General features: G+C 43.3%; 108 protein-coding genes and 1 other RNA gene. 51 read left to right on the top strand and 58 right to left on the bottom strand.

From position 1 onward, the window contains the following. Positions 1 to 75 precede the first annotated feature (75 nt). Complete coding sequence (locus tag CSH93_RS00545) at positions 76 to 894, top strand: alpha/beta fold hydrolase (protein ID WP_164078260.1); 819 nt, start codon at positions 76 to 78, stop codon at positions 892 to 894. A gap of 7 nt (positions 895 to 901) precedes the next feature. Here the strand turns inward: CSH93_RS00545 and CSH93_RS00540 are convergent, their stop codons facing one another. From CSH93_RS00540 to CSH93_RS00530, 3 genes are all read right to left on the bottom strand, one after another. Continuing rightward, the gene (locus CSH93_RS00540; protein ID WP_164078259.1) at positions 902 to 1,582 is read right to left on the bottom strand and encodes a GOLPH3/VPS74 family protein; all 681 of its coding nucleotides are present in this window, start codon (positions 1,580 to 1,582) and stop codon (positions 902 to 904) included. A gap of 143 nt (positions 1,583 to 1,725) precedes the next feature. After that, on the bottom strand, positions 1,726 to 2,103 hold the full coding sequence (locus CSH93_RS00535) for an iron chaperone (RefSeq protein WP_100640819.1): 378 nt from the start codon (positions 2,101 to 2,103) through the stop codon (positions 1,726 to 1,728). A 51-nt stretch (positions 2,104 to 2,154) separates the two neighbouring features. Next, entirely contained in the window at positions 2,155 to 2,916 is a 762-nt protein-coding gene (locus tag CSH93_RS00530; RefSeq protein WP_240615491.1) for a PhzF family phenazine biosynthesis protein, read from the bottom strand. Positions 2,917 to 3,197: 281 nt separating this feature from the next. Here CSH93_RS00530 and CSH93_RS00525 point away from each other — a divergent pair, with 281 nt between their 5' ends. Next, positions 3,198 to 3,410 carry a DUF7661 family protein gene (locus tag CSH93_RS00525; protein WP_164078258.1) on the top strand — a complete coding sequence of 71 codons (213 nt, stop codon included), beginning with the start codon at positions 3,198 to 3,200 and terminating at the stop codon, positions 3,408 to 3,410. Between the two features lie 37 nt (positions 3,411 to 3,447). Here CSH93_RS00525 and CSH93_RS00520 read toward each other — a convergent pair whose 3' ends face one another. The 5 genes from CSH93_RS00520 to zwf are packed head-to-tail and all read right to left on the bottom strand — an operon-like array spanning position 3,448 to position 9,077. Continuing rightward, entirely contained in the window at positions 3,448 to 4,089 is a 642-nt protein-coding gene (locus tag CSH93_RS00520) for a bifunctional 4-hydroxy-2-oxoglutarate aldolase/2-dehydro-3-deoxy-phosphogluconate aldolase (protein WP_100640813.1), read from the bottom strand. After that, the gene (gene glk / locus CSH93_RS00515; protein WP_100640811.1) at positions 4,086 to 5,045 is read right to left on the bottom strand and encodes a glucokinase; all 960 of its coding nucleotides are present in this window, start codon (positions 5,043 to 5,045) and stop codon (positions 4,086 to 4,088) included. Before glk ends, CSH93_RS00520 begins: the two co-directional genes overlap by 4 nt. Beyond that, positions 5,042 to 6,871: a phosphogluconate dehydratase gene (gene edd / locus CSH93_RS00510; RefSeq protein ID WP_100640809.1), complete on the bottom strand. Its 1,830-nt coding sequence runs from the start codon at positions 6,869 to 6,871 to the stop codon at positions 5,042 to 5,044. Before edd ends, glk begins: the two co-directional genes overlap by 4 nt. Positions 6,872 to 6,881: 10 nt before the next feature. Continuing rightward, positions 6,882 to 7,574, bottom strand: coding sequence for a 6-phosphogluconolactonase (pgl, locus tag CSH93_RS00505; RefSeq protein WP_100640807.1), 693 nt, complete (start codon positions 7,572 to 7,574; stop codon positions 6,882 to 6,884). A 9-nt stretch (positions 7,575 to 7,583) separates the two neighbouring features. Then, entirely contained in the window at positions 7,584 to 9,077 is a 1,494-nt protein-coding gene (zwf, locus tag CSH93_RS00500) for a glucose-6-phosphate dehydrogenase (protein WP_100640805.1), read from the bottom strand. A gap of 264 nt (positions 9,078 to 9,341) precedes the next feature. Between zwf and CSH93_RS00495 the strand changes: the two genes are divergently transcribed. Both CSH93_RS00495 and pyk read left to right on the top strand, forming a co-directional pair. Further along, on the top strand, positions 9,342 to 10,190 hold the full coding sequence (locus CSH93_RS00495; protein ID WP_100640803.1) for a MurR/RpiR family transcriptional regulator: 849 nt from the start codon (positions 9,342 to 9,344) through the stop codon (positions 10,188 to 10,190). Positions 10,191 to 10,326: 136 nt separating this feature from the next. Next, positions 10,327 to 11,763 carry a pyruvate kinase gene (gene pyk, locus CSH93_RS00490; protein WP_100640801.1) on the top strand — a complete coding sequence of 479 codons (1,437 nt, stop codon included), beginning with the start codon at positions 10,327 to 10,329 and terminating at the stop codon, positions 11,761 to 11,763. On the opposite strand, the gene CSH93_RS00485 is transcribed toward pyk, so the two are convergent. Further along, the gene (locus CSH93_RS00485) at positions 11,760 to 12,320 is read right to left on the bottom strand and encodes an NAD(P)H nitroreductase (RefSeq protein WP_100640799.1); all 561 of its coding nucleotides are present in this window, start codon (positions 12,318 to 12,320) and stop codon (positions 11,760 to 11,762) included. The two genes, pyk and CSH93_RS00485, sit on opposite strands and share 4 nt — an antisense overlap. Positions 12,321 to 12,391: 71 nt before the next feature. Further along, a complete protein-coding gene (locus CSH93_RS00480; protein ID WP_100642291.1) occupies positions 12,392 to 13,012 on the bottom strand; it encodes an HvfX family Cu-binding RiPP maturation protein in 621 nt (206 codons plus the stop codon). Positions 13,013 to 13,371: 359 nt separating this feature from the next. Between CSH93_RS00480 and sppA the strand changes: the two genes are divergently transcribed. Then, positions 13,372 to 15,237 carry a signal peptide peptidase SppA gene (gene sppA, locus CSH93_RS00475; RefSeq protein ID WP_100640797.1) on the top strand — a complete coding sequence of 622 codons (1,866 nt, stop codon included), beginning with the start codon at positions 13,372 to 13,374 and terminating at the stop codon, positions 15,235 to 15,237. A gap of 58 nt (positions 15,238 to 15,295) precedes the next feature. After that, positions 15,296 to 15,784, top strand: coding sequence for a SprT family zinc-dependent metalloprotease (locus tag CSH93_RS00470; protein WP_100640795.1), 489 nt, complete (start codon positions 15,296 to 15,298; stop codon positions 15,782 to 15,784). A gap of 9 nt (positions 15,785 to 15,793) precedes the next feature. Here the strand turns inward: CSH93_RS00470 and yfbV are convergent, their stop codons facing one another. Further along, positions 15,794 to 16,240 (bottom strand): terminus macrodomain insulation protein YfbV, encoded by a 447-nt coding sequence (gene yfbV, locus CSH93_RS00465; protein WP_100640793.1) that lies wholly within the window; start codon positions 16,238 to 16,240, stop codon positions 15,794 to 15,796. Positions 16,241 to 16,490: 250 nt separating this feature from the next. On the opposite strand from yfbV, the gene trxB reads away from it, so the two are divergent. From trxB to infA, 4 genes are all read left to right on the top strand, one after another. Next, positions 16,491 to 17,453 carry a thioredoxin-disulfide reductase gene (gene trxB, locus CSH93_RS00460; protein ID WP_100640791.1) on the top strand — a complete coding sequence of 321 codons (963 nt, stop codon included), beginning with the start codon at positions 16,491 to 16,493 and terminating at the stop codon, positions 17,451 to 17,453. 38 nt (positions 17,454 to 17,491) lie between these two features. Next, the gene (aat, locus tag CSH93_RS00455; RefSeq protein WP_100640789.1) at positions 17,492 to 18,217 is read left to right on the top strand and encodes a leucyl/phenylalanyl-tRNA--protein transferase; all 726 of its coding nucleotides are present in this window, start codon (positions 17,492 to 17,494) and stop codon (positions 18,215 to 18,217) included. Next, on the top strand, positions 18,217 to 18,915 hold the full coding sequence (locus tag CSH93_RS00450; protein WP_100640787.1) for an arginyltransferase: 699 nt from the start codon (positions 18,217 to 18,219) through the stop codon (positions 18,913 to 18,915). The genes aat and CSH93_RS00450 overlap by 1 nt, the downstream gene beginning before the upstream one ends. Before the next feature lie 78 nt (positions 18,916 to 18,993). Beyond that, positions 18,994 to 19,212: a translation initiation factor IF-1 gene (gene infA, locus CSH93_RS00445; protein ID WP_100640785.1), complete on the top strand. Its 219-nt coding sequence runs from the start codon at positions 18,994 to 18,996 to the stop codon at positions 19,210 to 19,212. 54 nt (positions 19,213 to 19,266) lie between these two features. On the opposite strand, the gene clpA is transcribed toward infA, so the two are convergent. Further along, positions 19,267 to 21,543: an ATP-dependent Clp protease ATP-binding subunit ClpA gene (clpA, locus tag CSH93_RS00440; protein WP_100640783.1), complete on the bottom strand. Its 2,277-nt coding sequence runs from the start codon at positions 21,541 to 21,543 to the stop codon at positions 19,267 to 19,269. A gap of 16 nt (positions 21,544 to 21,559) precedes the next feature. Continuing rightward, positions 21,560 to 21,880: an ATP-dependent Clp protease adapter ClpS gene (gene clpS / locus CSH93_RS00435; protein WP_100640781.1), complete on the bottom strand. Its 321-nt coding sequence runs from the start codon at positions 21,878 to 21,880 to the stop codon at positions 21,560 to 21,562. A 196-nt stretch (positions 21,881 to 22,076) separates the two neighbouring features. On the opposite strand from clpS, the gene cspD reads away from it, so the two are divergent. After that, positions 22,077 to 22,295: a cold shock domain-containing protein CspD gene (gene cspD / locus CSH93_RS00430; RefSeq protein WP_100640779.1), complete on the top strand. Its 219-nt coding sequence runs from the start codon at positions 22,077 to 22,079 to the stop codon at positions 22,293 to 22,295. A 64-nt stretch (positions 22,296 to 22,359) separates the two neighbouring features. On the opposite strand, the gene CSH93_RS00425 is transcribed toward cspD, so the two are convergent. Next, entirely contained in the window at positions 22,360 to 24,588 is a 2,229-nt protein-coding gene (locus CSH93_RS00425) for an NADP-dependent isocitrate dehydrogenase (protein ID WP_100640777.1), read from the bottom strand. 188 nt (positions 24,589 to 24,776) lie between these two features. Between CSH93_RS00425 and CSH93_RS00420 the strand changes: the two genes are divergently transcribed. The 6 genes from CSH93_RS00420 (at position 24,777) to CSH93_RS00395 (ending at position 30,722) form a co-directional block, all read left to right on the top strand. Beyond that, complete coding sequence (locus CSH93_RS00420; protein WP_100640775.1) at positions 24,777 to 25,340, top strand: rRNA large subunit pseudouridine synthase E; 564 nt, start codon at positions 24,777 to 24,779, stop codon at positions 25,338 to 25,340. A gap of 66 nt (positions 25,341 to 25,406) precedes the next feature. Further along, on the top strand, positions 25,407 to 26,549 hold the full coding sequence (mnmA, locus tag CSH93_RS00415; RefSeq protein WP_100640773.1) for a tRNA 2-thiouridine(34) synthase MnmA: 1,143 nt from the start codon (positions 25,407 to 25,409) through the stop codon (positions 26,547 to 26,549). Continuing rightward, positions 26,550 to 27,176, top strand: a complete 627-nt coding sequence (gene hflD, locus CSH93_RS00410) for a high frequency lysogenization protein HflD (protein ID WP_100640771.1) — start codon at positions 26,550 to 26,552, stop codon at positions 27,174 to 27,176. Between the two features lie 13 nt (positions 27,177 to 27,189). Continuing rightward, positions 27,190 to 28,563: an adenylosuccinate lyase gene (gene purB, locus CSH93_RS00405; protein WP_100640769.1), complete on the top strand. Its 1,374-nt coding sequence runs from the start codon at positions 27,190 to 27,192 to the stop codon at positions 28,561 to 28,563. Positions 28,564 to 28,618: 55 nt separating this feature from the next. Next, positions 28,619 to 29,503, top strand: a complete 885-nt coding sequence (locus CSH93_RS00400) for an adenylate/guanylate cyclase domain-containing protein (RefSeq protein ID WP_100640767.1) — start codon at positions 28,619 to 28,621, stop codon at positions 29,501 to 29,503. A gap of 37 nt (positions 29,504 to 29,540) precedes the next feature. Beyond that, positions 29,541 to 30,722 carry a cupin domain-containing protein gene (locus tag CSH93_RS00395; RefSeq protein WP_100640766.1) on the top strand — a complete coding sequence of 394 codons (1,182 nt, stop codon included), beginning with the start codon at positions 29,541 to 29,543 and terminating at the stop codon, positions 30,720 to 30,722. Between the two features lie 2 nt (positions 30,723 to 30,724). Here the strand turns inward: CSH93_RS00395 and CSH93_RS00390 are convergent, their stop codons facing one another. Together CSH93_RS00390 and ydiJ are read right to left on the bottom strand one after the other, a co-directional pair. Beyond that, positions 30,725 to 31,138 carry a DUF4826 family protein gene (locus tag CSH93_RS00390; RefSeq protein ID WP_100640764.1) on the bottom strand — a complete coding sequence of 138 codons (414 nt, stop codon included), beginning with the start codon at positions 31,136 to 31,138 and terminating at the stop codon, positions 30,725 to 30,727. Positions 31,139 to 31,149: 11 nt separating this feature from the next. After that, positions 31,150 to 34,191 carry a D-2-hydroxyglutarate dehydrogenase YdiJ gene (gene ydiJ / locus CSH93_RS00385; protein WP_205663199.1) on the bottom strand — a complete coding sequence of 1,014 codons (3,042 nt, stop codon included), beginning with the start codon at positions 34,189 to 34,191 and terminating at the stop codon, positions 31,150 to 31,152. 216 nt (positions 34,192 to 34,407) lie between these two features. Here ydiJ and CSH93_RS00380 point away from each other — a divergent pair, with 216 nt between their 5' ends. Beyond that, entirely contained in the window at positions 34,408 to 34,623 is a 216-nt protein-coding gene (locus CSH93_RS00380; protein WP_100640762.1) for a PGPGW domain-containing protein, read from the top strand. A 145-nt stretch (positions 34,624 to 34,768) separates the two neighbouring features. Here the strand turns inward: CSH93_RS00380 and ppsA are convergent, their stop codons facing one another. Next, positions 34,769 to 37,141, bottom strand: coding sequence for a phosphoenolpyruvate synthase (ppsA, locus tag CSH93_RS00375; protein WP_100640760.1), 2,373 nt, complete (start codon positions 37,139 to 37,141; stop codon positions 34,769 to 34,771). Positions 37,142 to 37,323: 182 nt separating this feature from the next. Between ppsA and ppsR the strand changes: the two genes are divergently transcribed. Then, positions 37,324 to 38,136: a posphoenolpyruvate synthetase regulatory kinase/phosphorylase PpsR gene (gene ppsR / locus CSH93_RS00370; protein ID WP_100640758.1), complete on the top strand. Its 813-nt coding sequence runs from the start codon at positions 37,324 to 37,326 to the stop codon at positions 38,134 to 38,136. 64 nt (positions 38,137 to 38,200) lie between these two features. On the opposite strand, the gene CSH93_RS00365 is transcribed toward ppsR, so the two are convergent. Beyond that, positions 38,201 to 38,542 carry an RnfH family protein gene (locus CSH93_RS00365; protein ID WP_100640756.1) on the bottom strand — a complete coding sequence of 114 codons (342 nt, stop codon included), beginning with the start codon at positions 38,540 to 38,542 and terminating at the stop codon, positions 38,201 to 38,203. Next, complete coding sequence (locus CSH93_RS00360; RefSeq protein ID WP_100640754.1) at positions 38,542 to 38,973, bottom strand: type II toxin-antitoxin system RatA family toxin; 432 nt, start codon at positions 38,971 to 38,973, stop codon at positions 38,542 to 38,544. The genes CSH93_RS00365 and CSH93_RS00360 overlap by 1 nt, the downstream gene beginning before the upstream one ends. A gap of 131 nt (positions 38,974 to 39,104) precedes the next feature. Between CSH93_RS00360 and smpB the strand changes: the two genes are divergently transcribed. Then, complete coding sequence (smpB, locus tag CSH93_RS00355; RefSeq protein WP_100640751.1) at positions 39,105 to 39,575, top strand: SsrA-binding protein SmpB; 471 nt, start codon at positions 39,105 to 39,107, stop codon at positions 39,573 to 39,575. Between the two features lie 18 nt (positions 39,576 to 39,593). On the opposite strand, the gene CSH93_RS00350 is transcribed toward smpB, so the two are convergent. Beyond that, positions 39,594 to 40,862, bottom strand: a complete 1,269-nt coding sequence (locus CSH93_RS00350) for an NADH:flavin oxidoreductase/NADH oxidase family protein (protein ID WP_420807230.1) — start codon at positions 40,860 to 40,862, stop codon at positions 39,594 to 39,596. 44 nt (positions 40,863 to 40,906) lie between these two features. Here CSH93_RS00350 and CSH93_RS00345 point away from each other — a divergent pair, with 44 nt between their 5' ends. The 9 genes from CSH93_RS00345 (at position 40,907) to CSH93_RS18245 (ending at position 46,639) form a co-directional block, all read left to right on the top strand. Next, positions 40,907 to 41,329: a MerR family transcriptional regulator gene (locus CSH93_RS00345; protein ID WP_100640748.1), complete on the top strand. Its 423-nt coding sequence runs from the start codon at positions 40,907 to 40,909 to the stop codon at positions 41,327 to 41,329. Between the two features lie 101 nt (positions 41,330 to 41,430). Next, positions 41,431 to 42,069 carry a DUF642 domain-containing protein gene (locus tag CSH93_RS00340; RefSeq protein ID WP_100640746.1) on the top strand — a complete coding sequence of 213 codons (639 nt, stop codon included), beginning with the start codon at positions 41,431 to 41,433 and terminating at the stop codon, positions 42,067 to 42,069. Between the two features lie 63 nt (positions 42,070 to 42,132). Then, positions 42,133 to 42,493, top strand: a transfer-messenger RNA (tmRNA) gene (ssrA, locus tag CSH93_RS00335). A gap of 175 nt (positions 42,494 to 42,668) precedes the next feature. Beyond that, on the top strand, positions 42,669 to 43,877 hold the full coding sequence (locus tag CSH93_RS00330; RefSeq protein WP_100640744.1) for a tyrosine-type recombinase/integrase: 1,209 nt from the start codon (positions 42,669 to 42,671) through the stop codon (positions 43,875 to 43,877). Then, positions 43,874 to 44,176 (top strand): hypothetical protein, encoded by a 303-nt coding sequence (locus CSH93_RS00325; RefSeq protein WP_100640742.1) that lies wholly within the window; start codon positions 43,874 to 43,876, stop codon positions 44,174 to 44,176. Before CSH93_RS00330 ends, CSH93_RS00325 begins: the two co-directional genes overlap by 4 nt. Before the next feature lie 127 nt (positions 44,177 to 44,303). Continuing rightward, complete coding sequence (locus tag CSH93_RS00320) at positions 44,304 to 44,486, top strand: helix-turn-helix transcriptional regulator (RefSeq protein ID WP_100640740.1); 183 nt, start codon at positions 44,304 to 44,306, stop codon at positions 44,484 to 44,486. 18 nt (positions 44,487 to 44,504) lie between these two features. Next, positions 44,505 to 45,017 carry a hypothetical protein gene (locus CSH93_RS00315; RefSeq protein ID WP_100640738.1) on the top strand — a complete coding sequence of 171 codons (513 nt, stop codon included), beginning with the start codon at positions 44,505 to 44,507 and terminating at the stop codon, positions 45,015 to 45,017. A 6-nt stretch (positions 45,018 to 45,023) separates the two neighbouring features. After that, entirely contained in the window at positions 45,024 to 46,217 is a 1,194-nt protein-coding gene (locus CSH93_RS00310) for an AAA family ATPase (RefSeq protein ID WP_100640736.1), read from the top strand. Positions 46,218 to 46,324: 107 nt separating this feature from the next. Next, positions 46,325 to 46,639 carry an HGGxSTG domain-containing protein gene (locus CSH93_RS18245; protein WP_100640734.1) on the top strand — a complete coding sequence of 105 codons (315 nt, stop codon included), beginning with the start codon at positions 46,325 to 46,327 and terminating at the stop codon, positions 46,637 to 46,639. A 31-nt stretch (positions 46,640 to 46,670) separates the two neighbouring features. Here CSH93_RS18245 and CSH93_RS00300 read toward each other — a convergent pair whose 3' ends face one another. From CSH93_RS00300 to CSH93_RS00290, 3 genes are all read right to left on the bottom strand, one after another. Then, positions 46,671 to 47,588, bottom strand: a complete 918-nt coding sequence (locus CSH93_RS00300) for a hypothetical protein (RefSeq protein WP_100640732.1) — start codon at positions 47,586 to 47,588, stop codon at positions 46,671 to 46,673. A 16-nt stretch (positions 47,589 to 47,604) separates the two neighbouring features. Then, positions 47,605 to 48,105 (bottom strand): hypothetical protein, encoded by a 501-nt coding sequence (locus tag CSH93_RS00295; protein ID WP_100640730.1) that lies wholly within the window; start codon positions 48,103 to 48,105, stop codon positions 47,605 to 47,607. 441 nt (positions 48,106 to 48,546) lie between these two features. Continuing rightward, complete coding sequence (locus tag CSH93_RS00290) at positions 48,547 to 49,110, bottom strand: hypothetical protein (RefSeq protein WP_205663163.1); 564 nt, start codon at positions 49,108 to 49,110, stop codon at positions 48,547 to 48,549. Positions 49,111 to 49,413: 303 nt separating this feature from the next. On the opposite strand from CSH93_RS00290, the gene CSH93_RS00285 reads away from it, so the two are divergent. The 4 genes from CSH93_RS00285 to CSH93_RS00270 are packed head-to-tail and all read left to right on the top strand — an operon-like array spanning position 49,414 to position 53,661. Continuing rightward, entirely contained in the window at positions 49,414 to 50,064 is a 651-nt protein-coding gene (locus CSH93_RS00285; RefSeq protein ID WP_100640728.1) for a methylamine utilization protein, read from the top strand. A 2-nt stretch (positions 50,065 to 50,066) separates the two neighbouring features. Next, on the top strand, positions 50,067 to 52,394 hold the full coding sequence (locus CSH93_RS00280; RefSeq protein ID WP_100640712.1) for a bifunctional diguanylate cyclase/phosphodiesterase: 2,328 nt from the start codon (positions 50,067 to 50,069) through the stop codon (positions 52,392 to 52,394). Between the two features lie 2 nt (positions 52,395 to 52,396). After that, positions 52,397 to 53,239, top strand: coding sequence for a DUF3034 family protein (locus CSH93_RS00275; RefSeq protein WP_240615490.1), 843 nt, complete (start codon positions 52,397 to 52,399; stop codon positions 53,237 to 53,239). A gap of 5 nt (positions 53,240 to 53,244) precedes the next feature. Beyond that, positions 53,245 to 53,661 (top strand): group I truncated hemoglobin, encoded by a 417-nt coding sequence (locus CSH93_RS00270; RefSeq protein WP_338063487.1) that lies wholly within the window; start codon positions 53,245 to 53,247, stop codon positions 53,659 to 53,661. Between the two features lie 119 nt (positions 53,662 to 53,780). Here the strand turns inward: CSH93_RS00270 and CSH93_RS00265 are convergent, their stop codons facing one another. Then, entirely contained in the window at positions 53,781 to 55,856 is a 2,076-nt protein-coding gene (locus tag CSH93_RS00265) for a M13 family metallopeptidase (protein ID WP_100640706.1), read from the bottom strand. A 286-nt stretch (positions 55,857 to 56,142) separates the two neighbouring features. On the opposite strand from CSH93_RS00265, the gene CSH93_RS00260 reads away from it, so the two are divergent. Continuing rightward, positions 56,143 to 57,639, top strand: a complete 1,497-nt coding sequence (locus CSH93_RS00260) for a GNAT family N-acetyltransferase (RefSeq protein ID WP_100642288.1) — start codon at positions 56,143 to 56,145, stop codon at positions 57,637 to 57,639. A gap of 78 nt (positions 57,640 to 57,717) precedes the next feature. After that, entirely contained in the window at positions 57,718 to 58,476 is a 759-nt protein-coding gene (locus tag CSH93_RS00255; protein ID WP_100640704.1) for a hypothetical protein, read from the top strand. Between the two features lie 61 nt (positions 58,477 to 58,537). Here the strand turns inward: CSH93_RS00255 and rpsO are convergent, their stop codons facing one another. The 9 genes from rpsO to CSH93_RS00210 all read right to left on the bottom strand — a co-directional run bounded on the left by rpsO (position 58,538) and on the right by CSH93_RS00210 (position 68,216). Further along, on the bottom strand, positions 58,538 to 58,804 hold the full coding sequence (rpsO, locus tag CSH93_RS00250) for a 30S ribosomal protein S15 (RefSeq protein ID WP_100640702.1): 267 nt from the start codon (positions 58,802 to 58,804) through the stop codon (positions 58,538 to 58,540). Between the two features lie 111 nt (positions 58,805 to 58,915). Continuing rightward, positions 58,916 to 59,899, bottom strand: coding sequence for a tRNA pseudouridine(55) synthase TruB (gene truB / locus CSH93_RS00245; RefSeq protein ID WP_100640700.1), 984 nt, complete (start codon positions 59,897 to 59,899; stop codon positions 58,916 to 58,918). Beyond that, positions 59,899 to 60,300 (bottom strand): 30S ribosome-binding factor RbfA, encoded by a 402-nt coding sequence (gene rbfA / locus CSH93_RS00240; RefSeq protein ID WP_100640698.1) that lies wholly within the window; start codon positions 60,298 to 60,300, stop codon positions 59,899 to 59,901. The genes truB and rbfA overlap by 1 nt, the downstream gene beginning before the upstream one ends. A 79-nt stretch (positions 60,301 to 60,379) precedes the next feature. After that, the gene (gene infB, locus CSH93_RS00235; RefSeq protein ID WP_100640696.1) at positions 60,380 to 62,995 is read right to left on the bottom strand and encodes a translation initiation factor IF-2; all 2,616 of its coding nucleotides are present in this window, start codon (positions 62,993 to 62,995) and stop codon (positions 60,380 to 60,382) included. Between the two features lie 24 nt (positions 62,996 to 63,019). Beyond that, positions 63,020 to 64,513 (bottom strand): transcription termination factor NusA, encoded by a 1,494-nt coding sequence (nusA, locus tag CSH93_RS00230; RefSeq protein ID WP_100640693.1) that lies wholly within the window; start codon positions 64,511 to 64,513, stop codon positions 63,020 to 63,022. 37 nt (positions 64,514 to 64,550) lie between these two features. Continuing rightward, complete coding sequence (rimP, locus tag CSH93_RS00225; protein WP_100640691.1) at positions 64,551 to 65,009, bottom strand: ribosome maturation factor RimP; 459 nt, start codon at positions 65,007 to 65,009, stop codon at positions 64,551 to 64,553. A gap of 300 nt (positions 65,010 to 65,309) precedes the next feature. Beyond that, positions 65,310 to 65,822, bottom strand: a complete 513-nt coding sequence (locus CSH93_RS00220; RefSeq protein ID WP_100640689.1) for a hypothetical protein — start codon at positions 65,820 to 65,822, stop codon at positions 65,310 to 65,312. A gap of 289 nt (positions 65,823 to 66,111) precedes the next feature. After that, positions 66,112 to 67,203: a methyl-accepting chemotaxis protein gene (locus tag CSH93_RS00215; RefSeq protein ID WP_100640687.1), complete on the bottom strand. Its 1,092-nt coding sequence runs from the start codon at positions 67,201 to 67,203 to the stop codon at positions 66,112 to 66,114. A gap of 194 nt (positions 67,204 to 67,397) precedes the next feature. Next, on the bottom strand, positions 67,398 to 68,216 hold the full coding sequence (locus CSH93_RS00210; protein WP_100640684.1) for a DODA-type extradiol aromatic ring-opening family dioxygenase: 819 nt from the start codon (positions 68,214 to 68,216) through the stop codon (positions 67,398 to 67,400). A gap of 96 nt (positions 68,217 to 68,312) precedes the next feature. On the opposite strand from CSH93_RS00210, the gene CSH93_RS00205 reads away from it, so the two are divergent. Beyond that, the gene (locus CSH93_RS00205) at positions 68,313 to 69,203 is read left to right on the top strand and encodes a LysR family transcriptional regulator (RefSeq protein WP_100640682.1); all 891 of its coding nucleotides are present in this window, start codon (positions 68,313 to 68,315) and stop codon (positions 69,201 to 69,203) included. A gap of 119 nt (positions 69,204 to 69,322) precedes the next feature. On the opposite strand, the gene CSH93_RS00200 is transcribed toward CSH93_RS00205, so the two are convergent. The 4 genes from CSH93_RS00200 to CSH93_RS17870 all read right to left on the bottom strand — a co-directional run bounded on the left by CSH93_RS00200 (position 69,323) and on the right by CSH93_RS17870 (position 73,155). After that, positions 69,323 to 70,123, bottom strand: a complete 801-nt coding sequence (locus CSH93_RS00200; protein WP_100640680.1) for a nucleotidyltransferase domain-containing protein — start codon at positions 70,121 to 70,123, stop codon at positions 69,323 to 69,325. Between the two features lie 187 nt (positions 70,124 to 70,310). After that, a complete protein-coding gene (locus CSH93_RS00195; protein ID WP_100640677.1) occupies positions 70,311 to 71,804 on the bottom strand; it encodes a serine hydrolase domain-containing protein in 1,494 nt (497 codons plus the stop codon). A 72-nt stretch (positions 71,805 to 71,876) separates the two neighbouring features. Beyond that, on the bottom strand, positions 71,877 to 72,704 hold the full coding sequence (locus tag CSH93_RS00190; RefSeq protein WP_100640675.1) for a helix-turn-helix domain-containing protein: 828 nt from the start codon (positions 72,702 to 72,704) through the stop codon (positions 71,877 to 71,879). 313 nt (positions 72,705 to 73,017) lie between these two features. Continuing rightward, entirely contained in the window at positions 73,018 to 73,155 is a 138-nt protein-coding gene (locus tag CSH93_RS17870) for a hypothetical protein (protein ID WP_164078257.1), read from the bottom strand. A gap of 149 nt (positions 73,156 to 73,304) precedes the next feature. Here CSH93_RS17870 and CSH93_RS00185 point away from each other — a divergent pair, with 149 nt between their 5' ends. Then, the gene (locus tag CSH93_RS00185; RefSeq protein ID WP_100640673.1) at positions 73,305 to 73,772 is read left to right on the top strand and encodes a helix-turn-helix domain-containing protein; all 468 of its coding nucleotides are present in this window, start codon (positions 73,305 to 73,307) and stop codon (positions 73,770 to 73,772) included. A gap of 257 nt (positions 73,773 to 74,029) precedes the next feature. Here the strand turns inward: CSH93_RS00185 and CSH93_RS00180 are convergent, their stop codons facing one another. The 10 genes from CSH93_RS00180 to CSH93_RS00135 all read right to left on the bottom strand — a co-directional run bounded on the left by CSH93_RS00180 (position 74,030) and on the right by CSH93_RS00135 (position 81,657). Then, on the bottom strand, positions 74,030 to 74,578 hold the full coding sequence (locus tag CSH93_RS00180; protein ID WP_124748916.1) for a tetratricopeptide repeat protein: 549 nt from the start codon (positions 74,576 to 74,578) through the stop codon (positions 74,030 to 74,032). A gap of 296 nt (positions 74,579 to 74,874) precedes the next feature. After that, the gene (locus CSH93_RS00175) at positions 74,875 to 75,474 is read right to left on the bottom strand and encodes a tetratricopeptide repeat protein (RefSeq protein ID WP_100640669.1); all 600 of its coding nucleotides are present in this window, start codon (positions 75,472 to 75,474) and stop codon (positions 74,875 to 74,877) included. A 256-nt stretch (positions 75,475 to 75,730) separates the two neighbouring features. Continuing rightward, positions 75,731 to 76,747 carry a hypothetical protein gene (locus CSH93_RS00170; RefSeq protein WP_100640667.1) on the bottom strand — a complete coding sequence of 339 codons (1,017 nt, stop codon included), beginning with the start codon at positions 76,745 to 76,747 and terminating at the stop codon, positions 75,731 to 75,733. Between the two features lie 86 nt (positions 76,748 to 76,833). After that, positions 76,834 to 77,682, bottom strand: coding sequence for a discoidin domain-containing protein (locus CSH93_RS00165; protein WP_100640665.1), 849 nt, complete (start codon positions 77,680 to 77,682; stop codon positions 76,834 to 76,836). Positions 77,683 to 77,835: 153 nt separating this feature from the next. After that, on the bottom strand, positions 77,836 to 78,702 hold the full coding sequence (locus tag CSH93_RS00160; RefSeq protein WP_100640663.1) for a TolB family protein: 867 nt from the start codon (positions 78,700 to 78,702) through the stop codon (positions 77,836 to 77,838). A gap of 119 nt (positions 78,703 to 78,821) precedes the next feature. Then, positions 78,822 to 79,271 carry an anthrone oxygenase family protein gene (locus CSH93_RS00155; protein WP_100640660.1) on the bottom strand — a complete coding sequence of 150 codons (450 nt, stop codon included), beginning with the start codon at positions 79,269 to 79,271 and terminating at the stop codon, positions 78,822 to 78,824. Positions 79,272 to 79,445: 174 nt separating this feature from the next. Next, positions 79,446 to 79,670: a hypothetical protein gene (locus CSH93_RS00150; protein ID WP_100640658.1), complete on the bottom strand. Its 225-nt coding sequence runs from the start codon at positions 79,668 to 79,670 to the stop codon at positions 79,446 to 79,448. Further along, the gene (locus tag CSH93_RS00145) at positions 79,643 to 80,164 is read right to left on the bottom strand and encodes a carbon-nitrogen hydrolase family protein (RefSeq protein WP_240615489.1); all 522 of its coding nucleotides are present in this window, start codon (positions 80,162 to 80,164) and stop codon (positions 79,643 to 79,645) included. The genes CSH93_RS00150 and CSH93_RS00145 overlap by 28 nt, the downstream gene beginning before the upstream one ends. A 141-nt stretch (positions 80,165 to 80,305) precedes the next feature. Continuing rightward, on the bottom strand, positions 80,306 to 80,725 hold the full coding sequence (locus CSH93_RS00140) for a DUF6640 family protein (RefSeq protein ID WP_100640653.1): 420 nt from the start codon (positions 80,723 to 80,725) through the stop codon (positions 80,306 to 80,308). An 80-nt stretch (positions 80,726 to 80,805) separates the two neighbouring features. Continuing rightward, entirely contained in the window at positions 80,806 to 81,657 is an 852-nt protein-coding gene (locus tag CSH93_RS00135) for an alpha/beta fold hydrolase (protein ID WP_205663158.1), read from the bottom strand. Between the two features lie 209 nt (positions 81,658 to 81,866). On the opposite strand from CSH93_RS00135, the gene CSH93_RS00130 reads away from it, so the two are divergent. Both CSH93_RS00130 and CSH93_RS00125 read left to right on the top strand, forming a co-directional pair. After that, complete coding sequence (locus CSH93_RS00130; protein ID WP_164078254.1) at positions 81,867 to 82,682, top strand: NmrA family NAD(P)-binding protein; 816 nt, start codon at positions 81,867 to 81,869, stop codon at positions 82,680 to 82,682. A 165-nt stretch (positions 82,683 to 82,847) separates the two neighbouring features. Next, positions 82,848 to 83,816 carry an AraC family transcriptional regulator gene (locus tag CSH93_RS00125; protein WP_100640646.1) on the top strand — a complete coding sequence of 323 codons (969 nt, stop codon included), beginning with the start codon at positions 82,848 to 82,850 and terminating at the stop codon, positions 83,814 to 83,816. 52 nt (positions 83,817 to 83,868) lie between these two features. On the opposite strand, the gene CSH93_RS00120 is transcribed toward CSH93_RS00125, so the two are convergent. Then, a complete protein-coding gene (locus CSH93_RS00120; RefSeq protein ID WP_100640644.1) occupies positions 83,869 to 85,299 on the bottom strand; it encodes a serine hydrolase domain-containing protein in 1,431 nt (476 codons plus the stop codon). A gap of 86 nt (positions 85,300 to 85,385) precedes the next feature. Next, entirely contained in the window at positions 85,386 to 85,856 is a 471-nt protein-coding gene (locus CSH93_RS00115) for a GNAT family N-acetyltransferase (protein ID WP_100640642.1), read from the bottom strand. 242 nt (positions 85,857 to 86,098) lie between these two features. On the opposite strand from CSH93_RS00115, the gene CSH93_RS00110 reads away from it, so the two are divergent. Further along, a complete protein-coding gene (locus CSH93_RS00110; protein ID WP_100640640.1) occupies positions 86,099 to 86,515 on the top strand; it encodes an MAPEG family protein in 417 nt (138 codons plus the stop codon). Between the two features lie 84 nt (positions 86,516 to 86,599). On the opposite strand, the gene CSH93_RS00105 is transcribed toward CSH93_RS00110, so the two are convergent. Further along, complete coding sequence (locus CSH93_RS00105; RefSeq protein WP_100640638.1) at positions 86,600 to 87,343, bottom strand: DUF2268 domain-containing putative Zn-dependent protease; 744 nt, start codon at positions 87,341 to 87,343, stop codon at positions 86,600 to 86,602. A gap of 255 nt (positions 87,344 to 87,598) precedes the next feature. On the opposite strand from CSH93_RS00105, the gene CSH93_RS00100 reads away from it, so the two are divergent. Continuing rightward, on the top strand, positions 87,599 to 88,564 hold the full coding sequence (locus CSH93_RS00100; protein ID WP_100640636.1) for an AraC family transcriptional regulator: 966 nt from the start codon (positions 87,599 to 87,601) through the stop codon (positions 88,562 to 88,564). 73 nt (positions 88,565 to 88,637) lie between these two features. Here the strand turns inward: CSH93_RS00100 and CSH93_RS00095 are convergent, their stop codons facing one another. Then, positions 88,638 to 89,720 (bottom strand): type 1 glutamine amidotransferase domain-containing protein, encoded by a 1,083-nt coding sequence (locus CSH93_RS00095; protein ID WP_100640634.1) that lies wholly within the window; start codon positions 89,718 to 89,720, stop codon positions 88,638 to 88,640. Positions 89,721 to 90,025: 305 nt separating this feature from the next. Between CSH93_RS00095 and CSH93_RS00090 the strand changes: the two genes are divergently transcribed. After that, entirely contained in the window at positions 90,026 to 90,685 is a 660-nt protein-coding gene (locus CSH93_RS00090) for an MBL fold metallo-hydrolase (protein ID WP_100640632.1), read from the top strand. A 697-nt stretch (positions 90,686 to 91,382) separates the two neighbouring features. Here the strand turns inward: CSH93_RS00090 and CSH93_RS00085 are convergent. Together CSH93_RS00085 and CSH93_RS00080 are read right to left on the bottom strand one after the other, a co-directional pair. Next, positions 91,383 to 91,706, bottom strand: coding sequence for a hypothetical protein (locus tag CSH93_RS00085; RefSeq protein ID WP_124748915.1), 324 nt, complete (start codon positions 91,704 to 91,706; stop codon positions 91,383 to 91,385). Between the two features lie 21 nt (positions 91,707 to 91,727). After that, positions 91,728 to 92,732 carry a hypothetical protein gene (locus CSH93_RS00080; protein ID WP_124748914.1) on the bottom strand — a complete coding sequence of 335 codons (1,005 nt, stop codon included), beginning with the start codon at positions 92,730 to 92,732 and terminating at the stop codon, positions 91,728 to 91,730. Positions 92,733 to 93,059: 327 nt separating this feature from the next. Between CSH93_RS00080 and CSH93_RS00075 the strand changes: the two genes are divergently transcribed. Next, the gene (locus tag CSH93_RS00075) at positions 93,060 to 94,031 is read left to right on the top strand and encodes a TolB-like translocation protein (protein ID WP_100640626.1); all 972 of its coding nucleotides are present in this window, start codon (positions 93,060 to 93,062) and stop codon (positions 94,029 to 94,031) included. Positions 94,032 to 94,110: 79 nt separating this feature from the next. Here the strand turns inward: CSH93_RS00075 and CSH93_RS00070 are convergent, their stop codons facing one another. Together CSH93_RS00070 and CSH93_RS00065 are read right to left on the bottom strand one after the other, a co-directional pair. Then, positions 94,111 to 94,884, bottom strand: a complete 774-nt coding sequence (locus CSH93_RS00070) for a type 1 glutamine amidotransferase domain-containing protein (protein WP_100640623.1) — start codon at positions 94,882 to 94,884, stop codon at positions 94,111 to 94,113. A gap of 284 nt (positions 94,885 to 95,168) precedes the next feature. Further along, positions 95,169 to 96,905, bottom strand: a complete 1,737-nt coding sequence (locus tag CSH93_RS00065) for an N-acyl-D-amino-acid deacylase family protein (RefSeq protein WP_100640621.1) — start codon at positions 96,903 to 96,905, stop codon at positions 95,169 to 95,171. 101 nt (positions 96,906 to 97,006) lie between these two features. Between CSH93_RS00065 and CSH93_RS00060 the strand changes: the two genes are divergently transcribed. From CSH93_RS00060 to CSH93_RS00040, 4 genes are all read left to right on the top strand, one after another. Next, positions 97,007 to 98,008, top strand: coding sequence for an AraC family transcriptional regulator (locus CSH93_RS00060; RefSeq protein ID WP_100640619.1), 1,002 nt, complete (start codon positions 97,007 to 97,009; stop codon positions 98,006 to 98,008). A gap of 683 nt (positions 98,009 to 98,691) precedes the next feature. Next, complete coding sequence (locus CSH93_RS00050) at positions 98,692 to 103,830, top strand: tyrosine-type recombinase/integrase (RefSeq protein WP_100640615.1); 5,139 nt, start codon at positions 98,692 to 98,694, stop codon at positions 103,828 to 103,830. A 343-nt stretch (positions 103,831 to 104,173) separates the two neighbouring features. Then, positions 104,174 to 104,926 (top strand): hypothetical protein, encoded by a 753-nt coding sequence (locus tag CSH93_RS00045; protein ID WP_100640612.1) that lies wholly within the window; start codon positions 104,174 to 104,176, stop codon positions 104,924 to 104,926. Between the two features lie 640 nt (positions 104,927 to 105,566). Next, positions 105,567 to 107,285: an ATP-binding response regulator gene (locus CSH93_RS00040; protein WP_164078253.1), complete on the top strand. Its 1,719-nt coding sequence runs from the start codon at positions 105,567 to 105,569 to the stop codon at positions 107,283 to 107,285. On the opposite strand, the gene CSH93_RS00035 is transcribed toward CSH93_RS00040, so the two are convergent. Then, complete coding sequence (locus CSH93_RS00035) at positions 107,286 to 107,921, bottom strand: response regulator transcription factor (protein ID WP_100640608.1); 636 nt, start codon at positions 107,919 to 107,921, stop codon at positions 107,286 to 107,288. A 151-nt stretch (positions 107,922 to 108,072) separates the two neighbouring features. Here CSH93_RS00035 and CSH93_RS00030 point away from each other — a divergent pair, with 151 nt between their 5' ends. From CSH93_RS00030 to CSH93_RS00015, 4 genes are all read left to right on the top strand, one after another. Then, on the top strand, positions 108,073 to 108,855 hold the full coding sequence (locus tag CSH93_RS00030; protein ID WP_100640606.1) for a hypothetical protein: 783 nt from the start codon (positions 108,073 to 108,075) through the stop codon (positions 108,853 to 108,855). Between the two features lie 117 nt (positions 108,856 to 108,972). Beyond that, positions 108,973 to 109,500: a hypothetical protein gene (locus CSH93_RS00025; protein WP_100640604.1), complete on the top strand. Its 528-nt coding sequence runs from the start codon at positions 108,973 to 108,975 to the stop codon at positions 109,498 to 109,500. 220 nt (positions 109,501 to 109,720) lie between these two features. Beyond that, positions 109,721 to 111,742, top strand: coding sequence for a phytanoyl-CoA dioxygenase family protein (locus tag CSH93_RS00020; RefSeq protein WP_100640601.1), 2,022 nt, complete (start codon positions 109,721 to 109,723; stop codon positions 111,740 to 111,742). A 299-nt stretch (positions 111,743 to 112,041) separates the two neighbouring features. After that, entirely contained in the window at positions 112,042 to 112,677 is a 636-nt protein-coding gene (locus tag CSH93_RS00015) for a response regulator (protein WP_100640599.1), read from the top strand. 237 nt (positions 112,678 to 112,914) lie between these two features. Here CSH93_RS00015 and CSH93_RS00010 read toward each other — a convergent pair. Together CSH93_RS00010 and CSH93_RS00005 are read right to left on the bottom strand one after the other, a co-directional pair. Further along, a protein-coding gene (locus CSH93_RS00010) for an IS3 family transposase (RefSeq protein WP_164078252.1) occupies positions 112,915 to 113,990 on the bottom strand; the annotation gives its coding sequence in 2 pieces (ribosomal slippage) (positions 112,915 to 113,741 and positions 113,741 to 113,990; 1,077 coding nt in all). Between the two features lie 45 nt (positions 113,991 to 114,035). Next, the coding region (locus tag CSH93_RS00005) for an ATP-binding protein (RefSeq protein ID WP_124748913.1) at positions 114,036 to 115,343 on the bottom strand (1,308 nt) is incomplete at its 5' end.

The following is a 115,343-nucleotide window of genomic DNA, read 5'->3' as shown; positions in this document are numbered from 1 at the left end:
GGCAGAAAACAGATCTTCTCTGGACGCTCTCATGCTCTTTGGCAGCATTGCGATAGATTTTTCAAGGATAGGCGTATGACTACAAATAAGCTTTTAGTTCTTAGCCTTTCAATGTTTTGTTTCTCTATTTCGGCTAAATCCCTATTAGTAAACCAAGCTGAATTAGAATATGAAATTAAAGGCACAGGAGAGAATATTACACTGTTTGAGGCTGGTGCGATTTCTGGCATGGCGGGTTGGGATTCAATTTGGAGCAGGCTTCCTGAGAGTGTTACAGCGATAAGATATTCAAGAAGAGGTGAAGGTAGATCAACGGCTTGTACAGGTGATCTGACCTCAAGTGACTATGTAGAAGATGCTGAAGAGTTACTTAATCAACTCAAAATAGAAAAACCCATTATTTATGTGTCTCACTCTTATGGGGGTAAGGTTGCGAGGGAGTTTGCAGTTAGGAATCCGGAAAAGGTTGTAGCGATGCTGTTTATCGATCCTATCAACCCTAGAGACGTGGACATTATCGAACAACTGGATCCGATTGGCGGGAAGGAATCGAATGAGAAGTTAAAATTCGCTGATATAAAAATGGGGAAAGAGAATAATTGGTGCTTGATTAACGATATCTGGGATAAAACGCCATCATTTGGGTATGGTGATATTAAAAACATCCCAATAACGTTAATCGCAGGTGTGAAAAAATTTGAAAACCCAACGCGTCTTTTTGATACAGATGAGGCACGTGAATTATGGGGGAATGTTCAGTCAGAATGGGTGCTTAAATTTCCGCAAGGAAAGGCGGTAATGGCTGAGAAAAGTGGACATTTCGTTCAAGATGATGAACCAGATTTAGTGCTTTCTGAAATTAAGAAGTTAATCATCAGGGCAAACGAAAACTAGCTCGAACTTAATTCGCAATCACGGTGCTGGTGATGGCGGGCAAAATAGCCGTCATGAGGATAACCATCTGACAGGCCTCTATCACTTCTTTTGTCGCCTCGCCTACAACATCACCTTTAGCAATTCGCTCAATTCGATCCTTGTACTGTTTCAAAAACGCTTTATCAAAATGTTTCTTTAACAGGCCAGAGACCTGAAGCAAAGAGACCAACACGACCATTTGAGGTACGGGATCAGCCCCCTTATGTGTAATTAACTCATGCAATGCTTGTTTGATTTGCTGCTCAGGAACGGGGTTTATCTCTGGGTAAAGTTGTCGAGTAAATACCAACAATATTTTGTCTTGTTCAGCCTTTAGAATGCCTGCTGAGCAGAGCGAACGAGCGACTTCATGCTTTAGATTTTTCTGACCAGCAATCTTACTGACAGCACTTTTTAACTTCAGTGGTTTGGTTGCACGCTTAAGCACATCCAACGCATTAGCAAGGAGTTTATCGCTAATACGTTCTGATGCGACAACGGATACTCTTTTGTCATTACTCGTGATAGACACACAGCCTTTTAGCATTAATTCGGCCAATATAGCGCCAGCTAAAAGATACTCGACAAACTCAGCTTGAAACGTTCCTTTGTCATCGTGGATAGCCAACAACGCTACTTGTTGGTATAGCGGTAAATTGATAGACACCGTCACTCCTTACAAACTCTGATGTGAGTTACACTACACTATCAAACGTAAAAGCCTCTCAATAGCTCAAAACTGTTAACAGGTGTGTATCTTTGACTAACAGGCATCATGAAGTGGTTGGATAATGCGCAGCAAATTTACGCTTAGCAGGATACGTCTTTACCTTCTTTAAACAGCGATATTGTGCATTTTATAAATTCTTCTATACGCGTATCGGCTAACGCTTTTGTTTTAGAAAAGCGAATACACCCCTTGCCTACATTCAGCCCGTCAAGCAACACGCCGTTTGGAGCTATCTTCTTGGTATCACCACAATATAAACTAACGTAACCTTTCTGCGCATTGAGGTGAAAAAGCACCGTATCCTTTAGCCGAAAACACAGCATCTTGTAGTTGATAGTTTCTTCAATAGCATCGCAATGTTGAACAATCATGGATCTAAGTTCTAATAACTTATCTTTTCGCCAATCCGGTTCCAACTGAGCTAAATATTCCTGCGGATCACTAACGTCGTATTGCATTGTAGGCCCCCATAAAAGTTAAAAAACGTAAAACTATCGCTCAACGGTAACTTAAACGCCCACTTTTTCGAGCGCTCTACGCAACTCAGCGTGCGCATAAATCGTTATTTTGTCGTCAGATTTCTTTTCAACTTCAAAGTACCCGCCTGCACTCGATAATTGGCGTACAGACAAAGCGTTCACGCCTAGTTTTCTAAACCAGTACGGTGCTAGTGAGCATTGCGCTGAACCGGTAGCTCTATCTTCTGATATACCGATATTGGGCGCAAAATACCGAAGAGCATAACCACTCGGTCCATCTTGGGCTGTCACTATCAACGCATGGTAATCTTTCATTTGACGTAAAGTATCGTCTTCTGACTGGAATTTAATAACCGCGTCGACGCTCTGTAATACGATAACTTGATCACGTGTGGTGAAATAATCAACCGGCTCAGACACCATCGCCGATAGTGCTTTGGGGATTAGTGCGGACACGCCATCCCAACTCGGCATTTCAATAGAATAAAGGTCACTGCGTTGACGAATTAATACATTGCCATGTGGGCTATGAAGCAATACTTGATCGAGGCTGTATTTTGAAAGTAATGCAGCACCCGCCCCTACACTGCCATGCCCACAGAGGTTAATTTCATTCCTCGGTGTGAACCAACGTATATCAAAATGTTTGCCTGACTGAACAATAAAAGAAGTCACCGGTACCTCAAATTCAGTTGCAATCGCCTTTAACTCATTGTCAGATAGCCACTTATTTAGCTCAACAACGCCACAAGGATTGCCCTGTGCTTCTGGCCCTGTGAAAACGTCATATATGTCTACTTTAATAATCCACCATCCTATAGCGTTATTTGATGCCTACACACTAAAACACCATATTATCACCGCTGTGCAAACAACGCCCGAACAAGCGAATGCAAGTCTCGATATCTATCGCTGTACCTCTTATTGTGTTCTTGTAACCCACACCACTTAATCGACTAACGCGCTGTAAACATGTTAATAATCGCAGTAGTAATTCTGAATAAACTGTTGTTTCGGCGAACAATGAATTATAGCTTAACGCTGCAATATTAGGCCGCTGCAAGAAAAGGATGATGATGAAACTCAATGTGTTTGGCAGAAGCGTAGAAGTCGTTCAACGCAATAATAAATGGATGGTTTTTTACTTAGGTAATGAAGGCAAGAAACGTCTTGCTGACGATATTTACATTCCTGATCATGTTCCACATTCAGAGGTTGTTGGGTATATCGCTGACCTGTGCCATGAATGGGCTACACAGGCACACCCAACAGTGACAATTTTGTAATGCCACTAATAGTCACTAGGACATAAAAAACGCTTCATTAAGAAGCGTTTTCTATGGCTGATTTAGCAAGGTCGGTTATGCGTGACCAGTCTTCCTGTTGCACAACATCATCAGGTGCCAACCATGACCCACCGACGCACTTAACATTGGGTAACGCCAAATAATCAAGATAATTATCCGGCCCAATACCACCAGTAGGGCAAAATGAAATTTCAGGGAATGGTCCACCAATCGATTTCAATGCTTTAACACCACCGGATGCTTCTGCCGGGAAAAACTTCAAGTAGGTATAACCTGCATCTTTTGCTTTCATTAGATCACTGATAGACGATATGCCCGGGATCAAAGGGATAGGTCCAGCAGCGCCCGCTGCAAGCAAGTCAGCCGTCATCCCGGGGCTGATTGCGAATTTAGCTCCAGCCTCAGTGACTTCTTTAAGTTGCTGAGCATTGGTCACGGTACCAGCGCCAATGATTGCTTCGGGCAATTCTTTCGCAATGGTTTTGATGACATCAAGTGCCGCAGGTGTTCTCAATGTCACTTCCAATACATTGATACCTCCCGCCATTAGCGCCTTTGCTATGGGCAGCGCGTGTGCAACGTCGTGGATCACCAAAACCGGAACGACCGGGCCTGAGGCAAATACCTCAGCAGGAGAAATGGTCCAATTATTCATCATGCATCTAAACTCGCTGTATGTTGGGTTAAATATGCGCCGGCGCCCAATAAGCCATGATCGGGTTCAGCAATTAAAAAAGTCGGAATAGGTTTTACGTAGTCGGCAAACTGTCCTTTATTTTCAAAACAGCGCCTGAACTCACCGTTCGTTAACTCATCGACTAAACGAAGGGCTATGCCACCGCCAATAAACACACCGCCTGTTGTGGCTAGGTTAAGTGCTAAATTACCGGCAAAGTTACCCATAATGCGGCAAAACTGCCGGATAGTTTGTTGCGCAATATCGCAGCTCTTTTGACTCGCGGCTTCACTGATTTGTGCAGCTTCTGTGAATACTGCAGGCTTACCAGCTTCATCTGCCAAAGCAGTGTAAATATTTACAATGCCTCGGCCTGACATCACTTCTTCTGCTGACGCTCTGCCCAGTTTGCGCTGCAAATAACGCCAGATGATCACATCGGTTTCATCACAAGGCGCAAAATCTACATGACCGCCCTCACCGTCAAGCGTTTGCCAACCACTGACCGTTTTTGTCATGTGTTCAACACCTAGACCAGTGCCAGGACCAAACACGGCAATATTACCGTTAGTGTCACGCGCTCCCTGCCCGAGTTGTATCAGTTGTTCTTCGCCTAAAACGGGTAACGAATGCGCGACCGCTGCAAAATCATTAATAACCGCTAGCCAAGTTAGCCCAAGTGATTGCTTTAGTTCCGTTTTAGAAAACTGCCAACTGTGATTGGTCATTTTCACCCAATCGGTATTCGTTGGGCACGCGATTGCAATACACCCTAATGAGAACCCTGTTTGACCAATATCTTGCGTGTAGTGCTCAATGGCATCAGCAATGGTGTCGAAATCGGCACACAGATATTTTTTGACCTGTAACAACGCACCATTTTCCCACCGCGCTAGTCGGATATTAGTGCCACCTACATCTGCAACAAATGCACTCATTGAGCTTGTTCCTGTTCAACAAACAAAGAACAAGCACCTTCTTCAGCACCGGTCAATGTCGAACGCATGCCTCCAAACATTTCACGTCCCATACCGATTTGATGCATCGCAATATCAGTTTGCATGGGTTGTCGTGCAGCCAGTTCGGCTTCATCTACCAGTAACGACAATGCACCTGTTTCTGTATTTATTTCGATCATGTCACCGTTTTGCACTTTCGACAGCAGACCACCTTTATACGCTTCTGGTGTAACATGAATGGCAGCTGGCACTTTTCCTGACGCGCCTGACATACGGCCATCAGTAACAAGCGCTACCTTATGACCACGATCTTGAAGTACTCCAAGAGGCGGTGTTAGGCGGTGCAATTCTGGCATACCAATCGCTGCTGGCCCCTGGAAACGAACGACAACAATACAGTCTTTATCCAGCTCACCGGCCTGAAACGCAGCGTCCAACTCAAATTGGTCTTCAAATACAACCGCAGGTGCTTTGATACGGCAATGAGGCTCACGCAATGCAGAGGTTTTGATCACTGCGCGCCCTAAATTCCCGCTTAGCACTGACAAACCACCATCCGGTTTAAACGGCTCCGCTACGGTGGTGAGAACCGACTTATCTAGCGACTCGCTTGGCCCATCACGCCATTCTAATTCACCGTCATTTAAAAACGGTTCTTTGGTATATTGCTCTAAACCCTTGCCACAAATAGTGGTGACATCGTTGTGCAATAGACCCGCATCAAGCAATTGCTTAAACAGTAGCGACATACCGCCGGCAGCCGTGAAATGGTTAATATCAGCCGAACCATTGGGATAAATACGTGTTAACAGCGGTGTTGCATTTGACAGGTCTGAGAAATCATCCCAATTCACGATATAACCGGCGGCTCTAGCAACTGCAACCAAGTGCATCGTATGGTTTGTAGAGCCCCCTGTCGCTAGTAACGCAACTAGACCATTAACAATCGCTTTTGCATCGACAACTTCACTGATTGGAGTGTAATTATCGCCCAAGTCAGTCAATCGAGTGACTTGACGGGCTGCAGCTTTAGTCAACGCATCCCGCAGCGGCGTGCCAGGGTTTACAAATGATGACCCAGGCAAATGCAGTCCCATAACTTCCACTACCAACTGGTTACTGTTGGCGGTACCGTAAAAAGTACATGTACCGGCTGAATGATAAGATTGAGATTCTGCTTCTAATAATTCTTCACGGCCGACTTTGCCTTCGGCATAAGCTTGGCGGACTCGGGCTTTTTCTTTATTTGGAATACCTGATGGCATAGGGCCTGCTGGTACAAAAACCGTCGGAAGATGGCCGAAGCTTAAGCTGCCTAGTAATAATCCGGGTACAATTTTGTCACAGATCCCAAGCATCAACGCGCCATCAAACATATTATGAGATAACGCCACGGCTGTACTCATTGCTATCACATCACGGCTCATCAAACTCAGATCCATGCCCGGATTACCTTGAGTAACACCGTCACACATTGCCGGAACACCACCTGCGAACTGCGCCACACTGCCCACTTCGCTGATGGCTTGCTTTAAAATCGCTGGATAGGTTTCATACGGCTGATGCGCAGACAACATATCGTTGTATGAAGATACAATCGCCACATTCGCTTTTGTCATGCTACGTAAATCAGCTTTATCTGATTGATTACACGCTGCAAAACCATGAGCAAGGTTGCCACAAGACAATACACCGCGGTGAGGGCCATCACGGCGGGCTTTGCTCACTTTATCTAGATAGGCTTTACGCGTTTTCTCACTGCGTTCGATTATGCGTTGGGTTACGTCTTGAATTTGTGAATTCATGCAAATTCTCCTATGGCGCCCACATCAACGTGACATCAGTTTGGTCAACGACGGCTTTTATCGGTTTTTCACTGGCGCTTTTGGCCTCTAACGCTTGCTTCAGCACTGACAACTTCTTTTCACCGGTTAAATGTAAAAAGATGTTCTTTGCAGATACCAGTGCGGGCAAGGTGTATGACATACGTTGGTGCGGTGCAGTTTTAGGTTGGGTTGCAATAAAGGTGTTGCCTGATTGCATATCCAAACCTTGCTCAATTTGATCACAACATGGGAATAGTGATGCCGTATGCGCATCTTCACCCATCCCTAAAATCAAAACATCAAATGGTATTTGGGGTTGTTGATCTGATTGAGTAAGCGTTTCAACCGCATCCTCAGCATTTTCATGAGCGGTTTTAAGCGCAAAAAATTTGGCTTGCGCTGCATTACCCACTAATAAGTTTTCTCTAACCAGCTTTTCATTGCTAGCACTGTCTGTGTTATCCACCCAGCGTTCATCCGCCAGCGTGATCACAACGTTAGACCAGTCTATTTCTGCGTGGCTAAGTGCTTGGAATAATGGTAACGGTGTACTGCCACCACTCACAACAAGTGATGCCTCGCCTTTTGTCGCCACAGCTTGCGCTAATATTGTGCTTATCTGCTGAGCAAATTCTTCAACTAAGGCTTCTTTACTCGCAAAATGTTGTTCAACTAATGCCATCCTATTGCCTTACTTTTTCTTTGTTGTGCGACTTTCATACCAAGCGCGATTTTCACGCGCTAATAAACCAATTGAAGCCACTGGGCCCCATGTTCCCGCTTGATAAGGCTCAGGCGGTTCATTGCTGCCATCCCATGCTGCGAGGATTGAATCGACCCATTTCCAAGCTTGTTCAATTTCATCTCGACGCACGAATAACGCCTGATTGCCGCGCATCACCTCTAACAATAGCTTTTCATATGCATCGGCGATGCGGTCATCCGCAAAGGCCTCTGAGAAGCTTAGGTTGAGTTTAGACTTTTGCAGATCCATTGAACCGCTGCTGGCTAAACCTGGAACCTTGTTCATCACCGTAATTTCTACACCTTCATCCGGCTGTAGACGAATAACCAACTTATTCGGTGGAAGGTTCGCAAAACTGTCGCCAAACAGGTTGTGAGGCTGGCGCTTAAAGTAGATCACTATTTCACTGACTTTAGTTGGCATCCTCTTACCGGTACGCAGGTAAAATGGCACGCCGGCCCAGCGCCAGTTATCAATTTCAACTTTTAGCGCAACGAAGGTTTCCGTTGAGCTTGCAGTATTGGCGTCAGGTTCTTCAAGATACCCAGGCACTTCCTGCCCTTTGACGAAACCATTGATGTATTGGCCTCGTACTGTAGATTGCTGATAATTGGTCGCATTGATAGGACGGAGCGCTTTCAATACTTTAAGCTTTTCATCACGAATGCTGTCAGCATCTAATGTTGTAGGCGGCTCCATGGCGATAAGGCTTAGTACCTGCAACAAGTGGTTTTGCACCATATCCCGCATTTGACCGGCTTCATCAAAATAGCCCCAACGGCCTTCAATACCCACTGACTCGGCAACACTGATTTGCACATGGTCAATACAGTTATGATCCCAATTTGTCGCGAAGATAGAGTTTGCGAAACGAAGCGCTATAAGGTTAAGAACCGTTTCTTTACCTAAATAATGGTCGATACGATAAATTTGGTTTTCACTGAAGAACTCAGCAACTTGTTCGTTGATAACACATGATGATGCTAAGTCGTGACCAATCGGTTTTTCTAATACCACTCGAACACTGCTGTCTATTACGCCTGCGGCATTTAAACCGCGACAGATATCGCCATAAATCGATGGTGGTGTAGCGAGATAACAGACCATTGTGCGTTCTGGATCGACATGTTCACAGAACGCTTTGTAGCTGGCAGTATCTTTCATATCGACCTGAACGTAGTCCAAGCGTGCTTCTAAACGTTTCCAAGTTTCATCGCACAGCGCATCACCCGAAAACTTTTCAATATTTTGTTTAACTTGTTGCTTATAGTCGTCCAGTGATAAATCCTGACGTGCCACGCCCACAATAGTGGTGTCTGGGTGAATAAGCTCAACTTTCTCAAGCTGATATAGAGAAGGCAAAAGCTTGCGGCGTGCTAAATCGCCAAGCGTGCCAAATAATACAAAGTCACAGGGTTCTGTTGTACTTTCGAATACCATGAGTCATACCTTAAAACAGAGGTAATTCATGCCCTGACGGAATGCCATAGACATGAGCATTGGATAGAGTAAACACTAAATGTTGTAATTTTACAACTTTATCCTTTCAGATTGCCGCTATCCAAACCAAATTTGTGGCGTAATTTTGCTTTATTTCGACTTTTTTTGTCAAAAAATTACAGCCGATGATGTCTTTTTACGATCTTGTAGTAGTATATTGGGTATACACATCACTACATTATAGTAAGCATACGCAGTAGATCTATGAACATACTCGAGAAAATTACGGAAAATAAAGCCGCCTTCAGTAAATCTGAACGCAAGGTTGCTGAGATCATTTTAGCCAACCCACAAGCGGCTATTCATAGCAGTATCGCGACACTGGCTAAAATGTCTGACGTTAGTGAACCCACTGTGAACCGCTTTTGTCGCCGTCTTGACACCAAAGGCTTTCCAGATTTCAAACTGCATCTAGCACAAAGCCTTGCGAACGGTACACCTTACGTCAATCGCCATGTAGACGAAAACGATGGCCCTGCCGAATATACTAATAAAATTTTTGAATCAACCATGGCGTCACTGGAAGTTGCGCGCCAGAGTATTGATATTGCAACCGTTAATCGTGTGGTCGACCTGTTAACGCAAGCACAGAAAATTTCGTTTTTTGGCCTTGGTGCTTCCGCTTCAGTGGCGCACGATGCTCTGAATAAGTTTTTCCGTTTTAACGTACCAGTTGTTTACTTTGAAGATGTTGTGATGCAGCGCATGAGCTGCATGAACTGTGGAGAAGATGATGTTGTAGTACTCATATCTCATACCGGGCGTACCAAAAGCCTCGTCGAAATTGCAGCCATCGCGCGCAGCAATGATGCAACTGTGGTCGGTATTACTTCAGCAGACAGCCCGCTCGCCAAAGAGTGCAATTACGTGCTTTCGCTAGAGGTGCCTGAAGACACAGACATGTATATGCCAATGGCGTCTCGAATAGCGCAGCTAACGTTAATCGACATTCTAGCTACCGGTTTCACACTGAGACGAGGCAATAAATTTCGTGAAAACCTTAAGCGTGTTAAAGACACCTTAAGAGGTTCTAGATTTGATAAGCGCGATTAAGTAACGGTCGGTTTGGTGTAAATTTAAAAAAACTTTCATTTGCACTAGTGTCAGTGTGTGAACTACCATAAATGTAATAATATTACGTAATCAAATTTCAATAAGAGCTTTTTTATAAAGTGCAACGGCGGTGAACATGACGCGAAGAACAAAAATATTAGCCACTTTAGGCCCAGCGACAGACACATTAGAAACGATAGAAGCCATTATTAGTGCGGGTGCCAATGTGGTACGCATGAATTTCAGCCACGGTAACGCGGATGATCACATTGAGCGAGCCAAAAAAGTACGCCAAGCAGCTAAGAACCTAGGTAAATACGTCGCGATTCTGGGTGATCTTCAAGGGCCTAAGATCAGGGTATCTCGTTTTAAAGAAGGCGCAGTGAAACTGGCCGTTGGCGCAGCTTTCATTCTTGATGCTGAATTGGCGACGGACGCCGGTGATGAAGTAGCCGTCGGTATCGACTATAAAGACTTACCCGCAGATGTCGGCCCTGGTGATATTCTGTTATTAGATGATGGCCGTATTCAATTGGAAGTTGACCGAGTAGAAGGTCAAAAGATCCATACCAAGGTAACCGTTGGTGGCAAGTTATCGAACAATAAAGGGATAAACCGCCAAGGTGGAGGGCTTTCGGCTGAAGCGCTAACTGAAAAAGATAAGCGTGACATCGTAACCGCTGCGCAGATCGGCGTAGACTATTTAGCCGTTTCATTTCCTCGTAGCAGTGCAGATTTAAATTATGCCCGTGAACTCGCACGTCAAGCCGGCAGTGAAGCCAAAATATGTGCCAAAGTAGAGCGAGCTGAAACAGTTGAATCTGACTCGGCCATCGATGACATAATCTCTGCGTCGGACGCGGTGATGGTGGCGCGTGGCGATTTAGGTGTTGAAATTGGCGATGCTGAACTTGTCGGTGTGCAAAAGAAACTCATCGCTCGTTCACGCCAGCTAAATAAAGTGGTTATCACCGCTACGCAGATGATGGAATCAATGATCGACAGTCCAATGCCAACGCGTGCAGAAGTTATGGACGTCGCTAACGCTGTATTAGACGGCACCGATGCTGTTATGCTATCAGCCGAGACGGCTGCAGGAAATTATCCTGTTGAGACCGTTAAAGCAATGGCACGAGTGTGTGAAGGTGCAGAAACGCACCCTAGCGTGAAAATATCAAAACACCGTGTAGATGAAGCATTTACATCCGTTAGTGAAACGGTCGCAATGTCGGCTGTTTATGCAGCTAATCACTTACCTAATATTAAAGCGATTGTTGGCTTAACCGAAAGCGGTAATACGCCTAAATTAATGTCACGTATCACAACCTCGTTACCGATTATCGCGTTATCCCGTCATGAAGGATCGTTGAATTCAATGGCACTGTATCGCGGCGTACGCCCCGTTTATTTTGATTCTCAACAAAGTCTGCCAGGGCAATTAAAGCAAGATGTTATCGACGTTTTAAAACAACACGGTCTGGTAAAATCGGGCGACCAATTCATAATGACCTACGGTGATGAAATGGAAACCGTAGGTGCAACCAATGCGTGTAAAATTGTTACGGTAAACTAATTGTCGAATGGCCAGTGGCGAAAGAATGTGTCACTGGCTCGCTTAGGCGGCCCCTTCCCTTCGCAAGCTGCCGTTCCCAGATACAAAAAACCAACCAGTTCATCATCTTCGCTGATACCAAGTGAGCGCTTTACGTAGTCACATTGCGCGTAACTACCTGTGCGCCATATGCCTGCGAAACCTTGCGCTACCGCGGCCATTTGCATGGCTTGCACCGCACAACCTGCAGATTGCACTTGTTCAATAAATGGTACCTTCGGGTGTTCTGTTGCACTTGTAGCAGCGACAATGATCATAGGCGCCCTAAGCGGCAATTCTGGAGCTCGCTCTATGGTTTTTTGATCTTCTCCCCGCTCAATAGCTGAGGCTTCGAAAATTTCCCCTAACGCATTACGCGCATCACCCTCAAAAATGATGAATTGCCACGGTGTCAAACAACCGTGATCAGGTGCTCGGAGCGCTGCTTGCTTAATGATTTCAAGCTCCTCGCCTTGCGGCGCTGGCGCTTGAAGACGTGGTAAAGATTGCCTGTTTATCAGTAGTTTGATCGCATTCATATTGAGACTGACTATCGAAATCGCTAAACATTTCCCATTATCATAGTCGATGCAATCACAAAGTTAATTATTTAATTTCTCAACGAAGGTAAAAATCTCGTCAGCCAATAATCGGTACTGACATACCGGCCACCACCGGTGAAAAATAAAACGAGCAACATAACGAAATAAGTAGCCGCAAACTCAATTCCATTGTTCAGGATGACAAAGTTTCCGCTGCTAGTAAGCCAGTCATAATGACCGTGAGTTTCCAGTAATGACTTCGCCGCAGCCAGCTTTTCCTGCGAATTCATAATGTTTTCACTGTAGAGTAATGTTCCATCTGCAAGCCAGCTACTACTATCAGCAATTGCCAACCAACCATTTTGCCAATGCACAGTGTACGCAGCGACAATCATGGTAATCATTAACGGCAGTGCAACTATTCGAGTCGCTAAACCTATCAACAGTAAAAACCCGCCGATTAACTCAGTTCCCGCAGCCAATGCTGCCATGACTTCAGGGAAAGGTAAGCCTAAGCCCCATTCGGGATTACCAAACCATTGCACAACACCTTCAAATCCAACAATTTTATTCCACCCTGCTTGCAACATTACAGGTGCCAGATATATGCGCAGAAGTAGCGGCGCTAGGCCATCAAAATGCTGGCTTGTAGTTATAAATCTATGGTAGGTTTGAAACAATGTAGCAATCACGCTGTGAGCTCCTGTTTTGTGTAATGCAGTCAAGATTACATGGTAGATCGCGTTTCCATCGGTTAAATTTCGCTGGTTATGAAAAAAAATAGCCAAACTTTACCCCCTCAGAGTGCTTTTTCACGTATACACGATAAGCATTCGAGAAAAGTGCGCGCAACCGAACGGAAAGCAAACACTCTGATGACGCTTAGCGCTAATGACCACAAGGCCATTGCATTGTTAATACAGCATTGGTTAAACGATTCATCATCACGCGACTAACTGAGTTGTCATATTTGATTACATTTTAAGTTTCACGATCCAAGAGTGATTGTTTAACATATAGTCAGTAAAAAAGTAGAGGTAGTACTTGCATGGCAAGCAATGAAAATTGGACCAAGTCGTTATTTTTTGGGATCTGGAATGTTCTAAATTTCAGCCGCAAATTAGTTTTTAATTTCATTTTCATCCTTCTAATCATCGGTGTTTTCATTGTTTTCAGCCGTGGCGACGACAACGCCATCACAGTACCGCATGGCAGTGCCCTCGTACTTAACCTTTACGGTAACTTAGTGATTGAGAAAACAGCCGTCGATCCTTTCGAAGAGTTTATGAATGAGGCATTTGAACAACAGGAAGATAACCCTGAAGTGTTAGTCTCGGATGTTGTTATGGTGTTGGAAAATGCCAAGGAAGACGGTCGCATCAAGGCATTGGTGTTAGATTTACACGGTCTAATGGGTGGTGGTTTGGATAAACTACGCACTATTGCCAATGCGATTGAAGACTTTAAAACCTCTGGCAAGCCAGTGTATGCGGTAGGCGATTACTTTTCGCAAAACCAATATTACCTTGCAGCCCATGCTGACAATTTATACCTACACCCTATGGGCGGAATGCTACTTGAAGGCTACGGACGTTATCGTACTTACTTTGCTGAAGCCTTAGAAAAACTAAAATTAACCACACATGTATTCCGGGTTGGGACTTTCAAATCGGCTGTAGAACCCTACTTGCGTAATGATATGTCAGAAGCGGCTAAACAGGCTAATTCTGCATGGTTAGACGTCTATTGGAACCAGTACAAACAAGATGTAGCACAAGCGCGTAACATGGATACGAGCAACTTTGATGAAAAACTTGATGTACTGGTCGAGAAAATGGCGGCTGTTGAAGGCGACTTCGCGCAGTATGCGCTGAACAATGGTTGGGTAGACCAATTAAAAGACCGCCATCAAGTTCGCTCGGAATTACAAGAGATTGTGGGTGAAGATCGCAGTAAGCTTGGCTACAAATCGATTAATTTCAAAAACTACTTGCACGTCATTAATCTACCCATGGATTTACTGCACGCTGATAAAGACAAAGTTGGCATTGTTGTCGCAAAAGGGACCATCTTAAATGGCGATCAGAAAGCCGGTACGATTGGTGGCGACTCAACTGCTCGACTGTTACGAAAGGCTCGTTTAGATAACAGTATCAAAGCGGTTGTCATGTATGTGGACTCTCCGGGTGGTAGTGCGTTCGCATCAGAAGTCATTCGCAACGAAGTCGAATTATTAAAACAAGCCGGCAAACCTGTTGTAGCTAAAATGGGGACTTACGCAGCATCTGGCGGCTATTGGATTTCAGCCAGTGCCGATAAGATCGTTGCATCTCCGAGCACAATCACGGGTTCTATTGGCGTATTTGGTATGTTTGTCACTTACGAAAATGCGCTTGATTACCTGGGTGTGCACACCGATGGTGTGGGCACAACAGAAGTAGCTGGTATCTCCCCTGCTCGTGGTTTAGATCCGCGAGTTGGCCAAATCATCCAACACAGTATTGAGCACAGCTATGATAAATTTATCGAGCTGGTGTCAACGGAGCGTAATCTGGATGAAGCCCGTGTGCGTGAAATTGCCGAAGGTCGTGTGTGGATTGGTGAGACAGCTTTGGAATTAGGCCTTGTCGATGAGCTGGGTACACTGGACGATGCGGTTAAGACCGCTGCAGAATTAGCTAACATGGAAGATTACGCCGTGCTTACTGTTGAGCGCTCATTGTCACCGAAGGAAAAGTTCTGGAAAGAGTTCTTTGGCCAAGCCAGTGTTTGGGTAGACGGTACCGGGATTACAGCTACCGATAGTTTTGCTATGGGCCTATTCAAACAAGTGGTACAAGAATTTGATGCGATGGCAAAACTGAATGATCCTCGCGGGGTTTACGCGATGTGCGTTGCCTGCGAAATCAAGTAACTGCTACATATTAAGTAAAAAACGGGCGTCTAAATGACGCCCGTTTTACGTTTTTGATATGATCACTGACAATCTTAAAAAACAAATTAACGCCCGCGTATCGTCCCTGATCCTACAGGCTGAAAGTGTCTACAACCGTCCGCTCAAATTGCCCACTGTTGGCTTTCGCCGCGCAGGAAAGACGGGAGGAAGCGCCCATCTGCAAAAAAATCATATCAACTTTAATCCGGCATACCTGCTCGAAAACCTTGAACACTATTTAACCCAAGTGGTCCCCCACGAGGTTGCCCATATTGTCGTATGGCAAATGCACGGTAAAGTGAAGCCGCATGGTCAAGAATGGCAGAATGTCATGAGAGAGATATTTTGCGTAGCGCCTGATGTTACTCACCACATGCAATCGACTCTTTTAAAAGAAAACACCGTGACTTACGCCTGTGATTGTGGCGATGTAGAATTAAGTATTCGACGCCACAATAAAGTTAAGCGCGGACAACGTTACCAATGCAGGCGATGTGGCATGATATTGACACAAGTGACGAAATAAACGCGTGAGCTAAAACCAGCTTTTAGTGAAAACCCGATCCAACTCTTCAAATGCCGTTTTTAGCATGGACGCAAGCTCTTTGTAACGCGGCTTTGGCGTTAAAGCTTTTAGGCGGCACCCCTGCGCCGTCATTTTAGCGTGAATATCAACATACCAAGCACGCAGGCTTGGCGGCAATTGTTGATTGGCGCGAAAACCTAACCACATAATGCCTTGTAGAGGCAGGCTTAAAAAGAATGCAGCGATGGTAACAGCTTGCGGAATATAGCCACTGCCAAGTTGGTGGATGAGTGCTGCGCAACAAATAACGGCTAATGGCGGAGCCACTTTGATTAGCAAACGCGTCAACGCAACCACACGACACTCTGGGAAAATCGCGTACAGCGCTTTCTCCATCGGCCATGTATTCATGTAAGACTGACCATCTTTTAACATTGTGGCGACTGACAGTGACATTTCGTTGAACAACCTCTTTTGCTTCTACCTTTAACTATAATCAAATACGTTACACTTAAGTATATCGATTTATTCTATAAAAACATGAATACTGAGCTTTTCAGTGATTACATTCGTCTCATCTGCATGCTATCTAACATTATTTCTACCTGATCACGCAGGTAATAGTTGAATCTTAAAAATTAACCCCCAAAATACTCAGCAATAATATCAAAATGGGTCCACAGGACCTCGCTATCGGAGCTATTGAATGCCTTCAGAAAAAACTACACGACATGTACGACTTTTAATTTTAGGGTCTGGTCCTGCTGGATACTCAGCAGCAGTATATGCTGCTCGCGCAAACCTCAACCCCGTATTATTAACCGGCATTCAGCAAGGCGGACAATTAACCACGACGACTGAAGTTGAGAACTGGCCTGGTGATCCTGAAGGCTTAACGGGGCCAGACCTTATGGTTCGCATGCAAAAACATGCTGAAAAATTTGATACTGAGATCATCTTTGACCATATCAATAAAACCGACCTCAGCAAGCGCCCTTTCACGTTGGAGGGCGATAATGGTATTTACACATGTGATGCACTGATCATCGCTACTGGCGCGTCTGCTCGCTATTTAGGGCTTCCATCTGAACAGGCATTCATGGGTAAAGGTGTTTCGGCTTGTGCGACTTGTGATGGATTTTTCTATCGCAATCAAAAAGTAGCCGTCGTCGGCGGTGGTAATACTGCTGTTGAAGAGGCGTTATACCTATCTAACATCGCGTCTGAAGTGCATGTCATTCACCGCCGAGATAGTTTCCGCAGTGAGAAAATACTGGCCGACCGTCTTTTGGATAAAGCTAAAAATGGTAATGTCGTATTGCACCTTGACCGCACGCTCGATGAAGTGGTTGGAGATAATATGGGCGTTACCGGCATTAACATCAAATCGACAAAAGACAACAGCGTTGAGTCTTTAGATATTACCGGTTTGTTTATCGCAATTGGTCACAGCCCGAACACGGGTATTTTTGACGGCCAGCTCGAAATGAAAGATGGCTATATTGTGGTAAACAGTGGCCTAAACGGCAACGCAACACAAACCAGCGTTGAGGGTGTTTTTGCTGCAGGTGACGTATCTGACCACATTTACCGTCAAGCGATTACATCAGCTGGCACTGGCTGTATGGCTGCACTAGACGCTGAAAAATACCTTGATGGTTTGGCATAAGTTGATGCTATGCTGGGGCCTCTGATTGAGGCCTTAGCATGATCCAGTTATATCAATTAGACGATACACCCCACTTCCCACCGATTAAATATGCGTTGGATGACCCTAATGGTCTATTGGCCTTTGGCGGCGACCTCAGCGTAGAACGCTTAGTTCAAGCCTATCAGTCAGGGATTTTTCCTTGGTTTAACGTCGGTGAACCCATTCTTTGGTGGAGTCCAGATCCTCGCGCCATACTGTTATGTGATGAATTTCATTGTTCGAATAGTTTGCGCAAGTTAATGCGTAAAGAGACCTACACTGTCACCCTTAATACTGCGTTTGCACAAGTCATCGAGCAATGTGCCAACATCCCGCGTCGTCACGACGTTGATACACGCGACATGTCGGTACAAACGTGGATCACAAGCGATATGATTGCAGCGTATATTCGTTTGCATCATGCCGGGTATGCACATTCTGTTGAAGTGTGGGAGGATGGAAAACTAGTCGGCGGCCTTTACGGTGTTGGCATCGGAAGCAGTTTTGCGGGGGAGTCGATGTTTCACCGTAAACCCAACACATCAAAACTCGCATTGGCTGCGTTAACTCAGCATTTAAAGAGCAATGGCATTGATTTCATTGATTGCCAAATTCACAACCCTCACCTCGCATCATTGGGCGCGCGGTGTGTACCAAGACATGAATTTTTAGCTATGCTTAAAGAAGCTTCAGCATTATCACCGAGTGTTTCATTATGGCAGTCACAACGCATCAGCTATTAATGAAGTTTGGACTCACCCAAACCTTTGATTGCAGCTATTTACCTGAGCAACGCGAACAACTATTGGTTTACGTAGAGGAAAACGAAGACAATAACGCACAATATGAATTGCTAATTCGAGCAGGCTTTCGGCGTAGTGGAGAACAAATTTACCGTCCTCACTGCCCTAACTGTAGCGCATGTGAAAGTCTGCGTATCCCTGTAGACATGTTCAAGCCTTCTAAGAGCCAAAAACGCATACTCAGTAAGTGTAAACATCTGCGCTTTACTTACCGTCGTGAAGGTCTGGATGAACACTACGCGCTATATGATAAATATATCAGTGAGCGCCATGCGGATGGTTCTATGTATCCTCCCAGCCTGTCGCAGTACAACAATTTTGTGCGATGCAGTTGGAATAACCCGTTATTTTTTGAAGCTTGGGATGGCGATGCGCTGATTGCTGTGAGTGTGGTTGATGAGCTCAATGAAGCCTATTCTGCACTTTATACCTACTTTGAACCTACCCTCTCCCATTTATCCCCGGGTAAATTGATGATCCTCAAAATGATCGAGCACGCGATAGAATGTAACAAGGATTATGTCTACCTGGGTTACCAAATAGATGCATGTCAAAAAATGCAATATAAGAAAGAGTTCTACCCACATGAACGTTTTTTCGCCAATCAATGGCATAGAATTGCAAAAAAAGCCGAGTAATCGCTTTACACACGCGTGCTTATTGATTAAAGTCTGCGCGGCTAATTTTTTGGAAAATTTTTGAGGTAATTGCTCTACATGGCAAAAGAAGACAGTATTGAAATGGAAGGCGTCATTCTTGACACCCTACCAAATACGATGTTTCGCGTAGAATTAGAGAACGGGCACGTAGTGACGGCGCATATTTCTGGCAAAATGCGTAAAAACTATATCCGCATCTTAACGGGTGACAAAGTCACCGTGGAAATGACCCCTTACGACTTATCTAAAGGGCGTATCATTTATCGCGCGCGCTAATTAAGAGCTACCCACAGATTATAAAAAAGCCCGGTTAAACCGGGCTTTTTCGTTTTACGATGACGTAGCAGGTTTGTTTTTCTCTGTTGCTTTAAACTTAAAGGTGAATTTGTCGCCTTTTAGACCTACTTTTACGCTGCCACCATTGTTCAATTCGCCGAATAATAGCTCATTGGCCAGTTCCTTCTTCAATTGTTGCTGGATTATTCTGGCCATTGGACGTGCGCCCATTGCTTTGTCATAACCCAACTCTGCCAAGTGCGCTCGAGCAGCATTGCTAACTTCCAGTGATACGCCTTTGGCATCCAACTGCACTTGTAGCTCAATAATAAACTTATCAACCACTTGAAGAATGATTTCAGGTGTAAGGTGATTAAACCATATGATCCCATCAAGACGATTGCGGAATTCTGGTGAAAATACCTTATTGATTTCACTCAATGCATCGTGACTGTGATCTTGCTGTTTAAAGCCAATCGACTTTCTCACCGTTTCCTGAACACCTGCGTTAGTGGTCATGACTAACACCACATTACGGAAATCCACTTTACGGCCATTGTTATCTGTCAATGTGCCGTGGTCCATAACCTGCAACAAGATGTTGTAGATATCGGTGTGCGCTTTTTCTAGCTCATCTAACAATACTACTGAGTATGGGTGTTTAATCACGGCATCAGTCAATAAACCACCCTGATCAAAACCGACGTAGCCTGGAGGAGCGCCAATTAAACGGCTAACCGAATGCCTTTCCATATACTCTGACATATCGAAGCGAATAAGCTCTACGCCCATAATCTTGGCTAATTGCTGCGTGACTTCGGTTTTACCAACACCAGTTGGCCCTGCAAATAGGAAGCTACCCACCGGTTTTTGTTCATTGCCTAAACCAGAACGCGACAGGTGAATGGCATCAGTCAGTGTTTCAATCGCATCATCCTGACCGAAAACCACCATTTTCAAATTACGACCTAGATTCTTAAGCACTTCCTTATCTGAAGCAGACACCGATTTTTCGGGAATACGCGCAATTTTCGCAATTACATGCTCAATTTCGCCTACACCAATGGTTTTCTTGCGCTTTGACTGTGGTAATAAACGCTGGCTTGCACCGGCCTCATCCATGACATCAATCGCTTTGTCGGGTAAATGACGCTCATTAATGTATTTAGCCGATAACTCAGATGCAGCCTGGATCGCTTTATTTGTGAAACGCACATTGTGGTGCGCTTCATAACGTGATTTAAGGCCCATAAGGATTTTTGTCGTATCAGCTACACTAGGCTCGACGATATCGACTTTCTGGAAACGACGAGCAAGCGCACGATCTTTTTCGAATATGCCCTGATATTCCTGATACGTCGTAGAACCAATACAACGTAATTCACCACTGGATAATTGCGGTTTCAATAAATTCGAGGCATCCATGACCCCACCAGACGCTGCACCAGCCCCAATGATGGTATGGATTTCATCAATAAACAAAATCGCATGCTTATCTTTACTCAACTCTTTGAGGATCGCTTTTAAGCGTTTCTCAAAGTCACCACGGTACTTTGTTCCGGCCAACAAACCACCTAAATCAAGCGAGTACACCGTGCTTTCAGCGATGACATCTGGCACCTGATTATTAACGATGCGATAAGCTAAACCTTCTGCAATCGCGGTTTTGCCCACTCCGGCTTCGCCCACTAACAATGGGTTATTTTTACGGCGACGACATAGAATTTGAATGGTTCTTTCTAGCTCTAGTTCACGGCCAATAAGCGGATCAATCTTGCCATCTTTGGCACTGACATTCAGATTAGTGGCAAATTTATCCAACGCAGATTGATTGGCTTCTCCATCCGCACCGTCTTCACTGCTTTCAGCTGCACTGCTTGAGCCTTCATCATCTGTTTTGCTGACGCCGTGACTGATAAAGTTGACTACATCTAGACGCGTCACGTCTGCTTTTTTCAGTATGTAGACCGCTTGCGATTCTTGCTCACTGAAAATGGCCACAAGTACATTTGCCCCCGTGACTTCTTCTTTGCCCGATGACTGCACATGAAACACTGCACGTTGGAGCACGCGTTGGAAACCTAACGTCGGCTGCGTTTCACGTTCATTTTCATCCTCTTCGAGGATTAATGGTGTTGTATCTTTAACAAACTCGGTTAATTCGCTTCGAATGATTTCAATATCCGCACCACAGGCCTTCAAAGCCTCTTGCGCAGCGGGGTTATCCATAAGTGCCAGCAATAGATGTTCGACCGTCATAAACTCATGGCGGTGTTCTCTGGCGAATACAAAGGCAGAATTTAACGTCTGCTCTAAATCTTTATTTAACATACTTCCCCCAAAATACTTAAGCTGGCTCCATAGAGCACATCAATGGGTGTTGGTGTTTACGCGCATACTGATTAACTTGCATAACTTTCGTTTCAGCAATTTCGGCAGTATAAACACCACATACTGCCTTTCCCCGATAATGAACAGTCAACATTAGTTGATTGGCCTTCTCACTGTCCATATTAAAAAACTTCCGCAACACCTCAACGACAAAATCCATCGGTGTGTAATCATCGTTGTTTAGCATTACCTTATACATCGGCGGCGGCTGAACTTTCTTGCGTACATCCTCCAGATGCTTTTGTTTGTCGATGCTAATGGTGTTGTCTTTACTCATATATTAATAATAGTCACAGATCTGAAATTTTAAGAAACATTTGTTTCGGCGATTTTTACGCATTCGCCTTGACATATAGTGGTTAAAATATCTACATTTTAAGAGTGGTAATGTGAAGTGACGCACATTTCCCGCCTCTCTACTTTATTGTGGGGTCTAAAAAGTTGGAGTTCAAGGATTAAGAGGAAGTTGAAGTATGGCAGTTGGCAAGGTTAAGTGGTTTAACAACGCAAAAGGTTTTGGATTTATTGTGCCCGAAGATGGCGGCGATGACATTTTCGCACACTATTCAACAATCCAAATGGATGGTTACCGTTCGCTGAAAGCAGGTCAAGAAGTAACATTTGACGTACAAGAAGGCCCCAAAGGTCTTCATGCTGAAAACATCGATATTCCGGATAAATCGGAACGATAATCACAAGATACAAAAAAGCCCGGTTATAACCGGGCTTTTTATTGCTATCTAATTGGCCAACGTATTATACGGCAGCCAATGCTTCTCTAAGCAATTTACTCGGTGACATAGCCTGACTCACTTTCGTTTCGTCTGGCATATAGTAACCACCAATATCAATCGCTTGACCTTGCGTTGCATCAATTTCAGCCATAATAGCGTCTGCATTTGCATTCAATACTTTTGCTAGTTCGCTGAAGTGCTTCGCCATTTCAGTATTTTCTTGCTGCGCAGCCAATGCTTCAGCCCAATACATGGCCAAATAGAAGTGACTGCCACGGTTGTCCAGTTCACCTGCACGACGCAGTGGAGACTTGCCATTGTTTAACAATTTCTCAGTCGCTTCATCCAACGTTTTCGCAAGAATTTTAGCATTCGCGTTATCATGTTTAATCGCAACATCTTCAAGCGAAACAGCCAATGCAAGGAACTCACCCAATGAATCCCAACGCAAATGCCCTTCTTCCACGAACTGCTGAACGTGCTTAGGCGCTGAACCACCTGCGCCGGTTTCAAACAAACCGCCACCGGCCATTAGCGGCACAATTGACAACATTTTTGCACTTGTACCCAATTCTAAAATCGGGAACAAATCCGTTAGATAATCACGCAGAACGTTACCCGTTACTGAAATCGTGTCCAATCCGCGAATCGCACGCTCCATGGTGTAACGAATAGCACGTACAGGAGACATAATTTGAATATCTAAACCTGTTGTGTCGTGATCTTTTAGGTATTTCTCAACTTTATTGATCAGCTGAGCATCGTGAGCACGCTCATCATCTAACCAGAATACTGCTGGCATACCGCTTTGACGTGAACGTGTAACAGCCAACTTAACCCAATCTTGGATCGGCGCGTCTTTTGCCTGACACATACGCCAGATATCGCCTTCTTCAACTTGATGCTCAATCAGTACATTTTCATCCTGATCGATAATACGTACCGTACCGTCAGCTGCTAATTCAAAGGTTTTATCGTGCGAACCATATTCTTCAGCTTTCTGCGCCATTAAGCCTACGTTAGGCACTGTTCCCATCGTGGTCGGATCGAATGCGCCGTGTGTTTTACAGAAGTTGATCACTTCCTGATAAATTGTTGCATAAGTACTTTCAGGGATCACCGCTTTGGTATCTTTAGGCTTGCCATCTGGCCCCCACATTTGACCCGAGTTACGGATCATTGCAGGCATTGATGCATCAACGATAACATCACTGGGTACGTGCAAGTTTGAAATACCTTTGTCTGAGTTAACCATTGCTAATAATGGACGGTCTGCGTAGCACTTATTAATATCACGCTCAATTTCAGAACGTTGAGATTCAGGTAAAGTAGAGATTTTGTCGTAGACACTACCTAAACCATTGTTAGGATTAACACCTAACTCATCGAACAACTCACCGTATTTTTCAAATAAATCTTTGTAGAAAACTTTTACGCAGTGACCAAATACGATCGGGTGCGAAACCTTCATCATGGTTGCTTTTACGTGGAGTGAGAATAAAACGCCAGTTTGACGCGCATCTTCTATTTGCTCTTCAAAGAACTTGCACAATGCTTTCTTACTCATAAACATGCCATCGATAACTTCGCCAGCTAGCAAGTCAACACGAGGCTTGAGTACTTTTTTATTGCCATTCTTATCTTCAAATTCAATGCGTACATGACCCGCTTTCTCTACTGTCAGTGACTTTTCACCTGAGTAGAAGTCGCCGCCACGCATATGCGCAACGTGAGTTTGTGATGCTTGGCTCCAAGCGCCCATTGAATGTGGGTGCTTTTTGGCATAATTTTTAACGGCTGTTGGTGCACGACGATCAGAGTTACCTTCACGTAATACTGGGTTAACCGCACTACCCAAAACTTTACCGTAACGCTCTTTAATCGATTTTTCTTCGTCGTTCTTCGGTTCTTCAGGGAACTCAGGCACTGCAAAACCTTTACCTTGAAGTTCTTTTATCGCCGCACGAAGCTGCGGGATCGATGCACTGATATTCGGCAACTTAATGATATTGGTATCAGGGTGCTGAGTCAGTTCTCCTAACTCTGCAAGAGCATCAGTAATGCGTTGAGATTCCTCTAAATACTCTGGGAAACTTGCCAAAATACGTCCGGCTAGAGAAATATCGCTAAGCTCAACGTCGATGTCTGCAGTACCTGCGAACGCCTTAATAATAGGAAGAAATGAATACGTCGCTAGGAGTGGCGCCTCATCAGTTTTGGTATATATGATTTTAGACTTTGATGTGGTCATTCTGAACCTCTTCAGCATGGCTCTTTGAGCCGATTAAATAAGAATTACTTATAAATAGGAATCACTTAAACGTGCAATTGTATATGGGCATTTACGATATATACAAGTCATACCATTGTCGTATAAAGAAATTTTGCTCAATCCTCGCTTAGCGTATGATAGGTGCATACACAGTTTTAAGGGTAATTATGAAGACTCAATACGGTAATCAACGACAAGTGGTTTTGTTTAACAAGCCTTTTGATGTGTTGTCACAATTTACCGATGACCAACAACGCAAAACCCTAAAAGACTTTGTTGATATTCCGAATGTCTACCCTGCCGGTCGACTGGATAGAGATTCTGAAGGACTGTTGTTGTTAACCAATGATGGAAAACTGCAACACAAACTCAGTCACCCGTCGCGTAAAACATCTAAAACCTATTGGGCACAAGTTGAAGGTGTGCCTGATGAAGTCGGGTTATCAGCCTTTGCCAAAGGATTGGAACTTAAAGACGGTATGACGGCACCAGCCAAGATTAAGCTTATCGACGAACCTTTTATACTATGGCCGCGCACGCCGCCGATCAGGGAACGTAAAGCCATTCCAACCTCTTGGTTAGAAATCACCATTACGGAAGGGCGAAACCGCCAAGTTAGACGCATGACGGCCCATATCGGCACCCCAACATTACGTTTGATTCGGTATCGAATTGGTAATTGGACAATAGACGGCATAAATAGCGGTGAATACCGGCAAATTATGCTCTGACAGTATCGAATTAAAGTTAGGCTTCTGCTAAAATTCGCGCCTTTATTTTTCCGACTATAGGTATTCATGTCCGAGCCAACGTTACCCTGCTCTTTACCCGCTGCTGATGTCGACGCGCCTAACACCAAAAAGGTGATAGTTGGCATGTCTGGCGGCGTTGATTCATCTGTTTCTGCCTACGTTCTGCAACAACAAGGATTTCAGGTTGAAGGCGTATTCATGAAGAATTGGGAAGAAGACGACAATGACGAATACTGTGCAGCGGCTGAAGATTTAGCTGACGCACAGGCCGTTGCGGATAAACTCGGCATCCATTTGCATACCATTAATTTTGCCGCTGAGTATTGGGACAACGTGTTTGAATACTTCCTCGAAGAGTACAAGGCCGGTAGAACACCAAACCCTGATATCATGTGCAATAAGGAAATTAAGTTCAAAGCGTTCCTTGAATTCGCAGCAGAAGATCTAGGCGCTGACTTTATTGCCACAGGACACTATGTTCGCCGCCGATTCGTAGACGGTAAATACCAGTTATTACGTGGGCTTGATGATAATAAAGACCAAAGTTATTTTCTTTACACACTGAGCCATGAACATGTTGCAAAAACACTATTCCCTATCGGTGATATTGAAAAACCACAAGTAAGGGAAATAGCTGCTGCGCTTGGCCTTGTCACGCATGACAAAAAAGACAGCACCGGCATCTGCTTTATTGGCGAACGTAAATTCAGCGAGTTCCTAAGCCAATATTTACCGGCACAACCGGGCCCTATCGTCAGTGCCGAAGGTGAAACCCTAGGTGAGCACCAGGGCTTGATGTACCACACGCTAGGTCAACGCAAAGGGCTACATATTGGTGGATTACGTGACCACGGTGATGAGCCTTGGTATGTCGTTGATAAAGATGTCGCCACCAATACGTTGATTGTTGGTCAAGGTGCTAATCATCCGCGATTGTTTTCTCAAGGGCTTATTGCCAAGCAATTACATTGGGTTGACCGTGAATCACATACGACTGAAATGTCAGTCAGCGTAAAAACCCGTTATCGTCAGCAGGACATCCCTGCGACCTTATTGCCATTAGCCAATGGCGATATCCAAGTTATGTTTAATGAACCACAAAAAGCTGTTACGCCTGGGCAATCGGTCGTCATCTACCAAGACGAAGTTTGCCTTGGTGGCGGTATTATAGAGAGTTACATTCGATAAATGTTAGCACCTGAAATTGAAAATCAGCTCGCGTTGGCAGGCGTTTGCCAAGCAGCATTATTGGTCCAACATATCGCGCGCCAGGGCGAATTCGATGCGGAAGCCACCGAAGCTAGTTTGTCGAGTATTCTGGTAACCAATCCAGACAACACCCAGCAGGTGTTTGGTTCGCTCAGTAACCTGAAACTCGGATTCCAAACATTACTCGCACAGTTACACAACAAACCCGCTAGCAAAGACGCTGAGCTGACACGTTACATCGCGAGCATTTTAGGGCTTGAAAGAAAGCTAGCTAAAAATCCGCGCGCATTAGCACAATTAGGTGAACGCATTTCTCACGTGCAACGTCAGCTTGACCATGTCGATTTTGATAACCATCAGATCATTGCGTCACTGGCGAGTATTTACACAGACGTCGTTAGCCCACTTGCACCGCGTATTCAAATCGCCGGGCAACAGCAATTTCTCAGCCAACCCTTAAATCAACAACGTGTACGTGCCCTATTGCTAGCTGGCGTCAGAGCCGCTGTGTTGTGGCGACAAATGGGTGGCAAACGTCGGAACATCTTGTTTAAACGAAAATCTATCATCGCGGCAGCCCAACAGGCGCTACGTATAATCAACTAAACCGGAGCAGACTTTGGAAATTTCAACACTTACCGCTATATCACCCATCGATGGTCGTTACGCCAGTAAAACATCTGCGCTACAAAGTATTTTTAGTGAGTTTGGCCTACTAAAATACCGAGTGGTAGTTGAAGTCCGTTGGTTGCAAATGCTATCTCAGCTGGACGGTATTACTGAAGTCCCTGCATTTTCTGCGGCAGCAAATGCGCATTTAGATGCAATCGTTGATAATTTTGATGTTACCCATGCTCAGCGTATTAAAGACATTGAAAAAACCACGAACCACGATGTAAAAGCGGTTGAATACTTCCTTAAAGAGCAAGTTGAATCGGTACCTGAATTAGCTGCCGTAACTGAATTTATCCATTTTGCTTGTACTTCTGAAGATATCAACAACCTATCCCATGCCTTAATGTTGAACGAAGCACGTGAGCAGGTTGTACTGCCAATGCTTGATCAAATCATTGAGCAAATGACATCACTAAGCAATGAGCTAATGCCTGTAGCGATGATGGCGCGTACGCACGGTCAACCCGCGTCTCCGACCACGATGGGGAAAGAGTTTGCTAACGTAGCTTACCGCCTTCAGCGCCAACGTCAGCAAATAGCGGGCGTATCTATCTTAGGTAAAATCAACGGTGCAGTTGGCAATTACAACGCTCACCTTTCCGCCTACCCAGACATCGATTGGCACAGTGTTGCAGAGAAATTCGTGACCAGCTTGGGAATTGATTGGAACCCTTATACTACGCAAATTGAACCGCATGACTACATCGCAGAGTTGTTCGACGCAATCGCACGCTTCAATACTATCGTGCTAGATTTTGATCGTGACGTTTGGGGTTACATCGCATTGGGTCACTTCAAGCAAAAGACAGTGGCAGGTGAAATTGGTTCTTCCACAATGCCGCACAAAGTAAACCCAATCGATTTTGAAAACTCCGAAGGTAACCTCGGTTTAGCGAATGCATTATTTAGCCATTTGGCCGCTAAATTGCCTGTATCTCGTTGGCAGCGTGACCTAACCGACTCGACCGTACTGCGCAACTTGGGAGTTGGCTTAGGCTACTCATTGATCGCTTACCAGGCGACACTTAAGGGTATGAGCAAATTAGAAGTTAATCAGCAAAGCCTTGCAGATGAACTTAACGACAATTGGGAACTATTGGCAGAGCCAATTCAAACCGTCATGCGTCGTTACGGTATCGAAAAACCGTATGAAAAATTAAAAGAGCTAACACGCGGCAAAAAAGTGAACGCAGAAATCATTGCTGACTTTATCGATGGGTTAGCGTTACCTGACGAAGCCAAAGCGTCATTGAAACAACTAACACCAGCCGCCTACATTGGTGATGCAATCAGGCTAACAGAACAGTTACCTAAATAATCCGTGAAGACTATCCTGAACCGACACTACCACTTTTGTCAGTTCAGGATCTAGTATGCAAAACCCCTCTAGCAGGCCAGCATATCGCTGGCCTGTTCATTTCAAATCCGTTAAGGCCGGCTTACCTTTTCTACGCGACGCCAGCGGTGCTTCGCGCAGCATTGGATTGATGATGTTGACTATTGTGTTAATCCTATGGGTGAGCACAGTAGTCATTTTGCGCACAAGTTCAGTCACAATGTTAAGCGCACTGTTAAGTGCAAACCTTCTAATAGGCATCGTTACATGCTGGGTATTAGCCTACTACTCAACAACAAAGCGCTCACCGACTTCCCGAATACCTGCCACGCCAGCGCCGCATCTAATGAGTTCGTCACAAACACTCCAAAATATCAGCGTCATGTTCGTTGATATGAGTAACTTCTGTGAACTTGTGCAATATCTGCAACCCGCCCAACAAATGGCGTTACTTCACGAGATATATTCTAACTTTGACCGGATCATTATCAGCCATGGTTTACACCGAATTAAAACCAATGGAGATGAATACATTGCAGCAACGACTTCAAACGAGCTGCACTTTCCAACATTAAAAGACCAAGGTAACTCGACCGTCGCAATTAGCATGGCAGCGAAAGATATAAGGCAATATTTCAATCAAATGACGCGTCGCCATGCGCACATTTGTCGGTTGCGCATAGGCATTGCTACAGGTGATGTCATCACCGGAAGCATTGGTATTTTATCACCTTGTACTGACATGTGGGGTAAGCCTATGCTTGTCGCATCGCGCTTAGAAGGCAATTGCACTCCCGATCAAATTTTACTCTGTTCAACTACATATGAGCGCGTCAAATCCTCATTGGATACCAATCCAGTCGGCAATTTGAATTTAAAAGGACTAGGCACGACAAAGGCCTATAGGTTGGTTACGTCTTAGCATTACGCAGGTTACCAATACAATGAGTTGAGGTATCATGGAGAAAAGCTCTAGGAATGCATTTATTTTGATAGACCCATGCTTTGACTCAAGCCAATTTTTACGAGAATTTTGGCAACAAAAGCCCTGCCTATTACGCGGTTTTCTGCCTCATTTTGTTGATCCTATCGATGAACATGATCTTGCCGGGCTCGCGCAAGAAGATGAAGTTGATTCCCGCATTGTCACTCGTGATGAACATGATGTGTGGCAATCTCATGCGGGTCCATTCGACGATTTTGAAGATGTTGTTCAGGGTAAATGGAGCCTTTTAGTACAAGGAACCGACCGCTTTTTTCCTGGTATTGACGCCCTCGCTCAATTGTTTAACTTTATTCCTCATTGGCGCACAGATGACGTCATGGTGAGCTTCAGCGTTCCAGGGGCAGGTGTAGGTGCGCATATTGATCAATACGATGTATTTCTGATCCAAGGAAAAGGCAAACGTCACTGGCGTGTAGGTAAAGCCGAAAACCAGCAAGAGTTTGATAACAACGGTTTACGTCAGATTAAAAGTTTTTCGGCCACTGTAGACTGCATTACCGAAGCTGGTGACGTATTGTACATTCCCCCGGGCTGGCCTCATGAAGGCGCAACGATCGAACACGCGATGACTTACTCGATAGGGTTTCGAGCGCCTGATAATGAATTATTGTTTGGTGCGATCCTAGACGCCGTGGTGCAAGGCCAAATAGAAAACACTCGTTACAGCGATCCCCACCCTGTTTATTCTGGTCTGCCTGGAGAGGTAACAGCTCAAGAATTACAACAACTGAAATCCCAGATGCAGTCGGTAATCAATAGCGATAGGTTTAACGAGGTGCTGTTAACGGCTTTAAGTGTTCAGAATATCGAACCGATTGTTGATGAGGAGTATTCAAGCAACGATATACAATCTGCAATCGATAATAGGCAAACCCTTTACCGTCGTGAAGCCGTTCGCCCAATATACAGCGAAAACAGCTCTGACAGTGCCTTTACGTTTTTTATTGATGGCGAGGCATTTTGTGTCCCTGCATCGCTAAAAGGCGCGATAAAATCGCTCATTAATCACGCTGAATCGGCGTTGCAGCCTCAGATAAATAAGGAAGACGGTCTAGCGTATATTGAGATTATCAGCAGTTTGATTGAGCGAGGGTTCTACTCGCTCAATCAGCCAATGTACGATACCGAAGAATAAGATTATTGCTGTTGCCAAAGTTTGTCTTGGCTCTCCATCTCAAACAGGCTTTCCGCACGAGATTCGAGCAGAGCAGCGTAATCTAGTTGAGTTTTATCATTGGTCACCTGCTGACGAATATTCTCAGCTTGCAATTGCCATTTTAGTGCAAAGTGTTTTAACGCTGTACGGGCACTGTCTGCCACAGATACCGGAATAAAGTCGACGGGTAAATCACCACTGACAACCCAAAGTTGTTTTTTGTCACTGGTATTAATTTTCCATATTGCAATAAAGGGCGCTAGATAACGACTCTCTTCTGCTACAACTGATTCGAATAACAAACCATTTTCAGCCAAATGACGATTCGCCTTTTGAAACTGTTCACGGGCCCATTCACCTAATTGTTGTTGATTTTGTGGTGCTTGATCTTGCATATATATCCTACTTACTTTGACGTTAAGTGTTGCGCTAACACTTGTAACGGATGACGAGGTTTAAAATTATCATAACGATTCACTTGGCTGCGGCACGAATAACCGGTCGCTAACACCCTTTCTGGTGATGTATTCGTTACTGCTGACTGCCAACTTAACTGGTAAATACCTTTACTATTATCAGTATTTTGTTTTTCATGTCCGTACGTACCGGCCATGCCACAACACCCTACAGGGCTTGCTTCCAAGCGTAAACCCGCGCGTGAAAAAATATCTTTCCACAGACGTTCTGAAGCAGGCAACGCGGTTTTCTCGGTACAATGGCTTAACAAACGATAGGTAACAGTGGGATCTTCTTCATTGACTTCATCAGTATGCAACTCAATAGCGTCAATCAACCATTCTTGCACGGTCAAGACGTTGAAGTCACCACGCTGCCCTTTTAGTAGCTTGGCATATTCATCACGGTAGCACAGCACAAGTGATGCATCGACGCCGACCATGGGTATGCCCAGCCTGTGCAACTGATTCAAGAACTTACTGGTTCTTTTCGCTGTGCGTTCAAATCGGTCTAAGAAGCCTTTGACATGTTGGGGCTTACCGTTTGGATTAAACGGCACTAAAACAGGCGTAAGACCTAAGGCTCTGATCAGTTGTGCAAACTGCTCAACGACCTCAGCATCATAAAATGAAGTAAATGGGTCTTGAATAATCAACACTCTTTGTGCCCGATCAGCATCTGACATAGCCTTTAGGCCCTGCAATGAAAAACGTTCGCATAATGACGTTGTTCGAGCTGCCAGGTTGGGAGAAGACAACATAGGAGTGTCAACATAGCCCAGTGTTTTCTCAAGCAAGGCTTGAGCAATTGCATTGCCTTGTAACGCATTAAACATGCGCGGTAACTTAGCCATTAATGGTGCTAGTAGCTCAACGTTTGCAACAAAGTAATCCTTTAGCGGTCGCATATAACGCTGATAATAAATACTCAGAAATTTAGCTCTAAAATCAGGTACGTCGACACCGACTGGGCATTGACTGCTACAGGATTTACAGGCGAGACAACCATCCATTACTTCCATCACTTCTTGCGAGAAATCTTCGCCTTTCGAAGTGTTTCGTGTATTGACCCAGCGCTCCCAAATGGATGTGGAAAACGCCTTTTGTTCCAACGATTTCACATCAACACCTTGCTGTGCCAATAAACGCAGCCATTCCCGGATCATCGTCGCCCGCCCTTTTGGCGAGTGTCGTCTATCGCCGGTTATCTTACTCGATGGGCACATTGGAGACGTTGTATCATAATTGAAGCAAAGTCCATTACCGTTGCAGCTCATTGCAGGCTCAAACGCTTGCTTGAAATGCACGGGTATTGTTCTGTCTAAATGTCCGCGTTTAGGGTCCGCGACTTTGACTAATTCATCGGAGGATCCAATCGGCGTGCAGATTTTACCCGGATTCATTTGGTTGTATGGATCAAACGCCGCTTTAATTTTGCGTAGCTCTGCGAATAACTCCTCACCAAAGAATGCAGGCCCATATTCACTGCGATACCCTTTGCCATGTTCGCCCCACATCAGGCCGCCATATTTGGCAACAAGTGCAACGACTTGATCGGATATTTTCAACATTAGCTTTTCTTGTTCTGGATCACACATATCCAGCGCTGGGCGCACGTGTAAAACGCCAGCATCAACATGCCCGAACATACCGTAATGCAAGCCGTGACTGTCTAGTAAGGCCCTAAACTCAAGAATAAAATCGGCAAGGTTTTCTGGAGGCACTGCGGTATCTTCGGCAAATGCAATCGGCTTTCGGCTGCCTTTGGTTTTACCTAAAAGCCCAACAGCCTTCTTACGCATAGCGTAAATTTTACTGATATCGCCAGTATTAAATGTGATCTGATAACCAATAACGCCAGATTGCTGATTGGCAATAGCGTCATCGAGCGCAGCAGATAAGGCTTTAATGCGCTGCTCTATCTCCGCTTGATCTTCGCTGTTGTACTCAACCATATTCAAACCAAGCATCGGTTTGTTCGGTACATCGGTGATCAATTCACTGATGCTTTCCCAAATAATATCGGTTTTGGCTAAGTTAAGAACATTGCTATCCACCGTTTCCACTGAGGTAGCATTTGCTTCCACCATCGCTGGCGCGTGACGTAACGCTGATTCAAAGCTGTCGTACTTAATGTTGACGAGCGCTTTGTGTTTTGGGATTGGTGTAATATCGAGCTTGGCTTCCGCGATAAACGCCAAAGAACCTTCTGAGCCTGTCAGTAATCGGCCCAAATCAATATGCGTTAACGATTCGTCTACAGCATGCTCGAGGTCATACCCGGTTAAAAAACGATTCAAACGAGGGAATTTAGCCAAAATCGCATCGCGTTTGCCAATACAGGTATCGGCAACTTGCTGATAGATATTGTTAAGTGTGTCACTTTGATGGGGATTTAGCGCGTCGGACTTGCTAACAGCCGCGGTTTTTAAAATTTCACCATTTGCCAAAACTGCTGTTAACCCTAAAACATGATCGCTGGTTTTACCGTATACCAAGGAACCTTGGCCAGATGCATCGGTATTAATCATTCCGCCTAACGTCGCACGATTACTGGTAGACAGATCCGGTGAAAAAAAGAAACCATAAGGCCTGAGGAAATCATTCAATGCGTCTTTAACGACGCCCGCTTGAACGCGAACCCAACGCTCGTCAACATTGATCTCAATGACTTGGTTTAAATAGCGGCTTATGTCGACCACGATCCCTTGGGTCAATGATTGGCCATTCGTACCAGTGCCGCCGCCTCTCGCTGAAAACTTGATTTCAGGTTTAGTACTGGCTAATTGACCAATACATTGCAAATCTTCAATGCTGCGGGGATATACCACAGCTTGGGGCATGCGTTGATAAATTGAGTTATCCGTCGCCACCGCCAATCGACTTGAATAACGATGTTCAATATCACCACAGAATGCCGATGCTCGAAGCGCATCAAGATAATCTAGGTATTCTTGAGTAACAGTGCTTTCCGGCGATACAACGGGCAAAATCAACGGGGTGACTCCATAATTGAAAGAGCGCAAAGTATACTAGCGTAAGCACTAAAACCAAACCGCAAAGGAGAAAATTACAGATATTTTCACTATATTTGCTTACTTTCATTTGTGGATACTGTGGAATACCCTACAGACACAGTTAGAAACAATTCTGCAGGTCAGTGTTTTAGTATCTTCTGCTAAGATACACGCATTAGATTTGGAGTTAATATGCTAGCAAAAACAACACGCACCCTACTTGGCGGTAGTTTACTGGCGGTAGGCATTGTATTTACGATCGTACCAGGCTCAATATTGCTGGTGTTGATGGGCTTGGTGATCCTCAGTATCGACCATGCATTACCGCGTAAATGGCTTAAGGTTGCTCAAAAAGGCATGAGCAATGGCGCACGAAAATTGGATTCTTGGCTGCTCAATAGACGCTAACACTAGTTTGCAGTGTTTGCGCGTATTCAATCTGTTCTTGTTCATACCGTGTCGTTAGCCGAGTAGAAAACAAACACAATTCCCAGACCTACTCATACAAAAAACGCAGCCTTGAGCTGCGTTTTTTATGCTGATTGAATATCAATTAACCGTGGTTTTCTGCAAGGTACAACCAGGTTTCAACCACTGTATCAGGGTTCAATGAAACACTATCAATACCATGCTCTACCAGCCACGCAGCGAAGTCTTCGTGATCAGATGGTCCCTGACCGCAAATACCAACATATTTACCACGTGCTTTAGCGGCTTTGATAGCCATTGCAAGAAGTGCTTTAACCGCTTCATTACGCTCATCAAACAAGTGTGCGATAACGCCTGAATCTCGGTCTAAGCCTAACGTTAACTGAGTTAAATCGTTTGAACCAATTGAGAATCCGTCAAAGATATCAAGGAATTCGTCGGCTAACAGTGCGTTAGATGGTAATTCACACATCATGATCACGCGTAAACCGTTCTCGCCTTGTTTTAAACCTTGTTCCGCTAATAACTCAATGACTTTGCGTCCTTCCTCAAGTGTACGCACGAATGGGATCATGATCTCAACGTTGGTCAAACCCATCTTGTTACGAACACGCTGAATCGCTTCACACTCTAGTGCAAAACAATCACGGAAATCTTCAGAGATGTAACGACTTGCGCCACGGAAGCCAAGCATTGGGTTCTCTTCGTCTGGCTCGTACTGATAACCACCAACCAAGTTAAAGTACTCGTTTGATTTAAAATCAGACATACGCACAATGACTTTATTCGGCGAGAATGCCGCACCAATTGTAGAGATACCTTCTACCAACTTCTCAATGTAGAACTCTACCGGTGATTCATAACCCGCGATCATGTCAGTGATTTCTTCTTTCAGATCATCAGGTTGTTCATCAAAGTTCAATAACGCTTTTGGATGTACACCAATCATACGGTTGATGATAAATTCCAAACGCGCCAGACCAACGCCAGCATTTGGTAATCGTGCAAAATCAAATGCACGGTCAGGGTTACCCACGTTCATCATTACTTTAATCGGCAGGTCTGGCATCGAATCAATGCGAGATGTGACAACATCAAAATCCAACGCCTGATTATAAATATAACCCGTATCACCTTCGGCACACGAAACCGTTACGCTATCCCCAGTCAGGATTGAATCCGTTGCATTACCGCAACCGACAACCGCAGGAATACCAAGCTCGCGGGCAATGATTGCGGCGTGACACGTTCTACCACCGCGGTTTGTCACGATAGCAGCAGCCTTCTTCATGATCGGCTCCCAATCAGGGTCGGTCATATCCGTGACAAGTACATCACCCGGCTGGATCTTATCCATTTCTTCAATCGACGCGAGCACCTTAGCTTGACCGGCACCGATCTTGTGACCAATAGCTCGGCCTTCACAAATTACAGACGCTTTACCTTTTAACTGGAAGCGTTCGATAACCTGCATGTCTTCACGACTGCGAACCGTTTCAGGACGCGCCTGAACGATGTACAACTTACCGTCAACACCATCTTTTGCCCACTCAATATCCATTGGACGCTTGTAGTGCTGCTCAATGATCTGTGCTTGTTTCGCCAACTCCATGACTTCATCGTCAGTTAGCGAAAACTGCATAGAAAGTGATTTATCAACGTCGACGATTTCAACTTGCTTGCCATGATCCATGTCTTCTGAATAGATCATTTGTACTAATTTACTGCCCAAATTACGACGAACGATGGCAGGATTTCCCGCATTCATTGTTGGCTTATGCACATAGTATTCATCAGGGTTTACTGCCCCTTGAACAACCATCTCACCCAATCCGTATGAGCTGGTGATAAACACAACATCTTCAAATCCGCTCTCGGTATCGATTGTGAACATAACGCCCGATGACGCAATGTCACTGCGCACCATGCGTTGAATACCCGCAGATAACGCAACACCTTTGTGGTCGTAACCTTGGTGTACTCGATAAGAAATCGCACGATCATTAAACAATGATGCAAACACATGCTTGATGGCAACCATCACCGCATCGTATCCCTTAACGTTCAAAAACGTTTCTTGTTGACCTGCGAAAGATGCATCTGGCATATCTTCTGCTGTTGCTGAAGAGCGCACAGCAAATGAGGCTTCATCACCTGCATCACCTTGCAGTGTTTCAAACGCTTCTTTGATGGCTGATTCAAGTGCTGGTTGGAAAGGTGTCTCTATAATCCAGTCACGAATGGTTTTACCGGCTTCTGCTAACGCGTTTACATCGTCAACATCAAGTTCATCGAGTAAATCGTGGATACGCTTCTCTAATCCACTTTGATCGAGGAACTCATTAAACGCAGAGGCAGTAGTTGCGAATCCTCCGGGAACCTGAACACCCGCATTAGCCAGGTTAGAAATCATTTCACCTAGAGAGGCATTTTTACCGCCCACTCTACCCACATCATGCATACCTAACTGCTGATACCAAAGTACGTACTCTTGCACTACTAAGCCTCCGGCTATTATTTGCTAAATTTTAGGGTTTGTGTTTTTAGTACCGCTGCCTTACATTTTATTAAAATTTGCAGGCCTGCTTGTTATTGGCAGCGATTTTAAAATGCTGTTGATATCAAAGTAAAATTTAATTTCCACCTGTAATTAATTTACAACAATGTTAAGGAGATGTTGTGCGCACCGCTTTTTATATTTCAGACGGTACAGCCATTACTGCAGAGGTGTTTGGGCACGCTTTGCTGTCACTTTTCCCGCTAAAATTAAATCACGTAACGATACCTTTTGTTGAAACTGAAGAACAAGCGCACGACGTATTAACAAAAATATCTGAAAGTTTTCAAGAAAGCGGCGAACGCCCTTTAGTGTTCTATACCATCGTGAATACCGAAGTGAGAAAGATTATTGCGACTTCGGTCGGTATTAATTATAACTTTCTCGATCAATTTGTGGCACCGCTTGAAAAAGTGCTAGGCGTGCCGTCCAAGCCTGAAAAGCATCGTACCCACAGTATTCATGAAACAACTTATGATATTCGTATAGAAGCGGTTAACTATGCTCTAGCAAACGACGATGGCTCAAACCTAAAAGACTACAATGAGGCCGATATTATCTTGGTCGGTGTGTCGCGCAGTGGCAAGACGCCAACCAGTTTATATCTGGCCCTACAATACGGGATAAAAGCGGCCAACTACCCATTTACCGAAGAAGATATGGGTGACATGCTGAAGCTGCCCCCCGCCTTAAAACGCTTTAAACACAAATTATTTGGTTTAACGATTGCACCTGATCGTCTTCACCAGATCCGTTCTGAACGTCGGGCTAATAGCCGATATGCGTCTTTGCAGCAATGCCGGATGGAATTAAGAGAAGTCGAAAACTTATATCGCAAAGAGAAGATCCCGTTTCTCAATTCAACAAAGTACTCGATTGAAGAAATTTCAGCGAAAATATTGGCGACGACTGGCTTGCAGCGCCGCAAATATTAACGGTGATGCATCGAACTGAGTCATCAACACCGAACAGACAATGGTGAATAGTCAGGTACAGAGACTATTCACTACGTAATTTATTCGGTCGCCCACCGGTTACTTTGTCTGCACGCCCTTCGAGCTTGGCTTTTTCGGCTCGACGTTTGCGCACTTCTTTCGGGTCGGCGATTAGAGGGCGGTATATTTCGATACGGTCACCTTGTTGCAGGGTTTCCGTTAACTTTGCGGTTCTATTCCAAATGCCGACTTTGTTGTTCGACAAATCAATTTCGGCGTAGAGTTTTAAAATGCCACTGGCAACAATGGCCTCTTCAACAGTACACCCACTTGCCACTTCAATAGGCAGCAATGACTGTTTATCCGGCAATGCATACGCAACTTCAACATTAATCAAATCAGCCATTATGCATAGACCTGCTTGGCGCGTTTGGTGAACGCATCGACCATATTGGCGGCAATATTGTTGAAAATTTTACCAAACGCAGCTTGAGCCAGACGACTGCTGAATTCAAACGTTAAATCGAGTTCAATCTTACAAGCAGAATCAGACAGCGGAATGAAATGCCAAGCACCGCTTAAATGACTGAAAGGTCCATCCACCAGCTGCATATTGATGCGTTGCGGCGCCATCAACTCATTTTGTGTTGTAAACCATTGTTTCACGCCAGCTTTGGCTATTAACAAAGAAGCTTTCATCATTGAGGGCGTTTGTTCATCAATTCGACTTTCTGCGCACCCTGGCAAAAACTCAGGGTATGATTTGACATCATTCACCAGATCAAACATAGACTCGGCGCTAAAAGCCACCAACGCACTTCGTTGTATGCTCGGCATGAAACCTCTTAAAGCTATCAATTACAGCCGTGAAGTTTAGCATGAAAATGACTGATAAAAAGTGCACTTATATTTGCTTTTTTATTTCGATTGCTAGAAGACAAGCGACATTACTCACGTATAATAGGCGCATGAAAAAGAAAAATTCTAATCCGGGCACTATTGCCAAAAATAAGAAAGCGAGACACGAGTTTCATCTCGAAGATAAATTCGAAGCCGGTATTGAACTACAAGGCTGGGAAGTGAAAAGTATTCGAGAAGGAAAAGTCAGCTTAAATGATACTTATGTCACAATCGACAAGGGCGAAGCGTATCTACTGGGTTGTAATATACAGCCGCTGAATCAAGCCTCAAGCCACGTTATTTGTGAGCCAACTCGCGACCGCAAGTTGCTATTACATAAGCGCGAATTGGATAAATTGATGGGTGCCCGTGACCGACAAGGCTACTCCATCGTTGCAACGGCCATGTACTGGAAAGCCTGTTGGGTTAAAGTTGAGATTTACTTGGCCAAAGGTAAGCAGTCGCATGACAAACGCGATGCAGTAAAAGACCGGGACTGGGCACGTCAGAAGGAACGCATGATGAAACACAGCGCCTAACAGGCGCTGTGCTCCGGCCTATTTATCTAGCAACTCTGAAGCGTGCTGTTTACGGTATCGCTTAGTCAGTTTCGCTTGATTGATCTGATCGGTAATTAAGCTCCATAAAGCAGAATCCGTATGGGAAGGTGAAGCCCCTTGGCTCATCCTGCGCAGCTGTCGTTTAATAATCGCCATGGTAGCAAGGCCCGCTAAGGTTTTGTCTTTCCATGTCACTTTTGGAATAACGCCATCTACCGGTGACGATTGTTGCCACGACTCCACCAAATTCGGCGTAAAGGCTAATGCACTGGCCATTCCCACCAATGACACACCGCTATTAATGACAGTTTGTGCCGTTTCGAGGCGACTCACCCCCCCCGTTGTCATGATGTTTAATGTTGTTTTGCGCGCTATCTGTTCAGCGAACTCTAAAAAATATGCTTCACGTGCCAATGTTCGATCATCCGCCGTTCTTCCCTGCATAGCGGGCGCTTCATAACTTCCACCAGATAATTCCACAAAATCAATGCCATATGCTTCAAGCATCGATACCACTTGCTGTGCATCATCGACATCAAATCCACCTCGTTGAAAGTCAGCCGAATTCAATTTAACCGAAATGCTGAAAGTAGGCGCGCAGGCTTGTTTTATTCGCTCAACAACACTGAGCAACAGGCTAGCTCTATTGGCAACACTGCCGCCCCATTTATCGTCTCGCTTATTAGTTAACGGCGATAAAAACTGTGCGAGTAAATAACCATGGGCAGCATGTACTTGCACGCCATCAAAACCAGCTTGTTCGGCTAATGTCGCCGTGGTTACGAAACGCTCAATAACATCCAGTATCTCCGCATCAGTCATGGCTTTAGGTTGGGTGAACAAATTTGAATGTTTCCCCATATCCAGCGCGATATCGGATGGTGATAGCACCTTACCGCCCATTTTTTTAAACACTTGTCGACCAGGGTGATTAATTTGCATTACCAACTTGGTATCGTTTTGTTTTGCATGTCGTACAAGCGTTTTGAATGGCTCAAGCGCATCACCCGCTTCCAATGCGACACCACCTGGGCCGGTCATCGCCAAATGGTCAACCATCACGTTGCCGGTAATGATCAAACCTACTCCACCCTGCGCCCATTGCTCATAGAGGTTGAAAAGCTTTTGATCAGGCTTATGAAACTTATTGGCTAGATTTTCTTCCATTGCCGCTTTAACGATACGATTCTTTAGCGTTAATCCACTGGGTAACGTAAACGGCTCAAACAGGTTGTTCATAGATGCTCTTGGTAAAACGAGATTCATGTCTATACTATAAGCTTAAAGTTAACTTTAAGGTCAAGTGTTAAATGCGTATAGGAGAACTGGCAAAGAATGTCGGCATAGAGACATCGACTATCCGCTATTATGAATCGATAGGGCTATTACCAGAAGTGCGCCGCACTGCGTCGGGCTATCGTATTTATTCTGAAGAATCGGTCGCGCGCATTAAATTGATTAAGTTAGCACAGACATTAGGATTTAAGCTGGACGAACTCGCACAGTTGTGGCGAGAAGGCGATACAACTCTGAGTTCTGCGCAACATGACGACATCATCGCTTCGTTGAAGCGACAGCGCCTTGCAATTTCGCAATCAATCTCAACGCTTAATCAACAACACGAACAGATTAACGCATTAATTAACCTATTGGGCACAACATGGGCATCTGGGCATTGCGCTAACTTCGATGATATAGAACAAATCCTTACCCTAAAAAAGAAGCATTCCTGAGCCGCTACTAGCTCATACATACGTATAAAACATGCTACCTAACGTTCTACTTAAATTCGTTATGATCGCGCGAATTTTGTAAGTAGAAAGGCAAAAACGACATGTTGAAAAAGTTAGTTGCTACCGCAGTATTGATGTTAACTGCACTAGGTGCGCAAGCAAATTTGATCAGTAACGGTAGTTTCGAAGATAACAATGTAAACCCTAATTCCTGGCGCTGGTTTTATTCATCAGACGTAAATGGTTGGTCCGGTAGCAATATCGAAATCTGGGATGACTTCTTAGGCGTTAAAGCGGTTGATGGTAGCCAATTTGCTGAGCTAAATGCACACGCCAACAACGGCCAACGCTTTTCGATTCAGCAATCTTTCGCGACGGATATTGGCAGTATTTATAACCTGTCATTCTTCTATAGTGCCCGCCGCTCAAACGACGAAGCATTCGAAGTTAGTCTAGCGAACGGTAATACATCGTTTTTCCAACAAGTGATGGCAGATCACGTGGTTGGCAGCTGGTCATTTTTTAATACTAGCTTCAAGGCCGTTTCTAACACGACCACGTTATTCTTTTCGACTATCAATCCTTGGGCAGGTACCTACGGTAACTTTATCGACAATGTGATTGTTACGGGTGCTCCAAGCCAATCTCAAGCAGTTTCTGAGCCTCCAGCAATCGCGTTGGCCGCAATATTCGCAGTTCTTCTTGTACTTCGATTAAAAAAGCGTCAAGTAAACCGCTAAACAGGCTAAGTATCTAAAACTACATAGATTCTCATTTCCAGACTGTGCTATTATGTTCAGTCTGGGGCTGATTAGGATTCGACAGGATTTGAGACGCTTTAGGTGCATGCAGAGGTGCGGTTTGCCTCTTTAAAAAGCCGCAATTAAATAGTCGCAAACGACGAAAACTACGCACTAGCCGCTTAATACCCGGCATAGGCCCTTCTACCCCAGCCTCTGTCCACTAGGCGGGGAATTGGAAGGTCATAAAAGTGGAATAGCGAGGGAAACTTGTCTAAGGTTGAACCGCGAAACAGTATTAGGCCAGCTGCAAGGAAATCCTGTTTGTCGGAGTTCCAAGTAGTTAAATAAAAGACAAAATAAGCATGTAGTACCGACGGTAGACACTTTCTGGACGCGGGTTCAAATCCCGCCAGCTCCACCAAATTAAAATCCGAGGAAATCCATCTTCACCATACAAGCCCTGACTTTCAGGGCTTTTTCATATATACTTAGACCATCACAATCCATTGCAATCCACCAGAATACCGTCACTTAAACAGTACATTTGACGGTATAACAAGTTTAATCAAGATTGCGATACCGTCACGAGGCGTTGTATGGGCAAACTAACTGCAACAGCTGTTACCAAAGCAAAATTTAAAGAAAGGCCAGTCAAGCTAACTGATGGTGGCGGGTTATACTTACTACTATCAAAGACTGGCGGCAAACACTGGCGCTATGACTACAGACATTCTGGGCGGAGAAAAACCTTATCACTTGGCTCATTTCCTGAAATAACGCTCGCCTCAGCACGACAAAGGCATCAAGAGGCAAGGACCCTTCTAGCCGAAGGCACTGACCCGAGCGAGGCAAAACGACTGAAGCAGCTTGAGAGCACCATAATAACTCAAAATACATTTAAGGCAGTCGCTACCGAATGGTATAAGTCAAAGATGACCGGTATGTCGCAAACGCATCGGGAAAGAACAACTCGCATACTCGACAAAAATTTGTTTCCAGCGATTGGCGAGCGCCCAATCAAAAATATAAATGCACCTGAATTGCTAGCATGCCTCAGGAAGATAGAAAGCAAAGGCACAATAGACACAGCTCACAGAGCAAAAAATGTTGCAGGTCAAGTTTTTCGATTCGGCATTGCATGCGGCAAGTGCGAAAGAGACCCCAGCCAAGATTTGAAAGGTGCATTGACCAACAAAACCACAAAACACCTTCCCACCCTGCTTGATAGCGAACGAATCAAAGAATTGCTTATCGCAATCAACAACTATCAAGGCTCCGCAAATGTGATTGCTGCATTGAAGATTTCAATCTTACTCTTTCAGCGTCCCGGCGAAATCCGTCACATGGAATGGTCTGAGATTAATTGGACTGATAAGCGCTGGGAAATCCCCGCAAACAAGGGTGGAGAAAACAAGAAAATCAACACTGACCACTTCGTACCACTATGCAAGCAAGCGCTGGATATATTAACCGAGCACCATAAGTTAACTGGTAATGGCAAATATGTATTCCCAAGCCCTCGTGGCGCATCAAGACCACTTAGCGAGAATGGTGTACGCACCGCGCTGCGCACAATGGGATTCACGAATGACGATATTACACCTCACGGCTTCAGGGCTATGGCTCGCACTTTACTAGATGAAAAGCTAGGTTATCGAGTCGACATCATCGAAGCACAACTTGCACATGCCGTGAAAGACCCGACTGGTAGAGCGTATAATCGCACATCGTTTTTAAAAGAGCGCACCGAGATGATGCAGGCGTGGGCTGATTATTTAAATTCGCTAAAGGAGCACGCAAGATGAGCAAAGGCCGACCTAAAGTGTACTCAAAAGAGATAATAATGCGGTTGCAGTATACATTCCTGAAAGAGTTTATTGAAATCGAGAGTGAAGGCAAAACAGCCACCATCAGGCGAGCATTTGACCAACTTAAATCAAGAGGAGTTATAACGAGAGCTACAAACATTGCAAATTACATCAAGAAAAAAGACATCAACAAAATGAATCCAACGACTTCGGAGTGGTCAAGTGAGAAAAATGAGCTAATTCTTCTTATTGATAAATACGCATACACAGAGAGCCGCCCATTCTCAGGAGTCTAAAAGTTTACAGAAAATAGTACAAAGTTAGCAAAAAAACACTGATTCTTCATAACAAAATCCCTTGGCATTTATTTAACTCCAATACCCCTCCATAGTGCTCCACGTCATTTAACGACAGGAGCACGACATGACAAATAAACGATTAATCCGACTTCCGGAAGTACTTAACAGGCTACCTATTAGCAAGTCCGCTTGGTGGGCTGGTATTCAATCTGGAAAATTCCCCAAACCCGTCAAAATCGGCCGCACCTCCGCGTGGGACGAAACCGAAATCAATCAATTAATCACCTCACTCAAAGAAGACGCATAGCGCGAGGAGCATATTCCAATGAGCGAATTTAACGAAAAACCATTTTCTGAAACACGTCGAAGCTATGAGGAGTTTCGCGTACAGTGCAACGCAGGACTACCTGAGTATGACGCTCGAGGCAGGCGACTGAGAAGGTTTGTGGCTGAATCAGGCCTTATAGAAGAAGTTCGAATACCAAGCCCCGAGCATGACAGGATTTATAATGCGATTAGAAAAACCGATGGTAGTTGTGACCATCCCTCATCCTGGTGGGTAAACATTGGACGCTACGTAAAAAAGCCGGTCGTTCTAGTTGAGCCCTACCACAACGAGCTTTCGAATTTCACTCATCCCGATTTAGCAGTAATTCAGGTGCCGCCCCGAATCGCGCCCTACAATGGTGGCGGCTACACAGATGAATGCGGCAACTACAAGGGCGGCACGCATTCATTTCTAATAATGAGCAAGATAAGCGAATCCACCCTACTGGAAATTCAAGCAAAACTCACAGAGGCTGCATCAATGATGCCCGAATGGGACGCAGTGGAGTAATCGATAATGAATGAATCCTCTATTGATGACGATTGGGCAGAAATAGACGCGCTTCTCGATTCTCTCGACAAGCTAGGTAATGAGGAGGTGCAGCAGGTTCATCCTGCTGCATCAACTAACCGCTTAAACTATCACCATGAGATTACGCAAACGCCATTTGACAAGTTAATAGGCTATTCAATAACTGGCAGAAGTAGTGAACTACAACAGCAGTTGCTCGACGACAGGTTTGTACTAGATGGAATTGCCATACTAGGCCAGTGGACAACGATATATGCCTCACCCAATACGGGTAAAACCCTGTTAACCATATGGTTACTTAGGCAGGCGGTACAAGCCGGTGAAGTGGACGGTGAAAAAGTATTTTATGTGAATGCAGATGACAACTTTCGAGGGCTTGTCGAAAAAGTTCAGTTGTTTGAAAAGGTCGGCGTGCACATGCTTGCACCACACCAGAATGGCTTTGACACACAAAGGTTAGTTGGCCTACTCAGTGAGCTTGCTACAAACGGTCAAGCGAGTGGCACTGTTATCATCTTGGATACACTTAAGAAGTTTACTGACTTAATGAACAAGCAGGAGGCCAGCAACTTTGGCGCAACCGCTCGCGCATTTGTTTCGAATGGCGGAACGCTGATAGCGCTAGCTCATACCAATAAGCACAAAAATGCGGAAGGAAAGTCAGTTTACAGCGGTACATCCGACATTAGAGACGATTCTGACTGTGTATTCATTATTGAAAAGCTGTCAGCACCCGATGATGCATTGCAGACTGTTGAATTTCAAAACAGCAAAGCGCGAGGTGACGTCGAAGATAAAGTGGGCTTCACGTACCGCAAGCAGAAAGGGCAAGCGTACGTAGAGTTGCTCAACTCTGTTCAGCGGGTCGACGCAGATATATTTGAAGAGCAGAAAGACCAACTGGCTGAACAGCAAAAGCTATTTAACGATGCGCCACTGATTAACTGTATACGCAAACTCATTGATGAAGGTGTCAACTCAAAGTCGCTGATTGTAAAACGCGCTAACGAGTTAAGCGGCGCTAGCACAAGAGTGGTTCGCAATGTTCTGGAAGAGCGAACTGGTAACCTATGGATACTTGGTCATAGATGGAAGAAAGAGGCGCGTGAGCACAATAAGTATGTGTACACCTGTATTGAGCAAGATGACACCAACTATCAGGGCTTGCACCCTGAATAGCTGAATATCTGGGTAGCTGGAATCGAAGCCTCGTCAGCATTAAGCGCCAGCAATCTCTGGTTTTGCAGATATGCAGTTATTCAGTTTTGCGTTACAGGGTGTGGCACATGAGGTCCGGGGTAAAAATGAACAATCGAAACAAATCGGCGTATATAGAAACTGCTGGCGGCAAGATAAAGTGTAGACAATGTCAAGCAATGTCAAAGCGCACTGAGAAACAGTGCCGCTCACCAGCGATGCGCAACAAAACTGTCTGCAGAATACATGGCGGCATGTCTACTGGCCCTAAAACGCCAGAGGGTAAGGCTCGCTGCTCTGCCCCGCATACTACCTATGGACATGAAACTCGGAAGATGCGAAAAGAGCGAGCCATTAAGGTTGCAGAGTTAAAATGCATTAGCGTTATTTTCAAAGGAGCTTGACAGCTAGGCCGTCAGGCGATTTTAGCGCAGTCTAGCGAAGAGCGGCTTCACATTCATTATCTGCAGCTTCATTGGTTATAACTATTTTTTTGTCGTTTTTATCAAAATAGGTTAGTCGCGTTCGAAAACCAATCGAGCCGGTGCTCTCTCCCGTACTATTTAACCCATCATTGATAAGGTTTTTCCACCCGCAGATTATCCCAGCTGACTTGCCAACTAGGAACTGCCTTATTTTGGAGGTATTTTCGCTATCAAAGGCAAGGTTATTCATCTTTGTGTGAATCTCTAGATAATACTCGTCAAGCGTGTCGTTCTTTGCGTAGCTGGCAAGAATAACATTGGTAGATTCATCCACTTTTTGGGGCAACGTTGCATTGTAGTTGGCTATTTGTGCGGAGATGCGCTCGTGAACGGTTGGCGCCGATGCGAGCTCTATGGCCTCGGGTGAGCAGTCAGTGCCGACATCAAAAGAATGGCTTGTTGCCGTTGAAGTGTCGCCGTTTTGCGTGATATCAAATGAAAGCTTTAAATTTAAAGGAAGTGCTTCAAAGTTATATCCATAGCGAGCAAAACTCTCGCGAAGCTGCGTCATTGTCTGACACCCACTTAAAACACTTAAGCGCTTGCCAACTGGTTCGACCCCCATTTTCTTTGCGTTTTGGAGCGCGCTCCCTCGCAAATGAATTTCTTGCCTCAAAACTGCATGTTGCGCATCTTTTTCTGCCCTCCCAAAATAGCCAAATCTTTCTCCCATCTGAATGGATTTCGTGAATGTTAATGCAATCGGCTGCAAATCTATTCCACTAGCGTTTTGAGGATACCCATTGTTAATATCAACCAAAGAAAGCTTGAGAATTTTTTCTGCTCTGTCTGCGTCATAATCATCCTGAAGCTGAGCGCTCGCAAGAAACGAAGGCAGAAAAATCACCATAGCAAAAACGTATTTCATTTTCGTAAACTCCTAATTAATTAATAAGCTCGACCAGCGTGTCACATGCTTGCTTATCGATACTAAATTCTGCGATTCGGCTTCCATGTTTATCTTCGTATTCATAAATGTATTCGCCGCCAAAACGAAGCGCAGTAATCATTTGCTCGTTTTTGCATACTTCTTTTTTCACGTTAGCGTAAATACTGGTTTTAATAATTTTGGGGTCTATCTGACTGGATGTATAATTTATTAATCGATAATGATAACTCAAAACAAGGTCGGAGCCGACTGATGCACCAATCAACTGCACCCCTTCATCAACAGTGATTGGGGCGTCAGAATTTATTTTTACAGCCGCTCTTTCTAAACCACGTTCGATGGCAAGTCTGGGGTTTTCGCTCATTTTCGTCTTTAACTCTTCGCCTTTTGAGGCTTCTTCAATAGAGGCTGAAACAATATACTTTAGAGTTGCGACAACACAAACTCCCACTAAAACAACTGCAATTGTGCCAGCTTTTTTGAAGGGGCTGCTCATGAGAAAAGTCCGAATATTGAAAAACAAGTATGTAAAAGTTTAACCGACCGCTAATCTATATGCTATTGCTATGCGAGCAATTTAATAGCTTTGGTATGCCGCGCTATATGATTTTGTGCGCAAAACAGTGTGTATAACTAATAAGCATGCTTTTCTCGCTAAGTGGGGGATACCCTGTGGGTGGGGTCGAAATTCTGAGAAAATCACTGAGCTCCTGACTGTTAAAAAAGTAAACCTATTCTCCTCAAGCGAAGTGAAAAGGCGGTATAAATGGCGGACAATGCGCGAACCCCAAATAAATAAGGCAATATATACATACACTTATGCCGCCAATTCAAATCCCGCCAGCTCCACCAAATACAAAACCCCGAAATGTTAAATGCATCTCGGGGTTTTTTAATGGCTAAATTTCACGCCCTAACCAGAATTTTTTACCTAACACTACATACCTGATTTTGTCACAACCTGCTTCCCGTCTATAGATACCGGTAACATGATATGTGCATATGGCGTATCCCCCCACATAATATAAGGGCCTCCTACATTCGGGTCTGATGGCAGCCCTTTTAGCATTTCCTTAGGTACAATCAGCATTACGTGAGGGCCAGTTTCCACATAGTCCTCAGCCTCACTGTGATTGTGGTGATACGGCGAGGAATTGCTGACACCTGAGCCACTCGGCTCTCCTTGTAACATGTAGGAGATCCCTATTCTGTCGGGTGTATAGTCAGCTTGCTTCATCAACGCCTGCATCATCTCCATCCATACCGCATCATTACACATTGGGGCGCGATCGCCTGGCATCGTATCCGGCATACATGTCCAGCCATTGTTCCCTTCTTTGAGCAATGTACCATCGCTATCAACAATCGTTGCATGTGCACTTATGGACGGTGGGGCTGCCGACATAGCTCGTTGAATTTTTATTTCTTTGGACTCTTCAGCAACAGATAAACCACTAAATACTATGAGTGCCGCAAGTCCTCCGACTTTATGAAGTTTCATAACAGTCTCCTGGAAGATTCAAAATTTGAATATTTGCTTGCGTGTCTTTTACGACATCGAGTTGACCTTCTCAGTATAGTCGTAATATTGAAAGGCGCTGGCCGGTAATGGTTAATACAATATTTAAATAGATTATCGTTGAAAGCTTACCCATTGCATATGTTGGCGCTCATTATTGCTAAATATTTGATGACGGTATAATTCTTATGAATTGTGATTCGAACGAATATTTGTTGTGCAGCTATTTATTAAACCGTTAAAAGTTTGATATGTTTACCTAAACCGAACGACAAAGTTGTGTTTATGCGTATAACCTTCTTGCGTATGGCCTCAGTCATATGTGCCCTTATGTTGGCAAATCTTGCAAACGCAATTGAGCAGCCTGTGCTCGTTGTCGATCAAAACGGGAATCCCGTTATTAATGCTGTAATTGCATTTAAAGCCCTACCTTCAGAGGTTGATAATACGGGCGTTGCGATCATGGACCAAATTAATAAACAGTTCTCGCCACAGGTCATCGCTATCCAAAAAGGACAAGCCGTTAAATTTCCCAATAGTGATGATATACGACATCACGTTTACAGTTTTTCCGCTATTAAGCCTTTTGAAATAAAACTGTATAAAGGCTCAAATGTAGATCCAATCATCTTTGATAAACCCGGTATTGGTATTTTAGGCTGCAATATTCACGACCAGATGACGGGGCATGTTTACGTTGCCGACAACGAACACGTTGCGGTAACGAATGAAAAGGGCGTAGCAACTTTTGTTCGCGACATACCGGACGAAGTGTCCGTTTGGCACTCTGACCTATCAATTGATGGCACGCATAAAATAACTGCCACCATTGACCGTTCAGATGCGGGTGCAATAGTTCACATAACACTCATTGAGCGTAAACCCAAAGAAGAACAAAGAACCTTTGGAAAACGCACCTTTGGGCGACAAAACTAATTATGGCCTCCCATTCGCTGAATAAACATGTATTCCGGCTTTCTGCCGGATTGGTGTTGATGTGCACCCTAGCGATTTTATTTAGTGTATGGTCATCCACTATTCAACACGCCAAACGACAACTCGGTGAAACCTTAGACGTTGCTGAATCTGTTGTTTTGGAAGTATTGCAAAGCCGAGAAGATCAATTATTCAATTCAGCTAGTGTTTTGGTCGACGATTATGGTTTTACTGATGCGGTTGCCACAGGCGACCGCGGCACTATTACCAGCGCCCTCGAGAATCACGGTGGTCGCGTTGGCGCAGATGTAATGGCGTTGATTTCTCTAGATGGCATAGTCAACAGTTCCACCACTGAAGGGCTCATACCCGCCAATGACTTTCCTTACCCGTCAATGATTGAAGACACCCTATCTAATGGCGGCGCAAGCGCATTGATCATTATCAATCAACAGCTGTATCAAGTATTAACCTTACTCGTAGAAGCTCCCCAGCCTATTGCCATTGCTGCCATAGGATTTAAGTTAGACACCGACTTTTTGCAGCGATTAAAGTCGATTACGTTGCTCGAAACGACCATCACCGCAATGCGCGACGACGATATGTTGTATGAACGCACCACCCTATCAGAAAGGCAAGCCGTATTTAGTGATACGACGAGTGTGGATGATTTATCATGGCTATCCTTCGTGGTGCTCAACCAAGCTCATCTGATCTCGCAGAGCATTCCCCTCTCTAAAAGTGGCTCATTAAGCGTTACCTTAGGGCTATCTGAAAACAGTCAACGCTTGTTTAACGAATTTAGCCAACTGCAATTGCGCATCAGCTTAATTGCAGCAGTTTGTTTGGTTATTTCATTAATATTGGGCGCAGCGGTCGCAAGGCGACTGTCCAGTCCGTTGAAACGATTGTCGGCGATCACCCAAGAAATAGCCGCTGGTGATTACGAGCAGCCCATTGAAATAGCGTCCAGCACTACGGAAATAGCCGAACTGTCAGGCTCTGTGCTGTCGATGCAAAGTAATATCAAATTGCGTGAACAACAAATTCAGTTCCAAGCGCAGCATGATTTGCTTACGGGGCTATTTAACCGTTACCGGGTGACCGAGATCATTGATCAATGGTTTGAAGAATCACGTCAGTTTCAGGTGATTGGCATAAATATTCTGGGCTTTAGAGGAGTGAATGATGTATTTGGCCATCATAATGGCGATCAATGCCTTAAAGTCATTGCAGAGCGTTTAAACAACTTAAATGGCACTGCCGCTCGCCTTAACGGCGGTGAATTCATTTGGCTGCCCGAGCCGCAAGTCGACATGGAGACTCTGCATAAAGTGCAACGAGCGTTGCAAGCGCCCATAGAAATCGACCACGTTATTATACCTTTGCGTATTTCTATAGGGGAACTGCACTGCCCAGACGACAGTTCAACATCTGCGGTCTTGTTAAAACGCCTCGCCATCACGCTCGATCAAGCCCGCGTTATGGAAGAGCATGTAGTCAGATACAACGCTGAGTTTGATGCCAAATACATGCGCAGAATGACCATCATTACAGAGCTTAAAAAAGCCCTTAACAGTGGTGGCGACTCTCTGTCACTGGCCTATCAACCAAAGCTGTCTTTGAATACAGGCCGCGTGACTCATGCCGAAGCCCTGATCCGGTGGAATAATGAGGTACTAGGCTTCGTGCCACCAGACGAATTTATTGCCATTGCCGAACAAGCGGGATTAATAGGCGATGTAACGGATTGGGTTGTACACAGAGCAGCACAAGATGCGCAATACTTTAACCAACAAGGTTATCACTTCTGTATCGCGATTAACTTATCCGCCAATGACATTCTCGACTCTACCCTGTTAACCCGTATCCAATCCCTTGTTGAAGAGTTTGGTTTGGCAAATGACTCACTGGCTTTTGAGATCACTGAAAGTGATTTAGTCACCGACGCAAACAAGGCCACGCAAGAGTTGAATGTATACCGAGAGGCAGGTTTTGCATTAGCGATTGATGATTTCGGTACCGGTTATTCTTCGCTAGCATATTTGAAAAGCCTACCGGTCACTGATCTAAAAATAGATAAAAGCTTTATTCTTAATTTAGACAGCAACGAAAATGACCAACAAATCGTACAGACTATTATCGGGCTAGCGCATAGCTTTGGACTACAAGTTATCGCTGAAGGTGTAGAAAATGCGGCAAGCCTTAAATTGCTTCATCGATGGCATTGTGAATATATTCAGGGCTATCATATTTGTCGTCCGCTGCCACGCGACCAGTTTATCAAGTGGCACCAAGAGAACCTAACGACTGAGTGGTTAAAACAATGAAAATGAAACTTGGACAATGGGCAATAATTGCTAGCGCGGCATGGTTATCCGTTCCAGCACAGGCTGCAGATGGTAAGTTGCTGGGCACTGCTGGACTAGTGCAAATTGAAGGTAGCGGCGGTGGTGGTATCGTACCTTGGGCCACATTGAGCGGCTACGACTCGCGCGAAGAGATTTCACTGAGTGCTGTTACAACGCAAGTCGACATCGACGATTATCGCCTGAACGTACTCGGTATCTCGGCCTCATTTTACGACAGGATTGAAATCAGTGCGGCGCACCATCGGTTCGATTTGAAGCAACTCGGTGGTGACATCAAACAAAATGTATTCGGTGTGAAATACCGCGTGTATGGTGATGCAGTTTACTCTGATTGGCCTCAAATCAGTGTTGGTTTACAACATAAGCGTTTGGAAGACAAAGCTATCGCTGCACTGGTAGGTGCTAAAGATAATAAAAGCGGTACTGATTTTTATATTGCCGCGACGAAAATTCACCTTGGTGCGATTGGTGGTTTTAATGCGGTTTGGAATCTAACTGCGCGCGCAACCAAAGCCAACCAATTAGGCCTATTGGGGTATGGTGGCAATGAAAACGACAGTTATGAGCTAATGTTGGAGGCCTCTGCTGGGGTTTTGTTGTCGAGAAATATTGCGATTGGTGCCGAGTACAGGCAAAAACCGGACAATCTTGGTTTAGGCGAAGATGACTGGGTAGACTATTTCATCAGTTATATCCCAAATAAACATTTTGCGTTAACGCTCGCATGGGCAGAACTCGGATCTATAGCGGGTGCTGATGACCAAAATGGCCTCTACCTTTCAATCAACGGACAGCTGTGGTGATGACTATGAAGCAATTGATGTTAGCCATAACCTTTTCTGCACTTGTGATGGGCTGTGCCAGTCGCCAAGAAAGTGTTTATATGCAGCTTGGTGGAGAAAGTAAAGTCACCGAAATCGTCGAAAATTTCGTCATGGAGATTGAAAAGGATCCCGTTATCCTGCCGTATTTCGAAGGCGCTAATATCGACAGGTTTATTGAAAAGCTCAGTGAACAAATATGTCATCGCACTGGAGGCCCCTGCGAGTACAGCGGTGACAGCATGGAAAAAGTGCACGGTGGCATGAATATCACTGAAACTGACTTTAATCGCACCGTCGATTTGCTAATCAATGCAATGAACAAAGCCAGCGTGCCGCATCGTTTACAGAATCAGGTTTTGCAAGCCCTTGCCCCAACCCGCAAGGAAATGCTCTATATGTGATGATGAAGCGCGGTAATAGATATCGACATGTAGACGTCAAGAAAAACAAAAGCCCGCTATGAAAGCGGGCTTTTTTAGTTCAAATTAGTGCAGAGCCTATAGACTCTGCTTACTACTGATTACCAAATTTTGACGCGAGCTTCAGGCGCTAAATACAACGCATTATCAGGTTTTACATCAAACGCGGTATACCACTCTGGTACGTTTCTTACTGCGCCGTTGGCACGGAACATAGAAGGCGAATGCGGATCAGTTTCTATGCGGGCACGTAAGGCTTCATCACGGTACTGATTAGCCCACACTTGGCCATAACCAATAAATACACGCTGAACGCCTGTAAAGCCGTCCAATACAGGTGCTTCTGCGCCGTTTAACGACATTTGGTATGCTTTCAGACCTATGCTGATACCACCTAAATCACCAATATTTTCGCCTAACGTAAACTCACCGTTAACGAATAACTCAGGTAAGGCTTCAAACGCATTATATTGAGAGACCAACGCACCGGTACGCACATTAAATTCATTGCGATCTTCTTCTGTCCACCAATTACGCATGACACCATCACCATCGAAAGTGCTACCGGCATCATCAAAACCATGGCCGATTTCATGACCAATAACAGCGCCGATACCGCCGTAGTTAACTGCGTCATCCGCTTTCAAATCGAAAAACGGCGGCTGTAAAATAGCGGCTGGGAATACAATTTCATTGGCCGGCGGATTGTAATAAGCGTTCACCGTTTGCGGTGTCATACCCCACTCAGTTTTATCAACAGGCTTGCCTTGCTTGTCCAGCATCTGCGCATAATTCCAATCAGCAGCGGCGCGCATATTGCCAACTAAGTCTTTCGCATCAATATTCAGTGCAGAATAATCTTTCCATTGGTCAGGGTAGCCAATCTTCACCGTAAACTTAGACAACTTATCCAACGCCTGTACGCGCGTTTCATCTGTCATCCAATCCAATTCTTTAATGCTTTCTTCGTAAGCTTTGAGCAGGTTATTCACCAACTCAGTCATACGCGCTTTAGCTTCAGGTGGGAAGTGACGCTTAACATATACCTTACCGATCACTTCACCTAATGTTGTATCCAACACACCTGTTGCTCTGCGCCACATGGGACGTTGTTCTTCAACGCCACGCAAAGCTTGTGAATAGAATGAGAAATGCTCGTTATCAATTTCTTCAGTTAACAGCGTAGAAGCGCCATTCAATACGCCCCACTTCAAATACGTTTGCCAATCCGCTAACGGGATCTGTGCAATAATACTATCGACTTGTGATAGGAAGTCTTCTTGCATGATGATCAGTTTTTCAGGCGTCTTGAACTCAGTAGCAGCTAAATAGCTGTCCCAATCAAACGTTGGCATTAGGGCTTTGATTTGCTCAACACTTAAGCCCTGATAATTTTCAGCCCAGTTCCGCGTCTGCTCTTTTTTCATGTGCAGCGCGGCAATGCGAGATTCTATGTCATACACCGTTTGAGCTTTTTCTGATGCATTCTCAAATCCAGCCAAGCTGAACATATTGGTTAGGTGCGTTTTGTATGCTGCACGGATAGCTTCTGATGCTTCCGCGTCTTTGAAATAATACTCACGGTCCGGTAAGCCTAAGCCCCCTTGCCATAAATATAGGCCGTACTCATCCGGCGATTTAAAGTCAGCATATTGGAAAAAGCTGACCGGTACGGATAGTTGGTAGCGGTTGGCATATCCAAAATAGGCCGCAAGCTCGCTGTAAGATGAAATCGCATCAATGCGTTTTAAATCAGCTTCTATTGGGCTTAACCCCAATGCATTACGCGTTTCCATATCCATGAAAGAGGTGTACATATCACCCACTTTCTGCTCATCAGAGCCATGAGGGAATGAACCGTTAGCTGATTCACGGATAATTTCAATCACATCTTCTTGTGCATCATCTGCTAACTTTGAAAAAGCACCGTAGGTAGAACGATCGGCGGGAATTTCATTATTTTTCAGAAATGAACCATTCACATAATTAAAGAAATCATCACCAGGGTTAATACTGAGATCCATATTTTCAACAAATACGCCTGAACGCAGTTGTTGTGTTTCTTCTTGAGTATTTTCAACCGCTACTGGCGTTTCCTGAGAAATAACTGTATTCGGATTACAGGCTGACAACGCAAGAGACGTTGCGACCGCCAACAAACTGAGCTTGCCTTTCATATCTTTCCTATAGTGTTGTTGTTACCATCGACGAGGTATTCTGTCACTTTTTTGCGATTTACGCAGGTAAATACACAGTTTGTAACATGTTTATCTACGTTACCACGACAAAAACATGAGCGCTTGTGGATATCCACGCAATTTCGCAAACAAAGGACTTACATTGACTGAAGACAATCCGATATAGTGGAAACACACCTTCTATTCTGAGGAGCTATTTGTGACTGAGCATACAACGCCTATCAATGAAGAATCAGAACATCTGCTTGAACTACGCCACCTTAAAATGGACGACTTTGCTGACATCAAAGAATTGATGGATGTTGTCTATGCACAAGTCGGTGGTGCCTGGACGCTAAAGGAATATAAGGCACAGATATCGACCTTTCCAGAAGGGCAAATTTGTATCGAGGACAAGGGTAAAGTTGTCGCTGCAGCGTTTTCCGTTATCGTTGATTATGAACAGTTTGGCGATAAGCACACCTATGATGAAATAACCGGCGATGCGTATTTAACCACTCATGATCCTAATGGTGATGTACTGTACGGTGTTGATGTATTTGTATCGCCAGAGTATCGCGGCATGCGTCTAGGCCAACGGCTTTACGAGGCGCGCAAGGAACTGTGTAGAAACCTGAACCTCAAATCCATAATTGCTGGCGGTCGTATTCCGAATTATTCCAAACACGCCGATATGATGTCGCCGTATGAATACATCGAACATGTAAAATCAAAAGACATCTACGATCCAACACTGACTTTCCAAATTTCAAACGGTTTTGAAGTGAAACAAGTACTCAAAGCCTATTTGCCTGAAGACAAAGCCTCACTGGGCTATGCCACGTTATTACAGTGGCATAATATTTATTACGATGCAGAAAAACCCAGCTTGATTGGAGGCAATAAAACCAACGCACGGATTGGTTGCGTGCAATGGCAAATGCGGTATTTTGAAAATGTCGGTGAATTGCTGCAACAAGTTGAATACTTTGTCGATGCACTAAGCGATTATAAATGTGATGTCGCCCTGTTCCCTGAGTTCTTCAATGCACCACTGATGGGCCTTAGCCCTTCTGACTCATCCATTGATGCGATCTGGCATTTAGCGACCTATACCGAAGAAATCTTAACTGCGATGTCGCATCTAGCGGTTAGTTACAATATCAATATTATTGCAGGCTCTATGCCGGTGATTGAAGATGATGAGCTGTATAACGTTAGCTATCTTTGCCACCGTGACGGCCAGATTGAAAATCAGCACAAGCTTCATCCGACTCCGCATGAAAAAGAAGACTGGATCATGAAAGGCGGAAACCAACTCACAGCCTTTGATACTGACTTTGGCAAGATTGGGATCCTAATATGCTACGACGTTGAGTTCCCTGAGCTTGCGCGCTTATTATCCGATCAAGAAATGCAGGTGTTATTTGTGCCGTTTTGGACCGACACCAAAAATGGCTATCTGCGCGTGCGACGCTGTGCTCAAGCGAGAGCGATTGAGAATGAGTGCTATGTTGCCATAGCCGGCAGTGTCGGCAATTTACCCAAAGTTGATAATGTGGATATTCAATATGGGCAGACAGCCGTATTCTCACCGTCAGATTTTGCCTTCCCGCATGACGCGATTGTATCCGAAACAACGCCGAACACCGAAATGACGCTGATTGTCGATCTTGATTTCGATAAATTGACCAAGTTGCAAAATGAAGGTTCTGTTAGGAATTACCTTGATCGTCGACGTGATTTATACCGTGTTGAATGGATAGGCAATAAGGACGATTAATCCATTGGAAACTCAAGCAGCATCGGGCTATCATGCTTGTCGCAACGAATTAAAATAACACCAGAGTGCTATTACACAATGAGTATTAGAAATGATGATGAATTACCACGGATCATGCTCGATGAAGAAGATCGACGTGGGTATCAACAAAAAGGAAAACCATCAACGGCTGGAACAGAATCCGTAAGTAGCCCTTCTGTAGCACCCGCGCCAACCTCTGGCGGTGGTAGTGGCTTAGCCGTTTTTGCGTTACTTCTTGCGCTTGGCGCTGGCGGTGCGGCGGGCTACCTGTATACGCAATTGCAAGCCCAACTTGCTACAGCGCAAGCGGCTGAAGCGCGCATAGCCGATCTCGAAAATCGCCTATCTGCTACTGGCGAAGAAATGGGTGAATCTACGGTCGCACTGCAAGTCAAAGTATCAGAGCTGTCTAACCGTGCCGAAGAGTTATGGGACCAAATGGATAAGCTGTGGGCTTCCGCATGGCGACGTAATCAAAAAGAAATTGGCGATTTAGGCACTAAGCTGGATGAACAGGTCGCTTCGCTAAGGTCGACCGCTAATAGCGCCAATCAAACAGCGAATAACAATAAAACCTCGCTTAATAGTATGACAACGCAATTAGAAAGCGTAGCGAGCGAGATGTTAGCAATTAACGTTCAGTTAGAACGACTGTCTGCCACAAACGGTGAAACCAACCGTGATCTTCAGTCTACAACCGAAAAACTGCGCCTGCTCGAACAGCGTAATGCGGCTCTAGTGACGCGTATCGGACAAATAGAAACAGAGATCCGTGATTTGGCCACGCGTATGGCAAGCGGTGGCGCAACGCCATAGCGTATATTGCAGATATAAAAAAAGCGCCTAAAGGCGCTTTTTTTATGAAATCGACATCGTATTAGCGACGTAGACCTAGACGCTTGATCAAATCAGAGTAACGCTCTGAGTTTTTACCTTTAAGGTAATCAAGCATTTTACGACGCTGGCTAACCATACGTAGCAAACCACGACGTGAGTGGTGGTCTTTCTTATTGCTAGCAAAGTGACCTTGAAGCTTGTTGATGTTGTGAGTTAACAACGCAACTTGTACTTCAGGTGAACCAGTATCGCCTTCTTTAGTCGCATATTCAGCAATGATTGCTGCAGATTCTTGTTTAGTGAGCATAGGATTCTCCTAATGAGTTTAAAGTACGAGCCAACCGATCACTAATTCAGCCTGGCTCAAAAGAGCGCGTATTATAGCGATGTGCCATAACAACGCAAGTTTTGTGTGCAATTAGCCTTGATTATTAAATACCACTAATCGCTTCGGTGTGATAAACGTATATTTATCAAAAAGCTGTGGCGATTGATCGCGTGAACGCTCTATGTGCTCACCCACGCCAATAAAGCGATCAGACTCTCCATTGATGCGCTGGTAAACACGCACATAATCACCCAGCGCGCAATCAATCTCACAACAAATGCTTTGCCCGCGCAGGAAACGTGCACCTATGGCCTCATCAACCGTCATAATAGGCAATTCACTGGCCGCGGCATCAATCGGCAATAACAACGCATCTAACGGAGAGAAATCGCCTTCTTCACTTTGCTCGGCTATCTCGGTCAACTGCTCCAGTGTATACATAGGTTCTTTAGCATAGTGAGACACAGCAACACGGTGTAGTTTAGACACATAAGCGCCACAACCTAATGCCTGCCCCATATCATCCACAAGGGTACGAATATAGGTACCTTTAGAACAATGCACCCGCATTTGAGCATTTACGCCATCAAATGCCAGCAACTCTAACGCATAAATAGTAATGTTGCGGGCTTCACGCTCGACGGTTATGCCTTTACGCGCATACCAGTACAAAGGCTTACCCTGATGCTTGAGAGCTGAAAACATCGATGGAATTTGTGTCGACTGACCGGTGAATGAGGATATCGCTTGTTCCAATGCATCCACATCAAAATTGACTGGACGCTCTTCAACAACCTCGCCGTCAGCATCTGACGTGGTTGTACGAATGCCAAAGGTTGCCGTCACTTCATAGGTTTTATTGGCATCTAACAGAAACTGAGAAAACTTTGTAGACTCACCTAAGCAAATAGGTAGCATACCTGATGCTAAAGGGTCTAAAGCGCCAGTGTGACCGGCTTTAGCGGCTTTAAATAACCGTTTAACTCGTTGTAATGCGTCGTTTGAAGAAAGCTCAAGCCCTTTGTTAAGCATGAGCATGCCGTTGATTGCACGGCCTTTATTTCGTCGCCCCACTAATTATCCTCTTCAGGATCTTTTTTGCCTGAGCGGCGCTCATCTTCAGCAATCGTTTGGGAAACTAAGTTTGAGATCCGGATCCCTTCCGTCAAAGATGAATCCCGAACAAAGTGAATAGCCGGCACTGCACGCATTCTAATGCGCTTGGCCAACAATGAACGAACCATGCCTTTGGCGTCTTGTAACAGCTTCAGGTTTTCTTCAATAACAGCTTGGTCGTTTTCATAAAAGGTCACGAAAACTTTTGCATGCGCAAGATCTCTTGATACTTCAACGCCAGACACTGTGACCATAATTAAACCTGGAATGCGGTGTTTGACTTCGTTTTGCAGGATACTTGCTACTTCTTTATGGATCTGCTGCGATACACGATCGGTACGAGAAAATTCGCGAGCCATAGAATACTCCTTACATATACGTCTTAAGCGCAAAACGGAGGCTTGCGCCTCCGTTTACACACAAAGACTCATGCGTTAATTAGATTTCGCGTTTAACTTCAACCACTTCGAATACTTCGATTTGGTCGCCGACTTTAACGTCATTATAGTTCTTAACGCCGATACCACATTCCATGCCGTTACGCACTTCCTGCACATCATCTTTAAAGCGACGCAGTGACTCTAGCTCACCTTCGTAAATAACCACGTTGTCACGTAGTACACGTATAGGGTTGCTACGCTTCACGATACCTTCGGTCACCATACAGCCCGCAATTGCACCCAGCTTCGGCGACTTAAATACGTCACGCACTTCAGCAAGACCAATGATCTCCTGCTTAAATTCTGGCGCCAACATACCGCTCATTGCTTGTTTAACTTCGTCAATGAGGTTGTAGATAACACTGTAGTAACGTAAATCAATTTCTTCGTTTTCAATTACACGACGCGCTGTTGCATCGGCACGCACGTTAAAACCAAGAATAATCGCACTTGAGGCTGCTGCAAGGCTAGCATCCGTTTCCGTGATACCACCAACACCGCTACCCACGATATTAACTTTCACTTCGTCGGTCGATAGCTTGATCAACGATTCAGAAATCGCTTCAACCGAACCTTGAACATCGGCTTTTAGTACAATGTTCAACTCGCTAACATCACCAGCTTCCATGTTGGCAAACATGTTTTCCAGCTTCGCTTTTTGTTGTTTAGCCAGCTTCAGTTCACGCTGTTTAGAATGACGTTTCGCCGCTACTTCACGGGCTTTACGCTCGTCTTTCACCACTAACGCATCTTCACCGGCAATTGGAACGCCTGACAGACCTAATACTTCTACAGGTGTTGATGGGCCGGCAAGTTTAACGTCATGACCATTTTCATCACGCATCGCTCTAACGCGACCATATTCTTCACCACACAGTAAGATATCACCGGCCTTCAATTCGCCTTGTTGCACCAATACAGATGCAACTGGACCACGGCCCTTATCCAAACGAGACTCAATAACGATACCACGCCCAGGGCCTTTCGCTACTGCTTGTAAGTCAAGAAGTTCAGCCTGTAATGTGATGGCATCTAACAGCTCATCAATACCCATACCGGTTTTTGCCGATACATTAACGAATTGGTGCTCACCGCCCCACTCTTCTGAAATAACTTCAAGTTGAGAGAGCTCGGTCTTAACGCGATCTGGATCAGCGGTTTCCTTATCCATTTTGTTAACCGCAACGATTAACGGAACGCCCGCAGCGCGGCTGTGTTGAACCGCTTCTTTAGTTTGCGGCATTACACCGTCATCGGCAGCGACTACTAACACAACGATATCTGTTGCCGTAGCACCACGTGCACGCATCGCAGTAAACGCGGCGTGTCCGGGAGTATCTAAGAATGTGATACGACCTTTATCGGTTTCTACGCTATATGCACCAATGTGCTGAGTAATACCACCCGCTTCACTGTCTGCTACTTTTGCACGACGAATGTGGTCAAGCAGTGACGTTTTACCGTGGTCAACGTGACCCATAATGGTAACGACCGGTGCACGCGTTGTTTTGTCGCCTTCTTCCGAATCGGCTAACAATTCGTCTTCTAACGCATTGTCATTTACTAACTCATACTTGTGACCCATTTCTTCGATCACAAGAACAGCGGTGTCTTGATCAAGCACCTGATTAATCGTGGCCATTTCGCCCATTTTCATCATGGTTTTGATCACTTCAGTCGCTTTAATCGCCATGCGGCTAGCAAGTTCACCCACCGTAATGGTTTCACCCAACTTAACCACACGTTCAACAGGAGAAGCTGGCTTTTGGAAGCTATGCTTGAGGTCTTCCCCAGCATTTTTGCGCTTCTTGCGACGGCGTGAAGAACGCTCTACTTGCATGTCTTCTTCGTCTTCAGCTTCCTGCGCGTAACGGTTTGAGTGCAAATGCACCTCTTCCGCTTCTTCACGCTTACGGCGCTCTTCTTCTTCTTTCCAGCGACGTTCGTTTTCTTCCGCTAACTTACGTGCTTCATCAGCAGCACGCTTTGCGTCTTCTTCCAACTTACGTTGCGCTTCTTCTTCCTGTTGCTTCTTAATACGCTCAGCTTCTTTCTGAGCCGCTTCTTGCTCAGCTTTCTCTTCTGGCGATAAAGCAGACTCGGCCGCTTTACGCTCTTCTGCTTCACGTTTTGCTTTTTCTGCTCGTGCCGCTCGCTCTGCTTCTTGAGCTTTGCGTGCTTCATCCGCTTTACGCTTCGCTTCTTCTGCTGCTTTACGCGCATTATCAGCCGCTTCTTGTTCAGCTTTACGACGAGCTTCCGCTGCTTCAGCTTCTTCAGCTTTACGTTTAGCTTCTTCTTCCGCTAAACGTTGCTCTTCAACTTCAGTGCGTTTTACATACGTACGTTTCTTACGAACCTCAACTTTAACAGCCTTAGATTTCCCAACACTTAATGTGCTAGTTGTCTTACGCTGAAGTGTCATACGTTTAGGCTCTTCAGAGCCAGAACCACCGTGTTGTTTGCTAAGATAGTCCAAAAGCTGACGCTTTTCGTCTTCTGTGACACTATCTGCGGCTGTCTTAGCGATACCCGCATCTTTAAACTGAGTTAACAGTCGGTCAACTGTTGTGCCAATATCATTGGCGAGTTTTTCAATGGATACTTCTGCCATTACTCGTAATTCCTCTTGTTGACCCTACTCTTCGTTAAACCAGACAATATTACGTGCAGCCATGATCAGCTCACCCGCTTTTGTCTCGTCTAACTCTTCAATATCACTGATATCATCAGTGCCTTGCTCTGCTAGTGCTTCTAAGTCTGTGATACCACGGCTAGCTAAAACGAACGCAACATGGCGCTCCATACCTTCAAGATCGAGCAATTCTTGTTTAGGTTCATTAGCTTCCAATGACTCTTCATTTTTCAGCGCCTGGGTTGTCAGCGCTGCACGAGCACGATTACGTAATTCTTCAACGGTATCTTCGTCTAGGCCTTCAATGGCCAAAAGCTCACCTACAGGAACGTAAGCAACCTCTTCCAATGTTGTGAAACCTTCGTCAACCAATACGCTGGCGAAATCTTCATCAATATCCAAACCTTCAGTGAATACATGCAACACTTTTGCATTTTCTTCAGCATGTTTGCTATTCAAGTCTTCTACCGTCATAACATTGAGCTCCCAACCTGTTAACTGGCTGGCTAAGCGAACGTTTTGACCATTTCGACCAATTGCTTGCGCAAGGTTGTCAGCTTCAACCGCGACATCCATAGCATTGGCATCTTCATCAACAACGATTGATGCAACTTCGGCTGGTGCCATTGCGTTGATAACGAACTGTGCAGGGTTTTCGTCCCACAGTACGATATCGACACGCTCACCACCTAACTCACCGGAAACCGCTTGAACACGAGAGCCTCGCATACCAACACAAGCTCCCACTGGATCTAGGCGTTTATCGTTCGTTTTAACGGCGATTTTCGCACGTGAACCTGGGTCACGCGCTGCTGATTTAATCTCTAATGTTTCTTCAGCGATTTCTGGTACTTCCAAACGGAACAATTCAACCAGCATATCGGGGTGAGTACGGCTGATAAACAACTGTGCTCCACGCGCTTCTGGGCGAATGACATACAGCAAACCACGTACACGGTCACCTGGACGGAACGTTTCACGAGGCAACATATCGTCGCGGAAGATAACACCTTCAGCGTTATTCCCTAGGTCAATAATAACGTTGTCACGGTTCACTTTCTTAACCGTACCGGTCACCAAATCGCCAACACGGTCTTCGTATTCAGCAATCATTTGTGCGCGCTCGGCTTCACGCACTTTCTGTACGATAACCTGCTTCGCTGTTTGTGTAGTAATGCGGTCAAATGCAATCGATTCTATTTGTTCTTCAACATAGTCACCGACTTGGATCTCTGGCTCTTCAACTTGAGCCGCTGACAGCGTAATTTCTGCATATGGGTTTTCTTGTGGCTGATCATCTGGGATAACCATCCAACGACGGAATGTGTCGAAATCACCGGTTGAACGATCAATTTCTACACGAACTTCAATTTCGCCTTCATTCTTTTTCTTAGTGGCACTGGCCAAGGCAAATTCCAACGCTTCAAAAATTTTCTCACGAGGAACTTGCTTTTCATTTGATACGGCTTCCGCCACTAATAGTATTTCTTTACTCATCTCTTGCCTCATTGACAATTACAGCGCACTTGAGCTGTTAATCAAACGTTGGAACCAGGTTCCCTTTTTCTATATTCGCAAACGCCAGATCAAACGTCTGACCATCAACTTCTATACTGACAACACCGTTTTCAGCGGATATCAGCTTTCCTTTAAAATTTCGACGGTTGTTCATTGGCATTGATAAACGCACACTCACCACTTCACCAATTACCGCTTGGTAGTGCTGTTCTTTAAACAAAGGACGATCCATACCCGGTGAAGAAACTTCAAGGTTGTACTCAGTCGTGATCGGGTCTTCTACATCAAGAACCGCGCTGACTTGATGACTCACCTCGGCACAATCATCCACATTGATTCCATTTTCATGATCAATGAAGACACGCAAAATTGAATGCTTACCGGCGCGGACAAACTCTATGCCCACCAATTCAAAGCCCAATGCTTCTACCGGTGATGTCAACATTTCTGTTAGTCGTTTTTCTAATTGCGACAAACAAACCTCCAAATACGAAAAAAGGGCCTATAGCCCATCTGAAAAGCACCTTGTTCGTGCCGATACTGGAAAAACCAATAAAAAACCCCGGACAATGCGGGGCTCAAATACTGGATGGACGTTAAAACCATTCAACGACCAATTAAATGAATCGGCAAGTTGCGACGTTACAACAAGTGCCTCGCGTGAAACGTTACTATCCTTTCGAGGGAGCCCGTATCACAAAACTGGCCGTATTATATAGTGCAGGCATCAATGCTGCAACCATCTATTACTAACCGTCTCAGTGTATATGTTAACTTACTGAGAATTCTTGCGCTCTAAATACGCCTCGAGTTTATTGGAAATATTCTGCAAATGAGCCAGCAGCTCGGGAGACTCTTTCGCCAATTCTTCAATATGCTGATAAAACGCTTTTTGCTTATACTTCGTTAAATGCGCAATATCACTGTCATTTGCGGCGAAAGTGTTTGAAGCACCCAATAAGAATAGTTGCGATTGATAAGCAGACTCTTCTCGATAAAAACGTGGCAAACATTCTTTTTTCGCTATTTGACTACCGACAGGCTTCACAACCCGGCAATCGATAGCAAATTGCTTCTCATCATTGATCTGGTTGTAGGCTTCATACATTGCTTCTTTAGCTTTTTCATATTCTTTGAAATAGAAAGTGGCTGGTCGTTTTCCTTGAATCTTAATCACTTCCACTTCTTCCGCGTCAAACGTTTCTGAGTGATTTTGTGCAATAGCGGAGGTACATGTCATTGCGAGAGCCGCTGACATTAGTAAAGTACGCTTGAGTATCTTGTTCATATGTTCATCCTTAAAGTATTAGAAACCAGATCTAATCAGAGTGGCTCTGGTTCGACGTTAATATACTTCAATACAAAACGTCAAATATGACTGATCGTTCTAAAATACGACCGTTGGTTCAGTCTATAAATTTCAACGAGTATGCCCGATGTTCTTGGCGTGTTCTGTCACTACGCAGCCGCATACATAAAAAAACCTCGCATCATGCGAGGTTTTATTTGACCCAAAGATAGAAATAGCTTGTTAAAATATGGAGCAGTCAAAGCGTAATCAGTCGCCTTAATTGATATTAATGCCCGACAACCGCCATCGCATCGAGTGTCGCCATTACTTTTTCGCTCGCCTGTTCCATTCGAGACAAGCATTCTAAACACATCGCATTGTTGCCTGCTTTATGTGCTTCTAATGCCTTAACGCCATTTTGGTGAACTTGCTCATGTGGCTTTTCGAGTTGCTTATACGCCGATTCATTGCCAAACATTGCGCGACCTTCACCGTTATACCACTTACCTAGACGGCATGAGTGATGATCAACGAAATCATTTGCTGATTTAGAACTTAAACCGTAAAGCACTGAATATACGTCACATTTCCACACAATGTGATCCAGCTTTACGGTTTGGATAAATGTGCGGTTCGAGGAATCTGAAATCGTGTCCTTCATTGAATGGCAACATTCGATGATCTTACTGTAGTGATCATTTAGCGCCGCAACACCGCCTGATAACTCATCATTATTGCTGCTAATTTCATCTACAGAGCTTACCGCATATTTGGTATTTGAAATAATGTTACTAACCAGATCTGACACTTCACTGGCAGACTTATTGGTTTCTGTAGCCAATGTCCGAACTTCGTCTGCTACCACGCTAAAACCTCGACCTGCGTCACCTGCGCGAGCCGCCTCAATAGCAGCATTTAGCGCTAATAGGTTTGTTTGATCAGATATACTGGTAATGGTTGAAACAAACTTATTAATACTGTCCGCTTTCTCAGATAAGCCGGTAATACTCTCGTTCATACCAGACATTTTTCCGCCCATAGCGTTCATTGCACTGACAATATCAGCTAAAGATGACGACGCGACAGAAAACAGTTCATTCACCGTTTTAATCGATTCTGACTCTTGATCGATGCGTTGGAAAGAATCCAGCACCGTAGAGCGAATACCTTCAACTTGTTGAAGTGACTCAATAACAGAACGGGCTAACTTATTGTCAAAGGAGCCTGTATCGACAGAGCTCATTTTATCCAACTCAGAATGAAGCGCTCGGTTCTCATCTTTGAGGCGTTCTACTTCTTGTTCTAATTGCTGTATCTTAGACGTTAAAGTAGCGTTTTCGCGTTGAGCATCTTCTAAGCGTGAAGCTTTTACAAACATAATGACATCTCATTCAACAAGGTATGTATAAAGGTAGAGCAAGTTGGCTTTGAATGAAAACTCTTTTCACTGTTTAAAAGCATAATTTGAGTTCACAGAAAGTTTTAAGCCACAGCTCTCCATCCATCAATTTCATATCGGTTCTGAACTGAAAAGCTAAAGCCACATCCACACTAAAGTTGACACCACGCTGTTCACTCTATGGTTTCTTCCGAGAATCGAAATGCAGAAATCTGGGTTTGCAAAATTGTATCGCTAAAATCCTTCATCCCCGGATCTTGCCCTGCAGCGCCAACAGCAACCATTAACGGGATCAAGTGTTCCTCTTCACCGGTAGGGTGACTTTCTCGCGCACCAGGCGCCTTTTCCCACGCGGACAGTGCTTCATCTCTGCTTGCCACATCTGATAGCGCGCCAGCCAGCCAATCATCAAAACGTTTGGAAGGCTGAGTAAAACTCGCTTTCCCATACCCCCTCATGTTGTGAAAGCTCATTCCACTACCAATAATTAACACCCCTTCATCACGCAATGGGGCAAGCAGTTTTCCCAGTGCAATATGCTCAACTGCACTTAATGAACGCTTCAACGATACCTGAACCACAGGAATATCAGCGGCTGGAAACATAATCTTCAGTGGTATAAATACACCGTGGTCAAACCCTCTGTCGTTATCAAGCGTTGCCGTCATCCCCGCAGCTGATAATTGGTCTACAATGCGTTTGCTTAAATCGGGCATTCCTGACGCAGGGTAAGTCAACTGATAAGTGTGCTGAGGAAACCCGTAATAATCATACAGTAGTGACGGTTTTTCTGCGCCAGTCACCGAAATATCCTGCGTTAACCAATGAGCTGAAATTAACACAATTGCTGTAGGCCGCGACGGTAACGTTTCTGCTATCTCGGACAAATAACGCTCTAGTTTTGCCCATTCATCTTTTGGTGACCAATCCATGAAAAAACAGGGGCCAGCGCCATGCGGTATAAAGAATACGGGTTGTCGGTTTTTCATCATATATCTCTCGTTTGATACCAATAACCATAGTTTATTTACATATCGAGAGTATTAGAATATACATTTATTAGGATTAGTTTTTACTCTGGGTATTAAATGTTAGATCGTTTCACCAGTATGCGTATTTTTATAGACGCGTTAGATTTGGGTAGTCTCTCGGCTTCCGCACGCGCACAAAATATTTCTCCAGCAATGGCTGCCCGCCATATTGATGCTTTGGAGCAGCGCTTAGGGGTTAAATTGCTACATCGTTCTACACGCCAGCTTATACCGACTTCAGCTGGTCAGCGTTTTTTGGAATCCAGCCAACACATATTAAATGAGGTAATTGAGTTAGAAAGTGATATTACTTCGCGTCAAGAAGACATTTCCGGTGTGGTTAATATTAATGCGCCACATACATTTGGCTATAATTTTGTTTCACCTTTAATTCCCTCTCTTCTTAATGAATACCCCAATTTGTCCGTTAATTTGCACCTGAACGACAGTGTTAAAGATATGGTCACAGAAGGTTGGGATCTCACTATTCGAGTTGGCCATTTGAGTGACAGCGATTTGCGCGCGCGATGCATTGGCCAGTCTAAAATGTATGTGTGTGCCTCACCACAATATTGGCTCGCCAATGGTAAACCGTCTCGTATTCAAGAACTCGCTCAGTATAACTGCCTTAGTTATACACTCTCGCCCACCCAAGCAAATGGTAAATGGATGTTTGGGGTAAATGGGGAAATAGCCGTCCCTGTAAAAGGAAACTTCACTTCCAACAATGGTGAATCTTTGATGTTAGCGGCGACTATGGGGTTAGGCGTTATCTATCAGCCTGAGTTTGTTGTTCAAAAAGCGCTTAACAGCGGTACGTTGGAAGCCATTCCCCTGAATGAACCGCCCGTTAATTTAGGTGGGATACATGTATTATTTGCTGGTGAACGTAAAATGCCAGCGAAAGTGCGAGCCACAATAGACTTTTTGGTTGCTCAATTTCAATGATTCTATTTGAATGGAACTATACGTTGCTTTGGCTTAATCCCAACTGGAAGTATTAGCATAGATAAATAGTGCTGAGGCTATTTATCTATGATCCAAGCAACAAATAATATCCCTCAGCCTTAATTATCAGCGCCAACAATACGGTCAAAATACTCTACACATAGCCGCTCTGCGCGAGAGTTCAGCTCGACATCACACTGACTTCTCATATTTTTATATAGTGAGATGATGTGTTGGAATGCACTAATCAAAGACGCTTTTTCAGGTTTTGCTATCGTTGCCGTTAGCGCCTCTGCAAATTGAGGTAAACGTTGCTCAATTGTACGCACACCCGAAGGTGTGTGCCCATTTAGAGCTAGAGCTACCGGTGACAACACTGTTGTTCGTAAAAAGGACAAAAATTCCATCGCTTCATAATATTCGCCTCTAGCAATTTTGGTTGCGGCATAATGAACCCAGATCCAAAATCGATCTTCAACCCACTGTGGCGTCGGACAAGGGTAAGCATAGTCAGAATGTGTCAACAGCTCAGATAATACCTGCTCTCTCTCCCACACGACCTTGGTATCATCAACACGTTTCCCTGCATCTGGCAATGCAACAAATTTGAAATCAACATGGATCAGATCAGGTTCATACAATGCAATGACGAGGCGGGGTTCTCCCACATGCTCTCCGGTTACCGCCGCGACCAATCCATTAATAGTCTCAACCAGTTCAAAACGCATACTCATCACCGTATCGTAATGCTCTGGGTCAATAGCAATCACCAGATCAAGGTCACTGTATTGGTCCATTGCATCACTCGCAAAGGAGCCCCCTGCACCAATACCGAGTATTCGATGATCCATTGAAAATGACTCAACAATGCGAAGAAGCAGGCGCTTATGTGCTGCCGGAAGGGATTTTGGAAATTTCATATTTTACCTATGGATTTTGATGTTCAAAACTGCGAGAGCAGTTAGTGCGGTAAAATTAGCGCAGCACCTTAGATTAAGGGGTAATTATTCAAAAAACAATAGACACACTCCAGCCATCTGCCGGAGTGTTTTTAGTGACCGAAAACGAGGTATTGATTGACTCGAAAACAAACTTTCCGCATTCGTACTAGATCTTCCGAAACTCAATACCGGCATAAGTCAAAGATGTGACATCCTCGTCAATGTTAAACGTAATGACTGTGCCAGATGTCGGCTCTAATTCAACACGAATTTGTTCCGGTTCGTTCATGCCCGTAGAGCTCGAATGCATTACCCCCCACTCTACATCGAAACTTTGATTAACATTCTGTTTAACCACAATAGAGCCTAATAATGGGTGGTTGTATTCTCCAACATAGTGCTCTTTCGGTAAGCTCAAGACAAAACGTCTGCCCTGAATTTTTTCTTTTTCTTTAAGCAGCATCGCATCCAGACCTGACAACCTATCGGTTAATTGTTTAACTCGCTCGGTGACTGTATTTTTGATTGTTTCATCTCCCAACAGAGTACCGTAGACATAATCCGCAATGATGCTCGTCAGGCGTGGACTTAAAAAGTCTTCATTATTGATAACGACGACCCCGATTTTCGATTCAGGCATAAATGAAAGGTGTGCATGAGTGCCAGAAAATGCACCAAAATGATGTAGCATTCGCTGCTCTTTATAGTTTCCCGTATACCAACCCCAAGCATAACCATCACGTTTGAAATCTAAATAGGATGCCTCTGCCGTTACTTGTCGGACATGAGAGCGCTCGATAACATCTGCAGGATACACCTGTTTACCGTTCAGCACCCCGTAATTTAGTTGCGCGATCAAAAACCGTCCAAGATCAGATGCCGTAGCATACATGCCACCTGCTGCATGCATGGTGTTATCCGCTTTTTCTAAATACAACGCGGCTTGTCTGTCGGAATTTTTAAGTGAGTACGGTTTGGCAATATATTGTTGCTGTTTGATGGTCGAACGTCTGGCACTGGTTGCGTTCATCTGTGCAGGTTTGAACACTTGTAGCTGTAATTTTTCTTGCCAACCTTGTTGAAAAACCCGATCAGAATAAACACTGTAAATATTGTACCCAACATTCGTATATTTAAACTCGCCAACCGGTTCTTTAGATTCCGTAGACATACTAGCCACCAGTAGCTCTAGCGATTCGCTGGAATATTCACCGCTAAAGGCTGTCGCCAAAACTAATGGCAAATTATTGATGGATGCTGTGTGAGTCAGTAACGCCTTCGCCGTTACCATTTCTCGCCCATTCAATGCTAACTCAGGGAACATTTCAGGCAAGGTAACAGACGCCAAGTGACGGTCGCTTTTTTCATCCAGTAAGTAATTCAAAGCTGTAAAGGGTTTCGTTACCGAGGCGATATAGAAGCGCGTGTTCTCGCTTGTCGCGATACCGTTTTCAATATCTTGATAGCCGAAATTCCCCTGATAAATGATTTTATCGTCTTTGATCACTGCAACAGCAGTACCAGATGGTAACCTTGCAGCCGACTTAACTTCATTAACAAAGGAAGCTAGAAATTCAGTATCTAATGCGTGCTCTTGCGCATTCACGTTGTGCGTATGCACCGAAAATAGTAACAATGATAGTGATATTAACCTTCTCATAATTCCTCATCAATTTAACTGTTTCGCACATTTGAACAAAACGATAAGGCAACTTATAGAACAGATGTAACATCAACAGGCCGCCACACACGGTGGTGATAACAACGATCTTAACGCTTTAGGTGTTACTCCAAATTGCTTTTTCAACACCCGTGTAAAATGACTTTGATCCGCAAACCCCGCACTTGCACTAGCAGAGCTTATGGCTTCTTCATGACTCAGAATTGCCGATATTCCCTTTTGCAAGGCCAGCGACTGTCTATACTCAGTGATCGACAATCCAAAATGTGACTGAAACACTCTACTAAGATGTACTCGATGAACGCCAACGTCATCTGCAATTTGTTCTATATTCAGCTCGGTCTCATGCAACGCTTGCTCGGCAAGTCTTAGCCATGAAGGCGCAGTTTTGATTGTATGGTTTTCTTGAACTGATGAACTAATCAGCCCTAATACCAACTCATCGACATCAACATCTAGTGAGCGCATCGGCTGGAACATCAGCGAACACATTGACTTCCATAAATTTTTAGCAGTAGAGACCTGAACCAGCCCCCAATTTAGTTTTCCAAATTCCGCAACAAATGCATCATCTTCGGACGCTAAATTGATTGAAAGAAATAACGCGCCGTTTGGACCTATACGGTTGCTATGTTTGTATCCGACTGGTTTGTATTCAGCGACGCCTTTGGTTTGGTAAAGCTCTGTATTGATGTTGTGCTCGTGTGCTTGGCCTGACAACAACGTCGAAAACTGCCCTACCGAGTGAGTATGTAATGGCATATAAACATCAGGCGCGTAATACACCAATCTGACATCTTTCACGATATCATTCTTCTGCGGAAGCAGTGATACTGCATTGTGCTCTTCGTCTTCCAGCCAGCGAATACTGTTCATCATAGCCAGGCCACCATTAAAATAAATGAACCCGTGTTTACACGACACAAGATCCAAGACTTGAAATTATGATAAGCATAGTAGATTTCCAATGTGCACTACTCAAGGAAACACTTGCAACAAACTATTTCGAGCATTACCGATAAAGTCTATTCCTTTGGGAGTAGAGCAACGTTTTTAGCCCTACTCTGGGTGATCTGTGCTGAGATAAAAATATTAATGAAAGATCATGTGCAGCGACATGAACTGTCATGTCGTTTTTAATGGTTGGAAACAGGCTCACCGAATGAAGAGCCTGTTTTATAAAGACAACTTTCTACCCGTCATCCTCGAGCAATCGAGGATCTTCTGAAGATAAGGAGCTGATGTTTAAACGCGCCAAGTCGACATTGGTCATACTGAGTAAATTGATGAGGTAAAAATAGCCAAATTCATAGATTTGATGTTCTGACATTCGCCACTTCTGATCTTTAATAGATTAGATACTCAGCATTGGTATAGTTATGTTAAGTCTGTGATTTTGACGAATGTCGGGTAATTGTCAGGTCCGTTTCGTAACCGACACTGCTAAAATCAAACAAAATTCCTGAACCTAGGTTACTTATGCAAGCATTTACTCTTAAACCATTGCGAATTAGTCGCCATTTGTCGCAAGAGCAGTTAGCTCAAATGTCTGGCTTAAATGTAAGGACTATTCAGAGAATAGAGAGTGGGCAAAAGGCAAGTGTCGAATCACTGAAATGTATAGCGGCAGCCTTGGATGTCGATATTGATGTTTTAATTCAGGAGAAGGTTATGATTGATAAAAATTCTGAAAACTGGCGTACGCTGCCATTACTATTAAAAATCTGGTTCGCATTTAATTTCTTACAGTTAAGGCCTACTCGGGATTCTGCTTCGCGTGTAGAATTTATCGCTCATGCATTCGGCTTTCTTTTTTGCTGTGTCGGATTTATCAGCGAGCCAGCACTAGCAGGCGGTGTCATATTATTAGGTTCCGCCTACTTTTTTCACTTTTTAAAGTGGCAGGGCGATAAATACGGAATTTGGTATGAGCAGCCAACCGATTAATGAGTGCCGAGTCATTCATGGGCAAATGATGATACGCCAAATCATACCGCAACAGGCATGTATCAGGGGCTTTGTTAGAAGCTGGGAAAGAGAGAGTCGCTGTAATGCTTTTTCATTTTGAGATCTCCATTGTCTCCAGTTTATCGGAAATCTCATCAATGTCTTGGTGTTGAATTTGGGGGGAGAGGTAAGTTGCCCTCAAATTCCATTCAACATTTTTAAAATGCAAATATGAGGGCGAAATTGTGCGCAGCAGTTCACTTTTGAAAGAATAATGCTTGTATCGTCCTCCAATCTAACGGGTCATAGGTCCCATCAGACATTCTAGTACATTGTACGGTGACCATATTGGTGCCAATTTCTCTCTTTTGTCGACACTTGTGATTAGTTGCTTCTGCACCATATTTCTGCATGAACTTCTCGACTGTTGGTGCCCAATGCTTCTGAACTTCTTCTGGGATCGCATCCGATATCTTCGCAAACGCGAATCGTCTTTCAGGTGTTTTCTCTTCAAGGGCTACATTCATCCAAGCCCAACCCAGCTCATTATTAATCGGCGTACCTAAGCCTTCAAAATACATCTTTGCCAAGAAAAATTGACTGTCTTTGTGTCCTTGCTCGGCGCTTCTAGTCAATAATCTCAAGGCATTTTCATAATTTTTAGCATGTAGTGCAGAGATACCTAAATCTCTATACAAGGCGTATTGAGACACACTTGTGCTGAGTTTTTCTAACTTTTCTCCGGTTACTTCTATCTTTTCGATATCAAATGATTCTGGTGTTGACGCAACGACTAACTTCGTCATCAAAAGCACCAGCACAATAACCAGGGTCTTTAATAATATAGGCATACGATAACTTCCTTTTTTGTAGACTCCCAACAGTCTGAAATATGCGGTGTAAACTACTTTACAGCGAAAGCAATGGACACCCACTCCCTTTTTATCACTTGCAGGTAAATGCTTTTAACACATATACCTACAAGTTTTGTTAAGATTATAAAGACAAACGCTCTCGTTCACAGCAATACGTTCAAAACAACTTCAACCATTTATATAAACGAGCACTATCGAGCGAGTTTTATGCTTTAAGCGCCTTCTCACTATCCCGCTTTCTTGAAGAATAGAGCTTGCATGGTCCTGAAATCTAGCGGATCTAAGCTTCCATCAGTCATTCTAGTGCATTGCACCGTGATCAAATTGGTGCCAAGCTCTTTCTTTTGTCGACACGTATGGCCCGTTGCTTCTGCGCCATATTGCTGCATGAACTTCTCGACTGTTGGCGCCCAATGTTTCTGAACTTCTTCTGGGATCGCATCCGATACTTTCTCAAATGCAAATCGTCTTTCGGGTGTTTTTTCCTCAAGGGCTACATTCATCCATGCCCAGCCCAATTCATTGTTAACCGGCGTGCCTAAGCCTTCAAAATACATTTTTGCCAAGAAGAACTGACTGTCTTTGTGACCTTGTTCGGCGCTTCTAGTCAATAATCTCAAGGCATTTTCATAATTTTTAGCATGCAGTGCAGAGATACCTAGATCTCGATATAAGACATATTCGGACACACTTGTACTGAGTTTTTCTAACTTTTCTCCGGTTATTTCGATCTTTTCGATATCCACCGTGTCTTGTGTTGATGCAACGACTAATTTCGCCATCATCAACACAAGCAATATAACGAAAGTCATTAATGTTAGACGCATGCGATACTCTCCTTTCTTTGTAGACTTTTAACAGCCTGAACCATGTAATGATAATTGCCGCTTATCAAAAGCAATCCACATCTACTCCATTTTCAATTACTTCTAGGGTTAAAAATGCTTTTAACACAATTACCTAAAAGTCTTACAAGCTTAGAAAGGTAAACACACTCGTTCACTGCAATACGTTCAAAAAAAATATCCTTTCGTTCGAAACATGCATTAAAGGTTGGTTGAAGGAGGCATTTTAACGTCAGCTTTAAATTCCATGTTCCTTTTCATGCAACCATTCGCTGAAGCGCTCCACATTCGAAATTTGCTGCCTGCGTTTTTCATCTTCGCCCATCCGCTGTCGGGCCTTCTCTAATAGATTTTCAATTTCAGATTGGATCGCGGTTAATTTTGCTTGCCGTTCTTCCCCAGAAAGGGACTCGTCATTCAACACGTCTTGTTTCTCTTTTTCCAAAGCTTCTAACTTTTCACGATCAATACCAAGACGTGCATCCCACAGCAATTGAGTTAACGTATCCAGCAAAAAAGTATCGCCGCCACCAGACTCAGTATTTTCAATGCTATCCTCGGGCGGTGTATAATGTTGATCCTTTACTTGAGTAGATGACATGTCACTTGCAACATCAAACGATGAGTCATTGCTTCCCAATAATTCACTGAATCGCTCGTATACGCCTTTAAGCATCAAGTTGTAATCTGTCCAACCATCGAAACCGACTCTGAACTCTAAATTGCCATACAAACGCGAAAAAAACTCTTCTATTCCTTCAGCACTCCACTGCTGCTCAGGCGAGGGGGCTTGCTGCTTAGGCACCCCCTCGATGTTTACACCATAAATCATATGATGCATGGTTAGTTCCAAGGTGGCCTTCTCAAAGGGTTCAAGGCCAGCAGTCGCTTCGTTCCATGCTTTTTTAACGAACTCTGGCGCATTCACTGGTGGGAAATGAATACTTCTGCCAATACCGATTTCCACAATCCCATCGTTATTTAGATCAACTAAATCTGACCCGTCAGGCTGAGCCAACAGATTCTTCGCACCTTCGTTACTCAATCCATCAACGATGATGTTGTCAACGAGTGAATTGGCTTTTTGCAGTGTGTTCAACTCCACAGCATCCAACGTTTTTAAAAACGCCTTCGCTGACAAATCACTGTCTTTCGCTTCTGCTAATATCGCTTGATATGCCTCTATATCTCTTTCATTGAGCTTTCTTGCATTTAAAAGCGCCAGTGATTTTGATGAAAATGTTTGTACGTTCATGATCTTTCCCGATCCGCCTGTACTGGAATTATTAGTAACAGCACAGGCGGTTAATGGTTACTGTAGGTACTTTGAAACTCTAATGCTTATTGATAAAGCTCAATCTCGTCGACTTCGATGTAATTCGGATCTCCAAAATTACGTACAAATTGAAGCTTGATGAATCGACCTTGCAATTTCTCAGGCAATGCAAGCGTATTGCTGGCGTTGTTTTGCAATGATATTTCCATAGTGTCAGTAAAGGTTTGTCCGTCATTAGATGAAGATATGCTGACAGTGCGTGGTAAACGCCCTAGTCCAAGCGATTGCTCATTAATGAAAATGCCAAGCCCTGACAACGTAACAACAGTTCCAAAATCAACTTCAACCCACGGGTTAACACGCACATTATCGCTGTCCCATTGCTTGGTCAGCCATATGCCACGCCCTATTTTGCCCTGTGACTCTTCATTGACTTGTTGAGAATAAACATATCCATCAAATGCAGCCGCTGCACTATCATTGTTGTAATACTCACTACTGGAAATGCTGCTCTCTTCCAGTCCGTTGCTGCCTATTAGCGCAACGTTGCCATTTAACCCGGTTTCTTCTAACGGACCATTGTTATACGAACCTCCATTGTCGCTGTACAGTGGCAACAGTGTCAGTGCTGACATTGAGCAGTCTTGTGCGGAATATGAAAATTTGACCAGTTGTTGGCTTTGTCTGGCTAAGATCATGGTGTCGAGCCAGGCAGACGCATAGGGCTCATTTAACGGAAAGTAGATACCATCTTCTAAACATGATGGCTCGTCATCTTCATTAATTGTTATAAATTTAACATTGACGTAATTATCGGAGCCAATTTCAACTTCATTGGCGATAGACTGGTATTCTTCAGCATTAGCTGAAGCGGCAAGCATACTCAAAAGACAAGCTGCAGTAAGGGCTTTCATAAACGTGATAACTCCTGTAATCAATCACTTATAAATACCTCTCTCCTACACTCTCGGTATACTGTAGACACATTTTTCGCAAAAATACATGCCATTCGTCTGAAATGCGGTACTGCTAAACAAAACGGCTATCCGCCCCAACTTGTATATTTACTAGCTTTTATCTTGCGCTCTCAACGCCTTGATAATAGAGGCATCTGCCCAATAAATATTAGCGTTACCTGATGCATTTAAACGATGAAAAATAAGAAATTTACCGTCAGGTGTTACGCTCGCAGCAGCGTCCCACCCATCTGTATTGATGGTTGGTCCCAAGTTGATGGCCTCCCCCCAGGCACCATCCTTCTGCTTAAAACTGATATATATATCCGAATCACCAAAACCATTCTCGCGACGGCTATCCCAAAGCAAATAGGATTCGTCAGGTGCAATAAAAGGATGCGCATTGAATGTACCGGAGTTTATGATCTTGCTAAACGCGAGTGGATGTTTCCTTTCACCATCGATTAATCGCGAGTAGCGAATCGTTCCATCCCCGTCCGCCGAGCCGACCTCATCGAATACAAAAGTACCCGCAAGAGAACTCGTCATGCGCATTATGCGATACACTTCAAATGATGCGCCAAGCCCTTTCACGTCTGACCAACCATCAGGCGTCCAAACTTTGTAACGTCTACCGAGGTGCATCAATTTACCGCTTGGCGCAATCATGGGTTGACCAACAGGCTTGGAGATCACCGATTCTTGCCACTGATTGTTAATATTTTCAAATACCACAAACTCCACACCATTGTCGGTCCCAGAGTCTCGTAAAAAATAAAATGCGTTCAGATCTGGCGTGAAAGTCCCACCATAGGTATAACGCTCAGTAGACACTATTCCAGGAGCGAAAACTTTTACTTCAGCGCCTGGTGGTGTTTGCCCCAAATAAGGTCCCTGTATAGCCCCTGTTTGCCCATAACTAAAATCGATTACAACGATAGCCAGCAATAACGCCGCGATAAAATGTTTAGCACTCATTGGTTGTCCTTGTCTGAAAGTACCTGCTTCTTCGATTTACAGATACTGACTCTACACATCTTTATTTCGACGTTTTTCTATACAAATAACAACCAAACTCGTCCTGTTTTTGATACCAATTAACGCTGGGTCAATGCATAAAAAAGCACCAACGACGCCACAATACAACTGACCGTTCTGACGTGATTCCAACGCGTCCAACTAGATAAATAATACGCCCACGTATCTTCTCGGTCTCTATCGGTTGTGGCTTCAAGCCGATTGTTTAGCGGCACGTTTTTAACTACCGTGCACACAAACATACCAACAATATAAGTCAAAGCCCCCGCTTTAACTGATACGTCTTCAGAGACGAAAACTAGCGTTGCACACACCATTGTTGAGAGGAAAAATAACGGTAGAAAAAAAGAATTTACGATTTCACGATTAATGCTGTTCATACAATCAACCGCGCTTTCTGTGCTCATGGTTGATAAACTTTTCATGATGAAGCCTGAAAAAGCAAAATAAATACCGCCCATCAACGCACTCGCGATAGCAACAAATACAAGCAATCCCGTTTCTAGCATATAGCCTCCAATTTTATCTTAACACCCACAAGAATGTGAGTTGCGTCACTAGAGCTTAAATCTTAAAAGAGAGTAGCCTGTGCTCACCGCAACATAGTGAGCCAATTATAAAGAGGTGCTTAAATCTGAAATTGACGAAACGTTCAAAAGTCTCAACTTAACGTCCAAGGGAGATTACAAATTAAAAGGATATCGGTGGCAACACACCTGCAAATTTTTAGTATCAATACAGGTTAGACCTTCTTCTTCTTCCGCCATAGTCGATAGTGTCTCACCTTGACCGCTCCAAACACTTGATTGACCACAACTGATATAACTGTCATTGGGGCCTATTGCGTTTGCCATCATCACAATAATACCGTGTTGTTTGGCTATATCGGCATAATGTTCAAACGCCACATGCATACCTTTTTTTCTTTTGCAACACTGGCCACGTATATTGTCGCACCTCGCGCAACCGCCTCATTCACGTGCGAAAATTGCAGAGACTCATAGCAAATGGCTGGCGCCACCAAGTCATCTTGATGTGTTAATAATATTTGCTCTTGACCAGAATCAAAGAAGGGGTACTCATCACTATGCAAAATCTGCTTTGCATACGCTTTATAATCGCCCTCTGGAATGAAATACATTTGTGTAATGTACAGCTTGCCATCTTTTCTAAGCGGTAACCCAACCCCGATGAGTAGGTTGAATTCCTCACTTTTACTCGCAAAACTCGACAACCGCTGGTCATCTTCATACATAGCTAAACTCTCTGCCAGCGTGGGCTCATAACCAGTAATCGATAATTCTGGAAAGGCGATAAAGTCCATTTTAAGCTTGATTGCCGCATCGATAAATTCGAGGTGCTTAGTTATATTAAATGCAATATCACCGGTCTTAGCTTGCATTTGAGCCACACACATACGCATTGTTATTGTTCTCTCCACTTCATTCGATAATGTGGTTTCATTGCTCAGTATTCATCAATGGCTTTTCAATTGTAAATGTAACGCCCCATTCTTTATAAAGGAACAATAATCCCCAGCGAATTAATCAGTAGTTTCGGCGAGTGTGCCGCGTGAAATGAACGCTGCTATTATCGATAGCGCCACTACTAAAATGGCAACAAACACAGCCAACTCCAAACCCAAAACTTGGCTCCCCAGATTACCTGATTGAACGCTCCCCCCTACATGCTCGGAAAGGAGATGAGAAAAAATCACGCCGCCCATTACGCAGCAAGATATTAAAGCAGCCAGTTTAATTTGACCTCTCAGCCACGCCAACCACAATGCCATTAGGCCTAATGCTATATGTGTGAACAGCTGCCACACTTCGTGAAAACGAGCATGGGGTGGCCAATCAGGGTTAAACACGTGCGTTTGATTCCACTCTAATACCGGTATCACAACCACATAAAAAAGAACGCCGAATGATATAAGACATTTACTAAGAAGCTGTGTACGCATATGACTATCTCCCAATTGCACTGTTCAACGCAGTATTTAAATTTTAAGAAAACACCGGAAAGAAAAACTAATCCGATTATTTACCCGACCACCGCATCTGAAAAACCCCCTTCATTGCACATTCGTAGAACGATTTTTTTTAATACCTCATCATCTCTTAAAATACGATTGTGACCTAATCCCCGAGTTGCCATAAGCTCCACATCGGGAATGGAGTGATGTAATTTCAGCGCGTCATTAAAGGGCACTTCCCGATCAAGTTCATCATGCATTACCACCGTTGGAATCGCTAAATGTCGTACTTTTTCCATCACCTCTAACGATGCATGAGAACGCCCCACAAATCGTTCAACAAGGTCAATAAAATGGTTCATAGAATGCTTACCCAACTTAATTGCCCCCGCAAACCTCTGCACAACATCCAAAAACGATGAGGGTGATGCAATAAGCACCAATTGCTTCGCGATATTAATCTCCGAAGCTACAAGCGCTAACGCCCCGCCGCCCATAGAGTGGCCAATTGCCAAGTCTATTCGGTCAGGTAAACAAACAGCAGCTTCTTTAATCGCATCAATAAATAGCCCGGGATGTGAATGCGCTAGTGTGGACGGGCCATGACCCGCTGGGGTTAATCCATAAATCGTATATTCAAGCGCGTTAAAGTAATTAAAAGCAGTTTCAAATTGATCCAAAGAACCGTTCCATCCATGCACAAACATCAAGCTCTCTTTACGTTTGCCTTCCCATTTAAATAAATGAGCACCACTTTTTAGTTTAATAGTCTCATCTGGCACCCTGAGCTGTGAACCTGTTTTTACTTTGACATTTACTGTGAACAATAAATTCAGAGCTCGTTCAGCTGCGTGCCGAGGCAACAAACGACTAATGACCCAGAAGTAAGCTTGATAACTCAACACTATTAATTTGCCCATCGTAGAACTCTCATGTAAGTACACCATCATCTTACGGCGAGCATTGACGAGGTAACGTGCGCGTCGTTCTAATTTCCACACTTATCGTTCACCCATGACGATACAGTTAAACTCGAACGTACTGTCAGGCGAATTGAACGATAAAACAGTTCTGTTCAATGGTGTTCAGGCAACCTCTATCACTACTCAATCTACCTGTAGAGGACAATATGGACAGCAAGGCATATTTAGTTATTGGTGCAAGTGGCAAAACCGGTTCGCGCGTTGCACAAATGCTATTAAACAATGGCAAGCCGACAAAGTTGGTGAGTCGTAGTAGTAAAATAAAATTCGACTGGAATGACAAATCTAACTGGCCCGAAGTGTTAGACAATGTAAAAGCTATGTACGTCACTTATTTTCCAGATCTCGCACTTCCGCAAGCGCCAGAAGACATCGAAATATTGTGTCAAATTGCACGACAACAAGGCGTAGAACATATTACTTTACTGTCTGGACGTGGAGAAGCTGCGGCGCAATCTTGTGAACACATAGTGCAAAACAGCGGATTAGGCTGGACTGTTATTCGAGCATCATGGTTTGCACAAAACTTCACAGAAGGCTTATTTCACCAACTATTGATGAATAATGCCGTTGAGCTACCGGTGGGAAATGTAAAAGAGCCGTTTATTGATATTGATGATATCTCTGAAATTGCCTACGAATCCTTGGTAGACCCAAAACATGCCGGTCAACTTTATGAAGTAACGGGGCCAGAACTATTGAGCTTCCCTGATGTGATCAACCGAGTGAATAAGGTCTTCGGTAAGCAAATACGCTTTCAACAAGTCCCTGTATCCGATTTTTCAAATAATATGGCGGAGATAGGCTTAGAGCCCTCAACAATTGGCATGTTGGAATACTTGTTTTGTCACGTTTTAGACGGGAGAAATGAACAAACCACGAACGACGTACATAGAGCATTAGGTCGCCACCCTCGCAGTTTTAATCAATTTCTATTTAAAAATGCGCCGCTTTTCGCGTAGCCTATTTTGAACGTTGGCGTTTACTTTTGGGTAACGCCAACGCCGTTAAGAATCAACATACGTTCGCCTTAACTTGCTCAAATTTAGCGATGAAACAGAATAGACATTACACTCATAAGTTATTATTCTAAACAAATAAACGTTACATTATAACAAAACAAATCAATGTCATCTGATTACAAGTCACGTATAAGTGAGCAGGTTAATGAATCTGCTATTGGGCAGCTGCTCAGTAAAATGTCGATGGAGAGCCTATTTTATATAAGCTCAACGTTACAAAGCCCGTGGGCGATTGCCTATCCGCCGCTGAAAAAATGCATGATATTTCATCGAGTTTTGGAAGGCAGCGTGACCGTAGAAGTAGAAGGCAAACAAACCCACTTACATAAAGGTGACTTTGCACTTTTGCCTCTAGGCAAAGGCCACTGTTTAAGTGATGGCAGCAACGCAAAGCCGACACCTCTTTTCCAGTTGCCGATCCATATTGCGCCAGGTCGATACGAAACCTTGAGACATGGTGGCAGTGGCAATGAATGCAAACTGATCTGTGGTGCGGTTACGTTTACCCACCCGCTGACGCAAAGACTGATCAAAATACTGCCGAGTATACTGACTGTGCGCTCGGACACGCCAAACATTGGCCATGTTGTGAAAACACTGAATGAATTGATCTTAGATGAGGTCAAAAACATGAATGCCGGTACTACGGGCGTTACGGCAAAGCTTGCTGACTTGCTGGTTATTACGGCTATCAGAAACTATTTGGACAATGAGGTTGATCACACCCAAGGCTGGTTTGGTGCGTTGGAGGATCCTCGTATTACAAAAGCAATAGAACTGGTGCACGAATCACCGTCAAAGCACTGGTCACTGACTCAGCTAGCGCAAGAAGTCGGGATGTCACGAACCAACTTTGCCGTTCAATTTAAGCAATTGGTTGGCAATTCTCCGATTGATTATCTAACGGAGTGGCGCATGTCTCTTGCTTATTCCGCGTTGAAACAAACAAAAGATACCATTTTATCTATTGCATTAGACTATGGTTACCAATCAGAGTCTTCATTTTCGCGCGCGTTTAAGAAAGTGATTGGTACCAGCCCAAGTGAAATCAGAAAAGTAAGTGAAGCAACCTAATCCGTTTTAAGTATGCCCCACTTTTCTGGCATTAAATCATTTAAGCAACAGCTTAAATATCATAATTAGATTGGTGATAGTCACTGTTGAATCCTTCAGACAATGCTCTAGCCTGTTTGAAAGCGATTTGAGCTGCGTTTTTATCACCTAACAAATAGTGAACATAGGCCAGACTATCATAGGCCTGAGGGGCTTTAGCGTAAAAGTGACTTAACGTACTGATAACGTCAAGTGCTTCTCGACCAGCGCCGTTCTTAGCCAAATACAATCCGGCTTCATTTAACGGGCGGCCCATAAAGCCGGTGTATCCTGCCGCTTTGTATATCGTGGCAAATTCTTGTTTAAAACGCTCAAGCCCTAACGCCTTGTATTGGTCATAGACAAAATGTTTCGCTGGAAGTGTAAACGCATCAACAGGCTCTTCCCTAATCAATTTAGATAACCGATTAGAAATACGTTCTGCAACGAGCTCGTCGCTATTCGCCAGCACCACGATAATGACGTGCCGATCACGAAGTACTTCTGCTGCAGCACTTACGCCAGTGCCGCCACCATACGAACCATGGTGCGTACCAGTGCCAAAATAGCGCTTAAATGCGTCCCCATCTCGTTGTAGTAATTTATCCGTGAAAAATAGTGCATTTAAAAACTTGTATACGTCGTCAACCGTTGACTCTATTCCACCATCAGGGCCTGAAACCTCCCGAAATTGGGTTGGCTCTAGTGATTTGTCGAGGGCGTAGACATAACGTTCCGACTGGCATGGACTACTTTCTTCACGCAACAAAGAACTGTTTTCGGCATTAATTGGAGTAAAGATTCTCTCGTCAAGCAAAGTCGCAAAGGATTTACCCGATACTTTTTCAAGTATTGCACCCAACAAAATATAGCCATAGTTCGAATAACGATAATCACTGCCGGGTTCAAACAACAACGGTTGCCCTTTTAACAATGCGACTTTCTTTTCTAACGAGTCAAAGCTAAGCGGATCATTCATATAGGCCGGTATAAAAATATCGCTAAACCCTGCTTGGTGCTTGAGAAGGTTTTCAACCGTAACTTTAGAGGCTATTTCTTGCTCTACATTCAATTCAAATTCGGACAACCTAGATTCAAATGACAATTTGCCTTGCTCTATCATTTGCAACACCAAGACCGCAGTATAATGCTTAGCGATAGAACCTATATTGAAACGAGTACAGCGATTATTGGGCGTCCCGTTTTCTATGTTGGACAAACCATAGGAGCGCACTGATACGTGTCTATTTTTATCTGCGAGTAGCACATTGCCAGAAAACCAAGACTGCTCGACGTAAGGTTTAATGATTTGCTCACTTTGTGCGTGGAAACCATTCAGGGGGCCTTTCTGGCTAACTTTCTGAGGAGCTCGCTCACTTTCAGAAACTTCCATTGCTGTCTCAGCTGCTGTGAACTGACTCACAAATAATGCCATTACAGCAAGTATGACTCGTTTAACGTCCATAATGTTTTTCCAATGTCCCTTTAGCTTTTAAACTTGCTATACGCCACATATCGTGTGTTGCTCAACTCGATAACGGTAATAGAAAATTAAAGTTTTAACTTCATGCCTTCATGAGTCGCAGTGAACCCTATACTCTCATAAAAGCGCTTCGCTTCCTGCCTCATCTTATCACTGGTTAATTGCACAAGCGAACAGCCACGGTCCTTTGCCTGTTGAATTGCAAACTCAAACATTTGACTTCCTATGCCTCGATTACGAAAGTCTTGGTGCACTCTTACGCCTTCTAATTGACACCTCCAACTTCCGGTGTGAGTCAAACTAGGGATGAAGGTTAGTTGTAACATCCCCGCTAAAATACTGCCCTGTTCAACCACATACAGCACATTATTGGAGTCATTATCAATATGCTCTAACGCTCTGAGGTAGCGAGGGTTGATTGGAAGAGTCGAATCTTCTCGATTCTGACCCAGTGGGTCATTGGCAAGCAATTCAATTAGCTTGCGTAAATCACTGGTTCTTGCCGGTCGATAATTAAGGTGAATGATCTTGTTGTTCATCTTGCAATTGATTGTTTTAAAGGCCGCTAGCTTACGCCCCGCTTAGGTAGCTTGCTCAACTGAAGATTCAGGTTGTACAACCAATCGTACAAAAGCGCGCACCAGTTTGAGGCCCAATCAAATTGGCAATTCACGATATGAAAATTGGCTGAATGATAAGACGTATGAAATGTACTTTCTGCATGATGTTGAGAAAAAGTATTCGCTACAGTCAATAAAATACCCCAACTCTCGGAAATACAATGAACGTCATAACCATTATTTACCCTGTTTTAGCGCAAGTACTGTTGGTTCTCCTGCTTTTTATATTGCTTGGGAAACGGAAATTTAGCGCAGCGAAGGCTAGAACCGTAGATCTAAAAGAGGCTGCAATGAACAACAAAGCTTGGCCTAAAGATGTTGTGCTTGTGTCCAATAACATTGCGAACCAGTTCGAAGTGCCGGTGTTGTTTTATGTCATCGCGCTCGTCTGCTATCTGACTAATAATGTCAATATTGTCGCCGTTACTTGTGCGTGGGTCTTTGTCGTAGCTCGATACTGCCATGCCTATATTCATGTTACTCAAAACGTGGTGCCTATCCGATTACGCTTTTTCCTTACCTCACTGGTGTCTGTATTAATCATGTTTGTGACAACATTGATTGCATTGCTGTTGTAGTACCACGTTTAGTGCTGTGGCTTTCGTCCGGTGGGCCAAAATAATGCTTTCATGCCCACCGATATAGCCGTTCGGCGGCATACACTAATCCATTTTTGCCTCAGCAAACTCCACAATCTTATCCGTCGGCAATTTCGATAATTCAATAATATTTAATCCCGAATTCTGCATCGCCTCTCGAACAAGATAAACTCCGGTTTTATATCCAATATATTCCCGCCCATCGGGGTGAATACCGGAAACCCAGTGATTGTAATTTGCCCCCATTGGCAACTGTTTAATTTCGGCTAACCAATTAGCAGCATTACTTGGTGGTTGATTGACGTCAAACGTATGCCCGGTCTGCACTTCTGAAAACACTTCGGCTAACCCTTCATTCACAGCAGCATTCAAGATAGTAGGCGCATGTTGATTTTCTCTCATGGTCCATCCCGTTGTTAAATGATGCAACTCATGGAACAACACATGAGGAAGCGCAACCTTAGAAGATGATGTTAAACCTCCTGGAAAGCTCGTTGAAATGTACAGTGCAATTTCGCCCTCGGGTTTATGAGCGTCTGCTCGCCCAGTAATTCCACCGATGATATCAAGGTCCATATCAACCAATTCCACCACAAATGTAATTTTCTCCGGCATATCCGGTAATAACTGCCTTACTTCAATGACAGTGGTTTCAATAACCTTTTGCAAAATCTCCTGCTCTGCCGTCACCGGCTTTGCCCCCACATAACGAATGCTTGCCCCACTATCATTCGCATCTCCTGCTAGCGAATGGTCTGCAACCCCCATTAGCATTGCCGCTAAAAAGCACCAATTCCTTATCTTCATAAAAGCCTCTACAAATCGATAAAACTAGACATAATCACTTACCTAACATAGCTTAACGATTTGACCTAGCAATACATACCTGCAGATTCTGAGTTCAATACCGATCGTTCATTTTCAAACATACAAGAAACATACTTAGATAAGTTCACAATACGGTTTCCTCCAACAATTCAGAGAACAACTTCATGAAAGCGTAGACAAGCGGACATCAGCTACCTATGCTTAAATCTATTCATGCCACTTTTACCAACGACTATGTCATTTGATTATAAAGCACGTATAAACACTAAAATGAACGAAACCGTCATCGGACAGTTGTTGAGTAAAATGACTATGGAAAGCGTGTTCTACACCAAGTCCACACTTAGACAACCATGGGCAGTTTCATTACCCGCAATGAACCAATGCATGATGTTTCATCTCGTAATAGAAGGCGACGCACAAGTAGACGTCACATCTGAACAGGTAAAATTGAATACGGGAGATTTTGTCCTCCTACCACTCGGACAGGGCCATAAGTTATTCGATGGTAGTCCAACCGCGCCTACCCCGCTAAGTGACTTACCTATAAAAATCATTTCAGACCGATATGAAACATTGGATTTTGGTGGTCACGGGAAAACCAGCACACTGATTTGTGGTGCAGTGACATTTAATCATCCTCTGACGCTCCGTTTACTCGGCGTTCTGCCTAGTATTTTACATATCCGCCATGGCGAGGGAGCATGCAGTCATATCATTACAACGCTGAGTGAATTAATTTTAGATGAAATACAAAGTGCGAGCCCTGGTGCTTCAGGCGTAATTGCCAAGTTGGCCGATATTTTGGTGATCACAGCGATTCGCACCTTTTTAGAAACACAACCCGAAAAAGCTAACGCATGGTTTGGCGCACTTAACGATCCGCGCATAACGAAAGCAATTGAACTTGTGCACGAGTCCCCTTCAACTCATTGGACATTAGAGCAACTTGCACATGAAGTGGGTATGTCCCGCACGAGCTTTGCTGTGCAATTTAAACAACTAGTGGGTAATTCCCCGATGGATTATTTGACCGAATGGCGTATGTCATTGGCGTACTCTGCGCTCCTCAATTCAAGTGATAATGTGCTTACCATTGCTCTTGACTATGGATACCAATCAGAGTCGTCATTTTCCCGCGCTTTTAAGAAAGTGATAGGTTGTAATCCGAGTGACGTCAGAAAAGAAATGAATCTGTAGCCGGTCATTCTGCACACCGGCCACTTCCCAACACAGAAGACTTTAAAGGTTCTTCGCCCTATGTTGTTCCACGCTAAGTCGGATCCAATTGGTTCTTCAGGATGTTAGTTAACTTTACTAGCGCAATTCCCTGACTAATCTCAAATTGCATAAAGGCGACTAGTGCATGAGTGAGAATAGTCAGTGGTACATAATGCTGAGGTTGCGCAAAAATCTGTTGTTTAGCAGCCTCAATCCCTTGCTCGTGAAACAGCTGCACAAGCAAAATCGAGTGCTCTTCTTGGGTTAATGCTCTTGGCTTCACGGCATATCCTAACTCTTCAACAACCGATTCTGCTAGCTTCCATACCGACCATGGATTTTGCCCGGTTATCAATTTTCCGTCGTGACTGATATGTTCCAGATAATTCAATCCTTCACTAAAATTTGCGCCTTGTGCAATCAACTTATCCTCAAGCAAGAACGGAAATATTTCCCGCGCATCAGGAATGAGTAGCAGCTCTTCCTCATTAGTGAAACCACTTATAGTTTTGTTGGCGACTAAAAGCTCGCCCGTGTCTAGCACTACGTTTAACAGTGCTGCCGGACCATGGCAAACTGCACTGACAACTCGGTTGTTTTGATATAACTCTTTGGCAATAGTTTTAATGCTGGGGTTATTCGGGAAGTCAAACATAGCGCCTTTCCCACCAACAAAATAAACCGCTTGATAGTCCAGAGGATTAATATCTTTCAGTAGTAACGTATTGGCACTTTTGGATTGTGCCACAGGGTCATTCAAAAACGCATAATCGAACCGCCCCATATCATCGCCATCCAACACGACCGGCGGTTCTCCACCTTCAGGGCTCGCAATGTCAACATTAAAGCCATTGGCCTTGAACACCCAATAAGCGCGTGCTAATTCGGTCAGTTCATAACCTGTTTTATTCCCGCCTGCGAATTCTCCAACATTGGTAACAACCGCTAATATTTTACCGCGATATTCAACGTCACCGTCAACAAGATAGGGAATATCATGCATCTTTGTTTGCTTAAGCTCAGCAACCTGTTGGGCGCTGGGTACTATTTCTGAAAGCCAACCTTTAAAAGCATAAAAACTGACAACTGCAGCGATCACTAGCCCTACAGTAAGCATGAATAACTTCTTTAGCATATAACTCCCTCTGTGTTGTTTACCCAGTAACACAAGTCCCTGTTCAAGCATGGTGTACAGGTACTTGCGCCATCATTTGTCTGAGATGTTCAACGTTGTTAGCGAATAGACAAAGCAAATTGCCTATCAATGGAAACCAAGGGAAGTGTTGCAATGACGGGGTGAAATGAAGGTCAAAAAAAATTAATCAATCAACCCATTACTCATGCGCTTTAACTCATAGGCGTATCTTTTTCACAATGATTTCACAAAGATGCGGCAATAAACGCGGTAATTTTCAATTTGAGTAGAAATCCAAATCTTCCATGATGAAGCGCTATGCGCCCGCCATTGAAAGGTTAGTCAAATACTTATCACCATTCCCGATTAAATACGTAGTCGTGATTGACTCCGACCCATTCCACCATAATGCCCTATCATATTTTCGAGCATTAAATGCAATAGCGATTGGCCATGAGAACCTTTTGAGTAAGGGGATCCCCATAGACCTAAGCTTCCCTGAAACCACTAACATTCATGTGGGCTCCGAAACAATACAAATGCTTCGTACACAGGCGCACACAGACGATAGCAGTGTGGCAACCCTTAAGTCGAATAATGTTGTTTTTACGGGTGATGCAGTACGCAGTGATTGGTTAGTTTACTCAGGCAGCAACGGCTACAAAGCGCATATTGAGTCTCTACAAGAATTAATTCGTATCACCGATGAGGAAACCATTTTCGTGCAAGGTAACCGCGTAAATGATGTTACGTTCTCACAGATGGACTTAAAAAACCTCATCCCAATATACACAGCTTTCTACGAGGGTGTTAGAAGCCTGTACAAACAGGGTATGAGTACAGAGGCCATTGCGCAATCTGAGCGAATACACGCCATTATTAGGCAGTTACCTGCCTATGAGCAATTTCACGAAAACACGATTTATCATGTTGAAGAGGTTATTCAACACATGTTGGCTGAGTAAAGTCAGCCCCCAGTTGTGACTACTTGGGGTGGAATTAACGAATCGCTTACAAACGCTGCTAACGTGCTATTGTATTGCTCTGATTTTTGAAAAAACGGCATATGCCCACTTTGCTCAAACCAGCATAGACGGGAGTTGGGGATATGCCGATGTAACAGGTCTGCTAATAGCGGTAGCGAATAATGATCTTTGCGTCCATGGCTTATCATGACAGGTATTGTCAGGCCTCCCAATACAGACTCATAGTTCATAACCCTGTCTCGCATGTACAGGCGAGTCTTAAGACTTGTCGCTTGTACATCTAACAACATTTCAGCGGTTGTAACTTACTCACTCTAAAAGTACACAGTGACTTTATCGATCAGGTCTCTCGCCTATACCCAACCGGTTGCGACGCTTTAACTGTCGACATAAAGACCAATAAAATTAGTTGCAAAGGAATTACCGATACTTTCTTTTATTTACCGGAACATATCAAAAATCGTTACTTATTTGGATTGGATGAAATTGGTGAGACGCTTTCTATGATGCAAGACATTGTGAGCTTCGAAAAAAAGAGAAAAGCCTAAGCCCTAGCAAATATGCGCTCTTTTTCCTTTGCGTTTAGCCTATAGCCTAAGGTCGCTGTGAAGCGACCTTAGAGAAGCTTTAAATGGCATAACCACAATATGGATAACTCTTTCACTGCTAGCACCGTTTAATGCGCTGGATCCCACTGCGGGACTGTCTCTTTTCCGCTTTCATCATACGCTTTTGCACTGAGTATGTTGCCTTTATCGTCGTATCGATAAATGAATTTAGCCACCTGCAATGTCGCGTGGTTTTTTAGCTTCCCATTTAGATCTAGATAACTCATTTCTGCTACATATCCCTGATCTTGATATCGATATTGTTCCATCGCATAGCCCAGTGTCTTATGAACGACAGGCCGCATATCAGTATCAATGAAAACGCGAGAGCTTAACCGCCCCTCATTATCTAACGACGATACAGTGCCATGTATTTGTGAAGCACCGCTCATAACCATTGCCCCCGACAGATCCTAGTAGAGCTCTGAAGTTTGCATGCGTCCATCATCGCTCCACGTCATCTTTATTTGATGAATGCCGGAAGTAGATTCGGTTGGTTTATCGTCGCGCCCAAAAAACTGCCTCATTGTCGGATTACCGTATTGGTCAAATTCATAGATTACTTTGTGCGCCCCCCAGCGAGTTGTCTGCGGATTGCCATTTTCATCGATAAACCGTGCGACATTCTCAACTGCATAAGCAGACGGAGCGTAGCGTATATCAGCGATTGCACTGAGGCCTTTAATTGGTTTTTCTTCAATATCTAAATTCAACCAGCGCGTGAATTGGCGCTGCTGGTTATATTCAATCTGTGTCATCGCCACACCAGCATCATCAGCAGTTAAGCGCTTTCCTTCAATCCCCAGGTTATACATTCGCGTTAACAATCCCTGCGCATCAAATGAAAAGCGAGTGACCAAATAGCCAAATCCCGGACGATTTCGAACAATCTTTCCCGCCGTATCATAGCGGTGCTCAACAACATCCCCATTGCTCTCGACACCCCATGTATATCGTGCAATGCCAAAATCATTATTAATTATGTCACCAGAAACATTGTAAAAAGATAACTCTCGTCTTCTGTTTCTTTCATCTAATTCAAATATTGCTTCATAGACATCGCCAGAAACCAGCGTTCTTGCACCATGATGATCGTAAAACTGACGAATTTCCTGATTGTCTTTGTACGATATTTCGATATGAGGAGCGCGAACAAAGCGGTCAGTAAACGCAACTGTTTTACCATGCAACTGGTATCGCAATCGAACCAAGCGCCCGTCATCATCATAATCAAATTGGAAATGCTTAATGTTTTTTGCATCAGACTGTGAAACCTGTTTCGCACAGCTAATATCTGCAAACGGTGTCTCTCTGAACGATATACCTGTGCACCATTCGGAGTATGCGGCAGCTTGCACATTGAGCGAAGAAACGCATAGAACACATAACGGTAGAATAATCCTTTTTATTCGGAACATATTGTTGGCCTAAGTTGAAAGGTAAGTACTCAAACCTAGGTGAACGCTCCCATAAAAAGTAAGCTTAGACTGAGGCTTACATTTATCGCGATGGGACGAAGATTTGACTCGTTGAATAACGCCTGAGCCTCTGTAAACCTCAACCTAAACTAACACCCGCTCATTCCCCCTCTTATAGAGTTAAACAAAGTTCAACTCTATTTTTAAATACTCATACTGTGTCCTGCAATTCAATAGATTGTCTATAGCCAAATTCAGGCGTAGGCCAACCCCATAGACAGTACATCTGTTGTTTGCTTCACCCAGTGACAAAATAAGGACTACCCCATGATTGCTTCCCCCTCTCGCCGTCGCTTCGGATCGCCTGCCATGACGATTGCAGGACTATTTTGCTTGCACACAGGGCTTCTTCTCGCCAATGTGGATACCAGCCTATCGACGTCGCTGCTGATTCCTCCCGTCGAATTGGTGATACAAAAGGTACACAACGACATAGACACTACAACATTTAACAATAGTTTGGATCCGCACAGTCAATCCCTCTACTTCACTCAAGTCGCTGCCGATTTTTCACGTATCATCATAATGAAAGGCAACCTGTCTAACGGCAACGTTACTAGCGTATCCCCTATCACTATCCAAGGTTTAGAAGTCGATGGGACTGATATACATATATCGCCAGACGGACAAAAATTACTTTACGTTGCACGACAGCCGCTTGATAAAGCTACCCCAATGGTGGATCACGACATCTATGTCAGCACAAAAGCTGCGTCAGGGTGGTCTATGCCGACAAAACTTCCGGAAAACATCAATTCTAAACAAGATGAGTTTTATCCCAGCATGACTGCCAACGGCGACGTATATTTTGCGAGGCGCATTGCTGGAGACAACTTGGATATCTTCGTTTCCCGATTGGTTGATGGGCAATATCAAGTGGCAGAGCGACTCGGTAGTGAAGTTAACACGACGCTACTTGAAGGAGACCCATTTGTAGCCCCTGATGAGTCATTTTTACTCTTTGCGCGAATGAAAGATGAGGACTCCGTAGGTATGACCGATTTGTATGTTAGTTTTAATCAACGCGGTCACTGGAGCAAGGCTCAAAATCTTGGCAAAGCTTTTAATAGCGAGGGAATCGACGGTAGCCCATTTGTTTCACGCAACAATTTATGGCTGTACTTCACCTCAAACAGAGAATCCCAAGATCCTGCCGCATTCGATAATGGACTTGGCATCTATCGAGTTGCATTGAAAGATGTTCTGGCTATTGCTGACACCCGAGCTGAGCAAAAATGAATATCGTATAGTCAGGATGCAATTCGACTGGCTGCCACTGCAGCCAGTCCAGAACTCAATACGACTCGTTGATATGTACCTATTTAGGATCCGCGTTGTCGCTTTGTTGATGCAATAAAATCATCTCTTTGGCCACTAATGCTGCAGATGGCAAAAACATCGTAGAGACAACACGCTGGTCAATAACAACATCATGCTTGTCTGCTAACGTTTCTTTATTTTCGGCTATTGCACCGTTCAGTTTTAATTGACTCTCAATCAAGAAAGGGAGCAATGTACCTTGTTTAGCCCAAGGTTTAGTGGTTTCTGTGGAGTTAGGAAAACCCGCGACCCTCTTACCTTTTACCAAGAACTCGCCATTCGATAGCTTAACATTTGTAATGCTGGCTGAGCCGTGACCACCCGCTCCAACGACACCTTGCGCTTCATATATATCGGCAATTATGGACTGTATTCTTTCGTCGCTTGCGACATCAAACATAACACCATAACCTCCACCGGTGAAAACGCCCCAGTAGTTAGCGGGATCAACTTGCTCTGGTGTTAGCGTATTATTTGCTTTATCTAAAAACCCGTCATACTTGATTGTGTAGCTCGAAATACCCAACGGGTCTCTCATAAAATGCACCTTCCCGCCTTCAGGCGAGACGAAATCAACCTCATACCCATGGCTGACAAACACATGATACGGAGGGGCAAATTCAAACAAATCGTTTCTCGCTTCATGCTTTTCTGGATCTCCCATATCGAGCTTATTGGATGCAACAATGAGTACCCTCTTTTGCGGTTCCTCGTTGGCAATTGCAGATCCACAGATTGTGAAAGCCAAAAATACTAAAAGTAATGTTCTCATGAGTTAACTCCTCTGTTGCTCCTTAGCAAATTTACCGCATTGAATGTCGTTATTTTGTGAAGGCTTCGCGCAAGTTTGCCGACACTTCCTTCACATTGTTGTTGCTAAAGTGAGGAGAAATTTATTTTGGAGAGATACAACAATGTACAGATTACTGGTCATATTGTGTGGCATCTTATGCTTCAGCACCTACAGTTCGACGAGTGGCATCAAACCGCACTTATTCCGTTGTCTGCTTACTAGACGCCATTCAAAACATGCTATAAGTGGTCTCGTCTGCGCGCTTACTCGACGGCGGGCAAGAATGAACCGTAATCGTGTGAAACGCCTAAATTGGATGACAAAGATTCATCTCTAACGGCAAAGTTACCATTGATCAAAACGTGCTTTACCAGACCAGGGTTTCGGTTTACCAATCGTTTTAAATCAAAGTTTTCCATATCCGCCCAGTCAACAGATTCCAGATCTTGCGACAATCCAGACGGATCTATAACAACAATATCAGCCCTATCACCCTGTCGAATTTTACCTGCATCAACGCCGAACCACTCCCCCTGCTCGCCCGTTACTCTCCATACCGCTTCTTCCAGTGAAATAAAGTCAGGGTCAGTATTTTCGTGTGCAAGCTTCAATAAACGTAGCGGCAAATTATAAAAGGCCATGTTGCGTATGTGAGCGCCTGCGTCACTAAAGGTGATCAACGACGTTTTATCACGAACCAGCTTTTTCAGTATGCCAGGGCGATGATTAGCCACTGTGGTATACCAGCGCAACGATGTTCCATATTCAACGACAAGATCGAGAAACAAGTCGACCACATGGATCCCCCTCTCCGCTGCTACGGTCGCAAAGTCTTTTCCTTTAAGAGAATTATCGGGGCAGTCTAGAATGATCGCATCACTAAAGTCGCGTTGCCATACACGTGGACTTAACTTTTCGCCGTAAAATTTACGGAAATCACGGCGGTATTCCTCATTTTTCAACAAGGCATCTCGTTCGACTTTGTGTTTGAGATCAAGTGCCATTTCGCCCGCACCAAACTCTTCAAAAAACACAACATCAATCCCATCAGCGTACACAGTAAAGGGCGTTGGCAGCACCTGCCAGCGGAAATTACCATTAAGCGCATTTGCGAAAGACGCTGCCAACTTAGTTAGCATATTGATATATGCACTGCCTTTTAAATCCATACGACTAATGAGAGTGGTTTTTAACGGGCGCCGAAACCAACCAATGGTTTCTTTCACATAGTCGAATATTTTGAGCGGCTCAGATGCATTCGGGGCCCCTTGATGAACGCGATTATAGCGCCTCAGAATAGTGTTGAGCCTGGCTATTTCATTCCAATGGGCATAGGTGCTTGGGAGGCTTTTCGACCATTCTCTGTCTCCGTCAATTTTATCCCACTTCAAGCGCATGCTCGATAACCCAAGGAAGCCACATTGCATTGCTTCTTCAAGTATAGATTCCATTTCTGCCATTTCTTCTTCAGTGGGTACAATCGCTTTGTCTGTGGCTCGAGACAACCCCATCACTGCCGTTCGTAAATCACTATGTCCCAGCATACTGATCACATTCGGGCCTAAGGGCTGCTGATTCATAAACTCGACCCATTGCTTGGGAGAAGACCAATTTTTTTTCTGTTTTAATATGGGAAGGACTCGTTCACGTGGAACGGTTTCAACGCGGGTAAAAATATCTGATGCATCCTCATAATCGCTGCAAATCATACTAAGAGAGCAACTGCCAACCATCACCGTTGTTACTCCGTGCCTGACCGATTCAGACAAACTCGGTGTCACTAACACTTCAGCATCGTAATGCGTGTGTGTATCGATAAACCCCGGCATCACCCATAATCCTTCAGCATTTATGTATGTTTCTGCTAAATTTGCATCCAGCGGTGATGACGTTACCTCAACCACTACGCCATCTCTGATCGCGATGTTTTGAATCGATGAAGGTTTTGGGGTGCCATCAAAGTAGCGTCCACCAGAAATGATCGTATCGTAAAGCGCCATATAAATAACTCAAACTCGTTTTATGAACCCATCATTGACGAAGTAAACAAGATTTACTTATCATTTGATGACACCTTCCCTCTTTGTTGAGAAATCCAGTAATGCCCAATACATTGATGATCCAAGTCAGCGCATTACAAGGGTTTCCCACACTAGTCCGTCATTTTGGCGGTGAGCCGAAAGATTTTTTGCGTCCATATAATTTGAGTGAGGACGCAATAGAGAGCAGCCAAGCCAGAATTCCCGTGGCCCAATTCGCTGCGATCCTAAACGATGCTGCGACATCCTTATCGGTTCTTGAATTCGGATTACTATTAGGAAGCCAACAGGACTTTGGTGCTCTTGGCGAATTAGGCTTTTTGTTGCGCAGCGCCGGTACCCTAAATAACGCAATCGCACTTTCTAATAGCTACATGAGTTATCACAATCAATCAGAAATATGGCAACTTGAACGCGGCTCAAACACCGCAGTGTTGAATCGCTACGACCTGTTAAGAAACAAGCCCAATACCAACCAATATACTGAGCTAGCATTTGCAACGTGCATCAAACTATTGAAACTCATATTAGGCCCCCTATTTTCGGGCGCGACGTTACAATTGCGACACAGCGCTATTGCTCCGCAATCTGCGTATCAAAAAGTTTTAGGTATAGATGTTGTGTTCAATACTGAACAGGACAGGCTGTCGTTTCCTTCGACCTTGTTGGATAGTGCATTTTGCTTTGCGCATCCAAAAGATGCAGTATTTTCGCAGAATCAGGTTCTTCAGTACGCAAGGCAACATCGTCGCAGCATCACAGAGGTCGTAACATCGCTAATTGAGCAGCTACTTGGCTCCACTCAACCGTCACTCGAGTTCATTGCGCGACAATTAGATATGCATAAACGAACCCTACAGCGTAGCCTGGCCCGTGAAGGAACTGTATACAAAACACTGTTGAATAACATTCGAATGGAAAAAGCGAAATGGTATTTACACCAAAGTGACATTGATATTACTTTGCTTGCTATGATCCTCGGATACCAAGAAGTGGCTAACTTCTCCAGAGCTTTTAAAAGGCACACAGGCCAGTCACCGCGACAGTATCGTCAAACGCCTTAGAGGTTTACCATCGTTTTGTATAACGTAAACGACAACCGTGTTATTTAGCAAGCGCCGCCATGATTTTAATTATCAACCGCTTTAGAACTGTAACGTTTATTGTTTTTCTAGTGACTCAAAAAGAGCAAGTCCGAGCTAGCACCGCGTGCCCAAAAGTGAAAAATCAGGAAAATTTTGACGCATTTCAAACACAAAAAAACCCTGATAAATCAGGGCTTTATGTTTGGTTGCGGGAGCAGGATTTGAATCGGGTTATGAGACCCATTTTTTACTAGTACATTATTTTACTTAAAAATACTTTAATTATATTTACTATTTTTAACTACTTGTTTTTATTTATTTTAATATTTTTTATTTGTGACATAAAAAGTAAGTAATGAAATAAAAATAATTTCAAACTAGACTTTGTGTAACGTTTTTTGCTTTTTTAAAGCGATATACAAAATGACCTTAACCCAGTATTTTTTATTTCGCCACTTGTTTCTTCAATGCTTTGAATCGGCCTGAACTAATGAGTGCTTCTTTATCTTCCGAATTTATCGATGAGCTTTCGCACAAAGACTTGTGTTTTAAATTAATAAGGCATTTAGGTTTTAAAGCTTTCCGCGGGTGGAGTTTTCGAAGAGGATTCGAATATTGACGGCCTTAACGACGCGATACTTAGGATTAAAAAGCTTGTCGATTTGTTTGATTTCCTGCAAACCTCTCTCCCACAACAAACGTTGATTGCAGTTAATGATTTAGCCCGAGCTAATTACCTTATCCCTTCAAAATCATCATCACGTAATAGAGAGAATGTACTAAGTGGCAGATTACATCTATACCCTGTTCTTTCGATATTGACACAAAGAGTTACTGCATTTGATAAAGGGCAAATCAGAGCGATTCATGCGTTACAAGCAATACTGTTTCTTTGGCTAGTAAAAACGGCAACCGAAAACAATCTAGCAACCACAAAAGTTCCAAATAAAATTAATAGGCTCTGCCAGAAAATCAGGAACTACTCAAAAAGTGTAGAGCATCCAATCATCTGGCCATCCTCAACGCTTTCTGAATCCGAGCTTATATTGGAGCTTTTTGACAAGCAATCTAATGTTGGCAAGTTGTTCGATTTGCCCGATTACTTAAATCTATCAGAGGCTGCGATCCCACAAGAAAGTATTCCAGCGCTCAGAGACAAAGTAGACCAACCAGGGAAATCTCAGCAAGCTAGAGTGAAAAAAAGGGACATAATACAAGAATTACCACCTGAGAAATTCACACAAAGGAAGATCTACAACCTAACAGACGTTGAAGCAATTACTGATGTTTTTGAAGAAGTTGATAATGAAAATTCGCTAAAACATTTAACTTTTCATGAGAGAATTGCACGGCTTGCAAGTGCGCAATACATTTCCGCGATGGACAACCAGTTTCTGCCATATGCATGGGAGTTTCTAAATCCAATTGAGCAGGCAAAAACTGTCGAGACAATCAAAAATGACTCCCCATCGAAGTTAAGAACCCTCGCCATTTTAACAATAGCGACCTCGTTAGACTGTGACCAACTTTTTTATGCTCAAATAGTCGATAAGTTTGATGAAGAGTCTACTCAGATCCAAATAAGCGGCGCGCTCAACATCTGGTTCTCTAAATTCCCAACACTTAAAGGAAAGTTTGTAAGACAACCAAATGAGCATGATTACCTCGAACCGGTAATTCAAAAGCTTTTCCTTCCTCTGCCAATCGAAGCTGACGGTTTAATTTCGGTCAACACAACGACCACCTTGGGGGAATTACTAGGGTTTCCCTCTCCTAAAGACATGAAAAGTGCGCTCGATAAATATTGCCTTCAGGTACGTTCTCGTGGCAACAACAGATTGACTCCCCTTAAGCTTCGCTCTTTGATATTTAACAAGTTGATCTCAAACATTTCTGATGAGGTTAAATCGAGCTATGCAATAAATAACGATGAGTTCTCACCATCCATAGCGCTGTATTACGCGTCTTTTGAAGCAGCCGATTTACAAAATTTAATAGTAAATGCAATTCGTGAAATGGGCCTCACCATTCATGAAAATGAGTACCTTAAACAACTTGGTCGCTACGGATCTGAATTATTTTGGGCCCCCGAGCATCACAAAGCGCACATAAAGAATATTATTGGCTCTCTCAGTAGTCACCGTGAGATCAACGCTAGTACAGAGTTGCACGATATCATTAAATATCATAATGACTATGTCTCATATGTAGGATGGATGTTGCACTGTGCAACAGGTCACCGAGAGAGAAACTCCTTCACGATAGATGCAGTAAACATCAGTGAAGAGTGGTTGTTGGTAAACGATAAAGTCAAAGAATACGAAAATCCGAGACTTGTGAAAATTAGCAAGCAATTGCAATTACAACTGAATCAGTACAATGAACACCTGATCCACTTATCTAAAGCACTAAAAAAATACAACAAAGATCTCTCAAAATATGTTGGCACGCTAAGTCAAAACATCGGGCGAAATCTGAACAGTATTCCGTACTTCTTTTACCTCTCTGACGCTGATGATATTAAACCTTCTCCCATAAGCACTAGAGCGATTTTTGAATCTCTAGGACTACCGAGAAATATACAGCGTAATATTCAGCGTCATTGGTATATAACAGGATTAAGAGAAAAAGGATTGCCAGCAGAATGGATATTGGCATCATCAGGTCACAGTGGTATTGGTCAGCTCCCCTATACCTATACATCATTGTATCCAATTAAAGCTTATGAAAAGTCATGGGATGACTATGTTGATAGCTGGCTTCTCGAACTAGGGTTTGAGGTGGTACCAACATCTTTATCCTTCGCTCACGGGCACATCCCTAAACTAGGTAACGTTGAGTTAAGTAAGGCTATATTAAGAGACCAACTCGTAACTCGCCCTCCCCCTGTGCGTATTGAACAACTTGTATATCAAGAAATTAAAAGACAACAAATTGTCGAATTTGAGAACGAAAAGCACTTTAACCAATTTATTGACAAGTTGGGCGAAGCAAATGACTGGACAGTGCATCAAAAGTGCGCAGCTATAAATCATCTACATACCTTTTTGGACCGCATGCCTAGAAATGGAAATTCAAATCAGTTCAATCTCCATTATGCTCCACAGTATGAAGCGTCTCCGATCCTTAATGACCATATTCTTAACGTTAGGAGAATTAATTATCTTAGAGCGGAGATCATTAATCATCTTCCTGACGAATTGTCCATTTTAAGTAACAAGGAAGTTGAAGGCTTACTGGTTATTTCGTTAATCATCAATTGTGGTATCGGAAACCATAAGGACCTAAAAGCGCTATGGGCTCAAATTCGTCATTCCTTGGTCCGCTGCAACGATCATGTTTGGTTTGAGTGGTACGAAGAGGGGCGACTAGTTAGACGGTTTATCGATGTTGTTTCTCTAAGTTTGTACATTGAACTAAATCGACGTAATCGATTCAGCATTAAAATTCCGGAAAAAGCGAGCTCTCAGCTATTAAGGAAAATGACTAGCCTATCGACTCTATTCCTAAATCTTGATTACGAGCTAAACCTTAATCAACTGCTTCGCATAACCAAATCATGGTTTTTTGATTCGCTACCCGGACAATTGGCCGCAGCATGCGCTGGAGACCTAAAGATAACACACCTTCGAAAGCACAACCTTGTGAGGGTTTTAGACGGCCATTTCATTAAAGAAGACCTTTCAATATCGTATGATTCAAAGCCCAACTTAAACTGGGTAAAGCAGAGCCAAACACCTGATCTAAAGGAATTAATGCAGTCGTTTCAGCAATTGCTTGACATCCTCTCAAAAGGTTTAACCAAAACGCAGAGCATCTCCCCCCAAACAAAAAAGCTAAATCGTAAAGAGTTAAAACAAGAAATTGAAAGCTTGCGACAGAATTGGATCAGAAATGAATACTCATCATTACTAGTTACACTCGCAAGTTACGCAATTGAAAAATTGGGCAGGAAAAAAAAGAGTGGAGAATTTATAAGGATAAGAACGGTTATAGACTATGTCCGGAGCGCAGGTGTTCCCCTACTTTCTATTTCATTTCAAGATAATTGGTTAGACCTTCTCGAAGATGAACTCGAACAATATTATTTGTATGCGCTAAGTTTTAACGGAACAAATAAAAAGGCTCGTTTAGCAAAAAGATTACGCTTTTTCCACGACCATTGCGTTGAACAATACGGCCAACCCGAACTCATTCTAGAAAATTTAGACCAAGCATTTATCGCTCGATACAGCGATAGTAAAGTGCGGGCCTCTGTTATTACAACACAAGAGTATGAAACGACTCATCAACTCATTTTCCAAACAAAACAGTTAAGCGAAATTAACAAGAGTCACCTAAGTCTTCTTGCAATTCTTGTCTTTCGCTTTGGATTGAGAGTCAGTGAAGCACTATCTTTAGATACTCGAGATATTTGTATCAGTAACAAACACATAATAGTTTTAGTGCGTGCAAACAAATTAGGACGACCAAAGACGAGAGCGGGTTTTCGTCAAGTGCCGCTGTCTCATTTACCCGAACAAGAATTAGCTAGGATTCAAAGCGTTTTAAGCAAATTATCTGCGCGATTCAGTGGAGACGACGCGGCGATTTTTTCGAACCTAGAGTCACCATGGGAAGTTTTTTCGGCGTCAATTTTATCTCAACAGCTACTGTCTATACTGAAGCACGTCACCGGTTCACAAAAAACAGTCATTCATGACGCGCGACATACGTTTGCGTCGGCAATAACAACATTAACGATGACTGATAATGCAAACAGTTTAAAAGGCATTAAAGATTGGTTTAACCCAGGCGAATATCAAAGGTTCATGCTAGGCCACAGCTATGCAACTAGAAGGTTATCATTCGCCATAGCATGCCAATTAGGACACGCTTCAAACATAACGACAGCGGAAAGCTATTGTCACTTAGTTGAAGTGCCGCTATTCGAATATCTTAATTCGTTACTACCAAGCATCAGAACGACCAAATTATCGAGCTGGTTTAACATCAAAGACAATACAATTCGTCAGTTAAAAAGAAGAGCAAATGACCAACACGATTTCATTAATAGCTTGATCCTAAAAGCTGTGGAGAAAGCTGGGATACGGAAAGAAGAGCTTGTATCGTTTGACCCAATCGGTTCATATCAAACTCTACCCCTTCCATCATCAAATACAATATCATTGCAACAACTCGAATTTGTTGTGACGGAAATATTAAATGGTTGTGATCACGCATGGTTAGAAAAGCATTTATTTTTAGAGAATGAGAAAGCACGCTTAATAACGCAAATTGTCCGCAATTTGGCTGAAGAAACACAAATAAAACGGATCTGGCGAAACGAGTCCCTTTTTAATTTCGCCCAAAATCAGGCACATAAAAGCAAAATTCTAGTGAATGCCCTAAGCAATGACGCTTCGACTACAAGCGAATTAGCAAAAATATGGAAAGACAATTTTATTACAGAAGCCCATGGTTTATTAATCGGTGACACTAAAAGCAGAGAAAGATTTATTGAGCTAGTCGAAAGCACAGAAGGGTTAACAATAGAAGTTAGAACAAACGATATTAAACAAGATAAAGGCCAGAAACAGGGACATGTAATTACTCAATCAAGAAGCTATCGAGTGAATGCACTCCATAAAAATAAAAGAGTAAAAACGGGCCAAATATTGATTGGTCTTAAGGATGACCTAAACAGCTCTTCAAATAGATTAATGGTATTTGCACATCGGTTTTTCTTTATCGCTTGCGTACAAAATTTATTTGAAAAGAAGTCAGTTGAAATATTTAAAAAATACCGCACAATTAATTAAAAAAATTCACATGACAGCAAGTTAAGCCTTTTTTGTTGGAGTCGTTTTATAACCCGATCGACTGTGCGCCACGGCTCGCGCAGTCTAATCGTGTATTGATGCTTTTCTAGCCTAAATAGTCATTAAAACTCATTTTCTACACTAAAACCGAAACTATTTCCTTAGACAGCCTAAAATTCCCCGCTCTGTCTCCGCTCGCGCACTTTTTTTCAATTACATTCACATATAAAGAACTAGGCAAAGCGGCTTTTTCGTTTGCCATGAATTTTTTATATAAAAATTCCCAAGTTTTGTAGCGAATTAACATTACTACATATGACGCAAAATAAAATGAGGATAAAAAATGATTTTCGCAAGACAAACTATTGATGGCCATTTACAACAAGTAAACGGAACTTTCTATGTTGACTCTAGAATTAACGCAGAAATAAAGCCAATTGTAGAAGTATTTGACATTCTTTTTTCAGGATTAAGATTAAGCTATTTGATTGGCATAAGCTTTAATGAGAAGAAAGAACCTCTGATTGAACTTTTAATCACCGCGGAGACTGCTGATGGTAACTTCCCTATTGAATCAGAAATGGAGGCAATAGAAGAACGCTGCGCTAGTATTATTAAAAAGTGCGAACAACTTCAGGAGATTAAAAATAATGGTGACCTTAATGCTTTGGAAAAGTTCAAAGGAGCGATAGGAAATATTCAGCAGTTCGAGCAAATTGAGAAATTGCGACAAAAGAGAAGTAAACCCGGTTTTCTAGGCGCCGTTCTGCAACGCTTCAACCTGAATATTAGCGCTCTTAACAGAGCTGCCAATGAAATAAATGTGAGTACTGAAGTGATAATTGAAACTCAAGTTCACATCATTAACTTAAAAGGCTTAAGACTTGAATTTAAGCAAGAAAAGAAAAGATATTTAATCTCGTTCGATCGAGATGCACATGAAAATATCATGTCATGCCTAACCAAAAGTCCATCTGTCATTATACAATTTATCGCAACTCAGATAACAGATAGCCTTATTCGAGGAGAGATAGTTGACATATACTGCCCAGAGGGAACACACAGTCAACAAACCGAAATTGTTTATGAAGACTAAATAAGGTCTGGTTCGTCCAATTTGTATTACTGCAACATTGAATCTGGTAACGCTAAGATATGCTTAATAACAGGTAGTGGTCCGTTCGATGTTCAATAGCGTCCGTCAAATAAATGCTAGCTGTGGTATTTTGAAAGCAGTCGTTAACGTTTAATGATAAGAACAACTGTGATGGTTCCATTAAAATTCTATTTGTAAGCCTTACGCTAATGATTTTGAATAAATATCCACACTAAAGCGATCATCCTAAAGTATTAAAAATCGGTTGTTGTGTCTAATTATGTGTTTATATACACATTAAGTTTTCATTGAATTCGCTGCGATAAATGTAAATCTATACAATTCAAGCTGCGTACAAAAATAAAGAGCAACTTGTACATAGAAACACATATGCTTAAATAACGGACAAAATATCCCAATCAAATCAAATAGAGCAAGAATTGGCCATAGCTCTGGTTAGTCTGTCACTTGGCTTTGATGAAAAGCTATAAAATTAACATGTGAAATCAATTAACTTTAAACACTAACGCGGCAAAGATCTTAGTACTCGAACTTAAGTGCTTTCGGCATTAGGCTTAATTTAAAAATCAGGTTGCAACAACACTCTGTTTTTATGAGTAATTTAATGAGTCGAGGCACCATGAAATCGATCGCAATAAGCAAAAACAGTTCAATTGTTCAGGACTTCATAGAGCGTGAACAAGCAAAGAAAATGATCGCCATGTACAACTCTGTATTCGCTATGCAGTTAATACTTGGTACTGCTTTTGTGATCGCTGCTTATGACTTATTTGAAACTTTACATATAGCTGCGTGGTTTTTGTTACATGTGCTACTCCTACTTTTACGCAAATGGCTAATAAATTGGCATTTACAAAATTCTGATACTGAAATTTTATCCAAAAAAGTAGAACGTGGTTCACTCTTTTTAGTTGCCTGTAGCTCTTTGTTATGGGGCAGTACTGCGTTTGCACTTGATTTTGTTCATTACCCACAAGAGTCCGTTTTTATTCTAGCGATCAACCTAGGTATAGGCGTTGGAGCGACTGTATTAGGCGCTGTTTGGTATCGATATTTTTATTATTACTTAATTCCATTTATGACACTTTTTGTAATTGCATTCATCGCTGGAGTCCCTCAAACGTCATACCTCTTAGTCTTTGTTTACATTGCTTTTGCACTCTTTGCTTTGCGAACGGTAAACATCAGTTACCGTAACACAATCGAACATTTATCTTTGATTAAAGAGAATGAAATTTTAGTACAGACAACTAACCAGTTTATTGCTGCGGCTAGTCATGATTTAAGACAACCATCTCAGGCTTTAAGCCTTCTGATATCTGCTTTGGAAGAAAGTCACGAGGAGGTAAATCGGGAAAAATTAATAGGTCATCTCAAAAAGAGTTCTTCTACACTAAATGACCTTCTCAATAACATCTTAGATGTATCCAAATTAAACAGCGAAACATTTAAACCTGAGCTGAGTACGACTAACTTACAAGAAATCTTTAGGGTATTGAATATCACCTTCCAACCTAAAGCCGAAGCTAAGAATGTTAGCTTATATATAGATGGTAGTGAATGCTGGGTTCAAACAGACTCAGTCATGATAGAACGACTACTATTTAACTTAGTCGATAACGCAATTCGGTATACTGATATAGGTTTTGTTGAAGTGAGAAGTGAAACTGTGAATGAAAATCAGGTCAAAGTCATAGTGTCAGATTCAGGTATTGGCATTGCAAAAGATGAGCAAACCTATATTTTTGAACCTTTTTATCAAATTCATAATAACGAAAGGAATAGCAATAAAGGGTTTGGTTTAGGGTTATCTATCGTGAATCGGATTTCACAGAAGTTAGATATTGATCTTCATTTCGAATCCACTGAAGGCCAGGGCACAAGCTTTAGCATCACACTGTGCCAAAGTGACAAACCCATCCTGAGTCAAGATATAGGTCAAGCCAAAGAGACTTGGAGCTTATCAAACAAAAATATACTTATCATAGAAGACAATGAAACGGTATTAGAAGGTCTAATATTTCAAGTGAGTGCTTGGGGTATGAATGCCATTTCGGCCACCAATATTCAAGAAGCCTTTGACAAGACAATCAATCACCGCGCGCCAGACATCCTTTTATCCGATTACAGACTGCAAGATGGTGAAAATGGTATGGATGTCATTGATAAACTGAGAAAGAAGATGAATATACCAGATGTCCCCGCTATTATTTTGAGTGGAGATACCGCCCCAGATATCATTGATGAAGTTTCAAACAGGGGATTCATGATACTACATAAACCAACCAAGCCAGCACACCTACGCAGTGTCATTCAGCGCTGTATACTAGCCCCATAGTTATTTCTTTAATATACCCATAATTTCTGCTTTTCGAAGACAGTCAACGCGATTTTTTGCATCAAGTATCTTATAAATCTTTTGTAAATGAGATTTAACTGTTACTTCACTTATGAATAGCACGCTTGCAATTTCACTATTTGATAAGCCGGCATATAACATTTTAACGATCTCCAATTGACGGCTACTGAGAACTGTTTCGGTGTTCTCATCGGCAAACTTTGACATCTCATTTAACCGACGTCGAACTCGTTCTGGGAGAACGACTTCACCCTTTAATGCAAGCCTGAGGCAGGAAGCAATTTCTATCGCCGATATAGACTTTGGAATAACACCGAGCGCTCCCATCGTCAAAGCTGTTTGGAAAAGTTGAATATCTTCAGATGCCGACATAACGATCACTGGCGTTATTAACCCTCTGTTTGCCATGCCATGCATAAAGGAAATACCATCAATTTCAGGCATTGACAAATCCAGAACAAGCAAATCCGTTTGAGGGTTACTTTTTAAGTGACTGAATGCTTTTTGAGGGCAGGTAAAAGGGTGAACGCGAAACTCTTCAGAAAACTGCTTTAAGCTCTCAGATAGGCCACAACTGAAAATCGGATGATCATCAAGACTTACTATTTCAATCATAGTGTATAGTAATTAACAAAATTAAGTGAAGCAATATTCACACAAAGTAGAGTACTTCGCATTGTTTTTGCTACTAAAGTATGAATTTTAGTCGCCCCATGCCACTTTCGCTATAGCCTTGATACTCTGATGTATCAATAAGGAAAACACTATGCGTAAAACCACGTTATTACTCACTCTTGGCTTAGGATTAAGTGCTCACTCTATCGATGCGGAAGCTCAGTTTTTTGACAAATTGAAAGAAAAAGCTGAAAAAGCAGCGAAAGCCTTGGATGGTGCGGAAAGTGCGCAAAAAAAGGCAGGTGAAGCATCAGGTGCAGCTAAAGGTTCACCTAGTCTTGAAGGAGGCCCAAGTGATGATTTAGTTAAGTTCACTAATTGCGCTGGTTTGGAGTTAGAAAATGTGACAATTGGAAAATTGGGAGATTACGAATTCCAACAGGGCTTTAGCAAGGAAAAGCGCACAGGATTCATTGATAGACAACCGTCCAGTATATCAAAAGGTTGCATTCTTCCGTCGATCCACTCTCGTCAAGTAATTTATATGGAAGTAGATTCAGCAAAGTATAAAGCAATGGGCAGTTCAAATGACTGGGAAATGCAATGCGTGAGATCTGACAATCCATCAGCCGGCGCATTAGATGAGGCAAAGTCAGAATATCCCTATAAGGTCGATTTTTTGTCACCTAAGCACATGATGTTGCATTGTGGACACAACGTGGATAATGCAGACTCCTGTGCAGAAGGTAGTAATAGTGATAGAAGTGCAGCATGGGATAAAGACCTTAAGTCTAGAGGTAAAACAATGTTAAGTGTGCATGGCAATACGAGCACCCTAGCGCCACCGAACGGAGAGAAACTTTACTGTCAATATTACAACAAAGCTTCTGGTAACAGCTTATTCGCGTTTGAATACCTAAGAACACGAAATTAAGGGCACAGGCTCAAACCTGTAATTTTTTGGGGCAATTAAGGCTAAAGAAATTTAGCCTTCCAATTGCATTTAAAAATTATCACTCAAATCACGCTTGTCTGACATTAGGGAAGAGCAATGCGAAAGAGCATCTTTTTATTTGTTTCGTTAGTAAGTTTCAGCGCATTTTCATATGACAAACATGAAGAGACGTTCCAGCATTTATTCGGCTTAGCCGGTCAATGGCAAGGTAAATATCCTGATGGCCAAACGGTAGACGTTGACTATAAATCGATATCTGGAGGCTATGCGTTACTTGAGTTTTGGACTATGTCTGCTAACCGAACATCCATTACGGTCTATACAATTGACGAGGGTAAATTAAATCTGACCCATTATTGTCCTCAAGGTAATCAAGTCAGACTTGTTCTGAACGATAAAGAATGGTCGCAGGGGAATTACAAATTTGATTTTGTTCATGCCTCTAATAATGACAATATCGATAGATCACACCTATTTAATACACATCTTTCATTTATTTCCGAGCAGAAATTCTCTCGTAGTGAAGACTATAAATTAAATCGTAAAGTTGACGAATTTGATTTCGGACAGAAAGTTATTTTTACAAAAATCAACTTAAAGCATGAACTACAACAAAACCTCTGAACTTCTCTGGGAGTTATAACAGGTTTGAATGACTTTAATAGGAACTAAGATGGACTTTGCTCAAAAAAACACTCACTCAATTTCATTAACGCGATACGTACATCAAGAGCCTGTAGCAGTCGCCTTTTATAAGAAATTCAAACTGGCCTTTGAAGTCTATTCGAGTAAGTCCCCTAGAACATTGAACCCTAAAATTAACCTTTAAAACACGTAGACTGTAATGAAGTATTTGATCGGTATAGGCATAGAAAAATGCGGTACAAGCTCAATTTTTTCAATGCTGAACAACTCTCCCCTATTTAATACCTCTATTAAGAAAGAGACTTTCTTTTTCAATAAGAATTATTCTGAGAACATAGAGCATTATTTGAAGCTCTTTAAACAGGACCCTCGTAAGTTTAAGGGTTACAGCGTAGACATCACCCCGAGCTACTTTCGGAACAAAAAAGCTTTAACAAGAATACGAGACTTAAACTCAGAAAAAAAATGTCTAATCATGTTAAGAGACCCGATAGAAAGAGCCTACTCCCATTACGTACATGATGTGGTCAACCATTTTTCTACTGGACAAAAAAGTCAAAATTTTTCGACGTTTAAACCGACATCATTTGAACAATTAATATGGCAAAGGCCAGACTATTATTTACCGAAATATTCGGATCTTGTAACCACTGCGCTCGATATATTTGGACGCGAGCATGTACACATCATCAAACTAGACGAGTTAATGCAGTTCCCAGGGCATACGCTTGGAAAATTTTTCCATTTTCTAGGATTTGAGAATATTCCAATACACGATGTCAAATTACCTCATACAAATGAACGGAAAGTGATACCTCAAATTGTAGCGCATTGGAAAAGAGCTAATGGGCTATACAGTATCGTCCAGCAAGTATCCGATAAAGAAACTCAATTATATGACGATATATCATTTGAACAACTAAACAATGCACTGAGACAGCAAGAGCAATACACATTGTCAGTAGAGCCATTAGTGATTGAAAAAATTCAGCAATATTACCTTGATGACTTAGCTAACTTAAATAAACTAACTGGACTCAGATTTGAAAGCAATATTCATAATTATGCTCTTGCTTCTTCATTCTGCTCTCCAGATTACAAATCAATAGTTGAGGCATCTAAGTATTTACATACGAATAAAAGTCATTCTGACCGCGCAGCAATTTCGATAGGATTAACTGTAAAGAAGGTTACACTGAAGACATCCAACCTTGTCAACTTTCTTAAAGCTCCTGACAGACTTGGTAGGCTTAGACGTAATCGAAAGAGAAATCTAAAAAGTCAAACACTCCGAAACACTGTTGACTATTCTGCTCAGGGTCAGTGGCCCAAATCCCCTGAACTCCAACCTTGGTTCGACCAACCAAACGCCAGAGACATTATTGCGGAAAGAAACATATCCGAGCAAGATAAAGCTCTTCTTTACCAATGGGTTGAAGAAGGCTTTATTATCGCAGATATTCTTGATAGTGAAACATGTGACAATCTAAAAAAAGTGATTGAATATGATGTGTGGCGAGGAGAAAAACGCTTTCCAAACTTAGAAATTATAGGTTTACGTCAGCAGCATGAAGAAAAAGCAAGAAAACTGACTCAGATTGAATTGCTCTCGTTACCTGAAAGAGAAAGGCAATGGATGCAATTTAACAATAATTGGCGCATACACGGCATGGACGAATATTCAGAACACTTTGAAAAAGTGACAGAAAATGCCAATGTAATTCGTATAGCTTCTTTGTTATTCGGGTGCCCTGCTGAAACAGGTTTTACTCTGAGCTTTGGTGTTGGAAGTCAACAATCATTACATCAAGATTATGCACAGTTTCATATTTACCCCAGAAATTACTTGATAGGATGCTGGATAGCATTAGAAGACATCCACCCCAATAGCGGACCACTTGAATTTTATCCGAGAACACACAAGCTCGGGTATTGGGCAGAACATGATAAGAATTATCCACAAATTAATTTACGAACCTCTACTCATGAAAAAAATGCACAGTATTTTTCTTGGCTAAAAGCCGAAGCCAACAAAATTTCCCAAAGAGAAGAGTTAATTATCAAAAAAGGGCAAGCGTTGTTTTGGCATGCGTGCCTAGCGCATGGCGGTAGCATTCGAAAAGATATGAGGCTTAGCCGCCACAGTGTAGTATTACACCTTACTCCAAAAGGAATGGATGTAGATAAAAGATTTATTGTTGAAACTAAAATTCGCAGCTAATGACTGTTCTAAATGTAGGATTTGCACTAATCTTCAATTAGTTGGTCAAGTTGCCTGATTTAAATTCCATTATTGTGAAGCACAATCGAGATGTGCTCAATTAAAGGTGAAATTGTTCCGAAAATTTTTTAATAAATTATCGCTTACCCGCTTTATATTTAATCCTAGTTCAACATTAATATTAATAGCCGTCGGTGAAGCAAAAAACCCTTTCCTACTTTAGTATTAAAAATGCCAATTTAGTCGTTTCACTATGTAAGACTTACAAAGTACTCAACATTACTTTGATATGATAATCCATGATAGAAATTGTAAGCCTTGATGATCACCCTTTAATTAGTGACGGCTTAAAGGAAAGTCTCCAACTCATTTCTAATGACTTTCTAGTCCACTCTTTCTCATGCCCAAAAGAAACAATGCAACACCTGGCATTAAATATCAAAACAGATCTTTTGGTTCTAGATATATCAATGCCAGAGATTGATGGCATATCCTTTATGCAGGGTATGATAAACAGAAATCTAATTGTACCCACAGTCATTATGTCGGCTAGCGAGGATATCCAACTTCTAAGGATTGCGCTTTCCAAAGGTGCGCTAGGAATAATTCCTAAGTCTATAACATCAAAGGAAGTAGCCAACTGCATTCGCCTTGCACTTTTAGGTGAGGTGGTACTTCCAGAAAAATTAAAATCAAGAATGCTACAGGTGACAAAGTTTGCTGAAGAAAATACAGGTACCATTCTAAGTGATCGACAACTGGAAATTTTGAAAATGGTTCAGGCGGGCTTAAGCAATAATGGAATAGGTTCAGTGCTTTACATTAGCGAATTAACAGTGAAATCGCATTTACAGACCATTTTCAAGATCTTAGGAGCTAAAAACCGCGTTGAATGCGTTAGGAAAGCTGAAAACCTTGGGATACTGATGAAATAGTAACTAGCTTAGTTAAGGTTTTAACAATAATCGTTGAATAGCGCTCCTTAAGTGCGCCGGTTTTATTGGTTTATACAACAAAGCACTTCCGCTTACTATTTCCTCGATATTATCCTCGTTTGTATCTCCACTCAGTATGATTAAAGGGACAGATTGATCAGCAAAATAATCTCTTAGTCGTTTAGTTGTTGACCTTTCCCCGAGATTAATACCAATCTCTCGATGAGAATTTTTATATTATGCTGCCTGTTTTGCATACTCAACAGGCGGCAAATAATTCAGTGAACTATGCGGTCGAACATGGTTGTAGTGCTCACGCCACAGGTCAATTTCATACTTCGCTTCATCAAGCGTTCTGAACCAGTGTTGGTTTAGGCATTCGTTTCTGAATTTGCCATTGAGACTTTCCACAAACGCATTTTGAGTAGGTTTACCTGGTTGAATAAATCCTAGTTCTACACCTGATTCTTTGCTCCAGAAGAACATGGCCTTGCTGGTGAACTCTGTGCCATTGTCGCAAATTACTTTCTTGGGCTTTCCTCGGTGCTCAATCATTTGGCTCAGGAAACGAGAAACCTGTCGACCACTGATAGAGACTGACACAAACTGTCCCACCATCTCTCGAGAGTAATCATCAACGACATTGAGCACTCTAAATCGTCTTCCGTTGCTTAGTTGATCGGATACAAAATCCATCGACCAACGCTCATTCGGTGCGGTTGGAACCTCCATTGGCTGCCTAGGTCGCGTCAGTTTCTTGCGCTTCTTGGTTCTGACTTGCAACGCTTCCTCGATATATAACCGATAGGTGCGTTTACGATTGACGACTAGACCTTCTCCTTTGAGCAGGCCATGTAACATCAGATAGCCATAACGTGGGTATTGAGCTGCAAGCTCCTTGAGTCTCGTTCTGACAATTGAATCGCCCTTGTCCTTACGTTGGTAACGAAACGCTGTCCTGCTCACGCCAGCTAGCCTGCATGCAACTCGCTCACTCAATTTGAATGTCTCCATCAGGTGGCGAGCAACAGGCTTTCTTGCTGCTGGCTTTACCACTTTTTTGACAGTACATCCTTCATGGCTTCGACTTCCAATAACTTGTCAGCCAGTAACTTCTTGAGCTTGTTGTTCTCAGCCTCTAGCTCCTTTAGTCGCTTAGCCTCGTTGACTTCAAGTCCCGCATATTTACTTCGCCAGTTGTAGAACGTGCCAGTAGATATCCCCATATCTCGGCAAATATCATCGACCTTGGCTCCAGCCTCATGCTGCTTGATGGCTTTTATAATTTGTTCTTCGCTGTAACGCTTTTTCATTTTGAGATCTCCATTGTCTCCAGTTTATTGGAAATCTCATCAAAGTCATGGTGTTAAATTTGGGGGAGAGGTCATTGTCTCTGATCCAGATTCTCCGCAGCTTAACCTAAAGTCTGACAAGATCAGGTCGATTTGAGTACCTGAATTAAAAAGTGACTTAACATTTTCAAACCCAGTCCCAATTAATACCTTCATCCCCCATAAAGACAATAGAAACTTCAGCCCTTCTAATACATTTTCGTCCTCTTCGATTATTAAAACAGTCTTATCTTTCAAATTACCTGAGAATTCATCTATAAGAGAATTTTCAGAAGATGGGGGCTTTTCGTATAGTTTGAGCGTAATAGTAAAAAGACTTCCTACACTTTGCTCCGAATCTAGTGTCAGGTTTAAATTCAATAATTCTGAGATTCGCCGAACTATAGAGAGCCCTAGGCCAACACCTCCATTATTAGATTTGCTTACTTGGTAAAAAGGCTCAAAGATATGTGCTTTTTCACTAGGACAAATACCTTTTCCGGAATCCTTTATAGATATTTGTAAAAACTGTTTATTGGCTTCGACTAGGGCAACAAGAATTTCTACTGAGCCCGATTCGGTAAATTTGATTGCATTATCAAGTAAGTTCGATAGCAAACGTTGGAGCAAAACGTGATCAGATGTAACCCAATACGAAATATCAGGCACAACTAATGAAATCTTCTTTTGGTTAGCTTTCTGTGAAAATGTACTTTCCAACGATTTAAATATGGCTGATAAATTGACTGGGTTGAAATGAATCTTGACCGACCCATTTTTGAGATTTGAAATATCAAGTATATCGCTCAAAATGTCATTAAGCGATAAGGAACATTTCTTGATAAGTTCCAATAATTTAACGCGATCTAACTCTTCTTTACTTTCTTCTAACGCTGAAATTAACAGACTCAGAGCCTGTGTGGGTTGTCTAAGGTCATGACTAGCAGATGCAATGAATCGATTATGTTCTTGGTACAGGTTTTGCTCGTATACGTATCTATGAGTTAAATTCTTATAGACCCATAAATGTCCAACATATGTCTCACCATCAAATATAGGGATATAATCGCGCTCCAGAAACGTGCCGTTGGTGAGTTCAAAATATTCGTTTTTCTTAATGACTTTATTACGTAGGTGGTGATTTACACTTTTTACAAATCCCTCGGGGTCTTTGAATAATACTTTATAGTGCTCCGCAGAATCGGAGCAATCAGCCCCTAGCAGAGATTCTGGAGGAGCTGGAACATTGAACAAATCACAGAACGCCTGGTTGGTAATGATGATTTTTCTGTGCTCATCCTCCACCAACACCGCGTCATTGAGGTTTTTAATCAG

Source organism: Neoalteromonas facilis, from assembly GCF_002807665.1.
GTDB classification, from domain to species: Bacteria; Pseudomonadota; Gammaproteobacteria; order Enterobacterales; family Alteromonadaceae; genus Alteromonas_E; species Alteromonas_E facilis.
This window is presented reverse-complemented; position numbering and strand designations above follow the sequence as displayed.

Excerpts from the sequence above, each read along its gene's own strand:
- mnmA (WP_100640773.1), top strand. The coding sequence starts at position 25,407 with ATGTCCGAGCCAACGTTACCCTGCTCTTTACCCGCTGCTGATGTCGAC.
- CSH93_RS00535 (WP_100640819.1), bottom strand. The coding sequence starts at position 2,103 with ATGCAATACGACGTTAGTGATCCGCAGGAATATTTAGCTCAGTTGGAA.
- CSH93_RS18245 (WP_100640734.1), top strand. The coding sequence starts at position 46,325 with ATGAGGTCCGGGGTAAAAATGAACAATCGAAACAAATCGGCGTATATA.
- CSH93_RS00070 (WP_100640623.1), bottom strand. The coding sequence starts at position 94,884 with ATGAGAACATTACTTTTAGTATTTTTGGCTTTCACAATCTGTGGATCT.
- CSH93_RS00280 (WP_100640712.1), top strand. The coding sequence starts at position 50,067 with ATGGCCTCCCATTCGCTGAATAAACATGTATTCCGGCTTTCTGCCGGA.
- aat (WP_100640789.1), top strand. The coding sequence starts at position 17,492 with ATGATCCAGTTATATCAATTAGACGATACACCCCACTTCCCACCGATT.
- CSH93_RS00130 (WP_164078254.1), top strand. The coding sequence starts at position 81,867 with ATGGACAGCAAGGCATATTTAGTTATTGGTGCAAGTGGCAAAACCGGT.
- CSH93_RS00145 (WP_240615489.1), bottom strand. The coding sequence starts at position 80,164 with ATGCAAGCTAAGACCGGTGATATTGCATTTAATATAACTAAGCACCTC.
- hflD (WP_100640771.1), top strand. The coding sequence starts at position 26,550 with ATGTTAGCACCTGAAATTGAAAATCAGCTCGCGTTGGCAGGCGTTTGC.
- CSH93_RS00325 (WP_100640742.1), top strand. The coding sequence starts at position 43,874 with ATGAGCAAAGGCCGACCTAAAGTGTACTCAAAAGAGATAATAATGCGG.
- CSH93_RS00090 (WP_100640632.1), top strand. The coding sequence starts at position 90,026 with ATGATGAAGCGCTATGCGCCCGCCATTGAAAGGTTAGTCAAATACTTA.
- CSH93_RS00365 (WP_100640756.1), bottom strand. The coding sequence starts at position 38,542 with ATGGCTGATTTGATTAATGTTGAAGTTGCGTATGCATTGCCGGATAAA.
- CSH93_RS00315 (WP_100640738.1), top strand. The coding sequence starts at position 44,505 with ATGAGCGAATTTAACGAAAAACCATTTTCTGAAACACGTCGAAGCTAT.
- CSH93_RS00140 (WP_100640653.1), bottom strand. The coding sequence starts at position 80,725 with ATGCGTACACAGCTTCTTAGTAAATGTCTTATATCATTCGGCGTTCTT.
- CSH93_RS00345 (WP_100640748.1), top strand. The coding sequence starts at position 40,907 with ATGCGTATAGGAGAACTGGCAAAGAATGTCGGCATAGAGACATCGACT.
- CSH93_RS00025 (WP_100640604.1), top strand. The coding sequence starts at position 108,973 with ATGCGAAAGAGCATCTTTTTATTTGTTTCGTTAGTAAGTTTCAGCGCA.
- CSH93_RS00015 (WP_100640599.1), top strand. The coding sequence starts at position 112,042 with ATGATAGAAATTGTAAGCCTTGATGATCACCCTTTAATTAGTGACGGC.
- CSH93_RS00080 (WP_124748914.1), bottom strand. The coding sequence starts at position 92,732 with ATGTTCCGAATAAAAAGGATTATTCTACCGTTATGTGTTCTATGCGTT.
- CSH93_RS00255 (WP_100640704.1), top strand. The coding sequence starts at position 57,718 with ATGAGTATTAGAAATGATGATGAATTACCACGGATCATGCTCGATGAA.
- CSH93_RS00495 (WP_100640803.1), top strand. The coding sequence starts at position 9,342 with ATGAACATACTCGAGAAAATTACGGAAAATAAAGCCGCCTTCAGTAAA.
- CSH93_RS00525 (WP_164078258.1), top strand. The coding sequence starts at position 3,198 with ATGATGAAACTCAATGTGTTTGGCAGAAGCGTAGAAGTCGTTCAACGC.
- CSH93_RS00310 (WP_100640736.1), top strand. The coding sequence starts at position 45,024 with ATGAATGAATCCTCTATTGATGACGATTGGGCAGAAATAGACGCGCTT.
- CSH93_RS00205 (WP_100640682.1), top strand. The coding sequence starts at position 68,313 with ATGTTAGATCGTTTCACCAGTATGCGTATTTTTATAGACGCGTTAGAT.
- CSH93_RS00350 (WP_420807230.1), bottom strand. The coding sequence starts at position 40,862 with ATGAATCTCGTTTTACCAAGAGCATCTATGAACAACCTGTTTGAGCCG.
- CSH93_RS00180 (WP_124748916.1), bottom strand. The coding sequence starts at position 74,578 with ATGACGAAGTTAGTCGTTGCGTCAACACCAGAATCATTTGATATCGAA.
- CSH93_RS00485 (WP_100640799.1), bottom strand. The coding sequence starts at position 12,320 with ATGAATGCGATCAAACTACTGATAAACAGGCAATCTTTACCACGTCTT.
- CSH93_RS17870 (WP_164078257.1), bottom strand. The coding sequence starts at position 73,155 with ATGTCAGAACATCAAATCTATGAATTTGGCTATTTTTACCTCATCAAT.
- CSH93_RS00260 (WP_100642288.1), top strand. The coding sequence starts at position 56,143 with ATGGACGACTTTGCTGACATCAAAGAATTGATGGATGTTGTCTATGCA.
- CSH93_RS00470 (WP_100640795.1), top strand. The coding sequence starts at position 15,296 with ATGATCACTGACAATCTTAAAAAACAAATTAACGCCCGCGTATCGTCC.
- CSH93_RS00045 (WP_100640612.1), top strand. The coding sequence starts at position 104,174 with ATGATTTTCGCAAGACAAACTATTGATGGCCATTTACAACAAGTAAAC.
- smpB (WP_100640751.1), top strand. The coding sequence starts at position 39,105 with ATGAAAAAGAAAAATTCTAATCCGGGCACTATTGCCAAAAATAAGAAA.
- CSH93_RS00110 (WP_100640640.1), top strand. The coding sequence starts at position 86,099 with ATGAACGTCATAACCATTATTTACCCTGTTTTAGCGCAAGTACTGTTG.
- CSH93_RS00450 (WP_100640787.1), top strand. The coding sequence starts at position 18,217 with ATGAAGTTTGGACTCACCCAAACCTTTGATTGCAGCTATTTACCTGAG.
- yfbV (WP_100640793.1), bottom strand. The coding sequence starts at position 16,240 with ATGTCACTGTCAGTCGCCACAATGTTAAAAGATGGTCAGTCTTACATG.
- CSH93_RS00060 (WP_100640619.1), top strand. The coding sequence starts at position 97,007 with ATGCCCAATACATTGATGATCCAAGTCAGCGCATTACAAGGGTTTCCC.
- edd (WP_100640809.1), bottom strand. The coding sequence starts at position 6,871 with ATGAATTCACAAATTCAAGACGTAACCCAACGCATAATCGAACGCAGT.
- CSH93_RS00160 (WP_100640663.1), bottom strand. The coding sequence starts at position 78,702 with ATGAGTGCTAAACATTTTATCGCGGCGTTATTGCTGGCTATCGTTGTA.
- sppA (WP_100640797.1), top strand. The coding sequence starts at position 13,372 with ATGGCAAGCAATGAAAATTGGACCAAGTCGTTATTTTTTGGGATCTGG.
- CSH93_RS00330 (WP_100640744.1), top strand. The coding sequence starts at position 42,669 with ATGGGCAAACTAACTGCAACAGCTGTTACCAAAGCAAAATTTAAAGAA.
- glk (WP_100640811.1), bottom strand. The coding sequence starts at position 5,045 with ATGAGTGCATTTGTTGCAGATGTAGGTGGCACTAATATCCGACTAGCG.
- CSH93_RS00395 (WP_100640766.1), top strand. The coding sequence starts at position 29,541 with ATGGAGAAAAGCTCTAGGAATGCATTTATTTTGATAGACCCATGCTTT.
- CSH93_RS00095 (WP_100640634.1), bottom strand. The coding sequence starts at position 89,720 with ATGCTAAAGAAGTTATTCATGCTTACTGTAGGGCTAGTGATCGCTGCA.
- CSH93_RS00120 (WP_100640644.1), bottom strand. The coding sequence starts at position 85,299 with ATGGACGTTAAACGAGTCATACTTGCTGTAATGGCATTATTTGTGAGT.
- CSH93_RS00275 (WP_240615490.1), top strand. The coding sequence starts at position 52,397 with ATGAAACTTGGACAATGGGCAATAATTGCTAGCGCGGCATGGTTATCC.
- CSH93_RS00360 (WP_100640754.1), bottom strand. The coding sequence starts at position 38,973 with ATGCCGAGCATACAACGAAGTGCGTTGGTGGCTTTTAGCGCCGAGTCT.
- CSH93_RS00285 (WP_100640728.1), top strand. The coding sequence starts at position 49,414 with ATGCGTATAACCTTCTTGCGTATGGCCTCAGTCATATGTGCCCTTATG.
- CSH93_RS00170 (WP_100640667.1), bottom strand. The coding sequence starts at position 76,747 with ATGAACGTACAAACATTTTCATCAAAATCACTGGCGCTTTTAAATGCA.
- CSH93_RS00425 (WP_100640777.1), bottom strand. The coding sequence starts at position 24,588 with ATGACCACATCAAAGTCTAAAATCATATATACCAAAACTGATGAGGCG.
- CSH93_RS00390 (WP_100640764.1), bottom strand. The coding sequence starts at position 31,138 with ATGCAAGATCAAGCACCACAAAATCAACAACAATTAGGTGAATGGGCC.
- CSH93_RS00040 (WP_164078253.1), top strand. The coding sequence starts at position 105,567 with ATGAAATCGATCGCAATAAGCAAAAACAGTTCAATTGTTCAGGACTTC.
- CSH93_RS00075 (WP_100640626.1), top strand. The coding sequence starts at position 93,060 with ATGATTGCTTCCCCCTCTCGCCGTCGCTTCGGATCGCCTGCCATGACG.
- CSH93_RS00165 (WP_100640665.1), bottom strand. The coding sequence starts at position 77,682 with ATGAAAGCCCTTACTGCAGCTTGTCTTTTGAGTATGCTTGCCGCTTCA.
- CSH93_RS00320 (WP_100640740.1), top strand. The coding sequence starts at position 44,304 with ATGACAAATAAACGATTAATCCGACTTCCGGAAGTACTTAACAGGCTA.
- CSH93_RS00115 (WP_100640642.1), bottom strand. The coding sequence starts at position 85,856 with ATGAACAACAAGATCATTCACCTTAATTATCGACCGGCAAGAACCAGT.
- CSH93_RS00290 (WP_205663163.1), bottom strand. The coding sequence starts at position 49,110 with ATGAAACTTCATAAAGTCGGAGGACTTGCGGCACTCATAGTATTTAGT.
- CSH93_RS00155 (WP_100640660.1), bottom strand. The coding sequence starts at position 79,271 with ATGCTAGAAACGGGATTGCTTGTATTTGTTGCTATCGCGAGTGCGTTG.
- CSH93_RS00185 (WP_100640673.1), top strand. The coding sequence starts at position 73,305 with ATGCAAGCATTTACTCTTAAACCATTGCGAATTAGTCGCCATTTGTCG.
- pgl (WP_100640807.1), bottom strand. The coding sequence starts at position 7,574 with ATGGCATTAGTTGAACAACATTTTGCGAGTAAAGAAGCCTTAGTTGAA.
- CSH93_RS00270 (WP_338063487.1), top strand. The coding sequence starts at position 53,245 with ATGAAGCAATTGATGTTAGCCATAACCTTTTCTGCACTTGTGATGGGC.
- CSH93_RS00065 (WP_100640621.1), bottom strand. The coding sequence starts at position 96,905 with ATGGCGCTTTACGATACGATCATTTCTGGTGGACGCTACTTTGATGGC.
- trxB (WP_100640791.1), top strand. The coding sequence starts at position 16,491 with ATGCCTTCAGAAAAAACTACACGACATGTACGACTTTTAATTTTAGGG.
- CSH93_RS00190 (WP_100640675.1), bottom strand. The coding sequence starts at position 72,704 with ATGATGAACAGTATTCGCTGGCTGGAAGACGAAGAGCACAATGCAGTA.
- CSH93_RS00400 (WP_100640767.1), top strand. The coding sequence starts at position 28,619 with ATGCAAAACCCCTCTAGCAGGCCAGCATATCGCTGGCCTGTTCATTTC.
- CSH93_RS00200 (WP_100640680.1), bottom strand. The coding sequence starts at position 70,123 with ATGAAATTTCCAAAATCCCTTCCGGCAGCACATAAGCGCCTGCTTCTT.
- CSH93_RS00380 (WP_100640762.1), top strand. The coding sequence starts at position 34,408 with ATGCTAGCAAAAACAACACGCACCCTACTTGGCGGTAGTTTACTGGCG.
- nusA (WP_100640693.1), bottom strand. The coding sequence starts at position 64,513 with ATGAGTAAAGAAATACTATTAGTGGCGGAAGCCGTATCAAATGAAAAG.
- CSH93_RS00545 (WP_164078260.1), top strand. The coding sequence starts at position 76 with ATGACTACAAATAAGCTTTTAGTTCTTAGCCTTTCAATGTTTTGTTTC.
- infB (WP_100640696.1), bottom strand. The coding sequence starts at position 62,995 with ATGGCAGAAGTATCCATTGAAAAACTCGCCAATGATATTGGCACAACA.
- CSH93_RS00295 (WP_100640730.1), bottom strand. The coding sequence starts at position 48,105 with ATGAGCAGCCCCTTCAAAAAAGCTGGCACAATTGCAGTTGTTTTAGTG.
- CSH93_RS00195 (WP_100640677.1), bottom strand. The coding sequence starts at position 71,804 with ATGAGAAGGTTAATATCACTATCATTGTTACTATTTTCGGTGCATACG.
- cspD (WP_100640779.1), top strand. The coding sequence starts at position 22,077 with ATGGCAGTTGGCAAGGTTAAGTGGTTTAACAACGCAAAAGGTTTTGGA.
- pyk (WP_100640801.1), top strand. The coding sequence starts at position 10,327 with ATGACGCGAAGAACAAAAATATTAGCCACTTTAGGCCCAGCGACAGAC.
- CSH93_RS00030 (WP_100640606.1), top strand. The coding sequence starts at position 108,073 with ATGCGTAAAACCACGTTATTACTCACTCTTGGCTTAGGATTAAGTGCT.
- CSH93_RS00035 (WP_100640608.1), bottom strand. The coding sequence starts at position 107,921 with ATGATTGAAATAGTAAGTCTTGATGATCATCCGATTTTCAGTTGTGGC.
- clpS (WP_100640781.1), bottom strand. The coding sequence starts at position 21,880 with ATGAGTAAAGACAACACCATTAGCATCGACAAACAAAAGCATCTGGAG.
- CSH93_RS00125 (WP_100640646.1), top strand. The coding sequence starts at position 82,848 with ATGTCATCTGATTACAAGTCACGTATAAGTGAGCAGGTTAATGAATCT.
- CSH93_RS00265 (WP_100640706.1), bottom strand. The coding sequence starts at position 55,856 with ATGAAAGGCAAGCTCAGTTTGTTGGCGGTCGCAACGTCTCTTGCGTTG.
- CSH93_RS00100 (WP_100640636.1), top strand. The coding sequence starts at position 87,599 with ATGTCATTTGATTATAAAGCACGTATAAACACTAAAATGAACGAAACC.
- CSH93_RS00175 (WP_100640669.1), bottom strand. The coding sequence starts at position 75,474 with ATGCGTCTAACATTAATGACTTTCGTTATATTGCTTGTGTTGATGATG.
- CSH93_RS00135 (WP_205663158.1), bottom strand. The coding sequence starts at position 81,657 with ATGGGCAAATTAATAGTGTTGAGTTATCAAGCTTACTTCTGGGTCATT.
- CSH93_RS00020 (WP_100640601.1), top strand. The coding sequence starts at position 109,721 with ATGAAGTATTTGATCGGTATAGGCATAGAAAAATGCGGTACAAGCTCA.
- zwf (WP_100640805.1), bottom strand. The coding sequence starts at position 9,077 with ATGGTATTCGAAAGTACAACAGAACCCTGTGACTTTGTATTATTTGGC.
- CSH93_RS00300 (WP_100640732.1), bottom strand. The coding sequence starts at position 47,588 with ATGAAATACGTTTTTGCTATGGTGATTTTTCTGCCTTCGTTTCTTGCG.
- rbfA (WP_100640698.1), bottom strand. The coding sequence starts at position 60,300 with ATGGCTCGCGAATTTTCTCGTACCGATCGTGTATCGCAGCAGATCCAT.
- CSH93_RS00340 (WP_100640746.1), top strand. The coding sequence starts at position 41,431 with ATGTTGAAAAAGTTAGTTGCTACCGCAGTATTGATGTTAACTGCACTA.
- CSH93_RS00105 (WP_100640638.1), bottom strand. The coding sequence starts at position 87,343 with ATGAAGATAAGGAATTGGTGCTTTTTAGCGGCAATGCTAATGGGGGTT.
- clpA (WP_100640783.1), bottom strand. The coding sequence starts at position 21,543 with ATGTTAAATAAAGATTTAGAGCAGACGTTAAATTCTGCCTTTGTATTC.
- CSH93_RS00520 (WP_100640813.1), bottom strand. The coding sequence starts at position 4,089 with ATGATGAATAATTGGACCATTTCTCCTGCTGAGGTATTTGCCTCAGGC.
- infA (WP_100640785.1), top strand. The coding sequence starts at position 18,994 with ATGGCAAAAGAAGACAGTATTGAAATGGAAGGCGTCATTCTTGACACC.
- CSH93_RS00220 (WP_100640689.1), bottom strand. The coding sequence starts at position 65,822 with ATGAACAAGATACTCAAGCGTACTTTACTAATGTCAGCGGCTCTCGCA.
- CSH93_RS00420 (WP_100640775.1), top strand. The coding sequence starts at position 24,777 with ATGAAGACTCAATACGGTAATCAACGACAAGTGGTTTTGTTTAACAAG.
- rpsO (WP_100640702.1), bottom strand. The coding sequence starts at position 58,804 with ATGCTCACTAAACAAGAATCTGCAGCAATCATTGCTGAATATGCGACT.
- CSH93_RS00215 (WP_100640687.1), bottom strand. The coding sequence starts at position 67,203 with ATGTTTGTAAAAGCTTCACGCTTAGAAGATGCTCAACGCGAAAACGCT.
- CSH93_RS00210 (WP_100640684.1), bottom strand. The coding sequence starts at position 68,216 with ATGATGAAAAACCGACAACCCGTATTCTTTATACCGCATGGCGCTGGC.
- CSH93_RS00085 (WP_124748915.1), bottom strand. The coding sequence starts at position 91,706 with ATGAGCGGTGCTTCACAAATACATGGCACTGTATCGTCGTTAGATAAT.